This is a genomic window from Streptomyces tatrensis (genome assembly GCF_049310065.1).
Classification (GTDB): Bacteria; Actinomycetota; Actinomycetes; order Streptomycetales; family Streptomycetaceae; genus Streptomyces.
This window is the reverse complement of record NZ_JBMDLB010000011.1, coordinates 56,906-171,117: the sequence shown is the minus strand read 5'-3', so window position 1 is coordinate 171,117 and position 114,212 is coordinate 56,906. Positions and strand designations below refer to the sequence as shown.

The following is a 114,212-nucleotide window of genomic DNA, read 5'->3' as shown; positions in this document are numbered from 1 at the left end:
CGGGGTGACCTGCCCGGTGGCTGAGGGCCAGTCGAAGAGGTCGTCGCGCCAGAGCACGCCCGCGGCGTCCCGGGCGAGGACGTCGCTGGAGCCGTTGTCGTTGAAGTCGTGCGGGTTGGCCTTGCGGGTGACCCGGAAGCTGCCCGAGGCGGTGGCCGCACTGGCGCCGCCTGCCGAGGTGGCGGTGAACTGCCAGGTGTAGTCACCGTTCGGGGCGCTGATACCTCCGAGGACGCCGTCCCAGGCGAAGCCGAAGGTGCTGCCGGCGGCCGGCCGGTCGAGGGTCTTGGTGAGTTTGCGGCCGGTGGCCGTGTGCGTGAGCGTGAGCTCCGCGGTCGCCTTGGCGTGCGACAGGGTCCATGCCATCGGCACGGCGGTGCCCGGCTTCTCCAGGCTCACCGCGGTGGGCACCTTGGAGCCGGTGATCTTCACGTCCGGGACCCGTCCGGTGTCCGCGACGAGCGTGACGCGCGGAATGCCGTCCGTCTCGTCGAAGATCCGAAACAGCCCGTCGGTGTCGGCCGTTGCGCCGCGGACCAGCAGGCTGCCGTCCGGTGCGTGGGCCACGCTCGAGTAGTGCTCCAGCAGCTTGTACGGCGCGGCGTCGGCCGTGGTGACGCTCCGGGCGTACAGCGGGCGCAACGTCTCGTCGGTGGCCTTCCCCGCAACGCCGTAGAGCAGCGTGTTCCCGGCGATGCCGGCGATGGCGGCGCCGCTCATGGAGCTGTCCATGGCGTACTGCCGGGTCATGATGCTCCGCCCGCTCACCACGAGCTTCGTGACCCCGCCTGCATACTCGCTCCACGCCCGGTAGTCGGAGGTGTAGGCGCCCGTGGACGCCGGTCCCCACGCACCGGTGAGCTGCTTGGCGCCGGAAGGGCCGGTGAAGCCCAGGAGCTCGCTCCAGAACTCGGTGTAGAAGGTCGAGGACGAGGGGAAGAGCCGGTTGCTGCTCAAGATGAGCGCGTGGCTGGCCGTGGAGGCGACGACCTTGAAGTTCTGGCTGTACGGGTAGTCCGAGAGCTTCGTCTTCCTCGTGCTGCCGTCGACCTGGGTGAGCTGCCACAGCTCGTGGTAATCCGCGTTGGTCGGGACGCTCACGAAGAGTTTCCGACCGACCACGCCGACGAGCTTCGCCCCGGTCCCGAACTCGGTGACGAGGTCGAAGGACGCCGACCAGGCGGCGCCGGGCGCCATGTCCCGCAGGGTGAATGCGCTGCCGCCGTCGCCGGTCACGACGACGTCGGAATTGCTGTCGTGGCCCACGGTGCCACCGCCGACCGGTTGCACCGAGCCGTCGGAGTACGTATGCCACTCCAAGATCGTGCCGCCGGAGCCGTCCTTGCGGGTCGTGAGATAGCCGTAGTCGCCGGTGCTGACGATCTCGGCGTCGAGCGGAAGGTCCGCCCCAGCGGTAGAGAGCGTCGCGGCCGATACCACCATGGCGTTCGCCGACGCGGGAGCGGCCGTTGCCCCGGGCGAGGCCAGGACGCCGACGGCGGCCGTCACGGCGAGAACGGTCGCGGCGCAGGCGTCGAGACGGTGCCTGGTGGTGCGTACGGATGCCAAGGAACAACCCCCTGATGAGCCGATCGGTACGCACACACGTGTGTACCCTCGGATCAGACTCGCGAGGTCGGACAGTGGTTGTACGGTCGTCCCCACTATCTGCTGCTCATGGCGAGAAGACATAGACGCAGTGAGCTGTTTCCAACCTGACGGGTGGTTCGACCGGCAGCCCCCGCGGCGGGCCTGACGAAATCTCTCGGTAGACGGGTTCACGACCAAGATCACCAGTCCGCCAGGAGCTTCGCGTCCTTGTCCACCCGTCGGGCATCGATCTGGCCAGCCGACGCCCAGAAGGGCTAGCCCGCCTTGTCGCTCTTGCTCTTGTTCCTGTTGCTGGCCGCGGAGACCGCCATCAACGTGTCGCCATGATCACCTGCGTCCGCGGTCCCCGTTCCGGTACGAGCGATCTTGCGGGTGCTTCGAGGGTATGGCGCACCGCGTCCACGGCTGCGCGCTGGTGAGTACGGGGTTCGTGGCCATGAAGGCATGCTCCCGGGCAGCACGACAGCCACCTGACGGCGATTAATCCGCAAGGTCCGGTCACTCATTCGGAGGGCCTGCGCCGACGGGGCTGGTGGTGCCTGGTCGGGGCCCGGGAGACTCGCTGGGTGGGATGTCCGGGTGCGGTGGCGGGCGGTGGGCCTGCTGGCACGGACAGGTGAAGAGGGTTCAAAGCAGATGCGGATGGTCGACGGTCCCGGGTGTCGGGGAACGTGCAGTGTGCAGTGGCATGAGGCCGGGAGCGGGATCGCCCTGTGGGCGGCCCGTTGGGGCTTGGTGTCCGGTGAGGCGAGGCGCGCCGACTGGCACGTTGGGGCCAGGGAAGGATGGCGGGGTTCGTGGCCCCGACGGCCACGGCGCCAGAGCTGACGCTGTTGGGGTGTTGGGGTGCGTTCATCGCGTTGGTGGACGACGGTTTCGACCAGGGCCCGGAACCGGCTTCGCCCGCGCAGACGCAGGCCACCCTCGAACCCCTCGTCGCGGTGGTCTCCGACGACGTCTCGGGGACGGTGCCCGGGACGCCGGCTGTCGCCGCGTTGCGGGATTTGCGGCGTCGCACGGCCGAGGGAACCACGCCGCAGTGGCGTGAGCGTTTCGCCGCCGCCTATGCCGCGTTCGCGGAGGCGACCTGCGAGGAGGCCCGCTGGCGTGACAGCGGCTTCGCCCCCAACCTGGACCAGTACGTGCGGCTGAGGCGCCGCACGATCACGGTCGAACCGCTGCTCCTGGTCGTGGAACGCTTCCTGCCCGCATATCCGCAGGCGGACGCCCTGCGTGACATCTGCGCGGACGTCATCGCGTGGACGAACGACCTGGCGGACGCCGCCGCCGAACAGGCGGGCCAGGTGGGCCTGGTCGATGTCCTGGCCCGGGAGCGGGGCTGTGACCGTGGTGAGGCGGCGGCGGTCGCCCGGTTGATGATCGAGGACCGGCTCGACGCCTTCGACACGACCGTCACCCAGCTCGCGGTAGACCACCCGCACGCCGAGGACACGGACGGCCGGGTCGAGCTGCTCCGCACCTTTTTCTACGGGGCGGTGACCTGGCAGCACGAGAGCCAGCGCTACCGCGCACCCCTGCCCGCCCAAACCCCGACCAGCCCACTCCCCCCCGACCCGGCGGAGGAGGCGGCTGTCCGACTGGAGCGCAGGCTGTCCATGGCGGTGGCGGCGGGTGGAGCGGTCACGGAGCACTGCGCGGGCCGCGTCCTGGAATCCGCGCTCCTCCTGGCCCTGCTCCGCACCCGCAACACCCACCACCCGGAACAGCAGCAGCTGACCGCCTACCTCGAAGAGCGACGGCACGATGCGGACCCGCTCGACGCCCTCCTGATCGATGCCTGCCTGCGCCCCGACGCCCTGCCGCCCGACGCCGCCGCGCCCCTGACCGGCGAGACGGCTGCTATCGGCTCGGTGGGCGGCCGGGGCCGGTTCAAGCGGAGCATGCTGTACGCCGTCCTCCACGTCCTGGGCGGTCTGCGCCTGAGCAGTGCGGACACTCCCACGCCCGGCGCCGGGACACTGTCCACGTTCACCATGGTCAACCTGCTGGCTGTCCGTGCCCTGTTCGCGCAGGCCACCGGTGCCCCGTACACGCTGTCCACCCGTGAACGCTTCCACCCCGCGGAGGTCCTGGGGGAGGCGGACGGCCGTCTGGCGTGGGAGTCCAGCGCCGCCACCCACCTCCTCGGTTTGCACGCCCTGCAGACCTACCGCCCCAGCCACCCCCTGATCGACCAGGCCATCACGGGCCTCCTCCTGACCCGTGACCTCGATGGCGGGGTGCCGTTCCTCGACAGCCAGGATGTGTGGCTGGCCGCGGTCGCGGGCCTCGCCTTCCTCGAACGGCCGGCCCTGCGCCGCTATGCGGCCCGCATGGGCCGGTTCGTCGCCGACTGGCAGACCCCGGATGGTGGCTGGCCCTTCGCGAGCGGCATCCGTCAGAGCGACGTCGACACCGCCGCCCGCTGCATGGAATTCCTCCAGGCTCTCGACCCGCAGCGTTACCGGCACCATCTGGACCGGGGCGCGGCCTACCTCACCACCAAAGTGGGTCCCGACGGCGGCTTTCCCACCTGGCTCCAGGGCGATGCCCCCGACCCCGACATGACCGCCGGCGCGATCCTCGCCCTGGCCCCCCGAGGCCCGGCCCACACCGACCTCGTGACCGCCGCGACCCGCTTCCTCCTCGACGCCCAACACCCCGACGGGACCTGGAATCCGAGCTGGACCCTCAGCGAATCCAGCGTCATCCTGCGCGCGGTCGACGCTCTCGACGCCGCCCGCACGGACCCCGGCACCGACGAGCCGCGTATCGGGGCGGCGATCGCCCGTGCGACGGCGCGGCTCCTGGCCACCCAGCAGCCGGACGGAGGGTGGGGCCGTACCCCGGACTGCGACAGTGACGCCCTGTCCACCGCCCAGGCTCTGCCCGTGATCGCCCGCCACGGCCCCCCTCACGCCACCGCTACCGCGATCGGCTACCTGCTCTCCCGCCAGGACGGGAAGGGCTCCTTCCCCGCCCCACCGGACCAGGTGGGTCCCCGGCCGCTGGCCTTCGACTATCCCGTCGTCGCCGACCTCCACACCCTCGCAGCCCTCAACCGCCGCACCGGCCACAGCCCCCTCGAGCCGGCCGTGCTCACGACCGCGTGGGTCCCGGCGTCCTGGACCTGCATGTCCTGATCGTCTTGGTCTACGACGAAGCTCAGCAGCCCCGAAGCAGCCGCCACCGGGCTCGCTGCGGCCAGCGCCCGACCCCTGGCCATGGCTGGCGCGGCGCACCGCGACCACCACCGCCCCCGCGCAGGCGCAGGCGCACGTAACGTACCGACGGAAGCGACCCGGGTAGCGGTCGCCACCTGAATGGGTACTACTGCTGAGCCTTCAGCGAGAACACCCAAGGTTCGGTGCGACAGAACAACAGGCCTGCCGACCTCGATCACGGTGACGGCCAGCCGCTACATCGGAGCCCCATAAGGGCAGAGGGCCAGCCGCCCTCCCCGGACGGCCGGCAGGGCGGCCGACCGGGCCCAGCCAGGCCGCGGAGGAGTGCGGGTAGGCAGGCGCCGGTGACGCCAGAAACGCCGGGCCGCCAAGTGTGAGGCGGCGAGATCGGCAGTGGGACCGGGCCCTCAGCGGGCAGAGGTGGGCTCAGACGGCCTTGCGGTTGCCCTGCTCGTCGCAGGGCAGTTCGGAGGCTGGGTGGTTGGTGGTGAAGTCGCGGGTCGCCTGGCGTTCGGCCTCGGTGATCGCTGTCGGCTCGACGTTGATGATGCCGCCGAAGGGACGGTCGACGTCCCGGATGATGCACAAGGCCGTGGTCAGCAGCGCGGTGATCACGATGAGCGTGATGAGTTGACCGCGGTTGTTGCGGCGGGGCAGACAGATACCGAGGGCCACCACGGTGATGGCCAAGGTGGCGAGCAGGAACCACAGGATCGCGGCGGGAATGCTGGCAGTGGCCTGGGTGAGGCGCTCTTCGCGTTCGTCGGAGCGCTTGTTGTCGGCGGCGATCAGCATGCCGAAGACGGGCTTGCCCTCCAGGGCGCGGAAGGTCTGGCGGAAATCCGTCGACCACGTGCTCGGCGCGGCCGAACCTGTGCCGTTGTTCATGGCCGGCCATTCCTGGGTGCGGACGGCGCGGGCGTAGCAGACGGCGTCGGCCTGGATACGTGCGCGCTGGGCCTCGGGAGCGTACTCGGCGGTCTCCACGAGCTGGTCCAGGGCCCGGGCCTCGCCGCGCGAGGCGACCTCGGCCTTGCCGTAGGAGCCGTTGGCGGTGACCAGGACGAAGGCCAGGAGCAGAACGGTCAGCGTCAGCAGCGGACCGACGAGGTCTTTGACGGCCATGCCCGTGTCGTCGTCCTCATTCAGGAGCCGGGGCCGTAGGTAGCGGTTGGCGGCGAGGCCTGCGAGCAGGGCGAGTACGGCGACGACGATGACGAGGGTCACGTGCGGATGCCTCCGAGAGACGGCGTTTACGGGTTCCCGCTGAGGGCGGCCGCCGCGATCATCGCGCGCGATGCGCGGCGGCCGGAACAGCGGAAACGATCGTTCGCCCCCGTACGGGGGACACCCTTTGGGCCGGCGGGAGCAGCCACACCGGACCGCGTCCGGGAGAGCCGGATCGGGTGGGCTGCTGATGGGTTCCGGGGCTTCGCTGTTCTGTGGCCCCCGACTTCCAACGTCTTCGTGATCGGTAGCGCGAATCGCAGCGGCCTGATCCTGGCGGGGTGTCACAGAACGCGCCCCTGCGCTGTCTTAGCTGCAGAACCGTGTACGAGAAGAGGAGAACCCGGATGAAGACCGTGATCGTGTGTGCGTCGGTGTCGCACGGCAACACCCGCAAGATCGCCGAGGTGATGGCCGAAGTCCTGGGTGCGAAGGTCGTGACCCCCGAACAGGCCGATCCCGCCGAGGTGGCCGCCGCCGACCTCGCCGCCTTCGGGTCGGGGATCTTCTACTCGAAGTTCCACCCCACCCTGCTCGATTTCGTCAGATCCCTCCCGGCCCCCACGGGTACCGGCCGGGCGACGATCTTCGCGACCAGTGGTCTGCCGGAACTCAAGGTCGCCCCCTTCACCCGCCCCCTCCTCAACCTCCTGACGGAGCGCGGCTACACGGTGGAGGACAGCTTCGACTGCCGCGCCTACGACACGTGGACGCCGTTCAAGCTTCTCGGTGGCATCAACAAGAACCGGCCGAACGAGACCGACCTGGCGCTGGCCCTAGGGCACGCGGAGCTGCTGCGGGGCTAAGGCGATCGACGAAGCCACCGACGACGGGCTGCCGGGGGAGCTGGCGGACCCAGGGACGCCGGGCATCGCCGGAACTCTGAGGACCACGACTATTTCGGCACCACAGTCTCGGCGGCCGCCGTCAACAAGGACGGCCGGCCCGAACTGTCCATCAGCGCGATGGGCGAGCACTCCGTATGTTCCCTGCCGGGCGGCGCCCACGGACCCACCCCTGCAGGCAGCACCCTGATCAACTCCCGCTCAGTCCTCGAGGGCGGCGTCTCGTTCGGCGGGGAAGGCATCGTCGGCTAGACACCAGGACCCACGGGAGGGCCGGTGCCGCAGGCGGGATGGGCCGTTGCTTCCGGGGCGGGACCGTCGACCTGAACTGCCGACTCGGCTCTGTCGAGACGGCCCTTTGAGTCGTGATGTCGGGCGGGACCCACGGACAGTCCGAGCCCGTCCCGAAGTAGGCGTCAGCCCGACGTGGTCGGCCGATCGCGTAGGCGAAGGCGAAGGCGAAGGCGGCCTCGGAAACTTGCGAGCACCCCGGATCCCAGTTCGGGGTGCTCGCCTGCGTGGCGCCCCCATCGTCGAATCTGCCTTCTTCGGGGCCGTGATGAACGTTCGCGTAGACGAGAACCTCTACGTTCGGCTCACCGGAGGTTCGCCGTCGCTCGCGAACGGGGAACCTCTGCGGACATGAGCCGGTTCCGCTGGGAGGCCAGATCCCCCTCCGGCTGAGGCCGTGAAATTCGGCGGAGTCGGGGGGCTGCGGGTCTAAAGTAGGTCAGAATCTGTCCTATCTGGCCTCTAGCCTGCGGTTCATGCAGAAATACGAGGACGGTGTCGAGATTCTTGTCCCCGCGAGCCCGGCCGAGCTGGAGGCATGGCTCGACGAGCATCACGGGGAGCGGACCGCACTCTGGGTGAAGATCGCCAAGAAGCACACCGGCATCCCGTCGCTCACCTGGGAAGAGATGGTTGACACGGTGCTCTGCTTCGGCTGGATCGACGGTTTGCGGCGCGGCTTCGACGACACGTATTTCTTGCAGCGCACGACACCCCGCCGCCCCCGCTCGCCCTGGTCGCAGGTGAACGTCGACAAGGCCGAGGCCCTGATTGCCGAGGGACGGATGCGCCCCCGCGGCCTCGCCGAGGTCGAGGCGGCGCGGGCGGACGGTCGCTGGGCGAGGGCATACGCCTCGCAGAAGAACGCCACCGCACCGCCGGATCTCGTCGAGGCGCTCGACGCGAACCCGACGGCGCGGGCGTTCTACGAGACGCTCGGCAAGTCCGACCAGTTCGCCCTGTATCTCAGCCTGGTCACCGCCCGCACCGAGAAGACCCGGCTGGCCCGCCTGGAGCGGATGGTGGCGACGATGGCGAGGTCCGAGCGGCCGTCATGATCAACCGTACGGGGGGCTAGCGGGCCCGACGCCCGCCCCGAAAGGCCCTCGGCGGACAACCCACCCGCGCGGGCGGCGCCCACCCTGGGCCCGGCCGTCTGTCCAGGCTGCGTTCGGCCGACTGCCCGGGCACGTTGTTGTCCGACGGGGCGCCGCAGCGTCGAACCACTGAAAGGGGGTCTGGGCAAATTTCGGCGCATACCCGTCAGTAAGCGGGCGGAATGCTTGCAGGTTTGATAGTTCTGGCCTGAGCTGGCGGACTGGTTGCGCCGTCGGGATAGGGGTGAGGGCCGTGCGCGAGGCTGGTCGTCCGCGGGTTGTTGTCTGCCCGCACTGCAAGGCCACGGACCGGGACGGCGAGGCGAGGACGCTGTTCGCTGCCGGCGGTGTGCTCTCGGTGACCTGGCACGTCCGCGGATGTCCGCACTTGGCTGCAGACCGGATCCTCGCCGAGGCGCCCGGCCGGTGACCGGCCTGACGAAGCGACTGCCCCTTCAGCCGGATCACGCCGTCGCCTCCCAGCCGTACCCGCGGGCCCGGCGCATCAGCCGCTCGGCCGCGAGCTGGGTCGACTTGGGCAACGTGTCCAAGGCCGATCCGGCTGCGTTTCCGCAGGGATCTCCTTCTGGTGAGCTTCCCCGGCGTCGGGCACCGTCAACGAGATGCCTTCCGGCTTGCCCCCGCGTTCGACTGTGACTGAACACGAAATACGCCAAGACGTGCGAGCAGCTCGCCGAGTAACCTCGGGGCCTCGGCCTATGCACGTGTTCCGGTCCCGCCTGGGGGAGGTCATCGGGTGGTTTGCCCCTGAACACGGAACGCCGCAGGCTGCCGGGGAAGGACTCTTGGCGGCGCGCCTGCCAGCAATGACCAGCGGGCAGGCAACGACCGCTATTTCAGAGTCGGGGTCGCATGGGTGAGGGCGAGGACGAGGCAGACATGGTCACCGGCGACACGTCCCCCGACCACCACACCGGCCCGGACGCCACTGTCAACGCCCGCATCCAGCACACGGAAGCGGAGGAGTGGCACACGCTCACCGGTAGCCCGTCCCCTCCCGCCGGACGACCTCGCCGAGTTTCACGAGCACACCATCCAGGCCCTGCGAGCCGGCGGTGGACTGAAGTTTCCCGCACCAGTTTAGGGCGGTATTGGGGGTTCCTCCGTGGGCCCAGGGTCCGCTCGTGGTGGGAGTTTTCGTGGCTTGGGCTGTGATGAGAGGCGGCCGGTGGAGGCGTGGCCGAGGGTGGCGGCGGCGCGGGTGAGGAGGCGGTGCTCCTCGGAGGGGAGAGCGAGCACGATGCAGGTGGCGTCGGCGCCGGGCAGGGCCAGGGAGATTGCCTGGTAGGCGCTACGGGAGGCACAACAGGCCTGCGCTGACCGTGGGCGGGACCACCACGCAAGCACTGGCGGGCTGGGTGGTACGGTCCGCTTCTGCGATCAAGTGCGCATGGGCGTGAGCAGGGTGAATCCCCGCGTCCGGTCAGACTGTTTCAACTCGGGGGCCCACATGCCGTACCGCCGCACGTCCCGGCGACTTGTCTCTCTCGCCGTCCTCACCGCTCTTGCGGCGGCCGGGGGCCCGGTGGTTCTCCCCGCGGCCGCCGCGCCGGGGCCGTCGGCGGAGGCTGAGGCCCTGGCGGGACTGCCGAGGATTTCCAGGGACGCCCGGGTGTTGGGTGGGGGTCCGGGGGGTTTCCTCACTCGGGGGAGCGGTTGGGAGGCGACCTGGACGCGTTACTCCGACGGCTCGGCCACGCGGATTGATCTCTTTGCGACCGGCGACGTGGAGGTTGGAGCCATGTCCGACACGGTGGTCAGGTCGAGCCGGCCGGTGCGGCTGCACCACATGGACACAGGGACCACCAGTGAGGTGGACGTGTTCGGGATGGGCTACAACTACCAAGGCGCTGTCGGCACCACCCTCATCGCCCTCGGGTTCCGCCCCGGGTCGACCCCGCTGCTCCACCTGCTCAGCGACCCCCGGAAGGGGATGACGGACCGGGCTATCAGTGGCCTGCCTCGCGGCATCCTGAGTGACAGGGTTGTCGCGTATGGCGATGGTGCCTTCGTCTACGAGTACGAGACCGGTGACAAGGAGGACCCGGTCATTCACCACGCGGTCGTCGATGTCGCTTCCGCGCGCATTGTGAACACCTACCGGGTGTGGCGCTCCTGGGGTGATGTGGCCCTCTCGGGTACGCACGTCGCCTGGATCGGTACCGCCAACGATGTGGACGGCACCGTCGTCCGCATGGCGAAGCGTGGTTCCTCGAGCGTGTCTGTGACCAAGGTCGGGCAGATGGGCGACCGCCCGTTGCTCGGCCTGCTGGGCGGCTGGTGGCTCGCCGCCCCGCAACGGGGCGATGATTCTGACGATCACGCCCTGTACGCCCATCCCCTGGGTGGGGGCGCGCCGCGCAAGGTGCTGGACTTTGTCAACTCCTACACCCCGGGCCTGGCTCCGGGCGGGGCCCTGCTGGTGAAGGGCGGTACGGTCGCCCACGGTGATGGGCTCTACCGCATCACTCTGGGCTCCGACGGGCTCCCGCGCGCCGAGATCGTCGCCACGATGAAGCCGCCCACTGAGGTGACCCTCGTACGCGAGGAGATACCCACCGCCATCGACCTCTCCCGCGCGCCGTCGGTCAGCCTGAACTGGAAGCTGTCACGCGACAACGTCCGCACGGAGTTCATCCTGCACAACGTGAGGACCGGCAAGCGCGGCCACTACTACGACGCGGACATCCTCCGGCCGGAGAACACCGAAAGCGGCTTCTTCGAACTCCACTGGGACGGACTGCTGAACGGCATGCACATGCCAGCTCCCAACGGGGAGTACGAATGGCAGATCATCGCCAGGCCGCGCGACGGCATCGGCCGCACCCTCGTCGTGAACGGCCGGTTCACCGTCTCCCGGGACGCGGCACCGCACGACCTGACAGACGATGGCACGCCCGACCTCCTCGCCCGCACCCGGGACGGGCACCTCATCAGCCAGAACACCCTCTACGACAATGGCGTGATATCCGGTTCGTCGGGTTACGCGACGGACCTCGGCAGCTTCTGGGGGAAGTACACCGCGCTCGTGGCCGCGGGGAATGCCGGCGGCTCCCGGCACGCCGACCTCCTGGCCCGTGACGGGGAGGGCGTCCTGTGGCTGTATACCGGGAAGGGCGACGGGAAGTTCGCCGCCCGGAGCAAGGTCGGGGGCGGCTGGAACACGTACGACGAACTGACCGCGGGCGGCGACCTGACCGGCGACGGCAAGGCGGACCTCCTCGCCCGCGACAAGGACGGCGTGCTCTGGCTGTACAAGGGCACCGGCACGACCGACGCCCCGTACGCGACCCGGAAGCGGATCGGCTCGGGCTGGAGCCAGTACGACGCCCTGGTCTCGGCGGGGAACCTCGCCGGCGGCGCGGCGGGCGACCTCCTCGCACGTGACAAGGCCGGGGTGCTGTGGCTGTACCGCGGACGCGGCGACGGCACGTTCGGCACGCGCGCGCGTATCGGGTCGGGCTGGGACCGGTTTAAGGACCTGGTGGCCTGGGGCGACGCCAACAGGGACGGGACCCCCGACCTCTACGCACGCGACAAGACGGGCAAGGGCTGGTTCTACCAGGGCACGGGAGACGCCACAGCACCCTTCCGCAGCCGCAAAGCCCTAGCCCCGGACCTCAACTACGACCCGCAGGAGTACACCGAAGTCCTGTGACACTGGGCAGACCTCGGGAAAGGCTTCGCAGGTCCGACGTGCTGCGGTGCAACTTGCCTCAGGGGCACTGCCGCGGAACTCGGCAGCGTCGAGTTAGTAGCGGCCACGGCCCTCTTCAGACTGGGCCGTGGCCGCGTACGACGCCTGTCTGGCCGCCTTCGGCCCGGATTGCGCCCGCACCGGCAGGGCCGAGGCGTTCCTCGACTGCATCGGCGGCGCTTGAGTGGACGCGCCAAACAGGCAGGGCCCCCGGCGAGCAGCCATCAGCGAGCGAGACGAAGCCGGATCCGGTACTCCGGCATGCCCGTGAGTGCGCCCCGGGGCGGCGTCACCGTGGTGGCTAAGCACCGCCGCGGGGCGCCGCCCGTCTTCCCGGCCCAATCCTTTTGCCAGTCACACGTTCACGTTCCCACGGGGGTATCACTTCATGTCCTTCAGCACGCCCGGTTCACCGACCGCATCGAACCCTGACCCCGACCGTGCCCACCAGCCGGTCCCCTTCCAGCCGTTGACAGGCTGGACCTCGCCGCCCGCGATGCCCCGCCCGCCCCGCGGCCTTGCCATCGCCACGGTCGTACTGCTCTCGATCTCCGGCGTCTACGCTCTGCTCCTGACCGGCACCGGCCTCTACGTCCGCTCGGAACTGGCCAGTGGCCGGTACCCCGAGGCAGGAAGCGCGGACAGCTCTACGCTGCCGGACATGCTGATGGCCCTGGCCGCTGCCATCCAGATACCGCTTCTGCTGGCCACGGGCACCGTCTTCATCACCTGGTTCTACCGGGCACACACGACCGCCAAGGCCTTCAGGCCCGACACGGCGACCCGGTCCAGCGGCTGGGCCATCGGTGGCTGGTTCATCCCCTTCGGCAACCTGGTCATCCCGGTCCGCATCGCGAGGGAGACCTGGGAAGCGAGCCGCCAGCTCGCCCCCAACGGCTCCGACCAGCCCACCTCGACCGCGTTCATCACCTGGTGGTGGCTGATGTGGCTCCTGTCCCTGCTCGCCGACCGCGTGTACGGCGCCGTGTACGAGAGCGCCACCGACGCGGCGGGCCTCTCCGCAACCGCCACCGCCGCCGCAGTACAAGGCGTGCTGTCGCTGGTGGCCGCCCTCCTCGCGATTCGCTTCGTGCACAGGCTTGCCGACCTCCAGACCGCCCGTGCAACAACGGGACCGTACGCCCCTGAGTAACAGACGGCAGACCGGGCCGGGGCGCGTGGTCAGGCCCCAGCCCCTCGAAGCCTGCCCCACCAACCCCCGACCGCGCCGGATCTGCGGAGCGGCACCGGCACGCGGTCCGGGCGGTGAGTCAGTGGCCGAGGGGAGGGCGCGTGTGGCCCTGTCGCACAGGCTTCCAACGCGTCACCCGCGCATGCGGCATGGGCGTCGGCGGGTGGTGGCCGGCTCTCTCCTCGCCACCGCGATCGCAGCGGCCGGCTGGGGAGCAGCCCACTACCCCTACCCGTAGGTCGCGTTGAGGCCGACGGCGATGCCGAGCCCCGCTAGGTCGGCTCCTGCTCGTTTCAGGGCCGAGTAGGAGCAGTACACCCCAGGCGAACGCCGTCGCGTTCGCCCTTGCGGGCCGGGCAATGGGTGAAACGGCGGGTTACCCCGGGCCGACCCGATGGATTGACGGACTCCGATTTGCAGGCGATAGTTGCGCGGCCGGGAAGGGGCCCGGCTGCACAACCAGGGGTGGGGCGCAATAGCCATGCATGGCACGAATGAAAACAACCAGTCCAACCCGGCCAATGAGGACAATGGCGTCACGCGTCCGGCCGGTGACGCGGCGTCGCACGCCACTGCGATAGCCGACGGAACCGGGCAGAAAGTCGCAGAAGCGAACATCTCTGCGTCCGGCGGCGCCGCGCAGGACACCCCGACGGATGAAGGCGTCGAGGGCGCCCGCGCAACGAGCCGAGCGCTGTTCACCGCGCGGCGGTTGGACGCGGCCCGGCAGGCCGCCCGTAGGGGACTGGAGGCGTACGGGCCGGACGCCGAGCTGTCGCTGCTCCTCGCGCTCGCGCACGTGGCCGAGGACGACGACGAGGAGGACGACCGCGCCGAACAGGTTTACCGGGACGCCCTCGAGGTGTTCCCCGACCACCTGGGGCTGCTCGCCGGATACGCAGAGCTCTGCCTGCACAGCGACTTCCAGGACCGCCCGGCCCGCAACACCCGGGGCCCCGCCCTCGCGGCACGGGTGGCCGAGCTGGCCCCCGGCTCGCCCGAGGCCCTGCGCGTGGCACGGGTGCGGAGCGCGCCGTGGCTGACGGCCGCCGGCGAGAGAGTGGCGCGGCGGCCGCGCGTCGCCCGTACTCAGCTGTTCGACCTGCGCCAGGCACTGGCGACGGGCCACGGTGTGCACGCCGCGGCCGAGCAGGCGCGGGCGGATGCCGCGCGGCGGCCGGACGACGCGCGCCGTGCGATGCTCGCCGAGGCCCTCGATGTGCTGGACCGGCCCGGACGGGTGGTGCTACTGCCGCTCGTCCGCAAACCCTCCGAGACGGGACTCGTGCGCGCCGTCCTGCTCAGCGCGGTTCTCATCGCCGTGGCCTTTCTGGAGCTTCCGCAATGGCTCTGGTGGGCCGGGCTCGTGGCCTACGGAGCGCTGCCCTTCTGGCTGGCCGGGGTGCTGCGCCGCGCCCGGCGCCGGGGTGGGCATTCCGCTGCCGCGCATCCGGTCCCGCTGGATCCGGCGCTGCCGGAACTGGCGCCCGTGCCGCCGTACTCGCGCCGCGAGCTGGACCTCGCCCTGGTGGGGGTGGCGGTGGTGCTGAGCTGCCTGGTGGGGGCCGGGATGTGGTCGTACATGCTGAGCACCGTGTATCCGCGCTACGGCGTCACTGCCCCGGACACGTTCCATGGCATGCGGCTCCTGTGGAACTCCCCGCTCAACCAGGAGTTGGAGGCGGCCTCCGCCACGGATCCGGAGGGCTACGAGTCCTTCACCCACGCGTACGGCGACCTCGAGACCAACGACGGCCTCATCGGCGTCCGCGTGCTGACGGGCGACTTGCACGACATGTCGGCGGACACCCTGAGCTCCTTCGCGGACTCCGTGCGCGCCGGCGCCGACCGTGTCGGCGCGACGGTGAACCGATCCTGGAAACCGGCGTCCGGACCGGCCGGGGGCTGGCTGGAGTGCGTGGGCCTCACCACCTCCGACGGTGGCCTGCGTGCCGTGTGCCTGTGGGGTGACAAGGGCAGCTCCGGCATGGTGACGTTCATGGACCCGGACCTGGCCGCCCGGGCCGACTCCCTGACCCGCGAGCTCCGCGCGGCACTCATTCACCCGGCGGGCGACGCGGGACGACAGCTGGGCTGAGTGTCCCAGCCTCGTCGCGCGAGGACGCGGCGAAGCTCGCGCCGTGGATGCCGAGGGAACAGTTCAACGACTCTGGGAACAGGACTCCTACCGACTGGTAGCTTCGTTCGGAAACTCGTTCTATCCAGAGGAGTACGACATGAGGATGCGCCTGTTAGCCCACCGACGGTTTTCCGTGCTGGCCCTTGCGGTGGCCGCGGCCACCGCAACAACTGTGGGAAGCGCCCCGGCTGCACACGCCGCCGGACCCGCCGAACTTCGCCTTGTCCCTCTCGGTGCCGGCTACGAGGCCGGACTTCAGGAGCAGGTCGGGTATTGGAACCTGAACCGCCTCTCAGCCGCATCGCTCAACGGTGACGGGTCCGAAGCCGTCGCTCCGGCAGCCGGATGGGATGACACCGCCCGGCCCTGGGCCGGCGGCGGGAAGATCACCAAGACGGTAGGTAAACTGGTGATGCGGATGCGCAACGCCGACGGCACGGGCACGACCGATAACCTCGCGACCTGCACCGCCACGGTGGTCAAGAGCCAGAACCAGAGCGTCGTGGTCACCGCGGCACACTGCCTGCGCATCAACTGGGGCCTGAATGCTCCGCTGGACCTGAACCAGGTCGCCACGAACGTGCTGTTCATCCCCGACTTCCGGGGGGAGAACCTGCCGCGCGTCGCACCGGGCACCGACCTGGAAACCGGCCCTGCGATCGGCCCCGACGTCGCACCGTACGGAGTGTGGGCGGTGACCCGAGCCTGGTTGACCGAAGGCTGGGCGGCCCAGTCCAACCACTTCAACAACAACGACATGGCCGCCATGGTCGTCGACAACCCGGCCGACGACCGTCCGATCGAAGACGTCGTGGGCGGTGGCCAGCCGATCGGCTTCAACCCGGCCCGCACAACGCCACGCACCAATTTCGGCTACCCCACACTGAACATCAAGAGCTACAGCGGCCCCAACTTCTCCGGCACCGGCGCTGCGGTGATCAACGGCTCTCCGAACGTCAACAACATCCCCGCCCCGCAGCAGCGCATCTACGACGGACGCTCGCTGCTGTTCAGCCAGGGCCCGTCCTGGATCAACCGCGAGTGGTGGTGGGACACCAACAGCGACCTGATGAAGACCCAGCTCAGCCCCGGATCCAGCGGCGGACCTTGGTTCAAGGACTTCAATCAGGCCACCGGCGAGGGCGTCCTGGTCGGCGTCACCTCACACTTTGCCCAGTCCAGCACCGGCGGCCTCGACGCGATCGCCGAAGCCCAGAACCGTGCCCCCAGTCCCTACGTGGCTGGGACGAACTTCGGCAACCAGGAGAAGGCCACCTTCGAGACGGCGCAGTCCGCCATCCCCGGACCCTGACCCTGGCTGGCTTCTCAGGTACTCCCTGGGCGTGATGCTCGCGGCCGTCCTGCTGTCGCTGACGACCTCCGCCGGCTCGGCTCCCACCAACACCGACACCAACTTCGTGAACACGGTGAAGCCAGCCGACGTCCACGGCGAGCAGAACATTCGGAGCATCCTGCCGAGCGCCTACGTGACCGGCGGGTCGGCGGGTGGGCCGGTGGGCCGGTGCGGGGCCCTGGCTGGGACGGAACTCCCGGAAGCCCGCCGTGCCGGCCCCCTGCCGCGCTCGGTTGTTGATGAGGTCCCGCGGCATCTGGTCTGTGCTGCTGAGGCCGCAGCCGTCCTTCGTACGCGGACGGGTCGGCCGGCAGACCGGGCGCCTGGACTCCGACGACCAGCGCGCGGGCTACTCCTCGAACGGCACCCCGTCGAACTCCCCGTATTTCTCCTGCCCCGGAACCACCCTCCGGGCAGCTCTTCCGCCACCCGCCACCCACCGCACCTCGGCGACGGTGGGGAGTTCTACGGACGCGGAGACCTCGGAGTACTCGCAGCGGCCGAACTCCATGAGGCGGCCGGCGGTGCTCAGGGCGAGCGCGAGGTCGGGGGGTACGGAATGCGGGATAGGCAGCGTGGGTGACCAGTGGCGCAAGCAGACGTTGGCCGAACTGCGTGACTAGGATGCCCTGTTCGCGTCCGGGGCCGAGACTCCGACCTGGTTCGCGGCGTCCAAAAAGGAGACCCGGGTCGTGTCCGAGTTCGCTGCCGACGGTATGACCGGCACCTACTCCAGCCAGGGCAAACCGCTGTCCGATGTACAAGCGAGTCGCCTGACCGACAAGGGAGCCGTGGCCGTGCCCGGCGCACCGCACTGGCCGCAATTCCGGCCGCGCAACGCCGAAGCCTGGGATCCGTGGGCGCCGCCGCCCGCTGCGGCGAAGGTCTCCGTCCCTGGGCCCGCCATGGCTCCCGGGCCGCCTCCCGATCCCGCCCCTGTGGCCCAGGAGGCGCTCCTCGTCGAGCCGGGTGACGACTCCAGCGAGCATTCCTCCGGCCGCCGGTAGCGTCAATCGCTCTCTAGCCCCGTACTTCGCGGGTCGTTGATTCGTATGGTGTGACCGGTCCGGGAGTGTCCCGGACCGGTCGTGTGGCGTTGGGCCGGGTGTGTCGATGACTTCCCGGTCCCCGCGGCCACGGTCCCAGCGTCAGCGCCTTGAAGTTGTGGTGACGTCCGTGGTGGAAAAGCGTCTGGGCGCTCTGCCTGTCGCTGCCGAGTTTCTGCGCCGGCTGGACGTGGCCGGAATCGTCGATGAGGTGTGTCCGGGCGGCGCGAGCGCCCATCTGACGCACGGGCAGGTCATCGAGGCGCTCGTGGCCAACCGGCTGACCTCGCCCGCACCGCTGGTGCGGGTCGGGGACTGGGCCCGGACCTGGGCGGTGGAAGAGGTCTTCGGCATCACGCCGGACCTGCTCAACGATGATCGTCTGGCCCGCGCGCTGGACGCGATCGCCCCGAAACTGGAGGTCATCGCGGGCACGGTCGGCGCCCGGGCGATCACCGAGTTCGGGATCGACGTCTCCCGGCTGCACTGGGACATGACCAGCATGTCCGTCCACGGAGCCTTCCCCGCCGAGGACCAGGACGAGCAGTACCCGCTCATCGGCTGCAACGGGCATCCCAAGGACCGGCGGGTGGACCTGAAGCAGGTCCAGGCCGGGCTCGCGGTAGCGGCCGACGGCGGTATCCCCGTGCACTCCCGGGTCTTCGACGGCGCCGCGGCCGAGGTCAGCCAGGTCGTTGGAGCGATGAAAGACCTGAAGACGATGGCCGGCACCCACACGTTTTTGATGGTCGCCGACTCCAAGCTGGTGTCCTACTCCAACATCACCGCCCTGCTGGAAGCCGGGGTGGAGTTCATCGCTCCCGTCCCGGCCGCCCAGATCAAGGACGAGGTCTACGCGGCCCTGGATCTCGGGCGGGCCGAGCCTGTCGACTGGGTGCCCGAGCGGGACGAAAGGAAACCGGAGGCGGAACGCGAGACATACCGGGTTCTGGAGGACACCCACACGTTGACCGGCCGCCGCAAGAGCGACCCGTCGCTCACGGTGCGCCGGATCCTGGTCCACTCCACCGCCGTCGCGGCCGGCCAGCAGGCAGCCCGGGCCAAACGACTGGCCAAGGCCGCCGAAGACCTCGACAAGCTCACCGCCGCAGCGGGCGGACGCCACTACAAGACCCGGGAGAAGATCGTCGCCCGGATCGGCGTCGTCACGGCCAAACGCCGCGTCACCTCCTGCCTGCGCTGGCACATCACCGCCGACGAGCACGGCACCCCCGGCCTCACCTGGAACTTTGACCAGGACGTGCTGAAAGCCGAAGCAGCCGTCGACGGCTGGTACGCGCTCATCACCAGCGTCCCGGCCGGGAAGGCCGGCCCGGCCCAGGTCCTGATCCACTACAAGGGCCAGGGCGCGGTCGAACGGCGTTACCACGACTTCAAGGGCCCCCTCGCGGTCGCACCGGTATTCGTCCAGCACAACCGACGCGTCGCCGCGCTGATCCAGGTCATCTGCCTGGCCCTGCTCGTCTTCTGCCTGATCGAACGGCAGGTCAGACGCGCGCTCGGCCCCGAAGAAACCATGGCCGGCCTCTACCCGGACAACCGCCGGGTCCGCCCCACCGGCCGAATGATCCTCTACCACCTCGGCGAACTCACCCTGCGAATCGGCAACGTCACCGACCCGCCAACCGTCCAGATCAACCGCGGCGTCCAACTCCACCTCCTCGACCTCCTCGACACCGACATCACGCAGACTCGCTGGCCACAGACCTGAAACGCTCACCCGCGAAGTACGGGTCTAGCTGGGCGCCTGGTCCGGCATGGGTGGCGTCGGCGGGGGAGCCGCGGCCAGCGGCGTAAGTCCCCAGGCGCGTCTGACCCGGTCGGCGAGGACGAGGGCACTGTACGGGGATACGGCCAGTTCCAGGCGTATGTCCGCCAGGCGTTGCACTGAGCCGTCCGGGTCCGCCTGCTCGACGTCGTCGCGGCGTCGGCTGAAGTCCGCGGGGGTGAAGATCTGGAGCAGGGTGAGCACGTAGGCGACGTATGCCCGGGCCTCGGCGACCAGCGGGCGCGTCGTTTCCGGCAAGGCCCTGTCGTCAGGTCCGGCAGCTCCCGGGACGACGGGCACCGCCGGCGCTGCGAAATCCTGCAAGGCGCGTATGAGATCGTCTGCCTGTTGCGGGCGGGCAGCGTCCAACTGCTCCGTGAGGATCCGGTAGTCGACCATGACCGGCGCGGTCTCGGCTGTCCACGGCTGGGCGGCGAGCAGGGTCCGGAAGCCGGCGAGGGTGTCGGACAGCTCGTCCGCCAGCATGACGAGTGCGATGTCGCGCAGTTCCACGTACAGGGTGCTCTGGCGCAACTCGACCAGGCCGAGGGCGTAGCGGATGAGGTCCCGCGGGATGCCTCCGGACAGGGCATGGGCGAAGGTCGCGTACGGCAGGGGGAGCCTGGGCACGCGCTCCTCCAGGATCGCCACCGACTCGGCATGCGTCATCGGGCGGATGTGGACGACGTCGTCGAAGGCGCTGTCGGTGCTGTCGCGGTGTGGCATGCCACGGCGTACGAACCCCGCGCTGATGTCCTCGGCAACCGACACCAGGCAGTAGACCCGGGGCACGCCGAGGATCGCCTTAACCTCGCCGAGAAACGTTCGCGCCTGCGCCGGGGTGGCCATTCGGTCCAACTCGTCGATGCATAGGAACACCCGCCCGTCGCCCTGCTCGCCCAGCTCCTGTGCGATCGCCTCCATCATTGCCCGGAACTCCGCGACCAGCTGGGGGAAGTTCGGCGGCACGGTGGACAGGGTGGAACCGTGCGCGCTTCCGAAGGGCGTTCCCGAAGCGAGGTTCAGTGCGGCCGATGTGCCTTGGACCGTGCGGAGCCGGAAGAGCTGGTCCAGGCAGCGCCTTGTCAGGTCGCTCTGCTTCTCCTGCTGCTTGCGCCCTTCGAAGGAGCAGCGGACGAGGACCAGCCCGAGCAGGAGCAGCGTGAGCCGGCCGGGGTTCTCGGGGTCGGTTACGGCAGGCCGGGTCGTCGGGGAGAGCTGCATGAACCCGATGCAGGCCAGACCCGCCAGGGTGATCGCCACCAGCAAGCGGTCGCGGACCGTCAGACGTCGCGGGAAGTCCGAAGACGTGACGAGCAGGAACACGAACAGCGGCACCAGCAGCACGGCGAGGAAGGCTGTCAACCCATTTGGGGGTAAACCCATCCGGCTGGTCCGGTCCGGCACGATGTCGACGGCGTCGTACACGGCCACCAGAACGTCCAGGACCGGCGTCGCGACCAGCACCCAGCCGAGTGCCCAGAGCAGCACCCAGCCTGCCCGGCGCTCTTCCCTCAGTCCGAGGAACCTTCGCAAGCGCCCCGGCGTACGAAGGCCCCACACGAAGAGGCTCGTCCAGGCGATCATCAGGCTGACCACGACGTAGTGACCACGCCAGAGTCCGTCCACCACGTGGGCGGCATTCTGCTCCCCATCTGCTGCGAAGGACATGAAGGCCGAACGTCGGCCGCCCCACCAGCCACGTACCGTCACAGCTGCGCCCAGGACGAGCAGGGCAGTGGCGGGCAGGGCGAAAAGGAGCCACCGCCCGGTGCGGCGGGCCAGACTCCTGGCGCGCCGGCCCAGCCGTACGAAGCCTGACAGCCGGGTGAAGTCGGGTACGGGCTGCCCGCTCCGCTGCAGGTACTGCTCGCACACGCCGACCAGGCATGAGAGCAGGAAGTCGTACGGGGTGTATGCGGCGGGTACGGCAACGCGGATCACCAAGTCGGGCTTCGCGGTTTCTGCCGTCGCGGGCCGGAGCAGACTGCTCACGGCGTCCAGGAGAGTGGTCTTGCCCACGCCCCGCGGACCGCTGAGTGCGATGGTGCCGCCGTCGATCAGACTGAGCTTGCGCGCCAACTGCACCGCGCACAGGCTCCGTACGAAGAATCGGGAGTCCCGCCGCGCCCGCAGCCCGTGATAGCCGTCGTACATGAGCACGGAGTGCGGGTCGTCGCCGAGCAACGCCTCGATCACCTCGAGGAGGACCTGGCGCATGCTGCGGGCGTTCAACTCCGCCGCGAGCCGCTGCAGTGCACCGTCGACGTAGGAGGCGCTAACCCACGCCCCTAACCGGCAACGGATGTAGACGGGCATGATGCGCAGCTGCCGACGTGCGCGAGGGCGGCGCCACAGCCATGCGCCCACGGCACATGCGGCCACCGCCGCCGCCACCTGCGAGGTGGACCAGAAGCCGCCGGACCCGTTCAGACTGGCGAGCATGCCGACTACCATCAGGAGGGTTGCCACCGTGGCCGGTTCCAGCCCGAGCTGGGCCCGGGCGCGCGCCAGGCGCCGCCGCTGCCTCGTCCGCCAGTCCAGCGCCGAGACGACGGCCTCGTGGTCTACCCGCGCAAGCAGCAGGACCCGTTCCACGACCGCAGTTCCGTGCATGGCCGCGCGCACCGCGTCGGCCGTGACCTCCGGGCGGATCTGCAACCGGTCGACGACGGCCGGTTCGGCCAGGAGCTCCTCGACACCGTTCCGGTAGACGGCGGCCTCCGCCGCATAACGCCAGCCCCTGAAGGGCGGCAGGGGAGCCTCCGCCTCCGGCGGTGTTGCTATTGCGGTCACAATCGGCTCCTCACCCACGGCGCAGCCCGGCGAGCGTAGAACGCCGGACCCGCTCCGCGCAGACGAACCCCCCATCCGGACGGCACGGCTCGGGCGGGTCGGCGGTGGTTCAGGGCGCCCACGTGCTTGTGCTCGACGAGAAATCAGGCGGCGCCGATATACAGGGCCTTGAAGACGTATTCGTAGTCTTTGGGTAGGGTTCGGTTCAGCCGAGTCCGGGTCTTCGCTCGTAGCGTGTCCACCAACGGGCTTCCCTGCCGTGTCTGCGAGTGCCTCGCCTATGGTGCGCGCCGGGCGATCTCCCCTTCAAATGTCCCGCGATGGTTTCGTCGCTTTCCGCCGCCAGGGTCAGGAACGTACCGGAACGCACCATCTGTCGTGGAACGCTGGGCGCTGCGGCACAGAGCGTTCAGAAGACCTTCAAAGGCGCTGCAAGCCAGGGCCGCTGTGTACAGATCCGGCTGCCCTACGCCCCGATCGGCGTCGTAGTCGGCTGGCCCGAGTGGAAGAATGTCGCATGCTGACACCAGCGAGCCCGACGCAAGGAGAACCCGTGAGCACTGCTCGAAACGCAGTCGTCACGTTCGTCAGCGTTGTCGCGATCCTCCTCGCTGTTCAATTCGCCTTCGAGCAGGCATTCACCGTGCGCTCGGTGCTGGTTGCAGCTGGCGTGGGACTGCTTTCCGTCGTCGTCGGCCCCCTCTGGGAAGCCTGGCGGCAAAGGCGCCGCTGAGCAGGGTTGCTGCACAGGCCGCAGGCCCCGCCAGCCCGCGGGGCCTGCGGCGTGTACGGCTGGACGTACGTTGCTCGCGACGTATCCGCTGGAGCGGGCTGACGGGCCGTGCGGCTCGGTGCGAGGGTGTGTGTCGGGAAGTGCGGTTGGCGGTCGCGGTGGTGACCACGCCAGTCCCGCGTCTGTTCGCGAGAGGCCGCCCGGCTGGCCCGGCGGGACTGCCGGCGGGCGTGCATGACCCAGGCGATCGGCCCCTCGACCACCCAAACTGCGGGGCACGACGCGAACCCGACCGCATTCTTCGGCCGACTGACGGTCTTCACCGTCACGTCCAGGCACTTCTTCGCGCAGGTGTCGACCACGAGATGTCGTGTTCAGGCAACCCTGCACCGTGGGCCGCTTGAACACAGGGCAGGGAGAGGGCGGGCCGTGGTGAGTAGGCGCGAGACCTGGACGACTGAGGAGTTCGGCACCGCCCACACGGGCGCGGTCGAGGCCGTCCTCGCGGACGGCACCGTCCCGACCCCGGTGTACTTCGATGCCGACTCGGGCGGGGGAGGAGACCCGGTCTCGCAGTGGAGCGTCTGCAACGGCCACTGGCCCCACGTACCGAAAGCAGCCGCACTGCGCGCGGTGTGCTCCTGCGGCTGGACCGGCCCCGAACACCGTCTGGACTGGGAGGCGATCGGCGACCAGAGCCTGGCCGAGGGCGGGAGCGAGTAGGCGGACGCGGGCGAACGCGACTGGGACGGGCACACCGCCCAGGTCGAGACGACGACCATTCCCCTGCCGGAGACCATTACTACGCTGCTGGAGTGACCGGAGGGGGAGATCGGCAAGCTGACGAAGACCTCCCCGGTCGCGGGCGTGCGGGTGGCCCGCGGCCTGTAGGTCGTTGCCGAGCGGGTCGGGTACTGGGCGGCCCGGGACACCGCGGCGGACCTGGACACCGCGCAGGCCGCCGCGCACCTAGGCCTCAACGAGGACGCGGCAAGCAAGCTGATGGCCCGCTTCGGCCGCTGGAGCCCCTACCGCTGACCTGCTGCGATCGCCCTGGGGCCGGGTGGAGCAACAGTCCGCCGAAGCTGGCCCAAGAATCGCGCGCCCTTCTCGGCTGGTTGGAGGCCAGTGAGAAGGGCGCGTTCATCTGACCTGGCGCTCACCGGTTCCGGCTGCCGCGGAGCGATGCTCCGCGCGGCCGGCGCGTACGCGGCACGGGATCTCTCAGGCTTGGCGAGGACTATTCCCCGCCCTCATCGTCCTCGGCTTCCCTTACGAACCAGAGGTCGAGGGTGTATTGCTCCGTTGTGGGGCACTGTTTCCACGCGGCGCGGAGCTGTTCCGTGGTCCATGCCTCTTCGACGGAGCGGCGGTGGCTCGTGTCGCAGTAGGCGGCCGTGGTGTCGCGTCCACTCCAGGTCGCGTGGCCGTCGTACACGCCGGGCCTGGGCAGTTCCATGACGCCTGCCGGCCCGTAGGTGAGCTGGTTGACGATGAGCTGCCCGGTTGTTGATTCCAGGGTGAGCGCGACGGTGCCCTCGATGCCTTCCGGGGGATTTTGGGGGCCGGCCCAAATGTTGATGACGACCTGGACCTCGACGTCGACTTGGAGGCTGTGAAGGTAGAGGTGGTATCCGTTTCCGGCGACCACCTTAGCCCTCGACCGGGCGAGCGTCTCATCGTCACCAAGGTAGGCGTCGGCGTCGTAGACCTGCACGATGCCGCGGTCCGGGCGTGCCATGGTGCTGTACTCGGCGATGAGGGACACGGGAGCTCCGCCAGTGATCAGGGCATGATCTTCACGTAGAAAGCGTCTGCGTTGAGGATACGGTTCAGGGGGTACATCTCATTGAGGCGTCGGACGCCGGCCTCGTTGTCGTCTCCGTCGATGAGGCGGGCGGAGAAGCGCTTGCCGTGGCTGCGTCAGTGACAACTGACTCCAGCGGTAGGTCAGTTCTGACTCCGCTCAGGGGCCTCAGGGGCAAGATCTGAATGTGAGACGCTCGGCTGGACCCGTCCGAAACTCCGTCTCGCCGAGGCAGCGGATCGCTGGACCTGGCTGATCATCGCCGTCCACGCCCAACTTCGGCTCGCCCGCCCCCTCACTGCCGACCTGCGGCGGCCCTGGGAGAGACCCGCCGCACCGAACAAGCTCACTCCCGCCCGAGTCCGGCGCGGGTTCAGGCACCTCCGTGCGAAGTGCCCTCAGCCAGCCGGTGCACCAAAACCTGCCAGGCCAGGCCCCGGGCGCCCACTCGGATCCGAGAATCGCATTCGGGCTGTCGTTCACGACGTCGGACGCGTCCTCAAAACCGGTGAACCGTACTCGCGCCCCAGCCACCACAAGCAGGGCACCAAACCGAGACGCATCACGTCTTAGGCAACCTCATCTCCCTCCAGTGTTATGACGGCGTACGGTCCAGACATGGACGTAGTCAGCGGCGTTGTCAGCATCGAGTACTCGCACTTTTACATCAATGAGCACATCGAGACCGTGTTGGAGGGTATCGACCAGACACCTGACTTCCGCACCGACGAGCCTGTGATCGGCACCCCCGGCCAGCTCACTATCGTCAGCTGCGTCCAGTCCCATGATGCTTGGGTGACCCTCATGCTCACCGAGACCGAGCCCGTCCAACAGTCCACGCAGTGGCAGTTACTCGGCACGTGGCCCTACCTGCCGATTTCAGGCGGGCGGATGAGCATGTACGGCCCCACCACTGGCCCTGCCGCACCAGCTGCGGGCTGGCTTACAGGTAGCCAGGGACATGTCCCAGCCTTGCAGCTCGATCCGACCACGATCTACACCGTCCACGTCTACGCCAAGGGCCGCCAAGACTCCCGAGCCAGACACGAAGCCGCCATGGCCCGCGAGGAATGGGGCCTACACGAAGGGTTCGAGGACTACGTGGCCGTATTCATCCCCACCGGGCAGCAGGTCAGCCCCCGGCACTTGGGTTAAACGACAAGATCGGTACCTGTTTGCGATCCGGGGTTGCCTGAGCCCGGATGGGCTGAGAGCTCGGTGTGCGTGGTGTGTCTTGGGAGTGATGGTGCCCTGGCTGAACCGGGTGTCGGAGCGATCTGACACGCTGCTCGCCATGATTGATGACGACTTCATCGGGACTCAGACGCCGGTCCGCAGGGTCCTTGATCCAGACGAGTCGATCGCCGTGTTGGAGAGAGCTGTTCCCGGGCTGGTAGATCACCGACGTGCAGAGCCTGCTGAACTTGACTGGAACGTCATTGAGGATGGTCTCAGCATCGTCCTGCCTGCCGACTTCAAGCGTCTGACTGAGTGGTATCCCGCGTTTGCGCTTGACGACTTCCTCCTCGTCAGCCTTCCTGACCCGGGGCGGGAGATCTACCGCTTGCGGGCCATGCGGGACGATCGGGAGTGGTGGGACTCCGATGACGCCACTGACCTGCGCCGCCCGTATCCGGCACCCGGCGGCTTGCTCCCATGGGGCGAGTCATCCGAGGGAGACCGGTTCTTGTGGAGCTCCATCGAGCACAGCCCGCAGCAGTGGCGGGTCACCGTAGCGTCTCGGAACGGCGGTTGGTGGCACTACGAAGGCGGAGCTGTGCAGTTCCTGGCCGAGCTCTGTGACGGAACGCTGGAACCGTGGGCGTTGCCCCCGGTCAGCCCTGAGGTTACTGATTCCTGAGGTTCTGCTGTGCGATGCGCCTGGTCATGAGAGTGATGGCTGCCCAAGTGATGAGGGCTTCGCTGTGTTGCACGAGCCTCTCGTAGTGCACGGGCGTGGCGTCGGGCGTGGATGAGCCAGGCCAGCGTGCGTTCGACGACCGAGCAATGCTCGAGACTTGTGGGTCGGCTTCGGGCGGACGCCGAAGGGGGTACCTTCCCGAGTGATCGACTTCTGGTCATCGAGTAGGCCCGCGTGGCTGCGCGGGTCGGGAAGGCACACCCGTGCTCAGCGTAGTGAATGCCGATGGGACTACCGAGACCGGTTCCCTGATCGACGGCATCGTCCGCGAGGGTGCCCGGCGGATGCTGGCCGCGGCGCTGGAGGCCGAGGTCAACCAGTACATAGCGGAGCTTGCCGGTGAGAAGGACGCGGCCGGTCGGCGGCTGGTGGTCCGCAACGGGTACCACCACGAGCGGGCGGTGAAGACGGCCGCCGGTCCGATCGAGGTGAGGGCGCTCCGGGTCGACGGCCGCCGCATCGGCGAAGCCACGGGCGAGCGGATGCGGTTCTCCTCGAAGATCCTGCCGCCGTGGTGCCGCAAGTCCCCGAAGGTCAGCGAAGTACTTCCGCTGCTTTACCTGCACGGCCTGTCCTCCGGTGACTTCGTGCCCGCGCTGGAGCAGTTCCTGGGCAGCTCGGCGGGGCTGTTCCCGGCCGCAGCGACCCGGCTGACCAAGCAGTGGCAGGCCGATCACTCCGCCTTCCGGGACCGTGACCTGTCGGATATCGACTACGTGTACATCTGGGCGGACGGGGTGCACCCCAAGGTCCGCCTCGGCCAGGCACGTTCCTGCGTTCTGGTGCTGATGGGCGTGCGCACCGACGGCTCCAAGGAGCTGATCGCCCTCGCGGAGGGGCTGCGGGAGTCGACGGAGTCGTGGGCCGACCTGCTGCGCGACTGCCGCCGACGCGGCATGACCGATCCTGCCCTGGTGGTTGGGGACGGCGCGATGGGCCTTTGGCGGGCCCTGGCTGAGGTGTTCCCCGACGCACGCCATCAGAGGTGCTGGGTCCACAAGGCCCGCAACGGCACGAACGCCCTTCCGAAGCCAGCGCAGCCGGGCGCGAAGAAGGCCCTACAGGAGATCTACAACGCCGAGGACCGTGCCCACGCGGAGAAGGCGGTGAAAGCGTTCGCGCGGGACTACGGTGCGAAGTGGCCGAAGGCGGTGAAGAAGATCACCGAAGAGGTGGACGAGCTGCTGGCGTTCTACGACTTCCCGGCCGAGCACTGGATCCACCTGCGGACCACCAACCCCATCGAGTCGACGTTCTCCACCGTGAAGCTCCGCAGCAAGGTAACCCGCGGCGCCGGCAGCCCGGCCGCCGCACTCGCGATGGTGTTCGAACTCGCCGAATCCGCCCAGGCCCGCTGGCGCGCGGTCACCGCACCCCACCTCGTCGCCCTCGTCCGCGCCGGCGCCCGCTTCGAAAGTGGTTACCTGATCGAACCCTCCCCGGCGGTGGCGGCATGACGCGGCCGACCAGCGGGATGCTCCACCATGTCGAGATCTGGGTACCCGACCTCAACCGCGCCGTCGCCTCCTTCGGATGGCTGCTGGAGGCCTTGGGTTACGCACTGTTCCAGACCTGGAGCAACGGACGCAGCTGGCGGCTCGGGGCGACCTATCTCGTCTTCGAACAGTCCCCGGACCTCACCGCCGGCCAGCACGACCGGTGCCGGCCGGGCCTGAATCATCTGGCTTTCCACGTCGAGGGCAACGACACGGTGAAGGCGCTGGTCTCCGGAGCCCTGCAGCACGGCTGGAGCTTGTTGTTCCCCGACCGGTACCCGCACGCCAGCGGCAACCAGAACTACGCCGCATACCTGGAGAACACCGACGGATTCGAGGTTGAACTCGTCGCCATCAACTCATCAGCACCAGACTGACAAATCAGCCCACCCACAGGTCTTGACGATATCTCCCGCCGCGACCGCAGCCAGCCTTACTTCTGCGCTCTGGCCTGGTGAGGTTCGGGCGGATCGGCATCCGTCCGTACCTCACCAGAACGAGCAATGCCCCTTACTGGAGAGCCCGAGCCGTTAGGAGTCAAACGGCGTGAAACGCGGGTCTGTTCTCGGCCAGGACCGGTCCACAAAGGCTGGCCGGTCACCACCCTCGAAGCAGCGAATCAGGAAGCCGGTGAAGGTGCCGCTGGTTTCGTACCATTCCCCGCACTCACTGCCGACAACAATCCCCCACTGGTCAGGGTCTGAATCGACGACGTGGAAGTAGTACTCGTTACTGTGCTCGTCGCTGCCCCAGGGGATGAGCCCAGCGGGGTCCGGATGGAAGGCGAAGGGATAGAGCTCCGGGGCTTCGATGCGTGACTGGCGCCAGGAGTCAAGCGACCAGAACTCCTCGAGTTGGGCAGGAGTTGTGAGACCTGTCGGCCGATCCAAGTGAAGGTATCCGTCCAGAGTGCCCGGTCCGTACACGTCCATGAAGGCCTTGTAGTCCGATGGCAACGTGACAGCGAGGTGTTGCTCCGAAGCCTCCCAAACCTCGGCACGCGGCCAACCCCACACCTCCTCGGGCTCGCCAAGCAGCGCCTGCAACCGTTCCAACGGCGACGGCATCCTGTCTCCCATCCGTGACGCGTCCGTGAGCAAGTGCATCATCCAACCCAGCTCTGACAACCGCCGCTGAGCCGTCGTGTCAGTGTGATCACAGCTGCACTAGTGCGTCTCTTTCGGATCTTGAGGCTCCGGAGGTGGCGCCCCGGAGATTCGCTGCAGAGCCCGGCTTCGTAGGTTGGGCCCTCGGATACGACGCACCGCACGATGCGGGCGGCGGGACGAAGGGTGGGACATGCGCGGGACGGAGGCGGTGGCGGCGCTTGCCGAGCTCATGCCGGTGACTCACGGGGTTGACGAGCGGGTCGACTGGGGTGAGGTCGAGGCGGCCTGGGGGACCCGATTCCCCTCGGACTACGTCCGCTTCATGGAGGTGTACGGGTCGGGCGCAATCAGCGACGGGATCAGCATCCTGCTGCCGTCACTGCAGGCTGACGGGTACCCGTACACGGCAGGCCCGGGGCTGCAGGACGAGACGGAGATCGCCCGTGAGACCTGGGAGATGTGCTGCGACGACGCCGACTTCGACGTGGACCCCGGGTCCATTTTGGCGTGGGGCGTGACGTCGGGAGCGGACATCTACTGCTGGGTGACCTCGGACAACGATCCGGATCAATGGCCTGTCCTGATATGCGGAAGGCACACCAGCCCCGAGATGCAGTTGCACCCCCTCGGGATGGCCGAGTTCCTTTATAGACTCCTGAGCGACGCGGCGTTTCGACAGGGGACGATCAGCGTGGTGCTGCAGGACGAGGCGTCCTTCGTCAATTGGCGGAACGGCTAGGCCGTTTCTTATCTCTGCCCGCCGGGGCCGATGCCCCGAAGGCGATCTGGACTGGGTCGTCGCAGTCGACTCCACAATCGTCCGCGCGCATCAGCACGCGGCCGGGGCCCGTCAAAAGGGGCCCCGGCCGACGAGCCGCACGATCATGCCCTCGGACGGTCCCGCGGCGGACTGGCCACGAAAATCCACCTTGCCTCGGACGGCCGGTGCCGACCGCTCGCGTTCGTCCTCACTCCAGGCCAGGCCGGCGACGCTCCGGCCTTCCCGCAGGTCATGACAGCGATTCGGGTGGCACGGCCACGAGGGAGGCCCCGGACCTGACCCACGACCGTGCTGGCCGACAAGGCCTACTCGTCCCGCACGATCCGCGAGGACCACCTGCGCAAACGCGGGATCCGAGCCGTGATCCCGCAGCCCTCGGACCAGCTCTCCAACCGCAAACGCCTCGGGCCCCAGGGTGGCAGGCCGCCCGCCTTCGACAAAGCCACCTACAAGCAGCGGAACACGGTCGAGCGCTGCATCAACAAGCTCAAACAGTGGCGTGGACTTGCCACCCGCTACGACAAGACAGCGACCATCTACCGGGCTGCCCTCCACCTCGCGGCCACCCACACCTGGGCCGCGAGGTGACCCCTAAGAAGCGGCCTGGGCCTGGCGTTGAACCCGGTCGGAGCTCGTGGTCTCAGTTCGCGGACGGAGCCCGTCGTCAGAGCTTGCCGAAGGCGACTCCGCGCCAAGTCCATCCGGCACCGAGGACGGTGTCCCGCAGGGGATCCTTCATGTCCGCGGGATCGAAGCGGAACGTCTCGGTCTTCTCCAGCTTGCCGTCGGCCCCCCGCCCGATCTCCCAACGGCGCGAGACGGCGGTCACCTGCCCGCGGGAGTATTCGCGCGAGGCCGCCAGGCTGGGGGTGCCCCAGACCCAGGTGATCTCCCACTGCTCGTCGAGGGTCCGCACCTCGTGGTTCCCGGGGACTAGCCGCATTCGGGTCTTGAGCGTCCGGTCCAGTTGGGTCCTGGCGAAGAAGGTGTGCCAGGCCGGCTCCAGGATCCGCCACTCGGCCACCAGGTCGGCGCCCTCCGCGGGGGTGGCGGCGCGCACCAGGTACGGCACGTCCGACCCGTTGAGCGAGAGCAGCGCCTCCCGGACTTCTTGCGTGGAACGCGGTGCGACGCCGCTGTCGGGGTGCCTGGTGCCGGTCAGTCTGTCGAAGAGGCCCATCGGGGCAGCCTGCCTTCCGCGTCGGCGTGACGCACTAGGACGCCGTCCCGGCGGTGTCCGGGCGGACCGTGCGGAGGAAGTCCTGGGAATCGCCCAGGACATGGTCGTGCTGGTTCGCGGTGGCGGTCAGGACCAGTTGGATCACCGCGCGCCTGCGCCGGTCCGCCAGGTCCAGGACCGTCTGGTAGACGTGCGACTGGACGAGGTCGTGGGGGGTGCCGTCGATGAGGGCCACCGACTCGTCGGCGATGTCGTCGAGCGTCGCCGCGTCCGGCCGGAAGTCCCCATCGACGGTGATGTTGGCGGTGAATCCCGCGTCCGGCTCGGGGTGCAGGGCGACGAAGGCCATGCCGGCGGCGGCCACCTCGTCCGGGGGCGCGGGGCGCCAGCTCTCCGGGAGCCTGAACTCGATCGGGACCGGCAGTGTCGTGGGCACCTCGGGCCTTTCCTTCCAGAGGGTCGTGCATCAGTCGAACCAGCCGTCGACGGTGCCCTTGACGGAGCCGGCGAAGTCGCCGACCGCGTCGGCCGCGTCGCCGACGGCATCCACGACCTTGTCGGGATCGACGGTGAACTCGAGCCCCACGGCGCCGCCTTTGCCGGGGGAGAGGCCCACCTTGCCGCCGAAGTGGTAATTGCCGTCGTCCTCCTTGCCGAAGGTCAGTTTCGCCTCGGCACCCGGACCGTACCAGCCCTCCGGCCGTCGAGCCGAAGCCGATCCCGCCGACCTCCGCTCCTCCGGCGACCGAGCCCTTCGCCCCGGCGACCGCCTTCGCGCTGAGGGTGACCCCGTCCTTGCCCGCACGGGCCCCGAGCTGGGCCTCGGCGCCGGCGAATCCCTCGGCCCGGCCGTAGGCGCCGACATGCCCGTAGTCGACGCGCCCCTCGACCAGGGCACGTGCTCCCACGGAGGCCTCGGCCTTGGCGTTGACGCCATTGTCGGTGCATCCCCAGTTCGCGGAGGCCCTGGCGCCCGCGTAGCCGTCGGCGATCCCGGACAGTTTCAGGTCGCCGTTGGTCAGGGAGCCCTCCGCGGTGGCGTGGAAGAGGTCGGCGTAGGCCTTGGCCGAGGCCTCCTTGCCGTACTTGGTGCCGCTGGCCGAAGCACCCAGGTCGGACCCGTGAAGGTGGCCTCGCCCTCGGCGGCCCACCCGTCCGTCTTCGTGCCGACGTCCTTGTCCGGCAGGGGCGCTCCCGCCTTGGCCAGGTCGGTCTCGGGATGGGCGTTGAACCCGTTGAGCGACTCGCCGCCCCGGCCCAGGAGGTCGCGGTTGCTGTCGACGACGGCAGAGGCGAGGGCGGTCCTGACGCTCTCGTCGAGCACGGTGAAGGCCTTCACCCAGTCGTCAATGTGCGCCTGCCGCGGAGGCCTGGCCGCCGGGGTCGTGGTGGTAGGCGCTGCGCTCGGCGGGGGTCAGCTTCCCGTAGTCGAAGGCGACGCGTCCCCCTCGGAGACGCCGTCATCGCTGCTCTCTCACTGCCCTGGTGCTCCGGAGTCGTTAAAGGTCATGTCAACCGGATCAAGATGCTGAAGCGTCAGATGTTCGGCCGCGCAGGATTCGAACTGCTACGAAAGCGCTTCCTGGTCTACTCCTGAAGAACCCACTCAAGACGGGTCCTCGACCAGCCCGAATCCTTCCGGGAACCCTTCCAAGAACTCCCGTCGGGCCGGGTCGGGCTCGGCCTCTACCATCACCCTGAGCAAATCGATGAGCTCCTGCCGCTGATCAGCTGACAGTTGGCTGAACAGGTGGGCGACGCCCTCCAGCACCTTCACGGCATCGTCCGGGTCCATCTGCTCGTCTTCGCTGCCCTCGATGAACCACAGGGCACCGACCAAAGCCTCGGCCAAGGCGTGAGTCAGAGACGGATACACGGGCATCACAGTGGCCTTCCAGCAGGTCAACGGCAGAGTCCGGCCATACCACCACACCCCACTGACATCACTTTCCGTGAGCCTCAACAAAATGTGGACCAGAGTCGAAACCCGCCAACAAAGCCAGGTCACCGACCCGCGCTTGAAACTGATCAGCGGGGACGAGGCACGAGCTGTGATGGTCCTCCTCGCGGTCTCGACGACGCCGAGCAGCCCGAGGAGATCCGTCAGGCCGCCCTTCCAGTACCTCCAACCTCGTGGCGCACGGCACGGGCGGTGGGGTCTGCGGTGGCGAGCCGGTCGTAGGGCAGGGCGCTCACGTCACCAGGTGCAGCGACGTTCCAGCGATGCCCAGCCGTACGCTCTGGCCCCAGGTCAGCTCCAGCGCATCGCTCTCCATCCCGTCGCCGAACACCACGATCCGGTCCGACTCCACGGTCAGCTGCAACCCCTGACCCCGCCCCAGCTCTCCGGCGACCCTCGTCGTACCGGTCGCGGGGGAGGGCCAGGCCTCCCGTACGAACCACAGGAGCCGCCGCTCGCAGGGTGCGGGCAGCCATGCGGAGCTGCCGCGCTCCAGCCACAGGGAACGCAGCCAGCCGGTGGCGCCCGTGCCTGTGCCCACCAGCACTCCGGAGGATGCCTGGGCCTCACCCGGGCCGTTGTCGCCGTCGGAACCCAGGCGGTAGCGGGCCGTCTGGTGACCGTGCGAGCCAAGGTAGATCTCGTTCAGCGCGAGAAGGCGCTGCGTGTCGTCGGCGACGGCCTCGACCATGGTCAGCTCCTCTGCCCGGCCTCCGGCAGCGATTGCCGCACGCAGCAGCGCAGCCGCGTCGGCGCAGCGGTGACGGACCAGGACTCCCGGGTTTCGCCCCGGGTCCGTGTCGATGCCCACTACCGGCTGTCCGCGCAGATACTTCGCGGTATTGGCGACCAGGCCGTCCTGGCCTACCACGACCACCACGTCCTCGGGGGCGAACAGGAAGCGGTCCAGGTCCGCCCGCTCCACCCGGGAGCTGCGCCAGGTGAGCGGCACCGCCGCCGCGACCTCCCGCAGCGCCTGCCGCGTGCGTTCGTGGCGGCGGACCACCTCGTCGATCGACCGGCCCCGGCTGGAAAGGAAGAACACGGCCTGCCCGTGCGTCCCGTGCCGGGCGAGCAGTTCCTCGTACTCGGTTCTGCGGTGCACGAGCACCGCCCTTGGGGCCAGGCTCACGCGCCCGCGCCGCCTTCCGGGCGTCCGAGCCTGGCCAGGAGCCCGGTGAGGACGTCAGGAGAGAGAGTGATGCTCTCGATCCGCGGCAGGTTCTCCGCCAGCCGGGTCGCCGCCAGGGCGTGCAGCGTGCCCGGGCCGGCTTCGTCGTGCACGCGCAGCCAGGCTGCTTGAACCTCGGCGCGAGCCGCGCCCGTCTCGCGCGCCGCCTCGGCATCCGCGCGGGCCAGGCAGACCTTGCGGGACGCCTCGGTCTCGGTCCGGATGCCGTCCGCCGCCGCCTTCTCCTCGGCCTCGCGGCGGGCGTTGATGCCGCGCTGGTCGATCAGTTGCTCCTCGCGCCTGGCCAGTTCGATCTGACTGGCCAGCTCGTTCTCGGCGATGGCACGCTCACGCTCGACGGCGACAGCCCGCCGTTCATAGGTGGCCCGGTCCGCCTCCTGCTGGATCTGCTCGCGGGCCGGGGTGCGCAGGGCACGCTCCACCTCGGCCTCGGGGCGGATCGCCACGACCCGCACGGCCACCACATCGATGCCGGTGGCCGGGAGTCTGGGCTCGGCGGCGAGACCGGCGGTGACGCTCTCCCGCACGGAGGCGACGCCGTCCACCAGAGCGACGGCCAGCGGAGTCCGGGCCAGTACGTCCAGCGTGTGCTGCTGCGCGGTTTCGGTGAGGAGAGTGGCGATCTGCTCCAAGGGGGCACCGCGCCAGCTCCCGGTGTCCGGGTCGACGGAGAAGTCGAGTCGGGCCGCGGCTTCAGCCGGGTCGCTGATCCGATAGGTGACGGTGGCCTGCACGGCGACGTCCTGAAAGTCGGACGTACGGGCGTGGAACGCCATGGCCAGCTCCCGGTCGTCGACCGGGACTTCGGACAGCGCCGCTGAGAGTGACCGGTACCAGAAACTGAGCCCCAGGCCGTCGTGGACGAGTCGGCCGCGCTTGTGGTGGCGGATGTGGGTGGTGGGCGCGGAGCGCAGATGACGCCAACCGAAGCGCCGGGTGATGTCGGACATGGCGAACCCCCTTCATTTCGTCAATGCGACGATAACGAGATATGTTCATATCGTCAAGAGGACGAAAAGGGGGTCGCTGAGGCGCTACCCCGGGAGCAACGGAAGCCGCTCGAACGGACCCTCGCCCTGCCGGACGGGCTGCCCCCCGAGCGGCCTCATGGTCCGTGCGTCCGCGCCGGCCCTGCTCGCAGGGGGAGCCCGCCGCCGTCCGTTGGTCGGCGGCCTACGGCCACCGGGATGCAGACGCCCCTTCGCCGTAGCCCGCCAGGCACACCAGAGATGAATGGCCTCGTAGGCGATTGGACTTCAGCAAGGGGCCTCAGCCTGACGCGCCCCCGGACCAGCCTTGGAACTCGACATGACCGACGCATCAGCCCTGGCCCCGTTCCACCTGGACGAACGCAGCGAGTCCGACGGCTCCCACTGCCTCTATCTGTTCGACGGTGACATGGAACAGGTGACTGGCCTTGTTCACGTTCAGCAGGTTCTGACACAGGTCTTGGGGAGTCGTCGTGGAGTGTTACTGACGCAGAATCATCGGGCGGAGTAGTTCGAATCCGGCTCGACCGTAAAGCCGGCTCCCGATCCTTCTAGAGCTCGGCACATGTCCCGTCACACACCTGCCCGCCCGGTCGACGTGGAGAGCCTCTTTCCCGAACTGCTTCCCTACCGTCGTGAGTCGGTCCGCTTGCATCCGCGCCCCGGTTCTCCGACGTGCTGGGATAGCTCCGTCGGCGGCCGCTGCTGTGGCCCGCCGACGAGCCGTGGCCGGTGTGCGACGTGGAGCACTACGACCCGGACACCACGAGCCGCCTCGAACCCGCCGCGCCCATGGCCCCCATCGTGCAGGTCCGCCGCGTCGATGTACCGGGCCTACCCTTCCCAGAAGGCATGGATCTGCCCCAGATCTTGTGGCGTCCCTACGCACACTGGACCTACTGCTACCCGCTGCCCCAGGTGTACTGGCGGGGCTCCCTCGCCAGCGGGGAGGTAGGGCCGACACCTGCACCGTCGGCGGCCGGGCTTCCCAGAGGCTGGTACCCCGCACCCTGCGTCGTTCACCCCGAGCAAGTCGCCGAGTACCCGAAAGATGACCTGGCCTGGGATCTCAGCGACGCACTCAAGGACCGTTTCGAGTTGCTGCTGGCCGAGACAGGGCTGCGTTACTCGTCCCACCTGGCCGACGCGCCAGGGATCAAGCTGGGCGGCTATCCAGGGTGGCGCCAGGAGCCCTGCTGGCCGGACCGTGAAACGTGCGGTGGCCGGATGGAGCACCTCCCGACCGGGGCTGTTCACGAGTGCCTCTGATCAGGCATGAACGAAGCCCTTGAAGATCGCTTCCCACCTGACGGGTGATCGTTTCCCAGGCGCGGGAGGGATCAGTCCCACCAGAAGTCCCAGCGGTGAGCACGGGTGATCCGCTCGGCGTACGCGGCCAGTGTGTACGGCCTGCTTCCCTGCCAGATGTTGTCCGGGCAGAACGCGAAGTGCTCGGCCGCGACTAGGAGGGCCTCCTGCTCGTCCACTGGTGGCGAGGCGACGCTGAGATGCAAGGTGTCAAACCCGACCGCGACGACACGGGCGCCGAACCGGTGCTCCCAATCGCGGACGACCGCAGAGACTTTCGCCGTGTCGTTGTCGTAGTTGCAGGGACCGAACCAGCCCGCAGCCGTCAGCGCCTCGGCCCCGGACGGGGCGGCTACCAGCCCCAGACGTGTCTGTGGGCGGTCGGCGAGGAACGCCTGCACGAACTCGATGGCTAGTTGATCGGGGCTCGTTGTCGTCTCCCGGCTGGGCGCGAGGCCGGGCCAGTCCTGTCCGAAGGGGGCCGTGACGGCGAGGCGCCTTTTGACGTCGAGCACGTCGTCGTCCTCCTCGTCGGCCGTATAGGTCGCCCACCACTCTGCGAGGAGGTCGGCAGGGTCGTGGCCCGCCGGGGAGGACATCCTCTCGGGGAAGACCTCCCCGGATCCCCATGGGCGGAATTCACCATCGTTAGGATCCAGCGCATCGAGCAGCAGCGGCCACGACCCGGAGCGCGGGTGTTTGGCGTGCATCCGCGTCCACAGCTCGGCCGTGGCCGGCCCGTCACTGAGCCACAGGGGCTGTACATCTCCGTCGCCTTTATCGGACGTGATCATCCGACCAGGCGGGGCCAGGCCCTCAAGACTCGATCGGGTTTCAGGGTGAATGGGCCGGATGCTAATCCTGCGGCCAAGGGGCATCACTGCGAGGGTCCGACCACTCGATCGCGGAACTGCTGGAAGGCGTGCCAGCCTGAAGTTTGCCCTGGAGTGATCAGGTCGCCTTCCGCGCAGTCGAGCACCATGCACCGCAGTGCCTCGGCAAGCCGGAAGACGTGTGTCAGCACGTCGCCGCCGGAGCCCCGAACGTGGAGCATGATCGAGTCCACTGGGTCGTCTGAGCCGATGTTGAGTTCGATGGACCAACTAGGGCCGGAAAGTTCACCCCTGGCGGGGTCCGAGAGATCAGCTTCGGGACAGGCCAGGGTGACAGCCTCAAGTACGTCGTGCCGCCGACCGAGCGGGTCCGGGGCGAAGCCGGCGGGGATCTCGTGCACCGATGTGATGTCATCAGGCAGGCGGAGGAGAAGCACGTCCCAGCTCATGGTGACCTTCCAGGTAGTAGCGGTAGCGGTTGCGGCGGGTCAGAGAAGGCTGAGCGGTTCTCCCGAAGGCTGTGGCCGGAGCACCTTCTGCAGGCGGCAGATGGTTGCGCGCCAAGGACCGCCATCCGAGTCCGCCCATAGCTCCATCAACTCGGATGGCTCGGTCATGACGCGGTCGAGGGCCTGAAGAGCGAGATCGCGCAGGCCAGTGAGATCAGAAAGGGGCTCTTCCGGCCCATATATGGGATCGGCAGGCTCACCCCCGAGGCGCTGCGCGGCGACAAGGGCAGCGGCGGCTACGGCTTCCTCGGATTCTGGTGCTTCGAGGTAGCCCGCGGCGTCGATCACCCGTGTGAGAGTGCCTCGGACGATACCCTCGCGTTCGCCTGCAGCTGCCTCATCAAGGTCGCCGCAGAAGTCCGCTGCGGTGTCGTTGTCGAAGGGGCCGACGTCCCAGGTGCCCATGGTCTCTCCTGATCATGATGTTGACCGGGGCATCGTGACAGAGGGCACTGACAGCAGCTGCGGAATCCAGGGATGAGATCGCTTCCCGCGCTGGTGGACGTGACTTCCGATTCCCTTTGGCGGCTACGGCGTCCTTCCACTGTCAGTGACAGCAGAAAGGATGAGCGGCATGACGAAGACCGGGGCGGCCTGTTCGCGGGACGTGCCTCGCTCCTGGTTGGCCCTTGATCACAGTCACGGCGGATCCATTTGTGTCCGCGTCGGCGCCGCGTCAGCAGGGGAGGGGCCGAGCAGGTGGGGTCGGCCCGGCGAGGTTGTGCGCAGTGCTCCGCAGGCCGGTGTCAACACCGATGGGTCTCCCGCAAGGCCGGCGTCGTCGGACGGGGCGGCCGCGGTCGGAACGCCCTCGACCCCTTCGCGGAGCGCGGCGACAGAGGCCAGCACGGCCTCCAGGAGTTCAGCGGTCACAGCGTCCCCGGTGGGTATCTCCAGAGCGTGCTGCGTCCGTGATGGCGCCCGCGCTCCACCGCTTGGGCCCGCCCGGGTCGGCGAGAGCGCCCGGTGGAGATTTCCGCGCGGCCAACCTGTCGGAGTCCTTCCCCCACAGGGTGAGGTCCGAGGCCGTCTACGGCAGGTCTCTCCCACGCCGGGCGCCTGGACGGCCGTACCGTACGTGCGACCGGTGTCGAGAGCCGCCGCTGTTGCTCGAATGGAGCTGCTCAGCTCGGGTGGGCGAGCAGGTCGGCGTGCCGTTGGCGTGCGACTTCGCGCAGGATGGGGATCAACTCGTGTCTCGTCCGGCCGAAGGTCTTGAGCCGGTGGCAATTCGGGCAGAGCGTGATCATGTTGGCGGGCGAGTCTTCGCCGCCTGCTCCGAGCTCCTCGATGTGGTCGACGTCAAGGAGCGGCGAACCGGTGTCAGTGAGGTCATCGGGCTGGCCGCCGCAGTGCGGGTTCTCGCATCGGCCGCCGCTGCGCAAAAGGACCGCGTCGCGGGCGGCGGCGAGCCGTACGGGGCGTTCGCTGCTCGCGCGTCGTTGGCCGCGGGTGGTGGCCTGCCGGTCTTCGGTGAGGCGGACCAGGCGCTGGTACCTAGAGGCCTGCTGCTCGGGTGACAACGGCTCTGCAAGTGTGGGGCGTGGGCGGGGCAAGGCATCGGATGGGGAGGTCACGGTGATGGGAGGAGGGGTGGGGTTATCGGTCTCCAGTGCGGCGGCCGGGAACAGTGAGGCGTAGTCGTCCTCTTTCTCGTACGTCCCCTGAAGGGTGGCAGCGAACATGCCGCTCAAGCGCTCTTGGACGAGCTTGGCGTCGTTCTGGGCGTCAGGCCGGGACTGCCGTTGGAGCTTGGCCACGTGGTTGCGGAGGCCGGACTGCTGCCAGAGCGCGGGAGAGTCAGTGAAGATCGCCTCTCCCAAGCCGCGTTGGGCCTTTACGGCCTCGATCTGTGCACGGTGGTAGAGCGGCTCCCAGTCGTAGGCTTCCACGCCTTCCGGGAACAGGAGGTTCTCGGGTACCAGCACGCCTATGGCTGCGTCTGTCCAGTTCTGGTGGCGCAGCATGTCGTTGCTGAGCCAGACATTGCCAGGCTCTCCGTCGAATGGCGGGAGCAGCATGTCGTTGATGCGGCTGGGGCGGGAGCCATAGGTCAAGACGTACTCCGATAGGTGACAGCTGGGTGTGAGGACGGGTGTCCAGCCCCTCAGCAGGATGATGCATGTTCAGGAGGCCCCGCGTCTGGCTGCAGCGGGGATCGTGGTTTTCGATCTACTGGGGTAGGCCGGCGGTCTGAACCAGGCCCCTCCGCGCTCGCGCAGTCGAGCCAACCGCCCCACCCTCTGGCTCATGATCGTTTCCCCCGGACGCGACCGCCGCCGATCACCCCGCCCCACCGCAACGCCCCGCCCCGCCGCCGAGCACACGCCCCTCCCGTGGAACCGGCCGCCCCGGGCCCGCCGGCCAGCCGGTCCTGCCCGCCGTGCCGCCGGTCGCGCCCGTCCCCGAACGCCACCGAGAGACGTGGGCACGCCTGCGGGCCGCATACGATGCCGGGGACCTGCCCACCGCAGTCGTCTGCGCCCTCAAGCTGGAGACCGCCCTCGAGGCCGCGTACGGCCCCCTCGCCCCCCCACACCCTCAACGCTCTGATGATCCGGGCATGGCTGAAAACCGGCGAAGCATGTTCGCGCCCCAGCCATCACAAGGAGGTCACCAAACCCAGACGCGCCTTCGATGAGCACTGGTGGAGAGGCGGTGCTCCGAACCTGCGCTATCTCCGGCGCGGGCTGGGACCGGATCGTGCTGTGACCGGCCGTGGGCTGGGCCGTAACTCGTTTGACCGGGCCACGGGTCAACACGGGACTGTGGCCGGGCACCACGAGTCGTGGTGCCGGTATCCCGAGGAGGCACGGCAGCAGTGGAGATCCGTTCCACGACCGACAAGGATCTCGACGTCTTCGTCGACACAGTCCATGCCGCGTTCGGCCGCTTCCCGGAAACCCCGATAGAGGGCGGCGGGCTCTGCTGGTCGGCGCTCGAAATGGACCGCTGCCTGCTCGCCCAGGCTGAGGACGGACGGCCCGTCGGCACCTCCGCCGCGCACCCTTTCGAACTCACCCTGCCCGGTGAGACCGTCACCCCGGCCTCCGGGGTGACCGCAGTCGGCGTCCTGCCCTCCCACCGGCGCCAAGGCGTGCTCAGCACGATGATGCCGCACCAGCTCACCGAGTTTTGCGGTAACGGGCGACATGCCGGAGTCGGTGGCAGGGTCGCGAAGTCGGGTTTCCTGCCCTCGGGGGCTGAACTCAGGTGAGGTCGAAAGTGACGTTTACGGAGCCGTTCCAGTCTGGTGCCTCCGTGAGCGAGAGGGTTCCATTCTCTGCCTCGTCGACTCGCACCATGATCCCGCCGCGATCCTCGCCGGGAAACGTAATGGAGAAGTGGGGATCCATCTCCATGAGGAAGTCCCAGCCCTCGCGCTGGGTCGTGTCGAGGGCGTTGGCATGCCGACCGGTTGCCCGCAACGTGCCGACCGAGTCGACAGTGACGGCGATGTCGATGTCGTACATCTCGAGGCAAGTCGATTGATTGGCCCACCATTCGAGCCGAGCCCGACCCACGAATCGATCCATGAGGTCACTATGCACGGTGCCCAGGTCGGACGGGTGAGTCTGTGAAGCTGCCGGCCGTCGTGGGTCAGGCCGCACGACAGAGCTGCATGGGGCCGACCAGACAGGCCCTCACTCGAACCGGCTGCCCCTCACAGACCTTCTCCGCCTCCAGACCTCATTCTGAAACCATCAGTTAGTAGCTGTTGTCCTCCATGTCTGCGCCCTTATCGCGCATTCGGCCCCCTCCGCCCTATGTGAGCTGCGGATTCTCCCGCTCCGAATGGGCATGGGGTGCCGAGCGCGATGTCCGAGGGGCGTGCGATGATCCTTCGATTCCGCGCCGGGCAAGGGGGAGCCGGTGCACACAGCCGCCCCTGACGGAACACACCCGCGGGGGCGGCGCGTATCCGTAGGCAACACGAACAGACAGCGGACAGGGGTGGGGAAATGAGTACCAGGACGATGACCGGTTTCGCGGTTGCGGTGGCCGTGGTGGTGGGGACGGCGGGCTGCTCGGCGGGGGCGGTCACGCATAGGGCCAGCGAGACGGCCGGCGAGTCCGCCCAGGCCATCCTCGGGGCGCTGTCCCGTGCGTCCGATGAGGCCTCGCAGGCGGGCTCGGCCGACATCATCGCCACGGTGACGAGCCCGGACACCGGCGGCAAGCCGGTGACGATGAAGGGACTCTACTCCTGGGGCGACGGCGTGGTGATGGAGACGGTGATGCCGGCCAAGGACCTCCAGATGGAGGAGATGGTCGAGGACGGCACCGTTACGATGCGCGTCGCGAAGGGCGCCTACTACTACGAGGTCGACCGGATCGAGGAGGGCCCGTACAAGGGCAAGACCTGGATCCGGGTGGAGATGTCTGCGGTCCTCGGCGAGAAGGGCGCGGCTGCCGCTGCGCAGGGTGACCCGACCTCGGCCCTCAAGAGCCTGAAGTACGCCACGAGCGCCTCTCTGATCGGCGCGGAAAGCGTCAACGGGCGGAACGCCAAGCACTATCGAACCTCGGTCCCCGCAGCGAAGATGGGCGCCGCCTCTGCCGACATGTACAAGCACCTCGGGGTGTCCGGCGAGATCGTGACGGACGTGTGGCTGGACGACCGCGGCATGCCGGCCCGGCTCAACCAGACAATCGGCGCGATGGCCATGAAGATGGACTTCCTCTCCTTCGGGACTGCGAAGACCGTCGAGGTGCCCCCGGCCTCGGACGTCGCGGACATGACCGACTTCTACAAGGAGCAGAAGCAGGGCAAGGCAGCCTGAGCCACCCCTGTTGGGCGCCGCGCGGCTCGTCCGGGAGGCTCCGGCCGACCGGGTGCAGGTCGAGGTGATCCCGACGCACCGGTGGGCCCGCCAACTCGGCCGAGTGCATCGGGCAGCCCACGGCGTCCCGGCCCGAGGATCCGCGGTACGCCTTCGGTACACCGCCGTCCGCGGCAAGATGCGCTGCTACATCGAAGGCGAACCAGGCCCGCTCCCACGAACCAGAACAGGTGGCCGCGGCGCTCGGGCTGAATGTGGATCAGACCCGGTCGCTGCTGGCCCGCTTCGGACGCTGGAGCCCCTACCGCTGAGGCACCTGACCCGAAGTGGCTCGGGGCGCTCTCGTGTAGACGATGGTGGTGGGCCCTGCCTTGGCGGGCCGGAGGAGGGCTTGACCTTGCTTTCATCAGCGGCGAGGTCCCAGCGGAGCGTCGGGGCCCTGGGTGGGCGAGGCACCGCTGGGCGACAGGCCTATGATCTTACTATTTGGACGGGGGCGGAACATGGCACCGGATTTCGCGCAGGAATGGAGCCGTGACCGCGCGGTGGCTGCCGACGGCCCGGCCGTCATGCACTTGAACAGCGTGCCCACGGACCCCTTGACCTCAGGCACTCCCGCGGACTTCGCCTCCAAGCCTGCGGAAAAGCAGGCGGCGGCGGGCGTGATCGAGTCGGAGCTGGAGCCGGAAACGAAGAAGGCCTGTGAACGTGCGGACGTCACGACCGGCGCGGCTCAGAAGGGCTTCGATGGGTGGGAGACGGCTGCGGGCCTGAAGAAGGTCGCGGACACCTGGGATCAGCAGGTGAAAGCCTTGATGGGCCGGCTGTCAGCGGAGAAGGCGGCGCTGCGCGGATCGTCGGGGCTCTTCGTGAGTAACGACACCGGCTTGGGCAGCCAGTTCCTGACCTCGAAGTCCAAGCTCGACGGTCTGTAGGGGGTCCCGGAATGTTGACGTACTACGAGGTCATGACCACGGATTTCGGCCTTCTGACGGCGGCGGCCGCCGATTGGGAGGCGATGGCCGGTGAGATGGCCAAGGTCGAGCGCCGGTACGGCGACACCGTCCAGAAGATCACGATGGGTTCGAACTGGCAGGGGCTCAGCGCCGGGGCCGCCCGGACGAAGTTCGCGGCGACGCGCTACGAGTACTCCGCCGCGCAGATCCAGGCCAAGGCGATCGGCAGCCTCCTGCGTGAGGCGCACGAGAAGTTCAGCGACCTGAAGACGAAGCTCGAAAGCGCCCGAGACGACGCGGTAGCCGCGGGGATGAGCGTCTCCGAGCAAGGACGTGTCGCCTTCGACTACGCGGCACTCACCCCGGCCGAGCGCAGTGCCTACCAGCATGATCCCGACGGTCAGGAGTCCATCCGCAGTGCGGTCACCAAGTGGCAGCAGCACCTTGACGACCGGGTGAAGGCGGTGGCCGACCTCGACGAGGGCGTCAAGGTCGCCCTCGGGAAGACCAGCGCCGACAGCAACAAGGACGCGTTCGGCAAGGGCGCCGACGAAACGATCGGCGGGTTCAACGCCGGCGCGGAAGGCGACCTCGGCAAGGCGACGAAGCCCGATGACGCCGCGGTCGGGACGAACCCGGACAGCAGCACTGGCGTCACCGTGACCGGGCCCAAGTACGGCAAGGAGGGCTCGGTCAAGGCCTACGCGGACGGCTTCCACGAAACCGCGAAGGGGTCGATGACCGAGGGAGACCTGACCTTGTCGGGTATCGCCGACATCTACGGCGGAGCCAGGGCCAACGCGAACTACGGATTCACCGACCAAGGCGTCAACGCGAAGGCCGAAGCCTCCGCGGGCGTGCGGGGCCTTGCCGAAGGCCGGGCCGAGTACGGCTACGTCGGCGGCTACGGCCGCGTCGAAGGGTTCGCCGGCGCCGAGGCCAGCGCCAGCATCAAGGCGACCAAGGACGAAGTGTCCGTCGGCGCGAAGGCCTTCGCCGGAGCCAAGGGCACCCTGGCCGGCGGTGCGGAAGCCTTCGGCATCGGGGTCGGCGTGAATGCCGAGGGCTGGGCCGGCCCCGGTGCGGAGGCCTGGTGGGGGTACAAGAAGGACAAGGAGACCGGCGTCTGGAAGATCGGCGGCGACGCCGGCCTGTCCCCGATCCTGGGCGGCAAGGTTGGACTGGAGATCACCGTCGACCCCGGCAAGGTCACCGGCGCCCTCGGCGACGCGGCCGACGCCCTGGGCGGTGCCGCCCACACGGTCGGCGGCTGGTTCGACTGATGAGCATTGAGGAAGGAACACCCCGCATGCCCGCACCGCTACCCGTCCCGATCGAATTCCGGCTGCCCGACGGCTGGCTCCCCGCCCACCCGGACGGCCTCGACACCAGCGAGGTGGCCTTCGCCGCCGTACACCCCCACCCGGACGACGGCTACGCCGCCAGCATCACCATCGCCGGCCAGCACCTGACCCCAGACCAGAACCTCACCGAACTCGCCGATATCGCTGTGCAACAACTGCGCGACCTCGCGGACCCCGTCGAGATCGTCTCCCGCACCGAGACGGGCACCCCGCAAGCACCGGTGCTGATCCAGCGCATCCACCTGACAGCCACCACCGGTACCACCCGCCGCGAGCTCGCCCTCTCCCAGGTGTACCTGAACCTCCGCGACGTCACCGACCCCCGCAGACACGCGATGATCCGCCTGACCCTGACCGCCACCGCCGCCCAGCACGACACCGTTCTGCCCGACTTCCAGCAGTTCCTGCGCACCGTACGCCCCGACTCCGGGCCGGAGGCATGACCATGGGCCGTCTCACCGACAAATGGACCGGCACCAAACACCCGCGTGCCGGCACCCCACCCCATCCGGCCACAGAGCTCCGGGCCGCGCTCCTCGCCCTGGGCGGCCCGCACACACGGTTCACCGTGCGCGAGGGCACGGCCAAGGAGAAGGCCGACCTCGTGGCGGAGTTCGAGCTCCCCGCCATCGAGGTGACCCTGAGGACCCGTATGCGCCTGAACCCGGACACGCACGAGGTGCGGGTCCTTGAGGAACGGTGGGAGCCCACCGCCGACAATGCCCGCCGCCAGTACGGAAGAGGGCCGGCGAACAAGGTCTACCGCCAGTGGGACACCACCACAGGCCCCGACGGCCGCCGCCACAAGACCGAGACGTCCCGCTTCAGCAGCCAGGACATGAGAACACCCCTCCAGCGAGTGGTCCTCGGCGCGGGATGGATCTGGCGCGGCACACTGCTCAAGTACTGACCGGCCCATCATCCCGACGGCCGGCCGGCACACCGGCCGGCCGCGCCATCTACGCTGCGGTCTCGTACACGACGGTCGTGGTCGGGCAGTCCTCCGCGACCCCGAGGAGTGCCTGGACCTCAGCCTCGTCAGCAGCCAAATCCCACCTCAGCTTGGTCCCGACCCAGCTCGCGGCGTACGAGCAGTGATCGGAGCCATCCGACGGCAGCCATTGCGCCGGGTCCTTGTCGGACTTGCTCCTGTTGCTGGCTGCGGAGACCGCGATCAACGCGGCGGAGCTGTTCTGGTCGTTCGCGTACGCCTCACGCCGAGCCGCCGACCACGGCGCCCGTTCTGAATCGAAGATTTCAGCGAGTGGCGCGAAATGGCCGACGTACAGACGGGCCGCGTCCGTCGTCAGCCCGGTCCTGGTGGGGGCACCGGTCGATGCTCGCGCCGAGGTCTCCACCGTGCCGCCACTGCCCCCGCTGCTGTCGGTGTTGTCGGTGGAGGAGAGGCCCTGATCGCGATCCAGCGTCACACCGCCAACCATCCACGAGCTCGTAAAGGGTGTGAGAGAAGGCTCAATTTTGGGGCTTTTACCTGTATGGGTGAGGTGTTGCGGGCTGAGCCGGTGTGGGTGGAGACGTTTACGGGCTTGCGGATCGAGCGGTTCGCGAAGCTGGTGAAGGTGGTGCGCGAGCGGGGCAGGAACGGGCCCGGTGGCGGCCGTCCCTGGTGTCTGCCGCTGCCCGACCGGGTGCTGTTGGTGGCCGTGTACTACCGCACGAACCTGACCATGCGGCAGCTCGCTCCGCTCTTCGGGATCTCCTCCGTCGCCGTGACCGCGCCAGTGAGCGTCTTGGCTGTGGTGGCGCCGACCACGACGTTCTTGCCGCCGTTGACAACCACCTTGGTGATGTCGTTGTCACCATGGCTACCGTCCGCCTGGGCGGCCGGGACAGCGAGGGCGGACAGGGCCAGGGCTCCGGAAAAGGCAGCCACAGTGACACGAATGCGCATGTACGTTCCCCGTGTTCGATGCGATCCCTCCACGGCGCCCCCGGACGGAGTCTCGGAGTGCTGAGCGAAGGACGCAACGGCCGCCCCAGAGCCGGTCCGGCTCGGGGGCAGCCGCCGCTTCCCCCTCGAAGGAGGGGGGCAGTGCTTATCGCACGTCGATGTAGTCACCGGTCGCGGAGACCGCGGGGGTGGTGGTCGTACCCGCGAACGAGTAGCGGTAGTAACCGTCGTACGCCGCCGTGACGGTGGTCGACAGGTCGCCGTTGCTGTTCGTGTTGACCGTCTTCACCGTGGTGTACGTGCTGGTGCCGGCCTTCTTGAACTGCAGCTTCACCGGCTGGGCGCTGTAGCCCTTGTAGGTGAAGGTGTCCCAGTTGGCGCGGGTCAGCCTGCCCGTGACCGTGATGGTCTTGCCCTTGACGACCGGCTCGGGGGAGGCGTTGGCCGTCAGCTTGGAGTAGCGCTGCAGCTTGAAGGAGGAGGCCTTGTCGACGCTGGCGTAGTCACCGTCCTTGGCGTCCACCCAGACATTGACGTACCAGGTACCGGCCATGTCGTTGGAGTAGGCCAGGTCGACCTGCGGGTCCACGGTGAAGTTGGCGGTGCAGGTCGACGTGGTGGCGCTCACGGCGGTGCAGGTCGAGGCGCCGGTTGGGGTGAGCATGCCGAAACCCGGACCCTCGAGCCAGAGCAGGTCGTCGTCGAGGCCCGCGATACCGGAGTTGTCCGTGGCGGTCACGGAGACGGAGAACGTCTTCGCGGTGCTGGTACCGACCGCAACGTTCTTGCCGCCGTTGACAACCACCTTGGTGATCTTCGTGTCGCCTTCACTGTCCGTGGCCGCCTGCGCGGACGGCACGGCGAGGGCGGACAGGGCCAGGGCGCCGGAAACGGCAGCCACAGTGGCACGAATACGCATACTTCTCCCCTAGGGACACGGAGGTGCACGGGTTAGAAGGTCACCCATGCGCCCCAATGGTTCTGTGGAGTCTCCTGACTCCACAGAACAGACATGCGACTCCCGTAAATGGTTGCGCACTTACGGGAAGAAAGTTCTTACTGCACGTCGATGTAGTCACCGGCCGCGGAGACCGCGGGGGTGGTGGTCGTACCCGCGAGCTACAGGCCAGAAGCTGGTTCGGCGCGCTCCCACTGCTCCTCGAACTCTTCCCTCGTGATCTCCTGGCCTGCCAACTCCGGGTCGAAGAAGTCGACGACCGGCGGGTTGAAGGGCCAGTCGTCAGGTCCGCTCCTGATGCGGCCGCTCCCGTCGTCAGCCAGCTCCACTTCGCGGGTCCGGCGCCCATCCGATTCAACCTCCATGAGATAGACCGGGCCGCCGTCGTCCTCGCTGTCCCAGTGACGCCGCACGTACACGATGGTCCTGTCCGCGAGTGCGCCGAAGCCAGGAAGCCCGCGCTGTGCGTCGCGTTCGACCCGCAGGTCGTCCAGGCCTGGAGGCATCAGTGGCGCGTCGATGTCGACTTCTTCGAGCTTCTCGCCCTCGGCCCAGGTCACGGACTCCGGCCTGGTGACAACCTCGGTCCACGCGAACGACTCCAGGATCTCCCGAGCCGACCTCGCATGGACCCACCACCATGAACCGCCCATCCCATAGTCGTGTAGGACGAGGAACCGCGTTTTGGCTGCGAGATTTGGAAGGGTCACAGACCGGACCCTAACAACGGAACCATCAGACCTGTGCAGCTGGTCGGTCCACCTTGAGTGGCAAGCGACCCAGGTTCAGTGACAGCAGATAGATGTCATGAACGGCTCAGGCGCAGGTACTCAACTTGTGCTTTATGGTCTGGCCTCGAACGATGCCCCGAACGTGATCGCTCGTGTGGGGATTCCTGGGACGTGAACACGGCCTTCGCGTGATCCTGTGCTCCGACGAAAGAGGCACCTGACCAGCGCGAAGGCCGTGGGGGAATGAGTCTGCTGCATCACGATGGCCGGCGGGATGCGTTTGCTGTGGCGTCACGCTTCCGGGACGACTTCTACGAATGTCTGACCAGGCGGCGCGATGGTCTGTTCGAGGTCGCGGATGCGCTGCTGTGTGCAGACGGGCCGGTGCACACGCCGGTGGACCTGACATTGCTGGCCGAGCACCGTCGCGGGCACGGCGCCCTGTACGCGGCCCTGAACCAGGGCCGCATCGACGCAGGCCGGTTGCGTCGGACACTGGCCGCGCTGCCCCAACCGCAGGCCGCCGACGGACGGCTCGTCCTGGCGGTGGACGTGAGCAACTGGCTTCGGCCGGATGCCGAGTGCAGCCCGGACAGGCTGTTCTGCCACACCTTCGGCCGGGGCCGCGACAAGCACCTGATGATCCCCGGATGGCCGTACTCGTTCATCGCCGCCCTCGAATCGGGTCGGACATCGTGGACCCAGCTGCTGGACGCCGTCCGGCTGGGGCCCGAGGACGACGTCGCCGAGGTCACCGCCGCCCAGGTCCGCCGCGTGGTCGAAGACCTCATCGCCGGCCGGCGCTGGTGTGAGGGAGACCCGGACATCCTGATCGTTTTCGACGCCGGCTACGACGCCCCGCGCATGGCCTACATGCTTGACGGACTGCCCGTCGAGGTCCTGGGGCGGATGCGCTCGGACCGCGTCATGCGACGGCCGACACCCACGCAGCTGGAGTATGCCCGGGGATATCCCCGGGGCGGACGGCCTCCGAAGCATGGCAAGGAGTTCCGCTTCGCCAAGCCCGTCACCTGGGGCGAGCCCGACGAGGTGACCGTCCAGGTCACCGACCGTTACGGCACCGCGCAGGCGATGGCCTGGGACCGCATCCACCCCCGCCTCACCACCCGCTCCGCCTGGATCGAGCACGCCAGTGAACTCCCCATCATCGAGGGGACATTGATCCGTCTTGAGGTGGAACGTCTACCCGGTGGTGGAGACCCTCTGCCGTTGTGGCTGTGGTCCTCCGCCACCGGCATGACCGGCTCCGACGTCGATCTGCGCTGGCAGGCGTTCCTCAGGCGCTTCGACTTGGAGCACACGTTCCGCATGATCAAGCAGACCCTCGGCTGGACCCGCCCCAAGCTCCGCACCCCGGCAGCAGCGGACCGGTGGACGTGGCTGATCATCGTCGCGCACACCCAGCTCCGGCTCGCCCGTCCACTCGCCGAGGACGTCCGCCGGCCCTGGGAGAGCCCCATGGAACCGAACAAGCTCACCCCGGCCCGGGTCCGGCGGGGGTTCAGGAACCTCCGCCCGGCCTTGCCCTGCCCGGCCCGTGCGCCCAAACCCACCCGGCCCGGCCCCGGCAGGCCCCCCGGCTCGAAGAACCAGCGGCCCGCCACACGCTACGACGTGGGAAAAACCGTCCGACGCCCCGAGACCATCACCGAACGCGACCAGGCCAGACCATAAAGCACAAGCTCAACAAGTTCGGAACGAGGCTCCAGAGCATCTTTCGCCAGGGCCGACAAGCATCGTTTAATGCAGGCCGTCATCACCTGAACTCACGTCCATGGAGACCGAGTTGTCGACGGATACGCCTTCGCCGGAGGAACCCACGGCCCCGCCTGTGCCACCACGCCCGCCAGCCCCTCCTCGTAGGCGATTCAGCGTTGTCGAGATAGCCGGGGCGGTCTCGGCCCTGGCCGCCGTGATCGGGGTCGTGATCGCGCTGTTCAGCTTTCTCTCCGGAGGTCGTACGGCACCCGGCGCCCCGCCGGTCGCCGAAGCTCCGACCGCTGCGCCCCCCACGAAGCCGCCAACACCGACGCCGACCCCGACTCCGACGCCTGCGCCGACCCCGTCCAGCTCGGTCACGACTCCGCCGGCGCCTGCGCTGCCGAGCCCCGGCTCGACGGTCTCCTTGACCAGCCTCACTCCCATCAAGGAGCGGCAGTCAACCTTGGACATCGGACCGCAGACAGTCAACCTGAAGAACTACCCATTGACGATGTACTCAGTCTGCTCTCACACGACTTGGCAGTTGGACCGGAAGTACGCTTCCTTCACGGCCCAATACGGCGTGACCGACGACTGGGACAAAGTGCCCGAGCAGTTCACGATCTGGGTAGACAACGCAGAACGGCTGCATGCGACCAAAGATGCGGGCAACACTCCGGGCAAGGTCACCCTGGACGTCAGCAACGCTCTCCGGATCACGCTGGAAACTTGGCCTTGCTACCCGTACGACCCTGGCTTCGCCGTGTGGATCGACCCCGTCCTGACGGCCAAATAGGTGCCCTCCAGGTGGGTTTCCGCCGATGACCGGCCACCACACGATCCGGGCCGACCTGGCCCCCACCGGCCCCCGAACCCACTGCCGAGATGCGCCCAGCCTCTGAAGTTCGGCATCTCACCACCGCACCGCCTCACGGAACAGCGATCGCGCCTGCAAGGTCGCCTCAAGCCCGTCACGCCGGGAGCGGCAGCCTCAGCCGGATCGGGGGACCCTCACGGGTGGGATCGTCCAGGACGATGACGACGGCGTTCGGCCGGCGGTCCGTGGTGGCGGTGACGGCACGGTACTCGTCGAAGTGCGGGGGTGCGCCGCCCCCTCCGCCGGAAATCTCCTCGGTGTCGCCCCCCTCAGGAGCGTGCTCGAAGAGAAGTTTCAGGGGCTGCTGCGGCCAGGGGTCGGAGAAGTCGGGTGCACCCGGGCGGCGCACGGCGTGGGCGGTGACCTGGCAGCCCTGGGGTGAGGACACGACCCCGCCGTGCCGAACGGTCCACTCGGCGTCCTCGTGCACGACGGCACCCGGGAGCAGGAGCCGCAGGAAGGTGTCCGGTTCCATGTCGGGTTCGGTGAGCCCGTTGAGCGCGTACTGCTCGTCCCGGTCAGGGAGCAGGATGCGGGCCGCGCTTCCCGGGATGTCCGGGAGGACCAGCTGGGACAGCCGGGCCCGGGGCGGGCCGAGGAGGGTCAGCTCGTCGGCCGCGATCGGAGTCGTTCCCGGCCCTGGTACGAAGCAGACGGGGTCCGGGGCCCGGTCGGGAACGGCGGCCACCACGGTTCCGACGAGAAGTTCCGTGCCTGAGGGCGTCAGCTCGGCGAACAACCAGACAGCACCGTCCACTCCGGCGGCCGGCGGCCGGAGCCAGCCCAGCCCCTCACACGTGGGCGTCGTCAATTCGAGCACCCCAGCTTTGCTGGAGATGACTTGCCGCCACCGTGGAAGACGCCGTTCTGGACGTAGGCCCTTGCCTCCGTCACGTACCACCGGGCAGCGGAACTCCTCTTGCACGGCGTGGCGAACGAGGTCCGGGAGCCCCTCCAGTAGTTGTCCTCCTTGCGGTCGCTTCGGCGCCAGACGGTCACCTCACGGTCCGAACATCGCTCACAAGCCCGGCTCAGGAGGCGGATGTCCAGCCACTTCGGCGCCCAGTCGGGGCGTGAGTCGTACGTGTGATCCGCATAGCCGTAGGTCCGCCCCTCGGCATCCAAGGTCGGAGGGTATTCGTTGACTTGGCAAATGAACTTGGCTGCACGGAGCTCAGGAGGTGATGGTTCCGCGTGGGCGGTCCCACTCAGGCATGAGAGGAGCAGGGCTGTGGCGGCGAAGGCCGAAACGCGTCGCATAGGCAGTGCGTCCTCATCATCGAGAAACCAATGTCCGGACCATAGCGACCTTTCGTGACCAAAGGGGTGAAATACATCTGAGTGGCCCTGCATGCGATACCCGGCGCCCCCCAAGAACCGCACCACAACGTGCCATGAGGGGCGGCGACCGACGGTCAGCAAGGCCACGCCAGAACGGCAAGGAATCCCGGACCACTTACCCCGGCGGGTGGTGTCGGGCGGTCGGGGTGGGGATCCCGCGGCGCAGGCCCTTGCGGGGGTGTCGCAGGTGGTGGCAGTCCCGCCGAGGAGGGAGGAGGAAGGTCAAGATCCGGCGGCACGGGCGACGCAAGGGCCTCGCGGCCGCATACGTCGACAACCTCGCGGCACTGGTCCGCGACGGTCTGCACGCCCTTGGCCGCGACCTCGGCGAGGTAGCCCGCCTGCTCGTCACCCACGGCGACCGCCGGGTTCACGAGCAGCTCGTGCACGCCCTCGGTATCGAGACCGACCGGAGCATGTTCGTCTACGACCGAGACGGCCACCTCGGCGGAGCCGACCCGCTCATCGCCCTCCCGGCCTCCTTCGCGAGGACAGGCTGGAGAAGGACGATCTCGTCACTACTGGCGAGCAGCGGGATGGGCGAGTGGACGCCCGCTGTCGACGGAAGGCTCGCCGAGAAAAACACAGGGCTGAGAGCGGGGCGACAGTTCGGCGAGTCCTGGCCTGGTAGGTATGGTGCTGGTGGCGGGTGTCCGCGCAGGGCCCATCGCCGGACAGTAGGCCGTGTGGGGAGCGACCGGCGCCGGCTCACCTGGAATGCCGCCGGATCCCGCTCGAGGTAACGCGGGGGAGGCTGGCGCCCGGGCGGCTGCCGGCGGGCTGGTCAGTGGGCTGGAGGTCTGCTGGGGTCAGCCCATGGGCGCAGCACCTGTCCTACCGTGCCCAGGATGCTCATGGCGTTCTTTGCCGGGGCGGGCACGACCCCGCGGAGTTCGGCGTTCTCGACGACCGAGTGCGCTTGGGGGCGAACCAGGTCGTCGAGAGCGGCCGGACGGCGTCAGCCCCCGGAAGCTCCGAGGATCTGGTCGGCCGTCGCGAAGCGGTGCTCCGTCGGCTTCAGCACTTCGTAGAGGTAGCCGAAGTGCTCGGTTTCCGCCGTTTCTGTGAGCACCGCCAGCAGGAAGGCGAGACACCCCATGTCGTGGTGCTCCTACAGTGGGCCGCGCCCCTCGTTGTAGAGCACGGTCCACTCGTCGGGGTGCTGACCGGGCCGCGCCAGCCCCGCTGGCCGCAACCCGGTCAGATGTCGGCAGCAGCAGCTGACTCGTCGGCGACAACCACCGGCCGTACGTGAGCCAGCAGCAGCTCGAGGAACCGCTCCGGCCGGCGGAACGCCGCGAAGTGGCTGCAGTCATCGATCAGTGCGAAGCCCTTGACCGGGGCCTGGACGTCGTCGAAGAAGCGGCGGGCGAGGTCGGGCGACGCAATGACGTCTTTCTCGCCCTGGAAGAGGAAGAACGGGATCTCGAATTCGGTACCGTCCGCCCAGTCGTCGAAGCCTGACGTGCCTGCGGTGACCTGTTCCGAGAAGCTCATGCCCTTGACGAAGTGCCCCAGCTCGCGCAGCGAGTGCAGCGGCGAGAGCCACAGGGACCCCATGACGACCTTCTTCATCGTGTCCAGGGTCAGCGGATCGCTGGTGGCCAGCAGCTTGGCGTGCATCGCGCGCTCGCGGGCGGTCCAGCGGTGCTTGTCGGCGTCCAGGGCCTCTACCGCCGCGAGTTCCTTGTGCTTTCCGGTCGCCCGCAGTAAGGCAAGGAGTGCCTGGTGTACGGAGTTGTCGCGGCCGGAGTCGTGGATGTTCTGGTCGGTGCCGACGTACGCGGAGTAGCGCGCGGGGAATGCGCGGGCGAGCCGCAGGCCGAAGGCGCTGCCGTAGGAGTGGCCGAGCAGGACGACCTTGTCGACGCCGAGGCGGGTGCGGATGTGGTCGGTGACCTCGACCGCGTCCGCGTAGATCCGGTCGAAGGACATCTCTCCCTGGCCGTTGGCGCCGTCGCGGCCAAGGGTCTTGAGGGTGCCGCGCATGTCCCAGCGGACGATCGTGAAGTGCTTCTCCCAGGATCTGGTGCGCGGCCCGAAGATCGCGGTCGAGCCGCCGGGCCCGCCGTGCAGCTCAAGGACGACCGGATTGGCCAGGTCCTCGCCGCGGACCGAGATCCACTGGTCGATGCCTCCGATGCGGACGAAGCCTCGCTCGTCGATGCCGTTCAGGCTGTCGATCTTCATGAGGGAGCCGTTGCGGGAGCGCCTCAGGGCGCGGTGGCCGAGGATTCCGGCCGTCGGTGCGGCGAGGAGTGCGGCGGCGGAGGTGGCGACGATGGCGGCGATCATGACGACTCCCTGAGATCCGCGTTCACAAACTGCGTATGCCGTAAGCAGTTGGCTATACGATGTAAACAGTAAGTGCGGGGCGTCAACAGGTGACGGTGAGGGATTCAGGATGAGTGCGAAAGAGCCCCGGAAGTCGACGGGGAAACAGGGCGGCGCGCAAGCGAGCTTCACGCTGTTGTGGGGCGAGAAGAGGCAGCCGAGCCGCGGCCCGAAGCCCTCGCTGACCGCAGGCCGGATCGCCGAGGTGGCGATCGGGATCGCCGACAAGGAGGGCCTGGATGCGGTCTCGCTGGCGCGGGTCGCCAAGGGAATCGACGTCACCGCGATGGCGCTCTACCGTTACGTCCCCGGTAAGGCGGAACTCGTCGATCTGATGGTCGACCTCGCGATCGGCCCACCGGTCCCCGTCGCTCACATCCTCGGCGGCTGGCGCCCGCAGTTGACCGAGTGGGCGCGCCAGTGCTCGGCCGTGTACCGCCGCCACCCGTGGATCCTGACGGCCACCGGCATGCGTCGCCAGATCATGGGCCCCAATCAACTCGGCTGGCTGGACACCGCGCTGGCCGTGCTGGCCGGAACCGGCCTGTCGGCCCCGCAGCGGCATGACACGTTCCTGCTACTCGTGGGCCACATCCGCAACATCGCCCAGCAGACCGTCGAACACGACGAAGCGGCGAACGAGGAGTGGGCCCACCTCACGGCCGACGTCCTGGAGCGCCACGCGGACCGCTTCCCCGCGCTCACGTCGGCGGTCGCAGAGGGTGCCTTCATGCCACAAGGCGGGGACGCGCTGGACTTCGGCCTGGAGCGGATCATGGACGGCGTGGCGGCCCTGCTCGTCTAACGAGCTGGTCGTAGCCGCCAGTCGGGTACCCGTCGATCCGCCTCCTTACGCTTGCAGCAACGCTCTCGCATGTCCTCAGTTGGTTCACTTCGAGAACCAACTGGGGCGAAGAGCGGCACTGAGGAAAAATTCAAGGTCGGCATCAGGTGATGGGGATTCTTGGAAAACGGCCGCTGTCGCTCTTCGCCTCACTTCGTTTTGTCGAGGAAAGCCCACCGCTGGTGGTGGTGGGCGTCTGTGAAGCGGACCTCGATCAGGCCAGGCTGGGGTTCGTCATCGACCCATCGGACCGCTTCACAACGTAGGAAGACCATGGGCGGACTCTGCCATCAGGGCCTGTGGTCGTCAGCAGGAGATGTTCGTGCTGTGCCTGCGCATCCTGCAATCGGCCCTGGTCACGTGAACACCCTCATGCTCCAGGACATCCTCGGCGAACCGGAGTGGGCCGACCTCCTCACCCCCGCCGACCGGTGTGGCCTGACCCCGTTGTTCTGGTCACACGTGCGCCCGTACGGAGAGGGGACCCTCGACATGGACACCTGGTTGAACCTCACCGTGCTCCCCGTGCCTGGTCCCCGCACCCCTGCCGACGCCGTCGAGCGAGCACTGCCTGAGTAGTCATGCCCCGCGCAGGCGGGGGCTGGCAGGCGTTGCGGCAGCCCCACCAGGTGGTCGTTGGCGCCGTCGTTGCGGCTGCTGATGCTGGAGGTGCACACCCCGAGTCGAAGGGGCGATCTGTTCCGTGGCAACGACGTTTCCGGACGTGTCGGCTGCATCCCTGCGCAGTCCGATCGAACAGTGTCAGACGCGACCGTTAGGGTCCCCTGCAATGGGGCCAGCCGGCGTTGGAGGAAGTATGGCAAGACGGATGCGTGACGAAGCGTTCCGAATGGAGCAGGAGCAGGGGCGTTACGCCCCCCACGTCCGCCCGATCAACGAGATGGTCGACGGACTGCGCGACCAGGACGGACGCGGCTGGATGCCACATGTCGCACCTTGGCACGGGGGAGCGGAGGCGCGCGTCCTGTTCATCCTGCGGGATCCGGGCCCCAAGACGCAGGAAGGCGCCGGATCCGGATTTCTGTGTATAGAGAATGACGATCCGACGGCGGAGCTCCAGTCCCAGATGTTCGAGGAGGCAGGGATATCGCCGCGTGACGCCACTCCCTGGAATGCCTACCCCTGGTACATCAACCGCTCGCCGAACGCGGCTGAGCTCCAGGCCGGTGCCAAGGTCCTCAAACAGCTGCTGGGGCTGATGCCGAAGGCAGAGGTGGTGCTCCTCCAGGGCAACCAAGCCCAGAACGTGTGGCGCCGCCTGCTCAAAACGCACCCCGAAGCCGTCCGCGATAGGACCCTGGAAGTGGTCAGCACCTACCACACCAGTCGGCAGGCTCTCTTCGTGCCAGACCCGGAGGAACGCGCTCGCCGCGCGCAGCACCGTGTCGACTCCTGTCAGAAAGTCGGAGACGCGCTCCGCAGGACAAGCGGGTAGCTGTAGAGCGGACGTGACGAGCGAACCAGTGACCGAACTCGGGAGCAGGGGCGCCCTTAGGTTGCCGCGCGCCCGGGTGGCGCCCCTCTCCGCCCCTCCGGCCGCGTACACCTCGGCGGTCGAGCGGTACCTCGCCGGCGCGGGCATCGCGAAGTCCTCCGCGCGGATCTACCGGATCTCGCTCACGACGTGGGGCTGGATGCTCGCCGGTGAACCCGCGCCGACCGGACTGGCCCGCCGGGGCGCGAAGCCGCCCGTCTTCCCCGTCGCCGTGATCGACGACCCGGCGTTGCCGGAGGTGCTGGCCGAGCTGGGGGCGGCGCGGGCGGACGCGATGGATGCCGACACCGTCAACCGGGAGCTGTCCATCGCGCGCAAGGCGATCGGCTGGTGGCAACGCCAGGGCTGGATCGAGGGCGACCCGACGATCGGCATCGAGCGACGGCCGGCCCCGCCGGACCGCACCAAGGCCCTCGCGGAGAACCAGATCGCCGCACTGTGGCGCCTCGACGTCGGACTCCGAGAGAAAACGTGCTGGAAGATGCTTTATGAATCGGCGGCGGGAGCCGATGAGGTGCTGTGCCTGAACGTGGAGGACCTGCACCCGGGCGACAAACGTGGCCGGACCCTGGCCAAGGGCGGCGCGACCGAGTGGATTCACTGGCAGTCCGGTACCGCCCAGGTCCTGCCCCGCCTGATCGCGGGCCGGAGTCGGGGCCCGCTGTTCCTCACCGGCCGCAAGGCACCGGCGGGGACACCGACGCTGGACGTGTGCCCGGAGACTGGGCGAGCGAGGTTGTCGTATCGCCGGGCTGAGGAGATCTTCGAGGAGAACACCCGGCTGCTGGCCAACCCCCTCGCCTCACCCGAGGACATCGAGGACCTGGACGGCTTCACGCTCCACCGGCTACGCCACAGTGCCTTGACGCACGATGCCGAGGGCGGCACCTCCACCCCGAAGCTGCTGGCACGCTCCCGCCACGCCTCCGTCCGCTCCCTGGAGCGGTACGCACGCCACGGCGTCGACGCGGTCGCCCGACACGTCGCCGAACGCGACCCCGCCGCACGTCGCCGGACGTGACACCCCTCGTTTGCGGCTGGTGACAGCGTTCTTACCGGCACCTCAACCTCGCCGACGTGGCGCCTCGGCCTGCTGAACTCCCTGGATCCCGCGAGCGTCGGCCTGGCCATGACCCGCCCCGGAGCCTCGCTCCACACCCAGTGGGCGCTGCAGGCCGGCGCGCCGGGGTTCACCGCCGTGCAGGAGTCGGTCACTGCCTACGTGGAGGCGGAGCGCGAAGGGGGCCGGGTCTCGGAGCACGCGGATGCGGCCGTCATCTCCCTCGCGCTCGGCGGCACCGTCCACCACCTGCTGCTGACGAGCGCACCCGAGACCTGCGCGGCCACCGGCGAGACGGTCCGGCGCCTGACGGCCGTCCTGCTGGGAGGGGCCCGGTAGCCGGGCCGAGGCCCGCACCCTCGCAAGCGCGAGGTGCCGTGACCGGCTCCCACCCCCGATCATGACGCTGGACAGCGTCCGGCCGGGCGCCGTCCAGGTGAGCCGGGAGGGGAAGACATGCTGCGGTATGTGCGCAGGCTGCGGGCCGTGGTGCTGATGTGCGTGGCGGGCCTGCTGCTGGCGGGCGCGCCCGTCTCGTCCGCGACCGCGGCGGCGACCGGCGTCGGCGTCGGCGTCGGGGCCGGGGCCGGCGCCGGGCCGGCGGCCGCCGCCGCGGCGAAGCCGCCGTTCCAGCTGCCGTTCCCGTGCGGCACCACGTGGGAGATGCACACCTGGGCCCACAACCCCGCGCTGGACATCGTGGTGGAGGGAAACACCGGCTCCGACGGGCTGCCCGTCCTCGCGTCGGCCGCCGGCACGGTGTCCGCCGCCTACTGGAACAACGGCTCGGGCAACACCATCCAGATCAGCCACGGCAACGGCTGGTTCACGGCGTACTACCACCTGAAGGACGACCCGGCGACGTACGTGAGGAAGGGCGACGCGGTCCAGCCGTCCACGAACATCGGCCGGATCGGCACCTCGGGCGCCTCCGGCTGGGCCCACCTGCACTACGAGCAGCGCTACCTGGCCACCGGCGACTTCACCGACGAGAGCAACCGGGTGCCCGTCCACTTCGACGGCGTCGAGTACACGGGCGCCGCGAAGGCCTGGCCGAGCGTCACCAGCCGCAACTGCACCGGCACGCCCGCCGCTTGGCAGGACTGCCCGTCCGGCTACGTCTGTTTCTACTCGGGCCCCGACGGCACCGGCACCGTCTGCCGCTCCTCCGGAAACCAGCCCGACAGCACCTGCGGACTGCGCAGGTCCTTCTTCAACAACGGCACCGCGGATCCGGGTTACGACCACGTACAGGTCGTCTTCCGCGAGGGCGGCAGCGCCTGCCTGCACTACGGATGGGACGAGGGACGCGGGAACCTGCCCGCCGGCGGCCGGACCATCGCGAGCTTCCTGTGGCGCGGAGAGTGCTGACGGATGGCCTCCGTTACAGGACTGATTGATTCCGCTGGCTAACCTTCCCCAGGCAGTCTGGGGAAAGGAAACAGCGTGTACAGCATCGTCGTGGTTCCGGGGCCCGCCATGTCCCCGGCCGCACAGATCCGCCTGGCACCGGGACAGACCCTCCGGTTCGGCCGCGAGAACGAGGGCGAGGGCTGCCTGCGGGTACCGCACGCGGGCGTCTCGCGCTCGGCGGGGGAGATCGCCGCCACCGGCACGTACTGGTCGCTCAGCAACCTCAGCCGCTCGTCGACCTACGTGGTGGAGAACCCCGAGGGCGCCGGCGAGCACATCAAGATCGCGCCCGGACGGCTGGGCGCACCCGTCCCGTTCGAGTTCGCCCGGATCGTCCTGCCCGCCGGCTCCGAACTGCTCACCCTGGACGTCTGGGCGCCCCGCCACGACTACGCCGACCGCGAGGAATCCGGCGTGAGCGGCGGGGAGCCGACCGTACTCGCCTTCCCCCTCGACCGGTCCAGCCGCTACTTCCTGGTCCTCACCGCGCTCTGCGAGTCCCGGCTGCGCGGCGAACCACACGCGCCGCTGCCCACCGTCGAGCAGGTCGTCGAACGGCTGAAGCCCCGCTGGCCGGCCGCGAACCGCGCCGCCGTGCAGTGGAACATCGACTACCTAGCCGTCAAGCTCCGCCTCAAGCCCGGCCCCGACACCGCCGACCCGGGACCGCGCCTCGTCGGGAAGAAGGAGACCCTGGTCTCCCTCGCCCTGCGCTTCGACCTCGTCGGCGAGGACGACCTGGCGGTCCTGCCGGCCACCCCGACCGGAAGCGCACGGTGACCGGCCGGGAAGGACACTTAGGCGCCCTCGCGATCCCGCCGGGCTACCGGGTCGGCCCCTGGATCGCCGGCCGCCTGTTGGGAGCCGGCGCCTTCGGCAGCGTCTACGCGGCCCTGCGCGCCGTCCCCGAACCGGGCCTGCCCGACCGGGCCGCGCTCAAGGTCCTGCCGACCGGCACCCGCACCCCGCGCCAGCTGCGCCACCTGAGCGAACTCGCCGCCCGCGAGACCGAGGTGCTGCGCCGGGTGCGCACGCCCCGGCTGATCCGGATGTACGAGGTGCTCACGGTCGACGACCCCGGCCGCCCCGAACTCGACGGCGCCACCGTGCTCGTCCTGGAGGAGGCGCAGGGGTCCCTGGACGCCCTGCTCGCCCGCGGCGTTCCGGCCGCCGGACCCGCCCTCCTCGCCCAGGTCTGCGAGGGGCTCGACCAACTGCACCGGGCGGGCTGGGTGCACGGCGACCTCAAGCCCGGGAATGTCCTGCTGATGCCCGACGGCACGGCGCGGCTCGGCGACTTCAACATGGCGGCGGAACTGGAGGGCACCCATGCCTACTCGCCGGCCTTCGCGACGCCCGACTACACCCCGCCGGACCTGCTCTGGTCGGAGGTCGGCGAACGCGGGATGAAGATCCGCCCCACGGCCGACATCTGGGCCTTCGGGGTGCTGGCCCACGTCGTCCTGACCGGCACGCTGCCGCTGCCCGGCGGCACGCCCGCCGCCCGCCGGGACGCCGCGCTGCGCTACGCCAGGGGCGAGGAGGAGCTGCGCCTCTCGCCGGAACTGCCGGAGCCGTGGCGGGACATCGTCCGCGACTGCCTGGCCCGCGGGCACGAGGTCCGGGCCGGGCACACCGCGGCGTCGCTGCTGTGCCGTACGGAGGCGGCCGCCGACCGGACCGGCCCAACGTACGCGCCACCGGTCCCGCGCGATCCGGAGCCGCCGGGCCCCGAGCCGCGAAGCTCAGTACGGCGAAAGTCAGAACCGACCGGCTCCGGGCCGGGCCTTGCCGAACGAGGAGGCGCTGATCGGCGTTTGCCCGGGCCGCGACGGCGCCGCCGCGTGCTGATCGCGGCCGGTGCAGCGTCGCTCGCGGCCCTGGGCGTCGTGTGGGGCACGGGTCTGCTGCCCGTCGGGGGCACCGGGGCGGCGGGGTACGACCGGTGCCGGCGCGGGGCCGTCTGCTTCTTCGCCGAGGGGGAGGGCCGCGGCGCGATGTGCTCCTGGGTCGACGGCGACGCTGACTGGACCGATGCCCTCGGTCTCTGCCCGTGGTCGGCGCGCGACGCGCCGCGCTCGGTCTACAACAACGGGTTCGACCACGACGAGGGGGCGACCAAGGTCGACGTCCTGTACTACGCGCAGGCCGGCGAGCGGGAGTTGCTGGGCTGCGTGAAGGTGCGCACCAGGACGAACCTCCCCGGCACGGATCGGCCGCGCTCTCATGCCTGGGTCCCGAACTGCTGACCGATCCGAGCAGTACCTCGTACCTGCGAGGTACTGCCGATCCGGCTCCTCCGAGAGTCTTGGAGTACATCACACCGCTCTGACAAGGGGTTTCACGATGCGCGTCAAGCATTCCATCCTCGGTATGGCCGGCGTCTGCTCGATGCTGTTCGCGGCGGCCTTCACCACCGGGTCGGCGCAGGCGGCCGCGCCCTCAGAGCAGAGCCCGGCGGCAGCCCGTGTACTGGTGGCCCCGGCCGCGCCGGCGGCCGCCGACCGGTCGGCCTCCCTCGTGGCCGCCGCCTCCCCGGGCATCTCCCCTTGGGCGCCCAGCAACCACATACCGGGCAACGGCACTTACAGCTGCGCCAGCGGGAACCTGTGCACTCTCGTCTGGGACCCCACGACCTCGGACTGGAAGGTCTTCTACCTCAACGCTTGCCACCGGTACTCGGTGTACAACTGGAACGGCAACGGGTGGTACAACGACAACCAGACCGGCGGGGTCTGGTCGTTCCTGTACGGCTCGAACGGCGCCGAGTTGACGCGCTTCCAGCCCGGAGGCGGTCAGAAGGGCGTGGACTGGACGCCGGTCTACTCCATCAAGAACTGCTGACCGACCCCCACGCGGGCCCGGCCCCGGTCGCCCTGCGACCGGGGCCGGGCCCGGTTTGCGGCAGGCTGAACCGATGGACACCCAGCACCACTGGATCACCACGCCCATCACCCCGGACCTCGTGCGCGGCGCCCTCGAGCTGGAGGAGACCGCGCACGGCGTGCTGCCGCACCGGCTGCGGCTGCCCGCACGGGCCCGCGCCCAGTGCTCCGACCCGCAGGTGGCCATGGCGGAGTCTCAGCCATCCTGAGTCCGGCCGGCCTTCCGTACCAGCGTCACCGCCGTGGAACTGGACACGCTGGCGACCAAGCGCGCCTACGCCGGTGCCCCGCCCCGGCCGGACGGCGTGGCGACCTCCTCGTCGGCGGCAGCCTGGCCGGCCAGGCCCGTGTCGGCGGCGGCAACACCCTGGTGATCGACATGGCCACCGGAACCGCTGAGCACCGCATCGGCACCGTGGGCACCCTGAGCTTCACCGGCCTGGCCGAGGGCGCCAAGGACATCGAGATCTGGCTGCCGCACAACGAGACCACCGAACTCGTGGCCCTGCGCACGGACGCCCCGGTTGAGCCCGCACCGGACCGCGGCCGCAAGGGCACCTACCTCACCACGCAGTCCGACGTACGGGCCCTGCGCGCGCAGGGCCGGGGCGGGAGCATCGTCAACATCGGCACCGTGCTGGTCGACCACGCGCTGGCGGGCTCGCCCCCGCGCCGGTCGTCAGCAAGGCCGGTGTGCACGGGCTGCCGGCGAGCCTCGCCGCCGAGCTCGCGGTCGAGGGGATCCGCGTCAACCTGATGGCGCCGGGCATCATCCGCACCCCGCTGCACGCGGGCTCCGACGTGGACTCCACGACCACTACCGCGAAGCCCTGGAAGCCGTCATCGCCGCCAAGGCCGAAGGCACCCGCCCCCAGCTTCCCGATGCGCGCGAAGCGGCCAGTGGAGAGGCGGTGGACCTGATGGCAGCTCTAGAAAAGTCGGTGACGGAGGCGAAGAAGGCACGTGCGGGCCAGCACACCCAGGAGGACGCGACCGTGCACGAGAGCAAGGCCGACACCCCCGGCAAGAAGGCGCGGAAGGCGGCGGTGAAGAAGACCGCTACCCGGCCTGCCGGATGCGCTGGGTGCGGCGGCCCGGGGCCAGGGGCCGAGCTCCGGGAATCCGTGGGCAAAAGGGCAGAGGTATTCGCCACACGGCCTTTCCGGGCGGGAGAGCTGGTTCTGGCCGGTGTCATCGTGGCCCAGCTCGACCTCAACGATGCCCACGCCTCCCAGATCAGATGGAACCGCTCCTTGCGGCGCGGCGGTCTGGTGCCGAAGGTGAACCACTCCCGAAGCACATCGAGATCTCCAACGGGCACGTCGACCCTGACTACGGGGGCGGCCCGGTGTACCTGTACGACCTCTCGATCACCAATCTCGGCAAGGACACGGCCGACTACCGCGTCACCATCGAGGCGTACGACAAGGACGGCGACTTCCTCGGCGAGCACGACGCCTTCGCCGAGCGCCTCGGCCCCGACAAGACCAACCGGCAGCCGGAGCAGCTGATCGTCCCGAATGCAGTCTCCAACGGCACCATCGCGGACATCGCCGACCTCAAGGTCACCGATGTGGAACGCGTGCCCGGCGGCTCACTGTTCCAGTAGGCCCCGACCGACGTCCCTAGCCCGGGTACGGCGTGGCCTTCACCTCGCCCGTCTGCGGTCCTGCACGAGGAGAAGGCGACGCCGTTGTCACACCTGAATGGCACGATCCCAGCCATGAGTCCGACACCAGAACTGACCCAGAAGACGCTGACAGAACGCGGCTTCCGTGGATTCGTGCCGTTCCGCGAGCTGGGTGACAGTGGAGTTCCCGAAGAGCCCGGAATCTACGTGGTGCTTCGCACGGGTACGGAGACCCCGTCGTACCTCTCCCATAATCCTGCCGGACACCTCAAAGGCCGTGACCCGTCGGTGACGGCTGACGAGCTTGGTGGCGCCTGGGTGGATGGTGCCACGATCGTCTACATCGGTAAGGCGTCGGCAGGCAAAGACGGCCGGAGGGGGCTGCGGAAGCGGCTTGACGAGTATCGCCGCCACGGTGTCGGCGGGATGGCCGGCCACTGGGGAGGGCGCTACATCTGGCAGTTGGCAGATTCGGACGCTCTGCTCGTCGCGTGGATGCCGACATCCGAGCGGGACCCGGGTGCGGCTGAGGCGGAGCTGATCGCGGAGTTCATAGCGCTCCATGGAGCGCGGCCTTTCGCCAACCGCAACAAGGGCGTCGCACAATCCTGAGAGGGTCTTGGGCTGCGGGCTGAACCACACTGATCGACGTCCGTATCGGCGCGCGCTGCACTGGTCGGGCCGCAAGGATGAACGTTGCGAGCGTGGCGAGGGCATCTCCTCCTCCGTGTCTGGGGCGATCGCGGGACCGCCCCAGACAGCGACTGCCACGACGTCCGCACTGCGTGCGCCGGGGTCAGCCGCAGAGAGTGACGGGATCAGGCGTCTTCGGTGTAGGTGCGGTCGAACCAGGTGATGAACTGGTGGACCGTGCCGATCTTGGCAACGCGGTCATGCAGGGCCTTCTGGTCGTGTCCGCTCAGGAACCAGCCGAGGGTGACCGGCGCTCCGCAACCGCAGCCGCACGTCCGTGCCGCGTGCGGAGACTCGAAGTACGTCACCGGGTTGCGGACCGGCTCTATCGGCTGCGGCTTTGCGACGTACGCGTCGTAGACCGGGTGCCCGGCCTCCAGGAAGCGGCCCTCGATTGCCCGGCGCGGCGACCTAGCACCCTATGACTATCGGTCAAGGGTGGGGCGGGAAGGGCGGATTGATGGCCGGGGTTGCCGCTTGCGGGCGGGCGTCCGGCGTGGTTGCCGCTGGCCGTGGCGGTGTCCAGGTCGATCGGGGTCCGTTCGTGGATGAACTCCCGCTCGACCCCGTTGAGCCCCAGGAACCCACACTCGAACCACCCTGCCCGTCGTCACCAGGCTCTTGTGTCACCACCATGTCCCGGTGCTGTAAGGGAACTGGGCTCGGGGCACCCGCCCGCCCGGTCTGCCACTAGCGTGCGGCCATTGGGCCCCGCAGCCCAGCCGACCACCACACCCCGGGAGACTCCGCCATGCCCAGCCTTGGTCCCCGCACCCTCCTCGCCACGATCGCCCTCACCGCCACGCTGGCGCTGACCGCCTGCGACCCCGCAGGCGAAGCCGAAAGTCCTCCCGCCGCTCCCGCCGCCTCCGCCTCTGTCTCCGCGCCCGCAAGGTCCGCCGTCTCCACCCCGCCCGCCGGTTCGGGCAAGCGCACGCTGGCCGAGGCCGCCACCGCCGGCGGGCTCACCAAGGCCACTGGTGCCGGCGCGGTCTCCGACGTCCCAGTCGACCCGGGTGAGATGCGTGACGGCATGCACCTCGTGGTCGCCGAGTACGACCGTGCCGGGCAGGCCTCCGGCCGCCGCATCCTTTTCGTTGGCGTCGATAGCGTTCCCGAGGACACGAACAAGCGTCGCGAGCACCTTTGGCGCGGCCTGATCGACTACGCGCTGCAGAACGGCTCAACCGGCACTCCCACCACCGCCAAGCCGTACCAGCCCGGCCCGTTCGGCGGATCCCTCGAGTGCCTCAGCCTGCCCGAGTCCGCCAGCGCCACCGACGTCATCTGCGGCTGGTCCGACACCACCACCGCCGCCGTCGCACTCTTCCCCCGCACCACCCCGGCCGACGCCGCCCGCCTCTTCGCCGCCATGCGCGCCGACCTCGAACACTGACCGCCCGATCCACCGCACTCCCGCTGGGCCGAGCCGCCGGGAGCGGTCGGTGGTGCGGGAGCGTGGGGTGGCCCAGGAGGCGGGGGTGGGCCGTTGCGGGAACACGAGGTCGTCGGGGAGCGGTTCCTGTGCGGGCTGGATGATCGGGCGGTCGTCGGTGAGGGAGCGCGCGGTGAAGCCGGCGCCGTGGAACCCGTTGGCCGGCTCGAAGCTGATCAGCGTTCCCACGTGCAGACCGGAGGCCTCCTCGATGATGCGCAGGAGCGCACCTGCCCAGTCGACGCCGTCGCTTTCGCCGGTGGGGCCCGTACCGGTGGGCACAGCCAGGGCGAGGACGTCGCGGACGCCGGTGACCCGCAGGAGGAGCTGGTCGATGCCGGGCGTGATGGTGGTGACCTTGTCCGCCCGGATACGCGTCTCACCGACGCGCAGCCAGACCCTGGACCGACCGGCGCTCACCACGTCGGTCCCGGCCGGGACGCGGCCTGTTGGGGGATGCTGGTGGTCGTGTTCATGCGTCCACGGTCCCAGGGGTCTTGGGGTCGTGAACGGGATTCGTGCTGGAAGCCACTCGGGCGTGGGCCTGACAGCGCGCTTCCCCTGGGCGGCTCTTTCGGGGTTCTGCTGCTGCGGGATCGGCGGGTGCGGGATGTTGGTGTGTCCGTAGCCGGGTGAGCGCAGGGTAGTCGGCGGCAGGGTGGAGGAAGACGGACGAGTTCGGGAAGGCGCACAGGGGCAGGGTGGGCGTGCTCCTGGAGGACGGGACGGTGCCGGGGCTGGTGTACTTCGACGGGAACTCGACGTACGGGCACACGAGCTCGTTCGGGCCGGGTACAGCGGGCAGCCGTTCTACGGTCCGCGCGCTGAGCTGTTGCGGGCGGTGTGCTCGTGCGGCTGGACTGGGAGCGCATCGGCGATACACCGATGCACAAGGGCGAGTCGACCTGGGCGGACGCGGACAAGTGCCGGACCGACTGGGACCGGGGACCGACGGCCCCAGGGCCCACTCTGCCCCCAGAGTGTCAGCTGCTGGATCCGCCGTCTGGTGGTGCATCAGCAGCGAACTGCTCCATGCTACGCACTTCTCCTGCTCGGTGCGGTGGGCAAGGCAGTTCCCGTTCCCAGGGGTACGGCGGTGCCTGTGCTCGCACCTTGCGCTGCTCCGACCCTTCTCCGACCAGTACCATCGAAAGTCAGCCACGACGATGGGGTGCGCCGGACGATCACGCGAGCGCGTGCACCGCAACCCATTTCCGGTCCGCACCACGTTGCAATGTCTTGTAACCCCAATGGATCCATCGGCCGCCGGCGTTGCTCGGCCGCCCCGTCGGGGCACCGCAAGCCCGCCAGGGAAGTCCTGGCCGCCTCGGTTCAGGTCGCCGTTCGGGGAGCCTTCTCGTTCACGCGGCCCTCCCACGCCCCGACGCAGTGGGCGAGGTCCTCTGGGAGGTAGACGTGAAACCGGCGTGGCGGGTCGGTGACCATGGCCAGGTACACCCGTGCGTCTCCTGCATCGTGGAGCCCATCCATGGCCTGAGCCAGGCTCTCCAGCCGGACCGGATCAGATCCTCCCGTCTCCACCAACATGTCCAGCCGGTCGCACCAGATCGCCCACAACGATTGGGCCGAGGCCGAATTCGAATAGACCTCCCACCGCGCGCCCGACAGCAGCGCAGCCAAGGCCGCGGGCCCGCTGATGGAGCCATTCCGGGCCAGAGCGGACCTCAACGCCTCGAACGTCGAATCCGCCCCCTCTGGTTCGTCCTTGCTTCTCAGAACCCGTCGCCCCATCCGAAAGTGACGTTGTACGCGCGCTGGAGTGCGTGTCGGCCGTCATCCCCGTCGGCGTAGGCCCATGCAAGGGCTGCGGAGAACCAGAGCAGAAAGACTCCGCCGACGATGCCCAGAGCGACCAGCTTCCCGTTCCAGCTGAGCAGGACCAGGGCGATGGTCACGATGGCCACGCCGAGGTGGGCTCCCCGCGAGTCGAGCGATGCAGCCTTGCGTGCCTCTCTGCGTTCGGCCCGTTCTACGGCGAAGCGCTCCTCTCGAACAGACAACGGTTCGTTCTCATCGAAGTTCATCTCATCCCCCCTGGCGCTGAAGCTACCTGGACCCGGTCCCCGTCGGCAGAGGAGCACCACGAGGATATGGATCAGGTACTCACGACCTATGGGTGTTGTCGGTGTGGAGCGGAGCGGCTCGCGTGCGGTGTGAGCCCAGGTTGCTCAGGACGGCGGCGAGTTCCTCCGCCGTGAGGGCGGGGGCCGGCAGGGTGGTGGCCGGTGGGCCCGGGGTCCGCAGGCCGTCCAGGAGGAGCGCCAGGTAGCGGTGCCAGGCCCGTGGGGCGGTGTCGGTGAGGGCGGGGACGGCCCGGCCGAGCGCGGCGAGTGAGAACAGCAGGTCTTCGGTGGTGATGTCGTGGCGCATCGTGCCTTGCCGCTGGGCGCGCCCGATCAGCAGGTCGAGGGTCTCGCGGTTGTGCGCGTGCACGGCGTCAAGGGAGCGGACTCCTTCTACGCCGGTGGTCATCAGGTCATTGGTACCCCGGTCGGCGGCGAGCGAGGCGAAGACGACGGCGAGGTACCCGGTGAGAGCCTGCCAGGCGTCCTGGGCGCCCCGCGCCGCGTCTCCGGCGGTCATCGTGTCGGCCAGTGCGCCTTGAAAGACCTCCTCGACGAGGTCGGCCCGGGTGGGGAAGTGGCGGTAGAGGGTGGCGTTGCCGACCCCGGCCCGGCGGGCGATCTCGTCCAGCGGGGCGTCCAGGCCCTGGGCGGCGAAGGTCACGCGGGCCGCGTCGACCAGCAGTTCGCGGTTGCGGCGTGCGTCGCGCCGCACCGGCGTGGGCGGCTTCGGTCGTTCGGGTCCGATCGGCATGTCCACTCCTCATCAGTACCGGGGACATGTCCCCGGTACTGATGTTATCGTCTCCGCGTAACGGGGAATGGTCCCCGTTTTGATCGGCCGAGGATGAAGGAACGGTACGGATATGGCGGAGCGCGCTCTCGTACTGGGTGGCGGCGGCGTCATCGGCGGCGCCTGGGAGATCGGGATGCTCGCCGGCCTTGCCGAGGCGGGCATCGACCTCGCGCGCGCCGACACGGTCATCGGTACCTCCGCGGGCTCGATCATCGGGGCGCGGCTCGCATCGGGAGTGAGCGCCGAGGAGTTGTACGAGGGCCAGCTCGACGGCGCCCCGGTCATCGACGTCAAGGTCACGGCGGGCCAGACCGCACGCTTCCTGTGGGCCGCGCTCGGCTCGCGGGATCCCAAGCGCTCGGTCCAGCGCCTCGGGAGGGCCGCGCTGTCCTCTCGTACGGTCCCTGAGTCCGTGGTCTTCGCGGCGGTCGGCCGTCTGCTCGAAGGAGCCGACGCATGGCCGGGGGCGGATCTGCGCCTGACCGCCGTCGACGCACGGACCGGCGGCCTGGAGACCTTCGACGCCGCTTCGGGGGCAACACTGGCCGAAGCGGTCGCGGCGAGCTGCGCGGTGCCGGTGGTCTGGCCGCCGGTAGAGGTGGCCGGGCGGCGCTGGATGGACGGCGGAAGCCGCTCGACGGCCAACGTCCACCTTGCCCACGGACACGGGCGGATCATCGCCCTGGCCCCGATACCCAAGGCCGTCGGGCCGCACCCGAACGCCCTCGCCCAGGGAGCCGAACTGGAGGCGGCCGGCGCGCGGGTGGCCGTCCTTACCCCGGACCGCACGGCACGCAAGGCCTTCGGCCACAACATGCTCGACCAGACCCGCCGCGCCGCCGCGGCCCGCGCGGGCCGCGCCCAGGCGGCGGCCTGGGCGCCGACAGTGGCGGGAGTCTGGGGCCATATGCCCGGCCTGTGAATGAGTGCGCCCGTGACATCGGATGGGCGGCAGCAACGATGTGAGGGCTGTCCCTGGTCATGGTGCGCGACGGTCGTGATCATGGCTGTCATGAGATGACCAAGCTGCTGTCGCGGGACGCCTATCGCGAGGATGGCCGGCTGCAATGGGCGTGCCTGTTCGCAGTGGTCATCTGCTGGATGTGCGGGACCTCCTCCAGAAACCTCCGCTGCCCGACCCCCGCTTTTCGCTGGGCTCCGGGAACAGCAGGCGGTGCGCGAGAGGGGATCGGGCGCGCTGTCCCTGCGCCGTCCCGGCACCCGACGCTCCCGTCGGCTGGACCTACGAATACACCGGAGGTCCGTTGAACGGGCCGCCTGTCAGCTTGATGCCGACGGTCGGCGCCCCCTCCCCGACCTCACCTGATCGACCACCGACGTCCGCTTCACGGGCGCCCTTCCGCCCGTCGATCATGGAATGACCCTACGAGCTTCCTCTGACACCCAGGCCGCCGCCGAGCACGTAAGGGCGATCTCTGGGGCGGCACACATGCAGGTCGCCTACTGACAGGAACGCGGGTGTGCGATGTGCCGGGTTGATGTCAGTAGACCCGGTGCCGGTAGACGCGACGAGGCCGGCCTGCATCGGGTTGATGCCCTGCCCGAGGCGACGGGTGAAGGAGGACCTGGGCGGTCTCCACCGTCCACCCTCACGCGATCAGCCAGCTTTGCTGGGTCCGAGATGAGGGTCATGGAGACGTACACCCATTCGGCCGCTCGGGGGTCTCAACCGGTGAGGCGCGTGTTGCGACGGCTCACAGCCGGCACCGGCCGGACCCTCGACGCACCGCCTCGGCCTGATGGGCCGAAGTCAGTGGGAGGGGCACTTCTCTTTCCTTAGCACCGCCTTGAGATTTGCGGTGTCTGCGATGATCCCCCCAGCCGCGGGCATGGAGCTGCACACCTTCCACAGGGCGCTGGGGGAGACCTCGCGTCCCGCACCGGTCGCATCAATGACGGTGGCCGACGGGATGAGGAGCAACTGGTTCTCGGCATCGGTCAAGTTCTTGCCGGCATAGTTCGGCATTAGGTCTCCAGGCCGCGCCTGCCAGCCCTTGCTGTCCCTCGGACAGTACTCGCCTTCCCTGACCGCCCAGAAGACAATCAGCGCGTCCGGGTCTACATCGCCCGCTCCCGGTGTCTGGCTGCACACCCTCCAGGTGCGGTCCCAGGCTTGGGCCCGTCCCATGTCAAGCCCATCTTCCGCGCTCAGGTTGTAAAAGCCCGCTTGCTGCGCCGAATCCTGGGCAGCCTGGAGGCTCTGACCACCGAGTTCCGGCAGTTCCTTGGTGAAGGCGCACCCTGCTAGTCCTGCGGCAAGCACGGCTGCCAGCAGTCCCCCCATGGCAGTTCTGGACGCGCAACGAACCCTGTCCATGGCCCCCCATGAGTCGAACTTGATCACTCCAGAGGCGTGATCCTAGCGCGCCCCTCCGCGCCTGAGCGCTCGACCTTCCCCCGGGCCTACTCCTCCCCGGCGGCTGCAGGCACGTCATCGGACCCCCTGCAAGGCGGTGCGCCCGCCTCGAGGCGGTGGTGCGGTCTGAGGCCCCGGTGCCTTGACTGGCCGAGAGGCGGAGGGAACTGTCGTCCGAGTCGAGACCTGCAACGGCTTCATAGCCGACACCGGCCTCACCCTCGACGCACCAGCTTCACCCTGACGAGCCGAGGTCAATAACAGGAGGACGGGCTGCTGGGGGCCGTGTCAGAGTCAGCTCATGTCGACAGATGTTGCTTATCCCATCTTCCGTACGCCCGACCGCAGCCTGGCCCTGCAGGTGGCTTGGCAGTTGGTGGCGTTCGGTAGGCAGTCCTATTCCGACGTGTCCGTGGAGGCCACGGTATCTACCCTGGTCGAGGTGGAGCGGCTGAGAGAGGCTTTGCCGGATTCCTGGTTCACCTGCTGGCACGCAGGCGTGGATGCGGTCCCGCCCGCTGATATACCGGACCTGTTCCGTGCGGTTCCCGCGAGAGAACTTCCCCTAGACAGCCCCGGCCTGGATGCGTACCTGCCACTTTCCGTCTCGATGCTGGACCAGCCTGTGGGCAGCATCGAAGATCACTTCGCCACCTTGGTGGGCCCCTACCCGGCCCGCATCTACTGGGATTCGATGTACTGGCCGGAAGCGCCGGAGCGCGGCCTGCACGGTGACGCGAACAATGCCAAGGTCACGCTCCTGCTGCACTGCGCTGATCGCGGACTCGATACCCAGGCCGATACACACACGGTCCTTGTCCATGTTCGGCGGCGCAACGGCGATGGTTACGAGGACCGCTTCGCACAGTGGGTTGCCGAGCAGATCGGCCAGAAGGTCATCGGACCGCCGCAGCACCCGTAAGGCCGTGGGCTTCCCTTCCCGTGTAACTGCAGGCTGCCGATCCGACACCGGGCCCGCGGCGCGAGCCCGACCCGCCCGTGAGGGCTCGTAGCTGTCCCGGAGCCGCGCCGCGGCGCCGTCGGCCTGACCAGCGGAAGCAGTCCACCAGCCGATCCCTCGTGCGGCTATCGAGTCTGGCACAGGCGTACCGCCGGCAACTTGCGCGGAGGACACAAGACCTCGGCTCCGCTCCCGCCTGCCCCTACTGCCGCCACCGACTGGTGATCCGGGCTCTCTGCCCCACCAAGGGAAAACCGGCTTGCGCGCGGGGCCCAGTCCGGTCACATACGGCCATGAGCAGAATGGCGCAGGTCCTCGTGTTGGCCCGGTATGAGGATGAGGTGATGGAGCCGCTGACGCGGTACGACGAGGCACGCACCTGGCGCGGCCGGTTCGAGCAGATACCGGGCTGGTTCATCGGCGGGTGGTACATCGAGTTCTTCCGGACGACCCAGCGCATCGGGATCCTTAAGGACCTGGAGGCGCTGCCGTGGAAACAGCCGGAGTGCGTGCAGGTCATGCTTCACGACGAGGACGACGACTGCTTCGGTCTGTGGATGTTCCGCGAGGGGAAGCTGGTGGAGCTGCCGTTGGCGCGCACCGAGCGCTTCCACGAGCCGGCCCCGCCCACGCAGGAGTACGCGCCCAGCCCCGGTTCCTTGTGGCGCACGGACGTCGGGCACACGTGGCTGCCCGAACAGACCCCGGAGGAACTGAGGGACCCGCGCCCGGCCTGGTAGGCGGTGCCCCACGCCGCCAGACATCCGCTTTGCGTCGCCGGCCGGCCGCGCCTACACCGGGCCCGGCGCGGCCGCGGGAGCGAATCACGTCCTGCAGGACAGTGCGCTACCGGCTGCGCTCGGACGTGACGGGTGTGTGGAACCGGCCATCGGTCTCGCCGAACCGTCGGGTCACCATCCGGTCTGTGGCTCGCCCAGGACCTTGCTGCCGATGTGCGCGGCGAGTTTCTGGGCCCGGGGGAGGTCACCGAACTTGCCGACGTGGACGAAGACGGTGTGCTGATCATTCCAGTGGCCCAGTTGGGCGTTGTCGCCGTGGAACACGATCTGCACACCGTCGTACTTCGCGTTCCCGTAGTGACCCGCTTCTGGTTCGTCCGGCCACAGGCCCGGCCAGTCGATGGAGGCCATGCCCTGCCCGAGAGCCGCGACGAAGCGTTCTTCCACGCTCCCGGCCGGAACGTCCAGCATGACGTCGAGCGGTAGGTGCGCCTCCAGCGCGGCGTCGGCGGCCGTTGCCACGTCCAGGTCGAACCAGAGCTCCTCACCCGACGGACCGGTACGCATGTCGGCGAAGTCGAACCTTCCGTCAGGCAGGACCGCCACCATCCGCCGCACGTCTTCGACCGTCCGCAGCTCGGCGAAGAGCCCGGTCTTCTCCTCGCGCTCTGTCATCAGCGAACGCAGTTGCTGGGCCTGCGTGTACGCCGTAGCGGCGTCGGTGGTCCGGTAGACGGCATACGCCATGGAGTCGCCCATGGGCCGAACCATCACACGTCCTCACGGGCACCCGCCACCACGTTTCATGTGACCACCGCGGTCAGGGAACTCGACGCCCGCTCAGCTTCCGAACCCGGATCCGTGGCTCCAGCTTGAAGTCAGACGCCAAGCTGAGAAGCATGAGGAGGCAACTCATGCGTGCCTGATGTGGTCGCCACACCCGGGACCGGCTGTCGCCTCCGTGTCCCTGGCGAGATCACTGGGCGCATGATGCCTGCGATAATCGTGGCTTGTCCTACGGTTGCCGAGCTGCCCAGCCGGGAGCGCCCAGATGCGGGCTACCCGTGGCCCTAGATGGATTGCCTCGTTAGGTTGGGGACGCGGCTTGCGGGTGGTTTGCCTGCGCGTGCGGTGTGTCCGCGGTGGTGATTGTAGGAGTGGAGCCAGCCGGGGAACGCTTCGCGGCGTTCGATGTCTGACCGGTAGGGGCGGGCGTAGGCCCATTCGTCGAGCAGGGTGCGGTTGAAGCGTTCGACCTTGCCGCTGGTCTGGGGCCGGTAGGGCCGGGTTCGTTTGTGGGTGATCCCGGCCGCCGCCAGGCTGTCGCGCCAGTCGCGTGAGCGGTAGCAGAAGCCGTTGTCGGTCAGAACCCGTTCGACGGTGATCCCAGCGCCGGTGAAGAAGGCGTGGGCCCGTTGCCAGAAGGCGGTGGCGTTCTCCTTCTTCTCGTCCGCGTGGATCTCGCTGTAGGCGAGGCGGGAGTGGTCGTCGACGGCGGCGTGGGCGGCGGAGCGGATGGAGATCAGCTGGCCCTGCTGCTGGCGTTGAAGTCGTACCAGCGGATGGGCCGGTTCCCGAGGCCGGAGGAGTATCCGGAGGCGGTGGTCGATTTCGTGCGCCGCGCGGTGGAGCTGCCGGAGGCTACGCCGGTTGTGGTGGGTGGCCGTACGGCGGTGCGGAAGCGGCGGGTGGTGCATTCGTCGCCCCTTGACGGCCTCGGTCTCCTGTCCCAGACCCGGGTGCAAAGCAGGCGTCTCAGCTCTCGGCGGTGGTGGCGGGCTGGTCTGCTTGCCGGGAATCGGATCGCCATCAACGGGGTTGGTGGGGGATGAGCCATCAACGGGGTTGGTGGGGATGAGCCGTTATTGGAGAGTCATGCGAGCGATTCAGGTGTACGAAGTGGGCGGTCCCGAGGTGCTGCAGGAGGCCAAGGTGGACCAGCCGCGGCCGGGTCCGGGCGAGGCGGTCGTGGAGGTCGCCGCATCCGGGGTCAACTTCCTCGACGTCTACCACCGCGAAGGCCGGTACAACCTCCCGCTGCCCTTCACCCCGGGCGCTGAGGGCGCCGGCACGGTCGTCGAAGTCGGACCCGGCGTCGCTGACGTCGCAGTCGGGGACCGGGTCGGTTGGGTGGAGATTCCCGGCACGTATGCCGAGCGGGCCGTCGTGGACTCCTCCCGGCTGGTGCCGCTGCCCGACGATATCGGCTTCGAGACAGCCGCCGCCGTGCTCCTCCAAGGCATGACCGCGCACTATCTCGTCAGGGACGCCTACCCGGTTCAGGGGGGCGACACGGTGCTCGTGCATGCGGCTGCTGGTGGCATGGGGCTGCTTTTGACCCAGCTCATCACCCATCTCGGCGGCAGGGTGATCGGCACGACGTCGACCACGGCGAAGGCCGAGCTGGCGAAGCGTGCCGGGGCCGCTGAGGTGATCCTTTCCTCTGCAGTCGACGATCTCGCAGCCGAGGTGAGGCGGCTCAACGGCGGTCAGGGACTGCCGGTTGTCTTCGACGGCGTCGGCGCGCACACCTTCGATGCGAGCCTCGCCAGCCTGCGAACCCGCGGCCATCTCGTGCTCTTCGGCGCGGCAAGTGGTGCCGTGCCGCCGTTTGATCCGATTCGGCTCGCCCACGGCGGTTCGCTGACCCTGATCCGGCCCAGCCTCGGGGACTTCATCGCCGATCGGTCCGAACTGCTCCGACGGGCCGCCGATGTGTTCGAGTGGGTGCGCTCCAAGGCGCTTGAGGTCACCGTCACGGGCCGCTACGCATTGTCCGAGGCCGCCCAGGCCCACAGCGATCTGGAGGCTCGGCGTACCACCGGCAAGCTGCTCATCATACCCGATGCGGCCGCTATTGGACGCCGCGAGGAGACGCAGAGCTGATCGCGGGTGACGAGGTCGGGGATCTTGGAGACTGAGATGTCGAGGGCATGGCCGACCGTCATCGCCAAGATCCCCGACAGCGTCAGGCACTCAGCAGGCCAAGATCAAGTTCTGGCGGGTTTCTGGCGCATCTGGGTCACGCTCCTTCAAGATCCCTCAGCCGAGACCTGGCTCACCCGTCCACAACCTCCCGGGACAGAATAGCTAGGCCTCGCCCCCAAGATCATCCCGTGGCGGGTTTCTGGCGTATCTGGGTCATGCCCCTCGTGGGCCGTTTCCGACCCGCTCGCGGTTCCGGTCGGCGACACTTCCACCATGGACTGGATCTCTCCCGTGTCAGGTCTCGTTGGCGCTGTCCTTGGTGCGAGTGCGAGCACATTCACTGCCGTTCGCGTGCTCAAGGAGCAGTTGATCGACGCGCGGGCGGCGCGCGCTGACGTCGAGCGAGCCAGCGTCGTAGCCTTGCTTGCCACGGACTTGGAAGCGCTGGAGGAGCATGCTCGTCTTGTCCCCGAGGACACCAATCCCCCGAGGGGCGAGGACGTGGGGGAGTTCCGGATGCGCCAGCGGGAGGCCGAGAAGCAGTGGAAGGACCCGTGGCGCGGAAAACTGCGGCGGGTGAGGATCGGCGCTCTGCAAATCAAGGACGAGAAGCTGCGGCGCCGCCTGCTCGACGGCCTTCAGTACGGTGCGAGCCTGCACATGCTGGAGTACGCCAGTCACCACCACGGCCGACGATGGGTACTTTGCGGTCTGGCCGACGACATGACACAGGCCCTCTTCGCCTGGCGCCGAGGCGAAGAGGAGCTCCCAGCGCCGAACAAGGCCTTCGAAGAGGCCAAGGAGTCGTTCGACCTGAGGGCGGAGGAAGCGCAGATGACCGCCGAGGCAGAGGAAGCGGACCGGCAGCAACGTCGTTCTAGGGGAGGCCAGGGGCAGGCGTGACCACGTCTGGCCGTCAGTTGATGTCGCGCGCCAGCACGCCGGCGACGTCGGCCGCCAAGCCGTAGCCGGGGCTGTCGTCCAGCAGCTCCTTGCGTCGGTTGTACCGCTGTGTGGTGCGAGAGTCGTTGTGGTCGGCCCACCGCTGGACCTTGTCCACACGAGCATCCGGCTTCGCCAGAGCGTGCGTGATGGCGTCGACCTTCGTGCCGTGCGGGCCTCGCAGCGGCAGGCCGGCACGCTTGGCCAGGGACTGGAGCAGCCGCCACACGGCCGGTTCGTCGAGCCGGCCGCCGCTGGCGGTACAGAACAGCCACCCCTCGGTCCGGCCGTCGAGGTAGTCCTGGAGGGCGTCCCAGGCCATGGGTGGGATCGCCTTCTTCTTCCGGCCGCCGCCCTTCGTCTTCTCCAGGTGCAGCACGTGGTGGCCGCGGTCGTAGCCCAGGTCCTCTACACGGGCGTTGAGCAGGGAGTCGATCCGCAGGCAGCAGGTGTAGAGCATAAGGAGCAGGGCGTAGGCGCGCTTGCGGTACGCCGCGACACGGTGCTCGTCACGGGCGATGGCCAGGAACCGGGCCCACTCCTGCTCGGTGTAGCCGGGCGTGGAGGAGAAGTCCGGGTCGATCACCGGTCGCTGTACCGCGTCGAAGGGGTTCTTCACCCCGTCGTCGCCGACCTTGTCCCAGTAGGTGAAGAAGGAGGACGCCGAGGACAGGGCGTTCGCCCGAGAGGCGTCCGAGTACGGCTGGCCCGTGCGGGCCATCCCGCCGCGCCGACCGCCCTTGACCGGCACCGACGTCGGCGTCTGCTCCAGCCAGAGCCGGAACGCGTCGGCCAGGGCGAACTTCGCCGCCATCGGGTGGACCCCGTGCTCACGGGCGAACTCCTCGAAGACCTTGAAGCCGCGGGCGTACGCGCGCCGGGTGTTGTCCGAGCGCTGGTTCACGATCCAGGACGCGGCGAGCGTTGGCAGTACGTCGTTCTCGCCGTAGACGGAGACGAGGAACTCGTACAGCTTGCGTGCGTGCTCCGGCCAGAGGTCCCGTGGGTCACGGTGCAGGGTGGCCAGGGTTGTCCGTGGGGAGCGGGCAACCAGCTTCCTTGGCATGTCGGGTGATTCGAGGGCAGCTGAAGTCACGCGTCCTCCTTGGGTGCGGGCCGGCTGCGATGGGCCTGACGTCTCTTCGGGGCAGCTACTGGATGAATGGTGACCGATCGGTGCGGCGGCGGGGCGGCTCCGGGGTGGGGGCCACGTTGTCGTAGACGGACCGCTCCCACACCCTGCTGGTGCCCTGGGTGCGGCATTTGAGGTTGAGGATGATCTTGGTCTCGTGGTGGTGGTAGTCGAGCTGTACGTAGACCTCGACGGTGCCGTTCCCGGCGGCCATAGGGGCGATGTCGTACTCGTTGACGCAGTCGTAGGCGTTGTTGGCGCTGTCGTACGCGCCTCGCAGGCCCTCGACGCCCGCGCCGGCCGCGGTGACGAGGACAGAGTCGAGTGCCGGACCGGATGTCTGCCTGAGCACCAGTACGCCGTAGGGCGTGTTGCCGCGCTCGGTGTATGCCTGGTCGATCTCGAAATGCGGGCCAGCGGCCTGGTGTCGGTCGTGGTCCTCCGCTTCGAGCTGGCGGTGCATCAACGCGACCTGTTCCTGGGCGGCGTCGGCCTGGACTCTGGCGGCGTCGGCCTGGACCCGTGCGGCGTCGGCCTGAATCTGCGCGTGCGCCTCGGTTCTTCTGTCGCGTTAGATTTGACAGGCAATCGAATGGGGTCAGCTCTGACCTGATCCTTAGCGCTTGTCACCATTCAGCTGACTCAAAGCAGTTGTCAGTCATATGCTGACAGACATGACCGAGACGAGCCCTCAGGCCAACACGACTCCCGAAGTGCCGTACCCGTACACCCTGGCTGCCCTCGCGCGCCTCATGCTCTCCGCTGCGCACAACGACACCGCCGAGACCGCGCTCAGCCGAGTCGCCACCAAGGACGACTTCTCCGGCACGGTCTCGCCGGGCGACTTCGTACGCGAGGCCACCGAACTGATCCGGCTCGCCGAGCACGCCCAGCGCCGCGCCGTCATCTACGAACGCGAGCGCGGCACCAGCTGGGAGGACATCGGCGAAGCCCTGGGCATCACGAAACAGTCCGCCCACGCCAAGTTCGCAGGGCACGTCAACGAGTGGCGCGAGCCGTTCGGCAAGCCCGAGCGGCGACACCCGGACGGTACCGCCGACGACCGGCGCATCCCCTACGGCGCCCGCTACGCACCGGGCGCTGCCGCCCCCGCGAGCGGCAGCGCCGAGAAGACCGCCGCCAACCTGGACCAACGCCTGCGCCGGCACGACGACTGGGCCGATCAGGAACACCCGGTCAGTGGCTGCCTGCCCCGATACTCAACTCAGCAAATGGTGCTGCTGATCGGTCACGCCGCCCACCGCATGCGGATCGATCAGTTGGTACCCGACCCCCATACGGAGGCCGACCTCTGGGACCTCCACGCCAACCTCCGCGAGCAGCTGATCCGCGAGGCTGAACTTGGGGGCGACCCCCTCCACCCGAAGATCGACTACCCGCTGGAAGCTGCCCGCGCCCGGGCCCGCGCCACGGCCCTGCGCGAGGCCGCCCGCCGCGCCGGCATCCACGACGCCCAGCCCGCTGCAGTCGGCGTCGGTGCCGACGAGAGCGCGCGATGACGGAAGCCACCAAGCCGAAGCGGCCGATGTCCCAGAAGAAGGCCCGAGAGTTCATCGCCGACGCGCACCTCGTGCTCCGAGACCGCGAGGCCCGCCATTACGAGGTCGTAACCGAACGGGGAACCGTCCTCCGGCACGTCGAGCCCGCCTACAAGGCCGTACGCCGCTCCGGCTGGAACGGCTGGGCCGCAGGCTCCATCCGATCCTCCGCCCTGTCTGTACATGCCACCCGGGGCCAGGCCGGAGCCGAGGCCCCGCGCCAGTGGTTCGCGCTGGCCACGGCCAAGCCCAGATCGTTCTGACTCCTTGCGCCCAACCGGATCAGGCGGCCGAGGGCCTTCCCTGTCGGCCGCCGTTTCGTGGGCGTCGCTACCGAGTTCTACACCTTTGTTGGTCGGCCCCGCTGCCCGACGTGAAGGTTTTGTCGTCCGTACGGCACGATGGCGGGCGGCCGCTTGACCTGGAGCTCGCTGCCCGGCTGGCCTACCTTCGGCCAGGCCCCAGCGTGCCCTACAGCATGTGTGCAGGGGGCTCCCTCAACCCTCGTCGGCCGAGACAGTGGCACGCCGCTATCCCCGGTTCCTGCCCTGGGCATGCGGTCCTGTGTCCGGCGGGTGATGCTCAAGGGATGAGCGAACGACTGACCTGGTACAACACCACCACACTGACGCTGCGCAGCAACTGATCGCGCAAGACCAGACCGATCGACCAACCGACCTGGTCAGTGAGATCCGATACGCCAGAGTGGCATTTGACGGGACAGTCTTCCATGTCGCCCCCCAGAAGACTCAGACCCCGAACCAGGACGGGCCGCCCATTACCGTGGTCCCGGTCTCGGAACTGGTGCGCCTCATCTATTAACCCCGCGGCGGTGGGCAGAGACGTACCGAGGGTCTACAGCACCCCGTGCAGGGCAACTCCCTCAACCGTACCGAGGCTTGACCCGGACACGGGCGGACCGCGCGTATCCGGGGGGCGCGCACGGTCCGCCGTGGGAGGGGGGACTGCTTAGCCGCCGGCCGGGTAGCTCGAAAGTCGCAGGTTCTCATCCAGCACCAGGCCGACGTAATCGTTGACGAGGAGCGGTGCGGCCTCGGGCCTGGTGGGCATGTCCGCGCCGGTTCGCGCGTCCAGGGCGACGGGCCCGCCCACGCCCCGGCCGTAGACCCGCCCGTGCCAGACCGCGGTCACCGTCGGGGACTTGCGCCCCTCGCCGTCCTTGAGCGCCCACAGAACCTGCCCGGTTGCCGGGTCCACCGCGGCGACCGCGAAGGCGCCCGCACACACCAAGGTCCCCAGGGTCCGGGCCTGGTCGTTGGTGCAGCTCACCGAGTCCATCCCCGCGGGCATGTCGGCACGGAGCTTCCCGCTGATCACATCCAGCAGCCGGTCGGCCCTTGAGCCGTCCGGCCGCCGACCCGCGATCCGGACGGTGGCGGGACCGGCCCCGCTCATGTTCGCGGCGTACACCTTCTCGCCCCGCCACTTCTCAGTCCCGGTGGCGAGATCGACCCCGACCGGGAACGGGGTGAGCGGCTCGCCGTCCAAGAGGCCGGCGACCATCCCGGAGCCCACCGCGACAGCCTCCAGACCGGGATGGGTCCAGCGCAGGGAGTGTGACGCGGTGTCGATGCCGTACGACACCGCAGTGTCGCCGCCGACCACGGTGATGACGGCCGTGCCGTCCTGTGCGCCGATGGCCGCGACCTTGATCCTGGTGGACGTCAGCGCCCACTCGGGCAGCTTGATCGTCGTCCGCCAGGCGGCCTTGTACGGGGCTGCTGTACTGACGGCCATGACCTCGAGCACCGCACCCGCGGCGTACGTCCCCGAGGCGGGCGTCGCCATCAAGAAAGGAGTCAGCACCTCAGTGCCGGCCAGGACCGGAGGCAAGGTGTAGCCCTCCGAGTCACTGCGCAGCACCTCGCTGCGGGCGCTCTCCTCGCCGTAGGTGCGGCCGGTGGCGAGCTCGACCACCTGCACCCCGGTGGGGGAGGCCACGAAGGTCAAGGCGTCGTGAAGGAGGACGGGCAGGTCGGTCCTCCTTCACGGACCTGGCCCGCCAAGTTGGTGCGGCCCTTCGTGGCCACCTCGGGCAACAGCACCTTTCCACGGGCATCGAACCAGGACGGAGGGTCGTGCGCCACCAACGTTGCTTCCATAGCCTGCGACGGTGCACTCGCGGCTGGCGGGGTGCTGCTCCTCGGCTTGGCGTCATCGGCGGCCTGACCACACCCCGCAACCAGACCAGCAGCCATGGACGGGGCGAGCGCTAACGGCCGTACAGGAACACGCACAGGGACGTCACTTGCGGTCGGGCAGACAGTGGTGGTCACGGTACGCCGCACCCGGCGCGGGCCTGGCGCGAGGGGAAGACCGGGGGCGCGGCCTGATGCCCGGGCCCCGTGAGTGTCCGAGGATGTCAGGAGCCGGTCGAAGGCCCGCCCGGGTAGGCACTGCGGGAAGAGCTGGGCCGCCGCCCGCAGCCGTCTCCGTTTGCTCTGGTCGGCGAGACCTGCTTCCTGTTCCACTGGGTTGAGCGCAATCTCCCGCAAGCAGAGCGATGCAGGAGGCTGTCATGGCATTACGTTCATCGGTATCGATCCGGACTCCGACACTGGGCAGTGCCAGACGGTGTGGGTGGACGAGGACACAGCCGACGTGGTCATCCAGGGCTGGAAGGCGGATGAGGCATTGCTCGTCCAGTGCCTGGAGACGGGATCGATTCCGGACACGGAGGGCGTCGTACGGATCCCCGCGCGGATGGTGGCGATGCTGAGGGAGGCGTGCGATGACGCAGAACGACGTCGTGCCGGGCTTTGACATCCTGCTGGACGGCGCCCAGCACTCCGCCCTCCACCTGGAGATGCGCGACGGCTACGGAGTCGCGGCGGAGTCCGCTGGGTTCGCCGGCTGGCTGGCCACCGGTCTGCACCTCGCGCACGTGTTCTCGCTCGGTGCCAAGACCAGCCTCCGCTACACGACCGCCGTCGCCGTCTCGGCCGCCGAGCACGAGTCCGTCCCTTGAGCTGACAAACGGTTTCCCGTGAGAGGCTAGGCGGCATGGGCGGGGCGGTCGATGACTTTTCCGGGAAGTTTCTGGCTGCGTTGCAGGTCGGTGACGTCTGCAGCGGGATCGTGGCAGAGGTGACTCGACGAGGTATGTCGGTAATCCTGGACGGTTTCGCCGCACGTCCGCTGGGGTTCGTGGGGCCGCTGGATCTGTCCTGGGTCCGGTTCTCGGCAGCGGCGGTGGAGGTCGGCGACCGGATCACCGCCGAGGTGACTGCCGTCGACCTGGAGCAAGGTCAAGCTTGGATGTCCACGGCCGCCACGGAGAACCCCGAGCTCTGGGCATTCCTGAAGACCCTCCGTGCCGGCGAACTACTGTCGGGCGAGATCGGGTCGATCGAACGGTTCGGAGTGTTCGTGGCGCTGGACGACGGCCCAGACCATCCGCTCTTCCCCGGCGTCGGGTTCATCACGATCCCCGAGCTGTCCTGGCGACGCTTCGAGACAGCTTCGGACGTCGTTCAGGTGGGACAGTGCGTTTCGTGCGAGTTCCTCCAGTTCGACACAACGAACGGAGAGGCCAGGCTGTCCCTGCGAGCGACGCAGCTTGACCCATTTCGGACCTTCGCCGAGATCACCACGGTGGGGCAGACGCTGCAGGGGCGGGTCACCAAGCTGGTCCCGTTCGGAGTGTTTGTGCAGGTCACCAACGACATCGAGGGACTGGTCCATCTGCGAGAGCTCACCTGGACGCCTGTCGAGGCTCCAGAGACGGTCGTTCAAGTCGGCGACGAGATCACGGTCGTCGTCACCGAGATCGACCGCGAGCGACGCAGGCTGGCCCTCTCCCGACGACAGGCTTCTACGGCTCTCGAGTGAGCTCTCTAGGTCTCGCCGCAACCTGAAGCAAGCCACAGCCTGGGCAGAGGCAGAGACGTGTACATCGGCGCTGCTGAGAGACAAGCAGAGGTCGTGTTGGGGGCCTGCCGAGTCAGTGTTTTGGAAGCAGGAGGGTGTCCACGGGTGCAGGTAGAGAGCCTGGGAGTGAGCCCGCGACTCGGTCAGGATTGTTAGTGAAGGTTTCTGCTCTGGTGCTAGGCGACGGGCGGCTGATCTGGGTAAGCGTTGAGGGAGCAGGTCTGACGCGGTTCGATGGATGGGGGCAGTCCAGCCGACTAACTTCTGGAGCTCTCTTCGGAGCCACAGAAGTGCGTCGGTGTAGCGGCTGGGAGAGATCGGTGCTGGTCCTGTTGGACTGTCGAGACTACGTTCTGGCACCGGGCCGTAACGTTCAGGGCTGCTCGTGGAGCGTTCTGGGGCAGTCCTGAGGATGGCCAGCACTGGTGGTAGAGCGATGGCAGGTGGCTGCCCAGGCTAGGAGACGTCTGTAGGAGGACAGTGCAGGGAGCAGGTGGCATAGCTCCTGACCTGCGCAAACTCCTGCTGACAAGCATCGGGGAACCACGTCATCAGGAGGGATGACGGGTCTCTTAGTCGAGATCGCCATTGACAGGGTTTGAGACGACTGCTGACTTCAGATGCAGAGTTCAATCCGCCAATGACGGCTTGGTGAGTTGGCATGCAGGGCAGGAGGGCTCGCAATCATCTTTGACACTTAAGAGTTGCCTGACTTGGTAAGCTCAGGCGTTGCTAGACGAGCATCGTTGTGGGTACATCACTCTTGCGGGGATGTGCCGCGAACAGCAGTCTTGGACTGTGAGGGTTGTTGCCACGATGAACGACTGCTCCCTTGGGAGTGACGGTCGATCGTTGAGGAAGTAGCTTTCATGCTCGTCGCCTGCTGTCGCAAGAAGCGACGACGTTGCAAGTTGGCGTCGTGACTTCGGGAGCTGCGGCCGTAGTCGTAGTTTGCGATAGTAAATATTGATGTGAGGTTTCTTGGGCGCGCGGAGACGCGGAGCTCAGGGGAGAAAAAAGGTGGCCCCCGCCGCGTGAGCGGCGAGGGCCAGAACTGCATTGCTCGGGATCTGTCCCGGTACGACCTCCAGGGGGGCAACCCTGGAGGTTGTACTTTTTTCGACTACCAGATGGTGGGGATGATCTCCACCAGCCGGTGCACGACCCAGATGATCAGGTCGGCGATCGGCTCAGCGATCACGGCCAGCAGAAGCTGGATCATGAACGCCTTGATCGGGCGGGTCGGGGGCTCGTCCCGAGGTTCAGGTTCCGTAGGTTCCGCACCTTCCCCATCCTCGGGTTCGGTCTGGTCCTGCGGGTCCTGGTCCTCGGGGAGGTCCAAATGAACCCCTCCTCTCGTACTTATGTGTTCCCCGGGAAGGGCCTGTTCCCGTCCCGGCGGATCCCGAAGGACACATGAATTACGAGTGGACCTGCATAGATTATCTGGTCGCGGGGACCTGCACGTGCGCTCGCACCATCGAAATGTGAGACCTACGCGAATAGGGAGGCGGAAGGAGCAATTCCGCTGGGAGAAACCCCTGGTGGCGGTCGGTCAGCACCTTCAGCGAGCTACCGGACATGGACCTTCACGAGCTTCTCGGTGCGGGTCCGGCGGACCCGCACCTTCTTCGTGGCGCGGTCGCGGGCGGGCCGTCCGTTCACGGCGGCGCGGGCCGCGGGGTCGAGGATTCGGGCGACGGTGGTGGGGCGCCAACGGCCGCCGCGCTTGGAGGGGATGCCCTCCTCGTTGAGGCGCCGGGAGATCGGGCGGGGCCCGAGACCCTGCTCTTGGTGCCAACTGAAGATGAACTCCTCGGTGGTCTTCTCGGCGTCGAGGTCGATGCGCTTGCCGTCGACGGCCTGCTTGCCGAACGGCGGCGCTCCGTACGCGCATCCGCCCTTGGTGGCTTTCACGGGTCCGTCCTTGAGCCGCTAGCGGATCATCCCGCGGTCGAGCTGATGGAAGACCCTGCGCATCTGTCGCATGGCCGTGCGCAAGGGGTCGTCCTCGTCCTCCAGGTGCTTGCCGTGGTCGGCGGTGAACGCCTGCCCGCCGACTGCCGAGGCGTAGGCGAGGGCGATTTCCTGGACGGTGAGCTCGCGCGCGAGCTCGTCGAGGTTCGGCGCGAGGATGCCGTCGGCCCGGCCCTCGTGGATCCACTCGATGGCGTCCATCAGACGGTCGCGCTCGCCTGGCCCAGGCCCTCGCGGCGGTGCGCGCCGGCGACACCCTCGTCGTCCCCAAGCTCGACCGTCTCGCACGCTCGTCACCCGACGCCCGCGACATCGGCGACTCCCTCACCGCCCGCGGCGCCAAGGTCTACCTCGGCGGCACCCTCCACACCATCGCCGACCTCGCCGAGCTCTTCTCCGTCAGCCGCGCCATGGTCTACCGCGTCCTCGAACGCCCACCAGAACGCAGCCACGCCGTCGGCCTCCAGTGGGCAGTGACGTGCTGCCCTACGTCTACCGGGTCACCAAGTACGACCCCGCCGACTGCGACCAGTGAGGCCACTAGGCCGGCACTTGAGCCCGCAACCAGCGACCACGGACCGCTCGAAGCCGCCTACCTGCAGGCTGTCGCCGCCTTCGCCGAGGACACCGGCGTCGACCAGCTGGCCATCCGCGAGCCGCAGCTCGCAGGCTTCGCCCACTTCGGCCTGGAACCACCGGTCGACGGCTACACCCTGGCCGACCTTTTCCCCGCCCAGCGCCGCCGGGTTCCACGACGGCGCACTGGTGCCGATCGGTGTCGGCCTGTAACTGGTCAGGGCTATGCTCCGCGACAAGGGCCCCTGGTGCCGCCTGGAGGTCGAGGGAGCGTTCACGGTGCATGTGGGCTGGGACCAGTACCTCTACCTCGGCAGCAGCTGGCCCTGCGAAACCGCGCTGACCCGCACCGGCGCGCTCGGCCTGTTCCCGCAAGGCCTCCTCGTCGTCCTCGTCGAGCCCGGCGACATCCGGGTCGCGCAGGGGCCTCAGGCCGCCGCCGGCCGGGGTGGAGGCGGTGACATTGTAGCGGCCGAGCACCTGGGCCGCTACCTGTTCAACATCAAGGTCAGCGCGCCAGGCCAGGGCCTGCGCCCCTTCCGGGACCCAGACGCCGCCGAGGACGACGAGAGCGACTGACCGAGTCCCGAACGGCTGCACGGTGGCCGAGGGGCCTGATAATGCCTGACAGTCGACAGCTGCCTCAGAAGCCGAAGGAGTTGTGCGGTTCGGGGTCGATGCGGAACAGCCGGGTTAGCTGCGCGAGCGCGCCGTCGGCGTGCGGAGTGATGCGACCCGCGTACATCAGATCATGTGCCGACATGCCGCCGAAGTAGAGCGAACTGAGCGCCGAGATGGTGATGGTCAAATCCGCCTGCTGGTCGGTGGCAACGCATGTCACCGACGTACCGCCTGTGCGGAGGAGCCATGTCCGGTTGTTCGCTGGGCACATGTGGTCGTCATCGATGGTGAACGCCACCTCGCCGACCATGTCGTACGAGCGTTGCGTCAGGGCGCGGGGGACGTCGAGGAGGCGTGCCCACAAGTTGTCGGACTGCCGGGTGATGCGCATCGCTCGCGGGTTCGCAAGCATCCACCGCAGTGGTTCGTCGCGCGGGCGGCCGGGCGCCACGATGGTCCTGGTGAGGTCGAAGTCGACCAACAAGCTCCACAGCGCGCGATACGCCGTCGGGTTCGTTGTCTCCAGCGCCTCAACAACGAGTGTCCCCGCGTTGACGGCTGTCGAGGACCACGGCAGTCGGAAGTTGGCGATGCCGTCTACCTCGCCGTGCTGGTCGCGGTGGGCGAGATACCGCAGCGGTCCGTTCGTGCCGTCCGCAGTGTCGGACAAGCTGTCCCAGTGCCCGGGCAAGGGGGTGAGCTCACCGGTACGGTGTGCACGCACCTCCGCGTGCACCACAGGCCAGAACTGCTTCGCCTGCGCGGCGTCGACCAGCTCCAGCGAACCCGGGTCGGGCGCGGCAGGAAGAAGGGCAGCTCCGTGACGGTCCAGCTCCCACCGTGTGCGGATAGTCGCCGGCGAGAACCCGAATCGGCCGTAGATGCTGCCCTCGCTGGCGCTGAGCATCGCCAACGGCTCGCCTCGGTCCAAGGCGGCGTCGAACATGGCCTGCATCATCCGCCGCAGGTAGCCGCGTCGGCGGTGTGTAGCGATCACCCCGGTAGAAGTAACACCGGCTACCTTGACCGTGCCCCCGCCAGGAACCGTCACGTCGAAGGAGATGGCGGCCGATGCGCCGACGCACGCGCCGTCTGCGAAGGTCGCGATCGGGTGGAAAGACTGGTCCTTGACGTCAGCTTCTGCCCACTCCTCTAGCTGCTCGGCGGTCGCCGGAGTGCGCCGCGGGGGCCACGGCTCCGGACCACCGTGCCACGCGGCATCAGCTGGCTCCCACTGCGGCAACCCGTTCGCGAAGGGCAAGGCCCGGTAGTACGCGTCCATCTCATCTCGCTGCGGTGGGCGCACCTGAGTAACCATGGCGGACAGTAGATCCACAACCATCTTCTACAGACAACCGATTACTTGATCGCCGAGCCTCCAACCTTCAAGAATCTCGGCGCCAACGGCTGTACCGATATTCCCCGAGGCCGTGCTTCGCACAACTACGACGGTTCGAGCCGTGGGTTCCGGTGCACGCGTTGTCAGAGGCAGCAGTCAGGATGACGGTCATGACAGACGGAACGACCTGGCTCGCCGCCCCTCAATCGATCGCCTTCGGTGGCTACCGCGTGGTGCTCGCCCGCGGACTGTCCCCGCAAGAACTCACCGACCGCCTCGCCGCCACCGTGCTGTACGACGCCGAGCACATCGCCGTCGCAGTCGGGGAGCACACCGGAGACTCCCTTCTGGAGCTCATGGACAACACCTACGGCGATCCCTTCGACGGCATCGGCCTGCGACTCGGACACGCCGGGGAGTGGACGTACGCGGTCGCGTACGGCGGCTGGCCAGGCGAGTTCGGCCCCCTGGCCCTGGTCTCGCGCGACGGTGCGCACGTCTGTCTCCTGGAGTACGAGGAGGAGAACGGCAAGCCGGTCCCGCCGCAGTTCGAGTACTTCCACGACGGCCGCCTGCTGAGCGCCTGCAACCTCCACCTGGACGCCTCGTGGGGCTACCAGGGGATCGAAGGCGACCCCGCGACGGCCGCCCAATTGCAGGAGCTGCTCACCGCTGCCGGGCTCCCGGACCCGGAGCGGGACGAAAGGGAGGTCCACCGCACCGCGCTGGGCATCGTGGAGGAGTTCTTCGGGCTCTCGCTCCCCAAAGACTCGATCGTGAACGGGACCCTGCCAGCGGTCCTGCTGGAACCGGCGTAATCCAGAGCCACGTGGCACGAGGAGACCAAGGAGTGTTCTCACTGCTCTTCTCGGCAACATTCGCCGGGCGGCTGACCCTCGCGCGCTCTCAGAACACTTCGACAACCGCTCCTGGTTTCACAAGCGAACGCTTATGCGATGAGGCGGGGCGTCAGAACGCGTAGTCTCAGGGCCGTGGCTGATCAGATTCAGAAGATCGTGACAGAGCTGCCGGACCTGAAGGACGTCACCGGCGTGTGGGCGGTGGCAGACCGCCAGGCCGCTCAGGGGGACGCTGCATTCCCCGCAGACCTCGGCATCGCGCTCGCCAGGGCGTACGGCTCCGGGCAGATGTGGCAGTGCGGAAGTGTCCTCGACCACCTGCTTCGGCTCCTGGCCACCACTGCCGGTCCCGAGAATGTCGCCCAGGCGCTGCGGCTGGTCTCCTCGGCGGAGGTCGCCAGCAGGGAGCTGGACCGTTACACGGCCTCATTGCTGGCCTCCAGTCAGGAGGCGACAGACCTGGCTGCGGCGTTCACCGGAAGCGCTTCGGAGGAGCTTCGGGCCTGTCTGGTCCACGAACTGGTTCTCAGGGGTGTCGCTGTCGAAGAGACTCCCGGGATCGCGGGTTGGGCAACGTCGTCACATTGGAGTCATCACCCTCTGGGCTGGCTGCCGCTGACGCTGTCCGACGTGGAAGGACGTGTGGATCTTCCGAGCTACAACATTCATGGCGGCAGCCACGCGATGCCGTACGGGCCGGGGGAGAGCCGTGAATTGGCGGTGATCGCCAACGCGAATGTGCCGTCGGTGGAAGACGCGACAACAGAAGCCGCGGCCACGGCCATGGCCAAAGCCGTGGCGAACTGGGCCGAAGAGTCCAACGGGCGCATCGAGGCGCGGGCTTTTGAACTCGCAGAACCCCTGGACGTCGCATCGGTCCCGAACGCGCTCCTGACGGTGGGCCTGGAGTGTCTGCATGGAGCGGGGAAGAAGGCCGCTCTGTCGGTCGCTGTCCATCCGCCGGCCCAGGCCTGGCGAGTGCTCTTCGCGGCAGCGTCCACGGGAGGGGCATACAACTCCGGCTCCTACGGCGCCTACGGCCGTCTGGCGGCCTGGCAGTCCCTGGCCGCGCTCGCCGGAAGCCCGGAAGGCGCCACCGCCGACGAGGTCGAACCACGTGTGCGGGACTGCATCTGGCACGTCTTCGGTGCCGACACGAAGTGGTTCGAGCGAGTCGCCTGGGACATCGGCCTGGCCGCCCTTGCACCGGACCGGCGGCACCTGGCCGTGCTGGCCGCGACTGACACTGACTGACGTACCCGTGGTCCGTGCGTTGAGCCGGTAGCCGACCTCACCCGGCGGCCACCGGCTGCGGTTCACCCGTCCGCTGACCGGGGATAGACGGGACCGAGATCGAGAACCGGCCGTGCCCGAGAGAATCCGTTCCCCGGCGTTCGACGATGGAGAAACAGCGTGCGTGGCTTCATACGGGGAGTGGCAGCGCTCCTCGTCCTGTCCTCCGCAGCAGCGGGTTGCACCAGTGGGAAGACAGGAGAAACGGGGGAGCAGGGGCGGGTGATGCTCACCTCGGCGGAACTGACGGTCGGCGGGGCCCAGTGATCGTGAACCTCAGCTGTGGGTCAATTGATCAGCCCGCACTTCGAACTCGACTTTTTCTTCGAGTGATTCGACTCCCCAAGGGGTGACGGAGATCTTGACCGTGTCCGTGGTGCCTGGGCTGCTGGCGCTGTCCAGGATGTCGCAGAGGATCCCCACCTCGACGGGATAGCTGGAGTTGGGGTGGGGATCCTCACCGCCGAAGCGGGGCCACTTCTCGATGAAGGTCCATTGCTGGTGGTGCGCGTCGGTGAAGCGGACCTCGACCAGGCCGGGCTGGGGTTCGTCATCGACCCATCGGACCGCTTCACAACGTAGGAAAATCATGGCGGTACTCTGCCATCAGGGCCTGCCTTCGGCAGCCGGGTTTCCAGGCCGGCCAGCTGATGGTGCTGTTACGGAGCCCTGCGCAGGGTGACGACATGATCGCTGGACTACCCGGGGCAGGGTAGTCGAAGCCGGCTCAAGGGCCGGCGCTGCCCCCGACCACTCGCCTGCAGAAGTCTTCATGGAATGGGCGGGGACAGCGAGCCGGAATCGCGGGCCGGAAGCGTGGTAGCGGGACGTCGTTCCGTCTGCTGCCGCGGGGCAGACGCGACCACCCTCGTACAAATTCCCTTTTATACAAGGGTGATTGCCCAGGAGGGATCGTCAGGGGAGGGGCACATGAGCGAGCATCAGCATTCCGCAGTGGACGACCGGGACGGCGACGAGATCGTCGAGGCCGAGCTGGTCGCGGAAGACGAACTGCTACCGGTGCCCACGCTCCACCTCGGGCAGATGCCCCGCCCCCTGATCGACCAGCACACGATCCTCTACCCGGGGGAGGCCGTCCCCACGGAGGCGGACGCGCCGACGTACACCCGTACGGACTTCGAGGTGTCCGCGGACACGGCGCAGCGCCTGCGCGAAAAGTCCGCACCCGCCAACACCACCCGCAACTACACCAGCCAGCGCAGGAAGTTCGCCGAGTGGTGCGAGGAGATGGGCCGGGTTGCCCGGCCCTGTACGACGGCCACGTACGTGGAGTGGGTCGCCGGCCTCATCGCCCGCGAGATGGCACCGAACACCATCCGTACGTACATGTCGGGCGTCCGCACGTGGATGCCCGAGGACCGCCGCCCCGGGACGACCGAAGCGCGCGGGATGCTGGCGGAGTACCGCAAGGAGTGGGGCAAGCGGAACCGGGTCCGCAAGGCGCCGGCCATCACCGAGCCCATGCTGCACGCCATGGTCGACACCTGCGACCTCCGCACACCCGCCGGGCTCCGGGACCGCTGCGCACTCCTGGTGGGCCGTGGAGCACTGAACCGCCGCATCGAACTGGCCGACCTCGACATCCACGACATCGAGGTCGAGGACGGCGGAGTCGACCTGTGGATCGCCCACTCGAAGACCGACCAGGAGGGAAAGGGCGAGAGCACCTTCATCCCGGCCGACCCCGCGTCCCCCCGCTACGACCCGGTCGCAGCCGTACGTGACTGGCTGAACTGCCTGCACCGCATGGGAGCCCACGAGGGCCCGCTCATGCGCGCCCTCACCTCCACAGGCCGTCTCCAGAACCGCATCACAGCCACCACCCGCGGCGACTACGTCACCGGCGACGCCCTCAACGACTGGATCCGCCACCGCGCCTACCTGGCCGGCCTCCCCACCTGGCACCTGGTCACCTCCCACGGCCTACGCCGCGGCGGAGCCCAGCAAATCGCAGACGCCGGCGCCGACCCGACCCACCAGGGCCGCTGGAAATCGGGCTCGGCCACGGTAAAACGCGAGTACCTCGACCGTGCCCAGTCCCGCACGCAGAACCCGTGGCACCAGGTCCGGGCCGCGCGTACCAGCACGGACAACCGTTGATTGGTCCAGCCCACCCTGTCAAAAAACCGCCGATGGGCGCCTCCCATCAGGGAGGCGCCCATCACTGTCACGCGGCTAGCGCGGACAACCAGCGGTGGCCTACCGGCCCGTCCGTTGCCTCTGCCGCCGAACCGCCATTCGTGCGCCGAGGCGGACATCATCCGATGTGATGTCCCGCCAGCGACGGAAACATTCAGATACTGAACCAGCAGATCTCAATGAATCCAGTAGATCTTCACGTTTTCGCATTTCACTTCCGACTCTCCGCAGGGAGTCTTCGGGTGGCAGCTCCCAGGGGGTAAATCCTTCCCCCTCGACAAGACTAATGCTCCCGATCCTGATGCCTTTCGACATCATTCCATGAATGAGATCCAGGGTGGCGAACTGAATATCCTCCTCAGACGCACCTACCCCCGCAACCGTCTCGGCGGCATCACGGACCGGAACAAAATAGACCGGCGACTCTTGTGCATACCGAACGAAATAGGCCAACTCGGCTTCATACGCGGGCGATTCTGCCCGGTGTGGTGCCCGTCCACTGGCGTTTCCGTCAGGCGTTGCAACAGGCCCCACCGGATCCGTGCCGGTGGGGCCTGTTGCCGATATCTCAGCGTCTCGCTGAGTCGCTTAGAATCGCTGATCAGGCTCCGTTTGGCGCGACGGACTGGGCAACTCGCCGATATCGCAGTGCCCCTTCTCCTGCCACCTTCCGTACTGCCGTGACTCCTTGCGCACGTACAGCGGCAACTGATTTCTCCTGGCAGGCGAGTTCGAATTCTCCAATTCCCGTGTCCGCTGCCGCTTGCCAGAGCGACGCTGCGTCCGCAGCCTTTTGGAATACTTCGGCGACAAAATCCGGGATGGTCCCAGACGGCGTCTCGTTAAGCCCCGCTTCAACAACATCAAGCCCTGCCCGAAAAAACTCCGTTTCTGGGCGCCCGGATGGAAATGTTGCAGACAGTTCTCGATACGCCATCAATGCATCCCCCAGGGCTGCGGAATTCAATTCCCGCCCCTCATGTGACCTCATTCTTGCTCGCAGCCCAGCGTCTACGCGATAGTAGACGTTCTCGAAACCGGCAGCCTCCGCAAGAATGTATAGGGCACCGCCGATCCGCAGGGACGTCGCGCAGCAGAGAGCCCCCGCCATCTCGACAGTCAAACCTTCCAATTCCATGTTATTCCAATACCTTCCCGTCCGGTAATCACCAAGCTGCGGAGGTTTCCGACGTAAGAGTCGCGCCACGTCGCACCAGGAAATTCTCACATTGCGGGCAGATGGGGCGACTTACGATCAACAACTTAGGCTGCAACTGAAGCCCGCCCACGACCTCATTGAAAAGCTTCACCTCGGCATGCCACAGATTGTCCCGCGTGATCAACCTGGCTGGTTGCGGAATTCGGAATCCGAAGGTGTTTACACCTAGCCCAGGAAGTGACGTGAATTGGGCGGGAGTCATGTCAGCGCGCGCACCGACAGCGAAGAAATCGAGTCCCGCACCCATTGGGGCATCCACATGCAGACCGCCCATCGTTCGGAATCCCGCTCCGCCCCCTGCGGCATCCGTTATGTCGTCGACCAGGCCTTGCAGATGACCTTCATCGACGGCGCCACCACCGCAGTTGTGAACCAGGACCGGCGCAGCACCCGCCAGCACATAGTACGTGTGGACGTCAGAGACCGTCAGGTTGTAGACCGTGGCGGATTGTTCAGTCCATCGGTTGATGGACTTGATCTGGACAAGACTGCCAGAGCTGGTCTGAAGCCATTGGCCGGACCGAAGGTCCTTGGCATCCACCCAGTCAGCGATGTCCGTCACCCAGAACGGGTGCCCGTCCGTGGCAGTGATGGTGTCCGAGGCAGAGACCGCGTCGCCATCCGTGTCGACCGTGATTTCGACGAGGCTCTTGATGCCTTCGCCCTGGATGGTTGCCGTTACATCCTTCGGTGCGGTTTCGCCCGTCTCAGGATCTGATGCTTGAACCTTGTCGCCGTTTTCGATTTCCTCGATCGGCTTGGTCGTTCCATCGGCCATCAGCACGAGGCTGCCGGCGGTGAAGCTGTTGGGAATCTTGCATGCACCGCCGCCGCCGGTCATTTTGGCAACGAGATTCTTTGCACCCTTGGCAAGCCCCTTGGCTGCCACTGCAGCACCTGCGCCTGCCACTCCGCCTACTGCTCCTACTACAGCACCTACTACAACGTCCTGGAGAACACCCATGACGCTGTGGTCAGCTTTTGGATCCATTAGGTTGGCGACTGCGGCGCCTGCGGCGCCGGCGACTGCACCGCATCCCGCAGCCAGGGCGAACCCGGCACCGGCTGTTGCTGCACCTGCCGCGGCTGCTCCTGCCACGCATGCGGCACCAACGACGATCTCAGTGGCGATCGAGACGATGGCGACCTTGTGTTCGACGACGAAGTTCTTGGCCTTGTTGGCGGCTTTGCAGAACCAGTTGCCGCACCCCTTCGCCTGGCCTCCGCTCTTCCCCTTGCCGCCAGTGCTCGTCTGCGTGCCGGGGCCATCGCCGCCCCCGGAGTCGCCCTTGTTGCCGCCACCAGAAGTGGAGGAACTCGGCGGAGGGGGATCGGCCGGCACGTTGTGGTCAGGGCCGTCATCAGTCCGGAGGCCCGTGGGGTCCGAGTTGCTGACGGGGTTGCCGCTGGCGTAGGTGTACCCGTTCATCTGGAGCGGGTCGGTGATGTCGATGATCGGGTCGACGCTGATGAAGCGGCCGGTGGCCGGTTCGTACTCGCGTGCGCCGATGTGGGTGAGGCCCGTGCTGCTGTCGTTGTTGCCGGTTCCCAGGAACGTCCGGCTTCCGGCCCAGGCCAGCTGAGCGCCGCGCTCGTTGCCGTACGGGTCGAACTTGCGGTGTGTGATCGCCTGGCCGGAACTCTGGTCGATCGAGGTGGTGGCCGTGTTGTGGTGGTCGGTCAGCTGGATGAAGAGCTTGTGGTCAGTGGTCTTTCCTCGGGTGCTGCGGACGGTGTTGCCGTAGTAGCGGACGGCTTCGACGGGCTGGCCGGCCTTGTTGACCGTGATCTCGGCGTCGCCGAGGTAGAGGGTGCGGCTGGTGCCGGTTTCCTCGACCAGGCGGTTGCCCGCAGCGTCGTAGAGGTACGTGGTGGCGGTGGTGGCGAAGTTCCACTGCTGGGCGGGACTGCCCGTGCACGTGCTGATCTCGAGGTCGTTGCCGTCAGCGGCACTGTCGTCGGGGACGGTGAGGCACTTCTTGGTTTCGGCGTTGTAGAGAGTCTTGTCGGACCGGAGGGTGAACTTCTGCGCGAGGCTTGCGTCGCACGTCGCGAGGACCGCCGCAGTACCTGTCGCTTTGAGGCACTTGCCCAATACCTGGACAGTGTCACGGCTCAGCCGCCACTGCTGGTCCTTGGTCTCCTTGCACGACCAGATCTGGACCTGCGTTCCGTCGGCGCTGTCGTCGCCCTCGACGTCAAGGCACTTGCCGGAAAGGCCGGTGACGGCCGCTGATCCGACGCCCGGGCTGGAGGCGGAGGTGAGCTTGTTGTTCCGGTCCCACTTCAGGATCTGGGTGTCGCCATTGATGGTGCGCCGTGTGGTGTTGCCGGCGTTGTCGTAGCCGTACGTGGACTGCGAGTAGGCGGTGTAGCCGGGTCTCTGGGTCGTCTCATCGGTCTTGGCGAGAGCGTGGGGCTGGGTCATGGTCGGCGCCTGGGTGCCGTTCCCCGCGACCTCGACGCCGTAGTCGTACGTCGTCCAGTCGTCCAGCGACGCATCGCTGAAGTCGCGCTCAATGATCTTGGTGCGGTTGCCGATCTTGTCGAAGAAGTAGTCCTGCCAGTAGCCGTCTCCATCGGGCCCTGCGGTGGCATCGCTCCGGGTCGGGCCGTTGCAGGCGGCGGTCTTGCCCGTCCATGCCCTGGTGAGCTGGCCCATCGGGTCGTACACGAAGCACTGGATCTCGACGCGGCCGCCGGGCTGGCTGTCCGTGACCGAGGTGATGTTGCCCGCGGGGTCGTAGGCGTACTGGACGTCGTTGATCCGGTGCAGGCTGGTCTGCCGGTCGGATGTCGACTGGGTCATCTGACCGGTGTTGGGGTTGTAGCGGTTGGTCTGCCACACCCTCTGCGGTGCGTCACCCGACGTGGTGCGCAGGACCTCGCCGTACGGGCTGTAGACGGTGTCGGCGGTGTACCAGGACAGGCCGGACATCGTGACGGGCGCGCCGTCGGCGTTGTAGCGGGTGATCAGCTTCTCGGCGGCCAGGCCGCCCGGCGTGGCCGGGACCGTGGTCGACTGGACCTTGCCGGTCGGCGTGTAGGTGGTGCCGTAGGCATAGGTGCCGGCCAGGCCCTTGGTGGCCGGGGTGTCCGGGATGGTCACCTTGGAGCCGGTGGGGCGGTACTCCGTGTCGTAGCCGGTGACCTCACTGGTGAAGGCGGCCCCGGAGTTGTAACGCGTGGACGCGACGGGGTGGCCCTTGGCTCCGGGCAGCGTGTCGAACGTCCATTCGCTGACGAGTGGTCCGTCCGCGGCGTCGTTGCGGAGTTCGGTCTTGCGTCCGAGGTCGTCGTAGGTCGTGTACTGCGTGCGGCCGACAGAGTCCTTCGTCCAGATCTGCTGGTCGAGGCTGTTGTACCCGTAGGAGGTCGTACCCGCGTCGGGGTCATCGGACGCGGTCATGCGGCCGCGCACGTCGTAGGTGTACGTCCACTCGTTGCCAGCCGGGTCGGTCACCTTCGACAGCTTGTTGCGCGCGTCGTAGGCGTAAGTGGTGTTCCTCCAGGTCGTCAGGTCGGTTGCCGTGGCCATCTGGACCAGCGAGGTGCGGCCCAGGACGTCGGTCCACGTCTTGGACGCGCGGCTGCCCTCGAGCGGCGTCGATCCGTCCTTGGACATCGCTGTCCGGGTCAGGGTCCAGTCGCCCTCGTACTGCGTGGTCGCCGAGTTCTGCGCGACCCCGGCGTGGAGCACGGTGGCGCGGACGGCGCGGCCCCGTCCGTCAAACGCGGTCTGCGTGGAGTTGGGTATCTGCTGAAGGCTCTCCGGGACGAAGATCTCCTTCTTCGGCTCGCCTTCGGCCAGGTACCCGTTGTGGGTCTGCCAGACCGTGCCGTTCGCGCTGTACAGGGTGTCGGTGACCAGACGGCCGCCGCCCATGGCTTCCGTCTGCGTCTGGCGCAGGCGCAGCAGGCCGTCGTAGATCGCGAGCGACTGCGCGTACGTACCGTTGTCGCGCAGGGTGCCGGTCGTGACGATCGGTATTTTATTCGAGCCCAGCTGGTAGGCGAAGGTGTAGGCCGCCTTGTCCGTGGCCTTCTGCGAGGGGGTCCGCACCGCGGTCACACGGCCGAGGGCGTCGTAGGACGTGCTGACCTTGCGACCGTTGGCATCAGTGGATTCCAGCGGAACGCCACGGCCGGGGTCGTTGGTCGTCGTCGTCTTGTGCCCCAGCGCATTGGTGCTGGTCACGGAGAACACCGTGCCGGTCGCCGGGCTGTACGACGTGGTGGTGGAGTTGTTCGCCGCGTCGGTCGACTTGACCGGCCGGCCGAGTGGGTCGTACTGCGTTCGGGCACTCGCGATCCAGCCGTTGCCGGCCGCGTTGAGGGTGTCCACCTGGAAGGCGAGGCCCTTCACGGGCGCGGTGCCGAACGCGGCCAGCGCGTCATAGGACGTGCGCGTATCCGCGAGGACCGTCCCGGTGCTGGTGGAGGTGGTCGTGCAGTCGCCCGCCGTGGTGCGGACCCTGGAGGGCAGACCGATCAGGTGGGCCGTGGGGTTGTGGACGTAGGACGTGACGGCGCAGTTCTGCTCCGTCGCTGTCCAGCCGCCCGTGCCATCGGGGGTGATCACCTCGTTCTGAACCCTGGCGATCAGCCCGTAGGTGGCGTCGGGAGCGGAATTCAGGGTCCGGATCCTACGGGTGGCGCCGTCGCTGATCGTCTCGATCGTGTCGCTACGGGAAACATGGGTCCGGTACGCCACCAAGTCCGTGGTGCCGGGCCTGAGCCGGGTGGCGGTGGCCTCTGACCCGGGCCAGCTGAGGACCCGAGAGGCTACCGTGCCGCCTGCCTTGGTGTAGGTGATGCTCTCCGCGACAGTGCCCTGGTACTGAGGGAGGTCCTCACCAAGGGTTTCGGCCCCTGCGGAGTCCTTGACCGTAATCGTGGGACGCCCGGCATCGCCGGACATGCCTCGGAAGTAGCGGGTCCGGCTCTGGGACTGCTCCGTGGCGTTCGGCAGGCCGGTGTTCGCCGTGACGCCCTTCTTGACCACGACCGATGCGTAACCGCGCCACTGGTTGTACGTGCGCAGCTCGGGCTTGGAGAACTCGTCGTCCTCCTTGGCCCAGGCCGCACCGCCCTCGTAGGTGTAGCTGGTGGTGACATCAGGCTGACGGGCGACGCGGTCCTTCTCGACGACCTTGGTGACCACGTACTTGTTGAACCATGCCAACGGCGGCACCTTTACGCTGCCGTCCGCGGACCAGTGCGACGGGAAGCAGCGGGTGGTGTTCTCCTCCGGCTTGGGGTGGCTACCGCCGACGGTGCAGGGAGCGGAGTAGTCGACGTAGGTTTCACCGCCGGTCTCGTTGCGGATGACCTCGATGCGAAGGCGGTCGAACGCAGGGGCCGCGTCCTTCTTCGGGTCGGTTGACGTCTTGACCCGGTTGGGCATGTCGACTTCGTTGGCGACGAACGAGACCGCCGGCAGCGATGTACCCAGCAGGTTGCCGTCCTCGTCCTTCTCCGGCACCGCGCCGTATCCGGTACGGGTGATCGACTCCAGCCACAGCGGTGGGCTGGTCTCCGTCCGTTGACGCGGGAAAGACTGCTCGAGGGTCCAGCGGTCCACGAGGGACAGGTCCGTGGAGCCGGGTGTGCGCTGAGCCGAGGTGGTGACGGTGTTCAGGCGCTTGCGGGACCAGAACGTCGGCGATCCCGTGGGGCAGTGCGAAGCGTCCTTCTTGCAGTGGAGATTGGTGGGGGTGTCCCACCAGGGCTGCTTGTCCTGGTAGTTCTTCGACTCGAACATGGCGTTCGAGCAGAATGTGGAGCCTTGCTCGAAGCAGCGTTCCTCCACACCGAAGGCGACCTTGCCCGCAGGAACCCCCGACAGGTCGTCGCTGCGCAGACCGTAGGTGATCTGCTTGGGGTAACCACCGCGGGTGTAGGAGGTGCTCGCCTTCTCGCTACCGTTCTTCGGGTAGTAGTTGATCTCCCTGGCCCAGTCGATGATCATCGCGTTGCCGTGGACGTCCTCGACATAGTCGAGGTTCCAGCGCCAGGCCTGCGGCGTGGTCCCGCAGGAGGAGTCGGCGAAGGCCGGCTTGTAGCAGGGTTCACCAGGGTGATTCCCGAAGACCGGAACGGTGAAGACCGAGTTGGTTACGGCCCTGGTGCCGGCGCCGTCGACATCGTGACGGCCGAAGAAGTAGCGGATGCCCTCACGTGTGGTGACAACCCAGTACTCGCGGTCCTTGGCTCCGTTGGCGACCTCGGGATCGGTGAGCAACTCGACCCTGGAGCCGTCGTCGGTTGCCGGCCTCCACATGCCCGTGGCGTCGTGTACGAGCTCGGTGCTGGAGCCGCTGAGCGACATCGTCAAACTGTCGCCGGCCCAGCACAGGTCGCCCTTCTTCTTGTCCTTGGGGGTGTCGTTGTTCGACTTGCCGGCCGCTGTTTCCTTGAGGTCGTCCGAGCAGGAGCGGTAACGGCGCTCGATGAATCCCGGCTCGTAGCCCCAGCCGTCGCCGATCCAGGACGCCTGGCCGTTGGCAACCGACGTCTTTCCGTCGACGGCCTGGGAGGAGTAGGAGAACGCGATCTTGGGGGCGGGGCCGGCCGGCGGAGCCGGGATGTTCAGGGGGTAGCTCCAGGAGAAGCCGCCTCCACTGCCGCCCGCGGTCCAACTGCCGGACGGAGAGAGCGGAGTCGCCTTGTACGTGCCTCCGGGGCCGGACGCTCCGCCAACGGCCTTGAGGACGGCGACGGCGCCGCCGGCCAGCAGCGGCTGCGGGCCCTCACCCAGCGCGGCGGCCGGATCGACGGTCGCCCGGACGGTTCCGGTGGCCGGGTCGTTGGTGCTGGGGATGTCCGTCGCGGTATTGCACTCGGGCAGATCGGGGTTGTCCAGGAAACAGGCCGGAAGCTGCTTGAGTGTCAGCCGGGTGGCCCACTCGGTGCCGTAGAGGTCCTTGAACTGCTCGTAGTCCAGCTCGACATCGACGGGTGTGGATCCCGCGGCCGGCGACGTGACCTTGATGATCGCGCCGTCGACGGACTTCGCCTCCGTCGAGGCACGTGTTTCGACGGCGACGGACCAGGTCCCTGTGGGAGCGGGCGGGGCGGGGTCGGCCTCGGTCGGGGATGCCTTGCCAATGCTGACGGGCAGAGTACCGGCCTTGACCAGCTGACCTTCAGTCGCGCCGGTAAGTGCAACGCTGGCCGCGCCACCCGCCGGCGGGGTCGCCTTCAACGGCTCATAGGCCTCCAGCGACGTGCTGGTCACGGGTTCCCAGGCGATCAGCTTGTCGGCCTCCGCCTTGTCGAGCTTTGCCTGCGCGTCCTTCTGCAGCTCGGGCAGCTCAACACCGCTACGGCCACCCGGTGGTGCCGCCCAAGCCTGGTTCGGCAACAGCGTGACGACCAGCATCACGGACAGCGCGATGCTGGTCCGCCCGGCGAGGTGCGCGCGTCTTGCGCGTGCGGCTCTGTTTCCGGGCAGGCGGAAATTGTGCGCCGAGAACGGCGACATGTGGACCCCCCACGTACTGCCGCCGCGGCCAAGGACCCACGGTCGACAGGAAACTGACAAATAGCCAGCCGATTCTGCGGCCAGCGCGCCGGAAAATCTACGGTTCCAATATCCCATGTGGGCTTTATCGCTTTACCGACTGCATACCCTGGGGTAATCGGCGCAAATCAGCTGGAAATGGTGAGTCAGATGATCGGCGGGGAGGGTGAAGATGTCGGCGTCATGGTTCATGCTCGGCTCGCGCCTCCTGTGCGCGAAAGGCCGGCGGGAGGTGAACCTTTCGCGCTTGCGGGCCAGTCGCCGAAATCGTTGTGAGTACCGAGGGCTGCGGGACTACGCCGTCCGAGGGGGGAGAAACACCATGGCTGTCAATGAATCCGTGGACGAGAGTCCGCCAACAGGCATAGAGGAAACACAAGTCGCTGTACCGACGACCCGTTGGTACAGGCGTCGCGGGAACGTGGGAGGCCTCGCCGCCCTCCTCGCGGTAGCGATCGCGCTCCCTGTCGCCGTGCAGATGCCGGAGGGCAAGAAGCCGCAGGGCCAGCCGGTCCAGGAGGCTGCTGTCGCGGAGCCGGAGGCTCGGCGACAGGCTGCGGAAACCGGCAAAGAGGTCGAGGTCACCGCAGCGCGCAGCGCCAACACGACGACGTGGGCGCGGCCTGACGGATCGTTCAGGAAGCACGTCTTCAGCGGCACGGTGCGCGCCAAGGTGGACGGCAAGTGGAAGCCCATCGACACCACTCTGGAGCGATCCGAGGATGGATTCGCGGCGAAGGCCGTCAACGGCCGCGTCGTCTTCAGCCCCGGCTCCAAGCCGCGGGCAGCGGGCAGTGGCGAGCGCTCTTCACGTGGTGTGAGCAGGGTGGCTCTCAAGCGGGACACGCCTGGGGAGGTGTGGACCGAGCTGGTCCGGCTCAACACAGACAGCCACGAAATGGTGGTGAGCTGGCCCGGGGAGCTGCCGGAGCCGGTGATCGACGGGCCGCGGGCCCTGTACGAGAGCATCCGGCCCGGGATCGACCTGGTCCTGACGGCTCAAGACGGCGGGTACTCGCACGTACTGGTCGTCAAGGACCAGCAGGCGGCTGCTGATCCGCTGCTCGGGCAGCTGAAGTACCGTCTGGCCTCCCCTGACCTGACGTTCCGTCTCGACGAGGAGTCGGGGGCGGTCAGTGCCCGCGACGACAAGGATGCGGAGATCGCAGGTTCGCCGACCCCGCTGATGTGGGACTCCAGCGGCAAGATCGCCACCACGGACGATGAGCCGGCCTGGATTCCGACCGATGTCGCGAAGCGGCACCCGACGCTCGCCCTGTCCGGTCTCGCGGGGGCTGAAGGCGCACGCATGAAGCCGGCGAATGCCGCCCTTGCCGACAATGTACTGTCCCTGACCCCGGACAGATCCTTGCTGGATGCCCCGGAAACGGTGTACCCGGTGTTTATCGACCCCTCGTTCAAGGGCCACCAGAACTCTTGGTCACTGCTCTACAAGACTGCACCGACTTCGAGCTTCTACAACGGGCAGAACTTCAACAGCGGCGGCACGAACGAAGCCCGCGTCGGATACGAGTCCAGTTCGGGCGGTACGTCCCGGTCCATCTTCAACTTTGATTTCGACAGCGAGCTCCACGGCGCGAGCATCATTTCCGCCAATGTGTACGCGTTGCAGACGTATTCGTGGTCCTGCACCCGGAAACGGATGGACGTCTACGCGACCAAGCCCGTCTACTCCTCGAGTACGTGGAAGAGCACCGAGAGCTACTGGGGCTGGAAGCTGTCCGAGGAGCATGCGGGCTACGGCTACAGCAGCGCGTGCCCGGACAACTGGGTGGCTCCCGACGTCAAGGCCTCGGTCGCCGAGGGGGCCCGCGCCGGCTGGCCCGGCGTGTCACTGGGGTTCGCCGCGCCGAACGAGTCCGACTCGTATTACTGGAAGAAGTTCCTGGCCAACAGTAACGACAGCTCCCCCTACATCAAGGTCATCTACAACCAGCCGCCCGACATTCCGGTTGCAGACAACATGAAGACCTTCCCCGGCGGCGCATGTATCACCAGCCGCACGGGCCCCAACATCGGCATGACCGACGTGACCTTCCAGGTCAAGGGAAGCGACCGCGACGGGAACCTCAAGCAGCTCCTGATCGAGATCTGGGACTCCGCCACTGGCCAGGTGATCTTCAGTGAGTGGGGCGACGTCAATGGCGACGATGTCGTCACCAAGACCGTCCCGTGGGCGAAGTTCACCTCGGGCAAGAAGTACTTCTGGCTCTCCCGCGCCGTGGACACGGACGGCCGGATCTCCAACGGCAATGGGCCCTTCGACTCCGGGAGCGGCGCCTGGTGCAACTTCACCATCGACCACACGGCCCCGCCCAGTCCCGACATCTCCTCCACGGACTTCCCGGAGCCCGGCCCCGACGGCGCCGAGTGGAGCGTGAATCCCGCCAGCACGCCGAACCAGGTCATCAAGATCAGCGGTAATGGTGCCAAGGCCGAGGACATCCGCGAGTACCAGTGGAGCCTCAACCGGCCGGCCTTCGACAAGAAGATCACCCCGCCCGCAGGCAGCACCGTCGCGTCCGTCAAGCTCCAGGTCGACACCGCCGGCCCCAACATCCTCTACGCCCGCACCGTCGAGACGTCCGGGAACATCTCCTCCGAGGCTCAGTACCTCTTCTACGTCAACCCCCGCCCCGGCGTGGACCAACCCGGCGATACCAACGGCGACGGCCACCCCGACCTCTTCGCCATCGACAAGTACGGAAACCTCCGTTCCTACGCCGGCGACGCCAACGGCGACACCAACGCCTACCTCCGCGGCGCCCTCAAGGATGGCAAGCCGGTCGCTTCCGGGTACTGGAAGGACGCCGACGGCCAGTCGGCGCTCATCGCCCACTCCACCGACTGGTTCCCCGGCGACGGCCTCACCGACGTGATCGCCCGGATGCCCGACGGAAAGCTGTACGTCTACCCGGGCATCGGCACCGGTCAGGTCGACGTCGGCCGCCGCATGGAGATCCTGCTGCCCGCCGGCGCCCCGGACCCGGCGACCCTGCGGCAGATCGTCGCCTGCGAGGACGTCGACGGTGACGGCTTCCCAGACCTGTTCGGCCTTGACGGTGACGGCTACTGGGCATTCACCGGATACACCGGAGCGAGCTTCAGTTCGGCCAGGAGGCTGTCCGGCAGCTGGGCGTCCCGTGACCTCGTCGGCGTCCGCGACGTCACCGGGGACAAGGTCCCCGACTTGCTGTACCGGAACTCCACAGGGCTGATCCTGCGCATAGGCAAGGCCGGTTCCAACGGCGGAGCAGACCTCGATTCGCTCGCGGCAGCGGCCAACTCCGAAGGCGGCCACGACAACGTGTACGCCGCCACGGGCTGGACCAGAGCCGACAAGCCGATGGTTCTGGGCACGGCCGACGCCACCGGGGACGGCATCCCGGACGTCTGGGCGGTGGACACCATCGGCAACCAGTGGCTCTACCGAGGAGGTACTGCAGCCGTAGGCGCCGCATCCGGCAAGGACGAGGACGGCTGGACCAACTTCCTCACGATCGGCTAGCACTCCCACTGCGCAAGCAGCACCCCCACCACGGCGCCCGGCCGGGACGCAGGTCCCGGCCGGGCGCCGCCCATTGCCCCGGGCACCGAGCCGGCTCACCACAAACGGCATCAGCCACCGTGGCGCCGTTCCGTTTGGGGCCGAGGCCTTGGGGCGCTCCTCCTCAAGATCTCTTGCTCTCCCGGCGGACGGCTGACAGAGTCCGCCAGACGGCCGCAGTCGGGCGGCGTCTTGGGGAGGATCGCCGTGGGTGTGGGAATCGCGTTGCTGGTGTTCGGAACGGTCTCTGTGGGCTGGGGGGCCATGTTCCTCTTCAACCTGCGCGGCACGGCGGACAAGGCCGCGGCACGCCGCAACGCCGGACGCGCCGTGACCGCTGCCCGGACGATGGACTTGAGCCTCACCGAGCCGTCACAGCTCGGTCCCTGGTTCTTCCGCCTCATGGGCGGCTTCGTACTGCCCGCCGGCCTGGCCCTCTGCCTCGTCGGCCTCGTCGTGATGGCCGAAGGGTGACCTGCCCCCTCGGAGCAACTGGTGCCGGTGAGATGATCGGATAGGCGTTCCGGGTGGAGCGCGGCGGGTCAGTGTGGAGAGTGAAGTGGATCGAAAGAAGAAGACTCTCCTGACCGGTCTCGGGGTGCTGGGGCTTGCGGCCGCTGGAACCCTTACCCTCACCGGCGCACGGTCCGTGGAGCCAGGGCCCTTTGCCAGTGAGCCCCATTGCCGCCAGGTCCTGGCACAGCTCCCTGATGAGCTGCTGGGGGAGGAGCGCGACTCGGTGAAGGGATCCGGCGCCGCGAGCTGGGGTGGTGGCACCATCGTGCTGCGCTGCGGTGTCGAACCTCTCGCACCTACAACCAACACCTGCATGAACGTCAACGGCACGGACTGGGTCCTGGACGAGGAGCGAGCCAAGCGCGGAGGGCCGCGGGTGCTCACCACCTACGGGCGGATCCCCTCGGTGGAGTTGGCCTTCAATGAGGACGACCTACTCGCAGGCGATGCCTTGGTCGTCATCGACAAGGCTGTGCGGAGCATCCCGCAGCAGGCCAAGTGCATCGGGCTGAGCGAGACCTGACCTTTGCGCCGGGTTGGAGACGCCTTTCTGGATACCCTCGTATATCGACCTGGATGGGCGCTGTAGCAGGAGCGGCACGGCGGTGCATCGTCCGGGCCTGCGCCCGCCGACGCGGCCCGGTCCGTACGGGATGTGAGGTCCTCACTAGGAACTCCCAACGAAATGATCTTCGAGGTTCCGGCCCCACTCCGCCGTCAGCGCCTCGGGAGCGCCCGTGTCATCGTCGACCTGCGTCAGGTACCGGTCCAACCCGCTGAGCTGCGCCTCGGCCTCCGAGGTGGCCACCGCCACCATCTCAACCCGGTAGCCATCCGTACGCCAGGTACGGGTCGTCTCGATGGCCTCCGCCAGATCGGCGATGGCGGCTTCCAGGACCGCGTCGAAGCGGTTGCGGCGCATGTGCGTCTCGACCTCGGCCTGCCATCGCAGGACGTCGGGACGCACCCGCACGCCCGTCGTGAGGCCATCCTCGTGCATGAGGGCGTCGTACTGGGGGTGGGCCTTCTGGTAGAGGTCGCGTCCGATCAGCACGGCGCCACCCCGCCGGGCAAGGACAGCCAGCAGGAGGTCGTACAGCCGGGACTTCCCGGCGCCCGCCGGCCCGGCAACGACGATGACCACCGGCTGGTCCTGCCGGACGGCGTGTTGCGGTCCAGGTCGGCAGGATTTGTGTCACCAGGATCTCGTTGTGCCGGCGTTCGGTCAGGGCGACCGGGACGACGTCCGCGTCTCTCAAAGCGACTCTCGCCGCACGCCTCACCACGGAAGTGCGCAAGCGATGGCAGCCCCGGATCCGCGCCAAGGCCAAGAAGGCCGCCGCCACCAGCGGCGGAATCATCATCGAAACCCGGGCCCGGTTCGGCTACACCGCCGCTGCCGGCACCATCGACGACGGCCGCATGCGCCACCTCACCCAGGCCCTGCCCCCCGACTACGCCTCTCGCCTCTTCGAAGTTTAGGAGCAAGGCGCCACCGAACAGCAGCTCCTCGACACCGCCGCCGAGGGATTCCAGGAGATCTACTTCAAGGACCGCGGCCGCCGCGCAGACGGCCTCCTGGTCGAGTTCACCGACGTGGACCACATCGACGTCCAGCTGTACCAGCGCCATGTCCAAGGCCCCGAACCGTGCTGCCAGTCCGGGGCTTCGGACATGGCGCGCGCCTTCGAGGCGATTTCGCCGTTCGCCGCGGCCCTGGGCAGATGAAGGAGCGGTCGGCTCCTGAGGCAGGCTGAAGTTGCCCAGTCGAAGCCAAAACGTAACGGGAACAGGCCCCTGATCTCGGTAAGATCATTCTGCTTATTCTTCGCCAGCGAGAGATGCCAGGAAAGACCATGAAAATGCGTAGGGCCCTCCCCATTGCCGCCGTCATACCGGCCCTTCTCGCGATGTCCGGATGCAGCGGCGAATCCGCGAAATCCGACGGCAAGAAGCCCGGGGCGAGCGCGAGCGAGAAGGCTGCGCAGAGCCCCGAGGAGAAGAGCGCCGCCGAGGCGAAGCGCCTGGGGGCACTCGATGAAAAGGCCATCGAAAAGGTGGCCATCACCGGCTCCACCGCGGGCTTCGACGCCAAGCAGGTCGCCGCGGCCGATGTCGAGGCCGGTCGCGGAATGGAGGCCGACAAAAAGGTCTGCCAGCCCCTCGCCAGCCTGATCGGCGGCTTCACGCACATTCCGGCGGTGAGCGTGGCGCACCGCTCCCTCCAGCCCAGCGAGGCCACGAACGCGACCGTCGGCTCCATGTGGCTCGCCTCGCACGCGCAGGACAACGCCGTCAAGGTCATGAAGGAACTCCGCACGGCCGTCGCCGAATGCCCCGACGGGTTCAAGACGCTGGGCCTCACGTACGGGAAGGTCGAGGGCCTGCCCGCGCCGAAGCTCGGCGACGAGGCCGTCGGCTACCGGATCACCGGCGACATCGGCAAACAGAAGGTACCGATGACTTACACGGTGGTGCGCAGCGGAGGCGTCATCGCGGCGTTCTACGGCGTGAACATGCTGGACGCGGAGAAGGCGGCGATCCCGGAGCCGGTGATCAAGGCCCAGCTGGAGCGCCTCACCGCCCCGACGGGCTGACGGAACACGCAGGCTGACAGAATTCGAAAGGGGGGCCTCCCCGGTGCGGTGCACCGGGGAGGCCCCCCTTTCGTATCAGTAGATGTTCCCCGATTCCACCGGGAACTCCGGCGGCCAGGGCGCATGCGGGTCGTACAGCGATTGCCGCTCGCCCATCAGCTCGTACTCCGCCTCCCGCCAGCTCGGATTGCCGCTGACGACGAAGCTGTCGCCGTCCCTCTCCAGCATCCAGGTGTAGGCGGCGTCCTGCGCCGGAATGCCGTGCCGTTCGTGGAGCACGGCGAACTCGGCGGCGGTCGCCCGCCGGATGTGGAGCCCGTTGTCGTAGTGGGGCTTGAGGAACATCAGTTCCACATGCCCGAAATAGACCTCGACCCTCGTCGTGGTCCGGTCCGCGAGTGTGGCCTCACTGGTCAGAAAAAGCTGGCGGTGCGAGGGGTTGAACCCGCTCACTCTGAAGAACCGCCCCTCTCGGACGAAATCTGTCATTCCCACCACTCCTCAGAAATGCTCTGGAACGAGCGACCCGTCGGGGTAGGCGAAGCGGGTGGGAAATACACGGTCGTACCCCCCCTTCGGCCCCTTTGCGGGGTTGAATATGTACCAAGCGATGGAGTTCCAGTCGCGCTCCCCCCGCCGGACGGCCGTACGGAGTTTTGTCATCTCCCATGCGGTTCCGTTGCCCGAGGCCTGGATCAGGCCCCAATTGCTGTTGGGGATCGTCTCCCCTCGCGCCAGGAGCATGCTCAGCGCCTCGTCGGCGTTCTTGGCGCCTTGGACGCCGTCCAAGGACACCGAGAGCTTCACGTTGGGGTTGAGCACCGCTTGCTCCACGCCCACCGTCCACAGGGCGCGTCCTCCCATGCCCATGCTCGCGGGCAGCTCCGTACCGAACATCTTGTGGTTGAAGGTCCCCCCGCCGATGGATGTGGCCAGGTGGTTCGAGCCGGGCCTGTTCGGCCCGGCGTTGATTCCGAGGACGACGTGATCGCCGTCCTTGGCCATGTCCTTGATGAGCCTCTGGCACTCCTTGACGATGTCGTCGGGGCCGGCCATCGCGACGGACAACGCAGCGACCCGGAAGGTCGCGGCATCCCCTGCCTTGCACGTCTCGTCGAGCTTCCGGACGATGCGGCTGATGATGCCCGCGACGGCGGCCTCGGTCAGGCCGATGGTCCGGAGCGCCATGAAGGCGTCCATGAATCGGATGCCCGTCTTGAGGGCGGCGTCCGCCGCCATCACCGCGGCCTTCGCAGACCTGAAGATCGGGCCCGCGACGAACCAGCTCGCCGCCCAGGCGCAGTCGCCCCAGCTGCCCCCGGAAACGCCCGGCATGAGCAGCTTGGCGCAGCCGATGAAGTCGCCGAGCAGGACGTCGATCGGATCGATGCCCGAGTTGAACTCGACCATCGTCAGCGTGGTGCTGAGCCTCTCCGTCTGCTCCTTGGACACATCGGGGGAGAGGTAGATCGTATCCGCGGGCGGGCACCTGCCCGTGGTGGTCGCGTACGTCTCCCACGACACCCCGCACATGTACACGTCGACGTGCGACTTGTACGTGATGTCGGCCGTGATCGTGCAGTTCCCGACATGGATGATCGCGCCGCAGTTGTCCTTGACGACGTTCTTCGGTTCGCCGATGTATTCGATGTGGTCGAGGACCGCCCACACGTCGCCGATCCCGGTGGTGACGCCCTGCGAGATCTGCTGGGCGCTGCCGCCCTTCTCCGAGCGGTCCGCCGCGTCCTGGGCCTCCGTCGCCGCGTCCCGCGCGCCTTCGGCGGCCTTCTCCGCCGCCTTCGCGTCGGTCTCCGCCTGGGTGGCGGTGGCGCGGGCGCTCGCGGCGTCCTTCTCGGCCTGGGTGGCCGTGGCGCGGGCTGAAGCGGCGTCCTTCTCCGCCTCGGTGGCCGCGGCGTCCGCCGCTCCGGCGTCCGCCTCTGCGTCCATCGCCGCCGACGACGCCCTCAGGGCGTCCTTGCCGGCCGACAGGACGTAGCCGTCGGACCGCTTCGCCGAGTCCTGGGCGGCCTTCGAGTCCGCCGCGGCCTGGGAGGCCGAGGCCTGGGCCCGCTGGTACGCCTTGGCGGCACGGGCCGCGTCGGTTGCCGCCGCCGCGGACGCCTGCGCCGCGGCCTGCATGTCCGCAGCGGCCTGTGCGGCCAGGGCCTTCGCCTCGGCGGAGAACCCTTCGGCCTGGTTCGCGGCGGCGGCCGCTACGGCCGCCTGCTGCTGCGCGGCCGTCAGGGACTGCTGCCCCGTCAGCACCGCGAACGCCGCCGAGCTGTCGGCCTCCTGGTACGGGCCGCCGAGGCTGATCGCCTCGTTGGCCGGCTTGATCACTGCCTTGGCGGAGTCGCGGGCCGCGAGGGACGCCTGCACGGCCGCGAGGGCCTTGCCGGCGGTGGTCGCCGCCCAGGCGGCGGTCTGCAGCGCCTCGCTGCGTGCCGCCGCCGCGTCCGCCTGGGCGACCTTGGCTGCTGCGGAAGCCTTCTCGGACTGCTCCTTCGCTCCCTTGGCGTCTGCCGCCGCCGCCACGGAGGCGTCGATGGCCTCGGCCGCCGCGGCGTGTGCCGCTGCCGCCGAACCGGCCGCGACCATGAAGGAGGCCCAAGCGCTGTCGGACGCCTCCCTGGCACGGGACGCGGAGCCCTTCGCCTTGGTGGCGGCCTCACGAGCGTTGACGGCCGCGGTCGTGGCCGCGTTGGCCGATGCGCGGGCGTTGGTGGCCGCGGTGGTCGCCGTGTTGGCGGCGCCCCGGGCAGTGGTGGCGGCGGTACGGGAAGCCGTGGCGGCGTCCGTACCCTCGTCGGCGTCGGCATTGGCCTCGAGTGCCGCCGCCTTCGCGTTCAGCGAGTCCCGCCGCAGCTCGGCCTCCTGGGCCCTGTCGCGGGCTGCGACCGCCTCGCGTTCCGCCCGCTCGGCGTCACCCCTGCGGTCGGACGCCGTGGTTCCCGCCGCGTCTGCCGACGTACGCGCGTTGCTCGCGATCCGGCCCTGGGCGGCGGCGTCGGCCTCGTGGCCCTTGGCCTTGTTCCGCTCGCTCTCCGCGGTAGCCCGGTAGGCCGCCGCGTTGGCGCGCTCCAACTCGGCGACGGCCCGTGACGCCTGGGCGTCGGCCGCGGCCTGCTTGGCGTCCTTCTCCTCGGCCAGCGCGGTTTCCTTGGCCTTCTTGGCCTTCTTGGCGTTCTCCGCGGCCGAGGCCGCGTAGGCGTCCGCGCTGTCCGCCGCGGCCTTCGCCTGGGCGGCGGCCTCCTGCGCGGCGATGCGGCGGAACTCGGTGTTCACCGCGTGCGCTTCGGTCTGCGCGAGCGCCAGCAGCGTCTGGGACGTCGCGACCGTGGCGTTTGCCGCGTTCAGCGCCGTCTCCGTGGCCTTTGCCGCAGCCGTGGCAGCGGCGCCGGAGGCGCGGGCGACCTGTACCGACTGCTGGGCGTACATCAGGCCACGACCGCGCGGCACCTCGGAGGCGTCCGCGATCGTCCATGCGTCCTGCTGGGCGCTCACCGCGCGCTGGGAAGCGGCGGTGGCCAGGGCGGACTGCGCCTTGGCCTTGGTCACCAGGGCCTGGACGTTGCCGCGAGCCTTCGTGAGGTCGGTGTTGGCTCGGTCGAACAGGGCCTGCTTCGGCTTCAGGATGTTGTTCGGGTCGGCCGCGAGCTGGTCGTGCCAGTACTTCTGCCAGAGCAGGATCTGCTCCGCGAGCCAGGCCTGGCCGATGGCCTCGATCATGTGGTCGGTGGCGTGCTTCGTCGCCGCGGCGGCATCTGCCTCCGCCCGCATGATCAGGCCGCGCTGCGTGTTCTGGCCGGCGTACTCCGAATCCCACTCGGCCGAAGCCTGGGACACGACGTCGCTGAGGGCGTTGCGCGGGTCCACGGGGTCGCCGTGGTTGCACGTGGCCCAGGCCTGCTTGAGGTTCTCGACCTCGACGCGGAACGCCGGGGTCCCCTGGGTGACCTTCTTCGCGGGGAAGCCGCCGTGCCGCAGGTAGGTGGCGAGGTCGGCGGAGGTGGTGCCGCCCCAGAACATGGTGTTGGTCGCACTGGCGTCGCGCAGCATGGAGTCCGCCGCGAAGTCGTGCCAGCCATCCTTGCCACGGTTTTGCTCGGTGACCGCCTTCGCCTGGGCGATCGCCCCGACGCTGGGGTTCGTGTGACCGTCCCAGCCGAGACGGGTGGACAGCTTCGGCTGCGTGGAGTGGGTGAACGCCATGACCTCGGCGCCGAACTCCGGTGCGTGCAGCGTGATCTGTTCACTGAACGAGCTCATCGCGTACGGCCGGTTGGCGTCCTCCAGGATCGCCTTGCGGGCCGCGATGGCGTCCACGTACTCGTACGCGGCCTTCTTGTCCTGGGCGGTGGCCTGCCCCAGGGGCATCAGCTGGAGCCAGGAGAGGTCGCCGATGACCGCGTGCAGCTGCGCGTTGGTTCCGGTGAGGCCCTCGATGGCCTTGGCCTTCGTGCTGGCGCCGCCGGCGTGCAGGGCGACACCGGTGATGCAGCGCTCCAGGCGCGGGGTGCCGCGGACGTCACTGATGACGGCCGCCAGCTCGTTGAGCCGGCGCAGCGCGTTGTCGGCGTCGTTGAAGATCGTCCGCATGCCGTCGGAGACCTTCTGGATCGCCAGGGCGAGCGCAGGGATACGGCCGACGATCACGGAGGACGAGGGGATGTCCACGAGCGCCCAGAGGCAGGCGTCGACGTCCCGCGAAGGCAGGCACTCCTTGACCTTGGCGGCGTCGAGCCGCTCGAAGAGGATCTGCCCGCCCTTGGTCGTCGCCCAGTCGACGACGTTCACGGAGACGGCCGTCAGACCCTTGCGGTAGTCGTCGACACAGGTCTGCCCACATGCGTCGAGCAGGATCTGCTTCTCGCGGTCACCGAGCGCCGGCCAGTTCGAGGCACCGCCCTTGATGGGGGTGATGCCCTGGGTGAGTGCCGCCTGGTGCGCGGCCTCGTTCTTTTCGCGCTGCTCCTGTTCGATCTTCTTCGCGGCCTCCTCGGCGGCCGAGCTGTGGCCCTGCGCGTCGGTTGCCTTGCCCTCCGCGTCCTTGGCGTCCTTCTCCGATTCGGCCGCCTTGCGCGCGGCTTCCGCGGCTTCCTCGGCGGACCGGCCGGCCTTCTCGTTCGCCTCGGCGGCGTGCCGCTCGGCAGCCGTCGCCTCACGGTCGGCCTCGGCGGCGATGTCACTCACCGCACCGGCGGTGGTACGGGCGCTGAGCGCGTCCTTTCCGGCCTGTGTGGCGTGACCGGTAGCGGCGCCGGACGCGGTCTTCGCGCCCTTCTGCGCGGCGGAGGCCTGTCCTGCTGCCGTCTGGGCGCTGTTCACGGCCTCGACGGCACGCGCCGAGTCGCTCGCCGCGAGGGCGGCTGCCTCGGCAGCGAGCTTCGCGTCACCGGTGGCCTGCGAGGCGGTCTGCTGCGCGGCCGTGGCGGCGGCAGCAGCGGCGGTCGCGTTGGCCTTGGCCGCCGCGGCCTGCTGCTCGGCGATCGTCTTCGACGCCTGGCCGGACAGCACCGCGAACGCGGCCGAACTGTCCTTCTCCTGGTACGGCGTACCGACCGAGATGGCGACGTCGGCAGCGGTGATCGCCTCCTTGGCGCTGTCGCGGGCGGCCAGGGCGGCCTGACCCGCCGCGTACGCACGGCCGACCACGATCGCGGCCGAGTTCAGGGCCGCGGTGGCGCTGGTGGTGGCGGCGGCCGAGTCCTGCTGCGCCTTCTTGGCGAGCGCGGTGGCGTTCTCCGAAGCCGTCGCCGCGTTGTCCGCGCGGATCGCGGCCTCCTCCGACGCGTCCAGGGCGGTGGCCGCGGCGACGTGCGCCGCGGAAGCCGCGCCCTGGGAGGCGTAGAAGGCGGACCAGGCCGTGTCGGCATTGGCCTTGGCGCGCTCGGCGGCGCCCTCCGCCGTGGTCGCGGCGCTGCGCGCGGTGACGGCGGAGGCGGTGGCCTGGTCCGCGGCCGTCTGGGCCGCGGTGGCGGCCTCGG

The 114,212-nt window shown here is 68.4% G+C and carries 99 protein-coding genes and 9 pseudogenes (2 of these 108 running past the window's edge); 64 read left to right on the top strand and 44 right to left on the bottom strand.

Annotated features, from left to right (window positions below; translation table 11 throughout):
• A protein-coding gene (locus tag ACODT5_RS16480) for an FG-GAP repeat domain-containing protein (protein WP_422520041.1) crosses the window boundary here: on the bottom strand, nt 1–1,569 show its 5' portion. The gene continues 669 nt to the left of window position 1, outside the view; 1,569 of the gene's 2,238 nt are visible here — the first part of the coding sequence; the start codon lies at nt 1,567–1,569; the stop codon falls past the left edge of the window.
• Between the two features lie 839 nt (nt 1,570–2,408).
• On the opposite strand from ACODT5_RS16480, the gene ACODT5_RS16475 reads away from it, so the two are divergent.
• Nucleotides 2,409–4,754, top strand: a complete 2,346-nt coding sequence (locus tag ACODT5_RS16475) for a terpene synthase family protein (protein ID WP_422520040.1) — start codon at nt 2,409–2,411, stop codon at nt 4,752–4,754.
• A 468-nt stretch (nt 4,755–5,222) separates the two neighbouring features.
• Here the strand turns inward: ACODT5_RS16475 and ACODT5_RS16470 are convergent, their stop codons facing one another.
• Nucleotides 5,223–6,023, bottom strand: coding sequence for a bestrophin-like domain (locus ACODT5_RS16470; protein ID WP_422520039.1), 801 nt, complete (start codon nt 6,021–6,023; stop codon nt 5,223–5,225).
• Between the two features lie 347 nt (nt 6,024–6,370).
• Between ACODT5_RS16470 and ACODT5_RS16465 the strand changes: the two genes are divergently transcribed.
• The 6 genes from ACODT5_RS16465 to ACODT5_RS16440 all read left to right on the top strand — a co-directional run bounded on the left by ACODT5_RS16465 (nt 6,371) and on the right by ACODT5_RS16440 (nt 16,618).
• Nucleotides 6,371–6,829 carry a flavodoxin domain-containing protein gene (locus ACODT5_RS16465; protein WP_422520038.1) on the top strand — a complete coding sequence of 153 codons (459 nt, stop codon included), beginning with the start codon at nt 6,371–6,373 and terminating at the stop codon, nt 6,827–6,829.
• Nucleotides 6,830–7,635: 806 nt separating this feature from the next.
• Entirely contained in the window at nt 7,636–8,217 is a 582-nt protein-coding gene (locus ACODT5_RS16460; RefSeq protein ID WP_422520037.1) for a YdeI/OmpD-associated family protein, read from the top strand.
• 1,801 nt (nt 8,218–10,018) lie between these two features.
• Nucleotides 10,019–11,935, top strand: coding sequence for an FG-GAP repeat domain-containing protein (locus tag ACODT5_RS16455; RefSeq protein WP_422520036.1), 1,917 nt, complete (start codon nt 10,019–10,021; stop codon nt 11,933–11,935).
• A 427-nt stretch (nt 11,936–12,362) separates the two neighbouring features.
• Entirely contained in the window at nt 12,363–13,127 is a 765-nt protein-coding gene (locus ACODT5_RS16450) for a DUF4328 domain-containing protein (RefSeq protein WP_422520035.1), read from the top strand.
• Between the two features lie 520 nt (nt 13,128–13,647).
• Nucleotides 13,648–15,264 carry a hypothetical protein gene (locus ACODT5_RS16445; RefSeq protein ID WP_422520034.1) on the top strand — a complete coding sequence of 539 codons (1,617 nt, stop codon included), beginning with the start codon at nt 13,648–13,650 and terminating at the stop codon, nt 15,262–15,264.
• 139 nt (nt 15,265–15,403) lie between these two features.
• On the top strand, nt 15,404–16,618 hold the full coding sequence (locus ACODT5_RS16440; RefSeq protein WP_422520033.1) for a trypsin-like serine peptidase: 1,215 nt from the start codon (nt 15,404–15,406) through the stop codon (nt 16,616–16,618).
• A 391-nt stretch (nt 16,619–17,009) separates the two neighbouring features.
• Here the strand turns inward: ACODT5_RS16440 and ACODT5_RS16435 are convergent, their stop codons facing one another.
• Nucleotides 17,010–17,255 (bottom strand): hypothetical protein, encoded by a 246-nt coding sequence (locus ACODT5_RS16435; protein ID WP_422520032.1) that lies wholly within the window; start codon nt 17,253–17,255, stop codon nt 17,010–17,012.
• A gap of 97 nt (nt 17,256–17,352) precedes the next feature.
• Here ACODT5_RS16435 and ACODT5_RS16430 point away from each other — a divergent pair, with 97 nt between their 5' ends.
• A complete protein-coding gene (locus ACODT5_RS16430) occupies nt 17,353–17,667 on the top strand; it encodes a hypothetical protein (protein WP_422520031.1) in 315 nt (104 codons plus the stop codon).
• Nucleotides 17,668–17,836: 169 nt separating this feature from the next.
• A complete protein-coding gene (locus tag ACODT5_RS16425; protein ID WP_422520030.1) occupies nt 17,837–19,438 on the top strand; it encodes an IS1634 family transposase in 1,602 nt (533 codons plus the stop codon).
• A gap of 24 nt (nt 19,439–19,462) precedes the next feature.
• On the opposite strand, the gene ACODT5_RS16420 is transcribed toward ACODT5_RS16425, so the two are convergent.
• Nucleotides 19,463–22,291, bottom strand: coding sequence for a hypothetical protein (locus tag ACODT5_RS16420; RefSeq protein ID WP_422520029.1), 2,829 nt, complete (start codon nt 22,289–22,291; stop codon nt 19,463–19,465).
• 553 nt (nt 22,292–22,844) lie between these two features.
• Between ACODT5_RS16420 and ACODT5_RS16415 the strand changes: the two genes are divergently transcribed.
• Nucleotides 22,845–23,024, top strand: a complete 180-nt coding sequence (locus ACODT5_RS16415; RefSeq protein ID WP_422520028.1) for a hypothetical protein — start codon at nt 22,845–22,847, stop codon at nt 23,022–23,024.
• A 429-nt stretch (nt 23,025–23,453) separates the two neighbouring features.
• Nucleotides 23,454–23,747, top strand: coding sequence for a hypothetical protein (locus ACODT5_RS16410; protein WP_422520027.1), 294 nt, complete (start codon nt 23,454–23,456; stop codon nt 23,745–23,747).
• 517 nt (nt 23,748–24,264) lie between these two features.
• Here the strand turns inward: ACODT5_RS16410 and ACODT5_RS16405 are convergent.
• On the bottom strand, nt 24,265–24,792 hold the full coding sequence (locus ACODT5_RS16405; RefSeq protein WP_422520026.1) for a hypothetical protein: 528 nt from the start codon (nt 24,790–24,792) through the stop codon (nt 24,265–24,267).
• Between the two features lie 228 nt (nt 24,793–25,020).
• Between ACODT5_RS16405 and ACODT5_RS16400 the strand changes: the two are divergent.
• The 3 genes and pseudogenes from ACODT5_RS16400 to ACODT5_RS16390 all read left to right on the top strand — a co-directional run.
• A pseudogene (locus ACODT5_RS16400) lies at nt 25,021–25,404 on the top strand (NF041680 family putative transposase); the annotation flags it as partial.
• A 45-nt stretch (nt 25,405–25,449) separates the two neighbouring features.
• The gene (locus ACODT5_RS16395) at nt 25,450–25,986 is read left to right on the top strand and encodes a hypothetical protein (RefSeq protein WP_422520025.1); all 537 of its coding nucleotides are present in this window, start codon (nt 25,450–25,452) and stop codon (nt 25,984–25,986) included.
• A gap of 139 nt (nt 25,987–26,125) precedes the next feature.
• Nucleotides 26,126–26,692, top strand: a complete 567-nt coding sequence (locus ACODT5_RS16390; protein ID WP_422520024.1) for an SMI1/KNR4 family protein — start codon at nt 26,126–26,128, stop codon at nt 26,690–26,692.
• 7 nt (nt 26,693–26,699) lie between these two features.
• Here the strand turns inward: ACODT5_RS16390 and ACODT5_RS16385 are convergent.
• Nucleotides 26,700–26,832: pseudogene (locus ACODT5_RS16385) on the bottom strand (IS5-like element IS4811 family transposase); the annotation flags it as partial.
• Nucleotides 26,833–26,955: 123 nt separating this feature from the next.
• Between ACODT5_RS16385 and ACODT5_RS16380 the strand changes: the two are divergent.
• Both ACODT5_RS16380 and ACODT5_RS16375 read left to right on the top strand, forming a co-directional pair.
• Nucleotides 26,956–28,209 (top strand): IS256 family transposase, encoded by a 1,254-nt coding sequence (locus ACODT5_RS16380; protein WP_422520023.1) that lies wholly within the window; start codon nt 26,956–26,958, stop codon nt 28,207–28,209.
• On the top strand, nt 28,206–28,625 hold the full coding sequence (locus ACODT5_RS16375; protein ID WP_422520022.1) for a VOC family protein: 420 nt from the start codon (nt 28,206–28,208) through the stop codon (nt 28,623–28,625). Before ACODT5_RS16380 ends, ACODT5_RS16375 begins: the two co-directional genes overlap by 4 nt.
• Nucleotides 28,626–28,778: 153 nt before the next feature.
• On the opposite strand, the gene ACODT5_RS16370 is transcribed toward ACODT5_RS16375, so the two are convergent.
• Complete coding sequence (locus tag ACODT5_RS16370) at nt 28,779–29,303, bottom strand: SMI1/KNR4 family protein (RefSeq protein WP_422520021.1); 525 nt, start codon at nt 29,301–29,303, stop codon at nt 28,779–28,781.
• A gap of 244 nt (nt 29,304–29,547) precedes the next feature.
• Here ACODT5_RS16370 and ACODT5_RS16365 point away from each other — a divergent pair, with 244 nt between their 5' ends.
• Nucleotides 29,548–30,096, top strand: a complete 549-nt coding sequence (locus ACODT5_RS16365; RefSeq protein WP_422520020.1) for an SMI1/KNR4 family protein — start codon at nt 29,548–29,550, stop codon at nt 30,094–30,096.
• Nucleotides 30,097–30,246: 150 nt separating this feature from the next.
• A pseudogene (locus ACODT5_RS16360) lies at nt 30,247–30,726 on the top strand (IS5 family transposase); the annotation flags it as partial.
• Between the two features lie 76 nt (nt 30,727–30,802).
• On the opposite strand, the gene ACODT5_RS16355 reads toward ACODT5_RS16360, so the two are convergent.
• From ACODT5_RS16355 to ACODT5_RS16330, 6 genes are all read right to left on the bottom strand, one after another.
• Nucleotides 30,803–31,318, bottom strand: coding sequence for a hypothetical protein (locus ACODT5_RS16355; protein WP_422520019.1), 516 nt, complete (start codon nt 31,316–31,318; stop codon nt 30,803–30,805).
• A gap of 34 nt (nt 31,319–31,352) precedes the next feature.
• Nucleotides 31,353–31,754 carry a hypothetical protein gene (locus ACODT5_RS16350; protein ID WP_422520018.1) on the bottom strand — a complete coding sequence of 134 codons (402 nt, stop codon included), beginning with the start codon at nt 31,752–31,754 and terminating at the stop codon, nt 31,353–31,355.
• A gap of 582 nt (nt 31,755–32,336) precedes the next feature.
• Nucleotides 32,337–32,657: a hypothetical protein gene (locus ACODT5_RS16345; protein ID WP_422525270.1), complete on the bottom strand. Its 321-nt coding sequence runs from the start codon at nt 32,655–32,657 to the stop codon at nt 32,337–32,339.
• A 267-nt stretch (nt 32,658–32,924) separates the two neighbouring features.
• Nucleotides 32,925–33,170 (bottom strand): hypothetical protein, encoded by a 246-nt coding sequence (locus ACODT5_RS16340; protein ID WP_422520017.1) that lies wholly within the window; start codon nt 33,168–33,170, stop codon nt 32,925–32,927.
• Nucleotides 33,171–33,510: 340 nt separating this feature from the next.
• Entirely contained in the window at nt 33,511–34,410 is a 900-nt protein-coding gene (locus tag ACODT5_RS16335) for a hypothetical protein (protein ID WP_422520016.1), read from the bottom strand.
• On the bottom strand, nt 34,407–35,420 hold the full coding sequence (locus ACODT5_RS16330; RefSeq protein WP_422520015.1) for an SPFH domain-containing protein: 1,014 nt from the start codon (nt 35,418–35,420) through the stop codon (nt 34,407–34,409). The genes ACODT5_RS16335 and ACODT5_RS16330 overlap by 4 nt, the downstream gene beginning before the upstream one ends.
• 780 nt (nt 35,421–36,200) lie before the next feature.
• On the opposite strand from ACODT5_RS16330, the gene ACODT5_RS16325 reads away from it, so the two are divergent.
• Nucleotides 36,201–36,728, top strand: coding sequence for a hypothetical protein (locus ACODT5_RS16325; protein WP_422520014.1), 528 nt, complete (start codon nt 36,201–36,203; stop codon nt 36,726–36,728).
• Nucleotides 36,729–36,799: 71 nt separating this feature from the next.
• Here the strand turns inward: ACODT5_RS16325 and ACODT5_RS16320 are convergent, their stop codons facing one another.
• The 4 genes from ACODT5_RS16320 to ACODT5_RS16305 all read right to left on the bottom strand — a co-directional run bounded on the left by ACODT5_RS16320 (nt 36,800) and on the right by ACODT5_RS16305 (nt 40,166).
• Nucleotides 36,800–37,366, bottom strand: coding sequence for a DUF4253 domain-containing protein (locus ACODT5_RS16320; protein ID WP_422520013.1), 567 nt, complete (start codon nt 37,364–37,366; stop codon nt 36,800–36,802).
• 278 nt (nt 37,367–37,644) lie between these two features.
• On the bottom strand, nt 37,645–38,049 hold the full coding sequence (locus ACODT5_RS16315) for a hypothetical protein (RefSeq protein ID WP_422520012.1): 405 nt from the start codon (nt 38,047–38,049) through the stop codon (nt 37,645–37,647).
• Between the two features lie 39 nt (nt 38,050–38,088).
• A complete protein-coding gene (locus ACODT5_RS16310) occupies nt 38,089–38,514 on the bottom strand; it encodes a DUF4259 domain-containing protein (RefSeq protein WP_422520011.1) in 426 nt (141 codons plus the stop codon).
• A 719-nt stretch (nt 38,515–39,233) separates the two neighbouring features.
• Nucleotides 39,234–40,166: an HNH endonuclease gene (locus tag ACODT5_RS16305; RefSeq protein WP_422520010.1), complete on the bottom strand. Its 933-nt coding sequence runs from the start codon at nt 40,164–40,166 to the stop codon at nt 39,234–39,236.
• 764 nt (nt 40,167–40,930) lie between these two features.
• Between ACODT5_RS16305 and ACODT5_RS16300 the strand changes: the two are divergent.
• A pseudogene (locus ACODT5_RS16300) lies at nt 40,931–41,272 on the top strand (GNAT family N-acetyltransferase); the annotation flags it as partial.
• Nucleotides 41,273–41,318: 46 nt separating this feature from the next.
• On the opposite strand, the gene ACODT5_RS16295 reads toward ACODT5_RS16300, so the two are convergent.
• On the bottom strand, nt 41,319–41,645 hold the full coding sequence (locus tag ACODT5_RS16295) for a hypothetical protein (RefSeq protein WP_422520009.1): 327 nt from the start codon (nt 41,643–41,645) through the stop codon (nt 41,319–41,321).
• Nucleotides 41,646–42,071: 426 nt separating this feature from the next.
• Here ACODT5_RS16295 and ACODT5_RS16290 point away from each other — a divergent pair, with 426 nt between their 5' ends.
• The 5 genes from ACODT5_RS16290 (at nt 42,072) to ACODT5_RS16270 (ending at nt 46,123) form a co-directional block, all read left to right on the top strand.
• Nucleotides 42,072–42,893, top strand: coding sequence for an SCO4651 family lipoprotein (locus ACODT5_RS16290; RefSeq protein WP_422520008.1), 822 nt, complete (start codon nt 42,072–42,074; stop codon nt 42,891–42,893).
• A 503-nt stretch (nt 42,894–43,396) separates the two neighbouring features.
• Nucleotides 43,397–43,828, top strand: coding sequence for a hypothetical protein (locus ACODT5_RS16285; RefSeq protein WP_422520007.1), 432 nt, complete (start codon nt 43,397–43,399; stop codon nt 43,826–43,828).
• Between the two features lie 32 nt (nt 43,829–43,860).
• Nucleotides 43,861–45,132, top strand: coding sequence for a hypothetical protein (locus ACODT5_RS16280; RefSeq protein WP_422520006.1), 1,272 nt, complete (start codon nt 43,861–43,863; stop codon nt 45,130–45,132).
• Nucleotides 45,133–45,158: 26 nt separating this feature from the next.
• Complete coding sequence (locus tag ACODT5_RS16275) at nt 45,159–45,656, top strand: hypothetical protein (RefSeq protein WP_422520005.1); 498 nt, start codon at nt 45,159–45,161, stop codon at nt 45,654–45,656.
• Complete coding sequence (locus tag ACODT5_RS16270) at nt 45,653–46,123, top strand: hypothetical protein (protein WP_422520004.1); 471 nt, start codon at nt 45,653–45,655, stop codon at nt 46,121–46,123. The genes ACODT5_RS16275 and ACODT5_RS16270 overlap by 4 nt, the downstream gene beginning before the upstream one ends.
• A 49-nt stretch (nt 46,124–46,172) precedes the next feature.
• Here the strand turns inward: ACODT5_RS16270 and ACODT5_RS16265 are convergent, their stop codons facing one another.
• Entirely contained in the window at nt 46,173–46,643 is a 471-nt protein-coding gene (locus tag ACODT5_RS16265) for a hypothetical protein (RefSeq protein ID WP_422520003.1), read from the bottom strand.
• 66 nt (nt 46,644–46,709) lie between these two features.
• On the opposite strand from ACODT5_RS16265, the pseudogene ACODT5_RS16260 reads away from it, so the two are divergent.
• Nucleotides 46,710–46,946 (top strand): annotated as a pseudogene (locus ACODT5_RS16260) (helix-turn-helix domain-containing protein); the annotation flags it as partial.
• Here the strand turns inward: ACODT5_RS16260 and ACODT5_RS16255 are convergent.
• The 3 genes from ACODT5_RS16255 to ACODT5_RS16245 all read right to left on the bottom strand — a co-directional run bounded on the left by ACODT5_RS16255 (nt 46,883) and on the right by ACODT5_RS16245 (nt 48,793).
• Complete coding sequence (locus ACODT5_RS16255; RefSeq protein ID WP_422525269.1) at nt 46,883–47,107, bottom strand: hypothetical protein; 225 nt, start codon at nt 47,105–47,107, stop codon at nt 46,883–46,885. The pseudogene ACODT5_RS16260 and the gene ACODT5_RS16255 sit on opposite strands and share 64 nt — an antisense overlap.
• A 163-nt stretch (nt 47,108–47,270) precedes the next feature.
• A complete protein-coding gene (locus ACODT5_RS16250; RefSeq protein WP_422520002.1) occupies nt 47,271–48,044 on the bottom strand; it encodes a calcium-binding protein in 774 nt (257 codons plus the stop codon).
• A gap of 200 nt (nt 48,045–48,244) precedes the next feature.
• Nucleotides 48,245–48,793, bottom strand: coding sequence for a hypothetical protein (locus tag ACODT5_RS16245; protein WP_422520001.1), 549 nt, complete (start codon nt 48,791–48,793; stop codon nt 48,245–48,247).
• 264 nt (nt 48,794–49,057) lie between these two features.
• On the opposite strand from ACODT5_RS16245, the gene ACODT5_RS16240 reads away from it, so the two are divergent.
• Together ACODT5_RS16240 and ACODT5_RS16235 are read left to right on the top strand one after the other, a co-directional pair.
• Entirely contained in the window at nt 49,058–50,509 is a 1,452-nt protein-coding gene (locus ACODT5_RS16240) for an NF041680 family putative transposase (protein WP_422520000.1), read from the top strand.
• Between the two features lie 490 nt (nt 50,510–50,999).
• Entirely contained in the window at nt 51,000–51,332 is a 333-nt protein-coding gene (locus ACODT5_RS16235) for an NPCBM/NEW2 domain-containing protein (protein WP_422519999.1), read from the top strand.
• 175 nt (nt 51,333–51,507) lie between these two features.
• Here the strand turns inward: ACODT5_RS16235 and ACODT5_RS16230 are convergent, their stop codons facing one another.
• The 3 genes from ACODT5_RS16230 to ACODT5_RS16220 all read right to left on the bottom strand — a co-directional run bounded on the left by ACODT5_RS16230 (nt 51,508) and on the right by ACODT5_RS16220 (nt 55,049).
• On the bottom strand, nt 51,508–52,224 hold the full coding sequence (locus ACODT5_RS16230) for a hypothetical protein (protein ID WP_422519998.1): 717 nt from the start codon (nt 52,222–52,224) through the stop codon (nt 51,508–51,510).
• 1,488 nt (nt 52,225–53,712) lie between these two features.
• On the bottom strand, nt 53,713–53,853 hold the full coding sequence (locus tag ACODT5_RS16225) for a hypothetical protein (protein WP_422519997.1): 141 nt from the start codon (nt 53,851–53,853) through the stop codon (nt 53,713–53,715).
• 101 nt (nt 53,854–53,954) lie between these two features.
• A complete protein-coding gene (locus tag ACODT5_RS16220) occupies nt 53,955–55,049 on the bottom strand; it encodes an alpha/beta fold hydrolase (protein WP_422519996.1) in 1,095 nt (364 codons plus the stop codon).
• 109 nt (nt 55,050–55,158) lie between these two features.
• On the opposite strand from ACODT5_RS16220, the gene ACODT5_RS16215 reads away from it, so the two are divergent.
• From ACODT5_RS16215 to ACODT5_RS16150, 14 genes and pseudogenes are all read left to right on the top strand, one after another.
• Nucleotides 55,159–55,893, top strand: a complete 735-nt coding sequence (locus ACODT5_RS16215; protein WP_422519995.1) for a TetR/AcrR family transcriptional regulator — start codon at nt 55,159–55,161, stop codon at nt 55,891–55,893.
• A 146-nt stretch (nt 55,894–56,039) separates the two neighbouring features.
• Nucleotides 56,040–56,198: a hypothetical protein gene (locus ACODT5_RS16210; protein WP_422519994.1), complete on the top strand. Its 159-nt coding sequence runs from the start codon at nt 56,040–56,042 to the stop codon at nt 56,196–56,198.
• Nucleotides 56,199–56,292: 94 nt separating this feature from the next.
• A complete protein-coding gene (locus tag ACODT5_RS16205) occupies nt 56,293–56,511 on the top strand; it encodes a hypothetical protein (protein ID WP_422519993.1) in 219 nt (72 codons plus the stop codon).
• 250 nt (nt 56,512–56,761) lie between these two features.
• Nucleotides 56,762–57,388 (top strand): uracil-DNA glycosylase, encoded by a 627-nt coding sequence (locus ACODT5_RS16200; protein WP_422519992.1) that lies wholly within the window; start codon nt 56,762–56,764, stop codon nt 57,386–57,388.
• 76 nt (nt 57,389–57,464) lie between these two features.
• Nucleotides 57,465–58,469, top strand: a complete 1,005-nt coding sequence (locus ACODT5_RS16195; protein ID WP_422519991.1) for a tyrosine-type recombinase/integrase — start codon at nt 57,465–57,467, stop codon at nt 58,467–58,469.
• Between the two features lie 108 nt (nt 58,470–58,577).
• Nucleotides 58,578–58,847, top strand: coding sequence for a hypothetical protein (locus tag ACODT5_RS16190; RefSeq protein WP_422519990.1), 270 nt, complete (start codon nt 58,578–58,580; stop codon nt 58,845–58,847).
• Between the two features lie 117 nt (nt 58,848–58,964).
• On the top strand, nt 58,965–59,879 hold the full coding sequence (locus ACODT5_RS16185) for a peptidoglycan DD-metalloendopeptidase family protein (RefSeq protein ID WP_422519989.1): 915 nt from the start codon (nt 58,965–58,967) through the stop codon (nt 59,877–59,879).
• A 75-nt stretch (nt 59,880–59,954) separates the two neighbouring features.
• Nucleotides 59,955–60,701: an FHA domain-containing protein gene (locus ACODT5_RS16180; protein WP_422519988.1), complete on the top strand. Its 747-nt coding sequence runs from the start codon at nt 59,955–59,957 to the stop codon at nt 60,699–60,701.
• Complete coding sequence (locus ACODT5_RS16175) at nt 60,698–62,170, top strand: serine/threonine-protein kinase (protein ID WP_422519987.1); 1,473 nt, start codon at nt 60,698–60,700, stop codon at nt 62,168–62,170. The genes ACODT5_RS16180 and ACODT5_RS16175 overlap by 4 nt, the downstream gene beginning before the upstream one ends.
• Before the next feature lie 97 nt (nt 62,171–62,267).
• Nucleotides 62,268–62,765, top strand: coding sequence for a hypothetical protein (locus tag ACODT5_RS16170; protein ID WP_422519986.1), 498 nt, complete (start codon nt 62,268–62,270; stop codon nt 62,763–62,765).
• Between the two features lie 73 nt (nt 62,766–62,838).
• Nucleotides 62,839–63,359: pseudogene (locus tag ACODT5_RS16165) on the top strand (lipase); the annotation flags it as partial.
• Nucleotides 63,360–63,499: 140 nt separating this feature from the next.
• Nucleotides 63,500–63,727 carry a Rossmann-fold NAD(P)-binding domain-containing protein gene (locus tag ACODT5_RS16160; protein WP_422519985.1) on the top strand — a complete coding sequence of 76 codons (228 nt, stop codon included), beginning with the start codon at nt 63,500–63,502 and terminating at the stop codon, nt 63,725–63,727.
• A 319-nt stretch (nt 63,728–64,046) separates the two neighbouring features.
• Nucleotides 64,047–64,415 (top strand): hypothetical protein, encoded by a 369-nt coding sequence (locus ACODT5_RS16155; RefSeq protein ID WP_422519984.1) that lies wholly within the window; start codon nt 64,047–64,049, stop codon nt 64,413–64,415.
• A gap of 114 nt (nt 64,416–64,529) precedes the next feature.
• Nucleotides 64,530–65,048 carry a hypothetical protein gene (locus ACODT5_RS16150; protein ID WP_422519983.1) on the top strand — a complete coding sequence of 173 codons (519 nt, stop codon included), beginning with the start codon at nt 64,530–64,532 and terminating at the stop codon, nt 65,046–65,048.
• Nucleotides 65,049–65,254: 206 nt separating this feature from the next.
• Here the strand turns inward: ACODT5_RS16150 and ACODT5_RS16145 are convergent, their stop codons facing one another.
• The gene (locus ACODT5_RS16145) at nt 65,255–65,437 is read right to left on the bottom strand and encodes a hypothetical protein (protein WP_422519982.1); all 183 of its coding nucleotides are present in this window, start codon (nt 65,435–65,437) and stop codon (nt 65,255–65,257) included.
• Between the two features lie 443 nt (nt 65,438–65,880).
• Here ACODT5_RS16145 and ACODT5_RS16140 point away from each other — a divergent pair, with 443 nt between their 5' ends.
• On the top strand, nt 65,881–66,525 hold the full coding sequence (locus ACODT5_RS16140; RefSeq protein WP_422519981.1) for a hypothetical protein: 645 nt from the start codon (nt 65,881–65,883) through the stop codon (nt 66,523–66,525).
• 1,772 nt (nt 66,526–68,297) lie between these two features.
• Here the strand turns inward: ACODT5_RS16140 and ACODT5_RS16135 are convergent.
• The gene (locus ACODT5_RS16135; RefSeq protein WP_422519980.1) at nt 68,298–68,609 is read right to left on the bottom strand and encodes a hypothetical protein; all 312 of its coding nucleotides are present in this window, start codon (nt 68,607–68,609) and stop codon (nt 68,298–68,300) included.
• Nucleotides 68,610–68,688: 79 nt separating this feature from the next.
• Entirely contained in the window at nt 68,689–69,402 is a 714-nt protein-coding gene (locus ACODT5_RS16130) for a TetR/AcrR family transcriptional regulator (protein ID WP_422519979.1), read from the bottom strand.
• Between the two features lie 112 nt (nt 69,403–69,514).
• Between ACODT5_RS16130 and ACODT5_RS16125 the strand changes: the two genes are divergently transcribed.
• Entirely contained in the window at nt 69,515–70,366 is an 852-nt protein-coding gene (locus ACODT5_RS16125) for a patatin-like phospholipase family protein (protein WP_422519978.1), read from the top strand.
• An 849-nt stretch (nt 70,367–71,215) separates the two neighbouring features.
• Here the strand turns inward: ACODT5_RS16125 and ACODT5_RS16120 are convergent.
• On the bottom strand, nt 71,216–71,809 hold the full coding sequence (locus ACODT5_RS16120) for a hypothetical protein (protein WP_422519977.1): 594 nt from the start codon (nt 71,807–71,809) through the stop codon (nt 71,216–71,218).
• Nucleotides 71,810–72,122: 313 nt separating this feature from the next.
• Here ACODT5_RS16120 and ACODT5_RS16115 point away from each other — a divergent pair, with 313 nt between their 5' ends.
• Together ACODT5_RS16115 and ACODT5_RS16110 are read left to right on the top strand one after the other, a co-directional pair.
• A complete protein-coding gene (locus ACODT5_RS16115) occupies nt 72,123–72,743 on the top strand; it encodes a hypothetical protein (protein WP_422519976.1) in 621 nt (206 codons plus the stop codon).
• 332 nt (nt 72,744–73,075) lie between these two features.
• On the top strand, nt 73,076–73,522 hold the full coding sequence (locus ACODT5_RS16110; RefSeq protein ID WP_422519975.1) for a hypothetical protein: 447 nt from the start codon (nt 73,076–73,078) through the stop codon (nt 73,520–73,522).
• 171 nt (nt 73,523–73,693) lie between these two features.
• On the opposite strand, the gene ACODT5_RS16105 is transcribed toward ACODT5_RS16110, so the two are convergent.
• Nucleotides 73,694–74,281, bottom strand: a complete 588-nt coding sequence (locus ACODT5_RS16105) for a hypothetical protein (protein WP_422519974.1) — start codon at nt 74,279–74,281, stop codon at nt 73,694–73,696.
• Nucleotides 74,282–74,592: 311 nt separating this feature from the next.
• Nucleotides 74,593–75,024: pseudogene (locus ACODT5_RS16100) on the bottom strand (integrase core domain-containing protein); the annotation flags it as partial.
• A gap of 373 nt (nt 75,025–75,397) precedes the next feature.
• On the opposite strand from ACODT5_RS16100, the gene ACODT5_RS16095 reads away from it, so the two are divergent.
• Together ACODT5_RS16095 and ACODT5_RS16090 are read left to right on the top strand one after the other, a co-directional pair.
• Nucleotides 75,398–76,408, top strand: a complete 1,011-nt coding sequence (locus ACODT5_RS16095) for a quinone oxidoreductase family protein (protein WP_422519973.1) — start codon at nt 75,398–75,400, stop codon at nt 76,406–76,408.
• A gap of 393 nt (nt 76,409–76,801) precedes the next feature.
• Nucleotides 76,802–77,353: a hypothetical protein gene (locus ACODT5_RS16090; RefSeq protein ID WP_422519972.1), complete on the top strand. Its 552-nt coding sequence runs from the start codon at nt 76,802–76,804 to the stop codon at nt 77,351–77,353.
• A gap of 13 nt (nt 77,354–77,366) precedes the next feature.
• Here ACODT5_RS16090 and ACODT5_RS16085 read toward each other — a convergent pair whose 3' ends face one another.
• Together ACODT5_RS16085 and ACODT5_RS16080 are read right to left on the bottom strand one after the other, a co-directional pair.
• Nucleotides 77,367–78,488, bottom strand: a complete 1,122-nt coding sequence (locus ACODT5_RS16085) for a tyrosine-type recombinase/integrase (protein WP_422519971.1) — start codon at nt 78,486–78,488, stop codon at nt 77,367–77,369.
• Nucleotides 78,489–78,543: 55 nt separating this feature from the next.
• A complete protein-coding gene (locus tag ACODT5_RS16080) occupies nt 78,544–78,987 on the bottom strand; it encodes a hypothetical protein (protein ID WP_422519970.1) in 444 nt (147 codons plus the stop codon).
• Between the two features lie 211 nt (nt 78,988–79,198).
• Here ACODT5_RS16080 and ACODT5_RS16075 point away from each other — a divergent pair, with 211 nt between their 5' ends.
• On the top strand, nt 79,199–80,044 hold the full coding sequence (locus ACODT5_RS16075; RefSeq protein WP_422519969.1) for a hypothetical protein: 846 nt from the start codon (nt 79,199–79,201) through the stop codon (nt 80,042–80,044).
• Nucleotides 80,041–80,346, top strand: a complete 306-nt coding sequence (locus ACODT5_RS16070; RefSeq protein ID WP_422519968.1) for a hypothetical protein — start codon at nt 80,041–80,043, stop codon at nt 80,344–80,346. The genes ACODT5_RS16075 and ACODT5_RS16070 overlap by 4 nt, the downstream gene beginning before the upstream one ends.
• 706 nt (nt 80,347–81,052) lie before the next feature.
• Here the strand turns inward: ACODT5_RS16070 and ACODT5_RS16065 are convergent.
• Nucleotides 81,053–82,045, bottom strand: a complete 993-nt coding sequence (locus tag ACODT5_RS16065; protein WP_422519967.1) for a PQQ-binding-like beta-propeller repeat protein — start codon at nt 82,043–82,045, stop codon at nt 81,053–81,055.
• 639 nt (nt 82,046–82,684) lie between these two features.
• Here ACODT5_RS16065 and ACODT5_RS16060 point away from each other — a divergent pair.
• Genes ACODT5_RS16060 through ACODT5_RS16050 form a run of 3 tightly spaced genes read left to right on the top strand, consistent with a single transcriptional unit; the run spans nt 82,685 to nt 83,935 of the window.
• Nucleotides 82,685–82,867, top strand: a complete 183-nt coding sequence (locus ACODT5_RS16060; protein ID WP_422519966.1) for a hypothetical protein — start codon at nt 82,685–82,687, stop codon at nt 82,865–82,867.
• Nucleotides 82,836–83,072, top strand: coding sequence for a DUF6879 family protein (locus ACODT5_RS16055; RefSeq protein ID WP_422519965.1), 237 nt, complete (start codon nt 82,836–82,838; stop codon nt 83,070–83,072). Before ACODT5_RS16060 ends, ACODT5_RS16055 begins: the two co-directional genes overlap by 32 nt.
• A gap of 35 nt (nt 83,073–83,107) precedes the next feature.
• Nucleotides 83,108–83,935: a S1 RNA-binding domain-containing protein gene (locus ACODT5_RS16050; protein ID WP_422519964.1), complete on the top strand. Its 828-nt coding sequence runs from the start codon at nt 83,108–83,110 to the stop codon at nt 83,933–83,935.
• A gap of 1,611 nt (nt 83,936–85,546) precedes the next feature.
• Here the strand turns inward: ACODT5_RS16050 and ACODT5_RS16045 are convergent.
• Together ACODT5_RS16045 and ACODT5_RS16040 are read right to left on the bottom strand one after the other, a co-directional pair.
• Nucleotides 85,547–85,891 (bottom strand): recombinase family protein, encoded by a 345-nt coding sequence (locus ACODT5_RS16045; RefSeq protein ID WP_422519963.1) that lies wholly within the window; start codon nt 85,889–85,891, stop codon nt 85,547–85,549.
• Nucleotides 85,892–85,909: 18 nt separating this feature from the next.
• Complete coding sequence (locus ACODT5_RS16040; protein WP_422519962.1) at nt 85,910–86,152, bottom strand: hypothetical protein; 243 nt, start codon at nt 86,150–86,152, stop codon at nt 85,910–85,912.
• Nucleotides 86,153–86,190: 38 nt separating this feature from the next.
• On the opposite strand from ACODT5_RS16040, the pseudogene ACODT5_RS16035 reads away from it, so the two are divergent.
• Nucleotides 86,191–86,244, top strand: a pseudogene (locus tag ACODT5_RS16035) (hypothetical protein); the annotation flags it as partial.
• Here the strand turns inward: ACODT5_RS16035 and ACODT5_RS16030 are convergent.
• Nucleotides 86,245–86,403 (bottom strand): hypothetical protein, encoded by a 159-nt coding sequence (locus tag ACODT5_RS16030; protein ID WP_422525268.1) that lies wholly within the window; start codon nt 86,401–86,403, stop codon nt 86,245–86,247.
• A gap of 349 nt (nt 86,404–86,752) precedes the next feature.
• On the opposite strand from ACODT5_RS16030, the gene ACODT5_RS16025 reads away from it, so the two are divergent.
• Nucleotides 86,753–87,106 (top strand): hypothetical protein, encoded by a 354-nt coding sequence (locus tag ACODT5_RS16025; RefSeq protein WP_422525267.1) that lies wholly within the window; start codon nt 86,753–86,755, stop codon nt 87,104–87,106.
• Between the two features lie 64 nt (nt 87,107–87,170).
• Here ACODT5_RS16025 and ACODT5_RS16020 read toward each other — a convergent pair whose 3' ends face one another.
• Nucleotides 87,171–88,430 (bottom strand): GNAT family N-acetyltransferase, encoded by a 1,260-nt coding sequence (locus tag ACODT5_RS16020; protein ID WP_422519961.1) that lies wholly within the window; start codon nt 88,428–88,430, stop codon nt 87,171–87,173.
• Between the two features lie 227 nt (nt 88,431–88,657).
• Between ACODT5_RS16020 and ACODT5_RS16015 the strand changes: the two genes are divergently transcribed.
• Entirely contained in the window at nt 88,658–89,305 is a 648-nt protein-coding gene (locus tag ACODT5_RS16015; RefSeq protein ID WP_422519960.1) for a DUF6461 domain-containing protein, read from the top strand.
• Between the two features lie 174 nt (nt 89,306–89,479).
• Nucleotides 89,480–90,601, top strand: coding sequence for a DUF6183 family protein (locus tag ACODT5_RS16010; RefSeq protein WP_422519959.1), 1,122 nt, complete (start codon nt 89,480–89,482; stop codon nt 90,599–90,601).
• A 315-nt stretch (nt 90,602–90,916) separates the two neighbouring features.
• On the opposite strand, the gene ACODT5_RS16005 is transcribed toward ACODT5_RS16010, so the two are convergent.
• Complete coding sequence (locus ACODT5_RS16005) at nt 90,917–91,231, bottom strand: hypothetical protein (protein WP_422519958.1); 315 nt, start codon at nt 91,229–91,231, stop codon at nt 90,917–90,919.
• Nucleotides 91,232–91,570: 339 nt separating this feature from the next.
• Here ACODT5_RS16005 and ACODT5_RS16000 point away from each other — a divergent pair, with 339 nt between their 5' ends.
• Nucleotides 91,571–92,761, top strand: coding sequence for a site-specific integrase (locus ACODT5_RS16000; protein ID WP_422519957.1), 1,191 nt, complete (start codon nt 91,571–91,573; stop codon nt 92,759–92,761).
• Nucleotides 92,762–93,401: 640 nt separating this feature from the next.
• Here the strand turns inward: ACODT5_RS16000 and ACODT5_RS15995 are convergent.
• Nucleotides 93,402–93,938: a hypothetical protein gene (locus tag ACODT5_RS15995; protein ID WP_422519956.1), complete on the bottom strand. Its 537-nt coding sequence runs from the start codon at nt 93,936–93,938 to the stop codon at nt 93,402–93,404.
• A gap of 28 nt (nt 93,939–93,966) precedes the next feature.
• The gene (locus tag ACODT5_RS15990) at nt 93,967–101,505 is read right to left on the bottom strand and encodes a polymorphic toxin-type HINT domain-containing protein (protein WP_422519955.1); all 7,539 of its coding nucleotides are present in this window, start codon (nt 101,503–101,505) and stop codon (nt 93,967–93,969) included.
• A gap of 460 nt (nt 101,506–101,965) precedes the next feature.
• On the opposite strand from ACODT5_RS15990, the gene ACODT5_RS15985 reads away from it, so the two are divergent.
• The 3 genes from ACODT5_RS15985 (at nt 101,966) to ACODT5_RS15975 (ending at nt 106,151) form a co-directional block, all read left to right on the top strand.
• Nucleotides 101,966–105,073 carry a DNRLRE domain-containing protein gene (locus tag ACODT5_RS15985; protein ID WP_422519954.1) on the top strand — a complete coding sequence of 1,036 codons (3,108 nt, stop codon included), beginning with the start codon at nt 101,966–101,968 and terminating at the stop codon, nt 105,071–105,073.
• 246 nt (nt 105,074–105,319) lie between these two features.
• The gene (locus tag ACODT5_RS15980; protein WP_422519953.1) at nt 105,320–105,586 is read left to right on the top strand and encodes a hypothetical protein; all 267 of its coding nucleotides are present in this window, start codon (nt 105,320–105,322) and stop codon (nt 105,584–105,586) included.
• A 73-nt stretch (nt 105,587–105,659) separates the two neighbouring features.
• Nucleotides 105,660–106,151, top strand: coding sequence for a DUF3515 family protein (locus tag ACODT5_RS15975; protein ID WP_422519952.1), 492 nt, complete (start codon nt 105,660–105,662; stop codon nt 106,149–106,151).
• A gap of 144 nt (nt 106,152–106,295) precedes the next feature.
• On the opposite strand, the gene ACODT5_RS15970 is transcribed toward ACODT5_RS15975, so the two are convergent.
• A complete protein-coding gene (locus ACODT5_RS15970; RefSeq protein ID WP_422524938.1) occupies nt 106,296–106,766 on the bottom strand; it encodes a zeta toxin family protein in 471 nt (156 codons plus the stop codon).
• Between the two features lie 2 nt (nt 106,767–106,768).
• On the opposite strand from ACODT5_RS15970, the pseudogene tpg reads away from it, so the two are divergent.
• The 3 genes and pseudogenes from tpg to ACODT5_RS15955 form a co-directional block, all read left to right on the top strand.
• Nucleotides 106,769–107,248 (top strand): annotated as a pseudogene (gene tpg / locus ACODT5_RS15965) (telomere-protecting terminal protein Tpg); the annotation flags it as partial.
• Complete coding sequence (locus ACODT5_RS15960) at nt 107,225–107,356, top strand: hypothetical protein (protein WP_422525266.1); 132 nt, start codon at nt 107,225–107,227, stop codon at nt 107,354–107,356. The pseudogene tpg and the gene ACODT5_RS15960, both read left to right, overlap by 24 nt.
• Nucleotides 107,357–107,484: 128 nt before the next feature.
• Nucleotides 107,485–108,225 carry a hypothetical protein gene (locus ACODT5_RS15955; RefSeq protein WP_422519951.1) on the top strand — a complete coding sequence of 247 codons (741 nt, stop codon included), beginning with the start codon at nt 107,485–107,487 and terminating at the stop codon, nt 108,223–108,225.
• Nucleotides 108,226–108,300: 75 nt separating this feature from the next.
• Here the strand turns inward: ACODT5_RS15955 and ACODT5_RS15950 are convergent, their stop codons facing one another.
• Nucleotides 108,301–108,714, bottom strand: coding sequence for a hypothetical protein (locus ACODT5_RS15950; RefSeq protein ID WP_422519950.1), 414 nt, complete (start codon nt 108,712–108,714; stop codon nt 108,301–108,303).
• A 12-nt stretch (nt 108,715–108,726) separates the two neighbouring features.
• Nucleotides 108,727–114,212, bottom strand: partial view of a polymorphic toxin type 27 domain-containing protein gene (locus tag ACODT5_RS15945; RefSeq protein ID WP_422519949.1) — the 3' portion only. The gene runs 1,903 nt beyond the window's last position; 5,486 of the gene's 7,389 nt are visible here — the last part of the coding sequence; its start codon lies off the right edge, out of view — the gene reads right to left on this strand; the stop codon is at nt 108,727–108,729.

Excerpts from the sequence above, each read along its gene's own strand:
- ACODT5_RS16465 (WP_422520038.1), top strand. The coding sequence starts at position 6,371 with ATGAAGACCGTGATCGTGTGTGCGTCGGTGTCGCACGGCAACACCCGC.
- ACODT5_RS16460 (WP_422520037.1), top strand. The coding sequence starts at position 7,636 with ATGCAGAAATACGAGGACGGTGTCGAGATTCTTGTCCCCGCGAGCCCG.
- ACODT5_RS16455 (WP_422520036.1), top strand. The coding sequence starts at position 10,019 with ATGTCCGACACGGTGGTCAGGTCGAGCCGGCCGGTGCGGCTGCACCAC.
- ACODT5_RS16450 (WP_422520035.1), top strand. The coding sequence starts at position 12,363 with ATGTCCTTCAGCACGCCCGGTTCACCGACCGCATCGAACCCTGACCCC.
- ACODT5_RS16445 (WP_422520034.1), top strand. The coding sequence starts at position 13,648 with ATGCATGGCACGAATGAAAACAACCAGTCCAACCCGGCCAATGAGGAC.
- ACODT5_RS16440 (WP_422520033.1), top strand. The coding sequence starts at position 15,404 with ATGAGGATGCGCCTGTTAGCCCACCGACGGTTTTCCGTGCTGGCCCTT.
- ACODT5_RS16395 (WP_422520025.1), top strand. The coding sequence starts at position 25,450 with ATGGACGTAGTCAGCGGCGTTGTCAGCATCGAGTACTCGCACTTTTAC.
- ACODT5_RS16390 (WP_422520024.1), top strand. The coding sequence starts at position 26,126 with ATGATTGATGACGACTTCATCGGGACTCAGACGCCGGTCCGCAGGGTC.
- ACODT5_RS16375 (WP_422520022.1), top strand. The coding sequence starts at position 28,206 with ATGACGCGGCCGACCAGCGGGATGCTCCACCATGTCGAGATCTGGGTA.
- ACODT5_RS16365 (WP_422520020.1), top strand. The coding sequence starts at position 29,548 with ATGCGCGGGACGGAGGCGGTGGCGGCGCTTGCCGAGCTCATGCCGGTG.
- ACODT5_RS16355 (WP_422520019.1), bottom strand. The coding sequence starts at position 31,318 with ATGGGCCTCTTCGACAGACTGACCGGCACCAGGCACCCCGACAGCGGC.
- ACODT5_RS16330 (WP_422520015.1), bottom strand. The coding sequence starts at position 35,420 with ATGTCCGACATCACCCGGCGCTTCGGTTGGCGTCATCTGCGCTCCGCG.
- ACODT5_RS16320 (WP_422520013.1), bottom strand. The coding sequence starts at position 37,366 with ATGTCCTCCCCGGCGGGCCACGACCCTGCCGACCTCCTCGCAGAGTGG.
- ACODT5_RS16315 (WP_422520012.1), bottom strand. The coding sequence starts at position 38,049 with ATGAGCTGGGACGTGCTTCTCCTCCGCCTGCCTGATGACATCACATCG.
- ACODT5_RS16310 (WP_422520011.1), bottom strand. The coding sequence starts at position 38,514 with ATGGGCACCTGGGACGTCGGCCCCTTCGACAACGACACCGCAGCGGAC.
- ACODT5_RS16295 (WP_422520009.1), bottom strand. The coding sequence starts at position 41,645 with ATGGATCGATTCGTGGGTCGGGCTCGGCTCGAATGGTGGGCCAATCAA.
- ACODT5_RS16290 (WP_422520008.1), top strand. The coding sequence starts at position 42,072 with ATGAGTACCAGGACGATGACCGGTTTCGCGGTTGCGGTGGCCGTGGTG.
- ACODT5_RS16285 (WP_422520007.1), top strand. The coding sequence starts at position 43,397 with ATGGCACCGGATTTCGCGCAGGAATGGAGCCGTGACCGCGCGGTGGCT.
- ACODT5_RS16280 (WP_422520006.1), top strand. The coding sequence starts at position 43,861 with ATGACCACGGATTTCGGCCTTCTGACGGCGGCGGCCGCCGATTGGGAG.
- ACODT5_RS16275 (WP_422520005.1), top strand. The coding sequence starts at position 45,159 with ATGCCCGCACCGCTACCCGTCCCGATCGAATTCCGGCTGCCCGACGGC.
- ACODT5_RS16270 (WP_422520004.1), top strand. The coding sequence starts at position 45,653 with ATGACCATGGGCCGTCTCACCGACAAATGGACCGGCACCAAACACCCG.
- ACODT5_RS16250 (WP_422520002.1), bottom strand. The coding sequence starts at position 48,044 with ATGCGTATTCGTGCCACTGTGGCTGCCGTTTCCGGCGCCCTGGCCCTG.
- ACODT5_RS16240 (WP_422520000.1), top strand. The coding sequence starts at position 49,058 with ATGAGTCTGCTGCATCACGATGGCCGGCGGGATGCGTTTGCTGTGGCG.
- ACODT5_RS16225 (WP_422519997.1), bottom strand. The coding sequence starts at position 53,853 with ATGGGGTGTCTCGCCTTCCTGCTGGCGGTGCTCACAGAAACGGCGGAA.
- ACODT5_RS16220 (WP_422519996.1), bottom strand. The coding sequence starts at position 55,049 with ATGATCGCCGCCATCGTCGCCACCTCCGCCGCCGCACTCCTCGCCGCA.
- ACODT5_RS16215 (WP_422519995.1), top strand. The coding sequence starts at position 55,159 with ATGAGTGCGAAAGAGCCCCGGAAGTCGACGGGGAAACAGGGCGGCGCG.
- ACODT5_RS16200 (WP_422519992.1), top strand. The coding sequence starts at position 56,762 with ATGCGTGACGAAGCGTTCCGAATGGAGCAGGAGCAGGGGCGTTACGCC.
- ACODT5_RS16190 (WP_422519990.1), top strand. The coding sequence starts at position 58,578 with ATGACCCGCCCCGGAGCCTCGCTCCACACCCAGTGGGCGCTGCAGGCC.
- ACODT5_RS16185 (WP_422519989.1), top strand. The coding sequence starts at position 58,965 with ATGCTGCGGTATGTGCGCAGGCTGCGGGCCGTGGTGCTGATGTGCGTG.
- ACODT5_RS16170 (WP_422519986.1), top strand. The coding sequence starts at position 62,268 with ATGCGCGTCAAGCATTCCATCCTCGGTATGGCCGGCGTCTGCTCGATG.
- ACODT5_RS16155 (WP_422519984.1), top strand. The coding sequence starts at position 64,047 with ATGGAACCGCTCCTTGCGGCGCGGCGGTCTGGTGCCGAAGGTGAACCA.
- ACODT5_RS16150 (WP_422519983.1), top strand. The coding sequence starts at position 64,530 with ATGAGTCCGACACCAGAACTGACCCAGAAGACGCTGACAGAACGCGGC.
- ACODT5_RS16140 (WP_422519981.1), top strand. The coding sequence starts at position 65,881 with ATGCCCAGCCTTGGTCCCCGCACCCTCCTCGCCACGATCGCCCTCACC.
- ACODT5_RS16135 (WP_422519980.1), bottom strand. The coding sequence starts at position 68,609 with ATGAACTTCGATGAGAACGAACCGTTGTCTGTTCGAGAGGAGCGCTTC.
- ACODT5_RS16130 (WP_422519979.1), bottom strand. The coding sequence starts at position 69,402 with ATGCCGATCGGACCCGAACGACCGAAGCCGCCCACGCCGGTGCGGCGC.
- ACODT5_RS16125 (WP_422519978.1), top strand. The coding sequence starts at position 69,515 with ATGGCGGAGCGCGCTCTCGTACTGGGTGGCGGCGGCGTCATCGGCGGC.
- ACODT5_RS16115 (WP_422519976.1), top strand. The coding sequence starts at position 72,123 with ATGTCGACAGATGTTGCTTATCCCATCTTCCGTACGCCCGACCGCAGC.
- ACODT5_RS16110 (WP_422519975.1), top strand. The coding sequence starts at position 73,076 with ATGAGCAGAATGGCGCAGGTCCTCGTGTTGGCCCGGTATGAGGATGAG.
- ACODT5_RS16105 (WP_422519974.1), bottom strand. The coding sequence starts at position 74,281 with ATGGGCGACTCCATGGCGTATGCCGTCTACCGGACCACCGACGCCGCT.
- ACODT5_RS16095 (WP_422519973.1), top strand. The coding sequence starts at position 75,398 with ATGCGAGCGATTCAGGTGTACGAAGTGGGCGGTCCCGAGGTGCTGCAG.
- ACODT5_RS16080 (WP_422519970.1), bottom strand. The coding sequence starts at position 78,987 with ATGCACCGCCAGCTCGAAGCGGAGGACCACGACCGACACCAGGCCGCT.
- ACODT5_RS16075 (WP_422519969.1), top strand. The coding sequence starts at position 79,199 with ATGACCGAGACGAGCCCTCAGGCCAACACGACTCCCGAAGTGCCGTAC.
- ACODT5_RS16070 (WP_422519968.1), top strand. The coding sequence starts at position 80,041 with ATGACGGAAGCCACCAAGCCGAAGCGGCCGATGTCCCAGAAGAAGGCC.
- ACODT5_RS16055 (WP_422519965.1), top strand. The coding sequence starts at position 82,836 with ATGACGCAGAACGACGTCGTGCCGGGCTTTGACATCCTGCTGGACGGC.
- ACODT5_RS16050 (WP_422519964.1), top strand. The coding sequence starts at position 83,108 with ATGGGCGGGGCGGTCGATGACTTTTCCGGGAAGTTTCTGGCTGCGTTG.
- ACODT5_RS16040 (WP_422519962.1), bottom strand. The coding sequence starts at position 86,152 with ATGGACGCCATCGAGTGGATCCACGAGGGCCGGGCCGACGGCATCCTC.
- ACODT5_RS16025 (WP_422525267.1), top strand. The coding sequence starts at position 86,753 with ATGCTCCGCGACAAGGGCCCCTGGTGCCGCCTGGAGGTCGAGGGAGCG.
- ACODT5_RS16020 (WP_422519961.1), bottom strand. The coding sequence starts at position 88,430 with ATGGACGCGTACTACCGGGCCTTGCCCTTCGCGAACGGGTTGCCGCAG.
- ACODT5_RS16015 (WP_422519960.1), top strand. The coding sequence starts at position 88,658 with ATGACAGACGGAACGACCTGGCTCGCCGCCCCTCAATCGATCGCCTTC.
- ACODT5_RS16005 (WP_422519958.1), bottom strand. The coding sequence starts at position 91,231 with ATGATTTTCCTACGTTGTGAAGCGGTCCGATGGGTCGATGACGAACCC.
- ACODT5_RS16000 (WP_422519957.1), top strand. The coding sequence starts at position 91,571 with ATGAGCGAGCATCAGCATTCCGCAGTGGACGACCGGGACGGCGACGAG.
- ACODT5_RS15995 (WP_422519956.1), bottom strand. The coding sequence starts at position 93,938 with ATGGAATTGGAAGGTTTGACTGTCGAGATGGCGGGGGCTCTCTGCTGC.
- ACODT5_RS15990 (WP_422519955.1), bottom strand. The coding sequence starts at position 101,505 with ATGTCGCCGTTCTCGGCGCACAATTTCCGCCTGCCCGGAAACAGAGCC.
- ACODT5_RS15955 (WP_422519951.1), top strand. The coding sequence starts at position 107,485 with ATGAAAATGCGTAGGGCCCTCCCCATTGCCGCCGTCATACCGGCCCTT.
- ACODT5_RS15950 (WP_422519950.1), bottom strand. The coding sequence starts at position 108,714 with ATGACAGATTTCGTCCGAGAGGGGCGGTTCTTCAGAGTGAGCGGGTTC.